This is a genomic window from Bacillus sp. A015, from assembly GCF_053851875.1.
In genome coordinates this window covers 115,344-230,686 of record NZ_JBSPZB010000003.1, presented here as the reverse complement: position 1 = coordinate 230,686, position 115,343 = coordinate 115,344, and the positions used below count along the sequence as shown (strand labels likewise).

At 40.7% G+C, this 115,343-nt stretch carries 101 protein-coding genes, 1 pseudogene and 1 other annotated feature (2 of these 103 cut by a window edge); of the genes and pseudogenes, 25 read left to right on the top strand and 77 right to left on the bottom strand.

Annotated features, from left to right (window positions below):
* Both nagB and ACSLGF_RS04365 read left to right on the top strand, forming a co-directional pair.
* Positions 1-320, top strand: partial view of a glucosamine-6-phosphate deaminase gene (gene nagB / locus ACSLGF_RS04370; RefSeq protein WP_456002888.1) — the final stretch only. Its footprint begins 406 nt before the window's first position; only the last 320 of its 726 coding nucleotides appear in the window; the start codon falls outside the window, past its left edge; its stop codon occupies positions 318-320.
* A gap of 18 nt (positions 321-338) precedes the next feature.
* Positions 339-1,064, top strand: a complete 726-nt coding sequence (locus ACSLGF_RS04365; RefSeq protein WP_456002886.1) for a GntR family transcriptional regulator — start codon at positions 339-341, stop codon at positions 1,062-1,064.
* A 29-nt stretch (positions 1,065-1,093) separates the two neighbouring features.
* Here ACSLGF_RS04365 and ACSLGF_RS04360 read toward each other — a convergent pair whose 3' ends face one another.
* The 5 genes from ACSLGF_RS04360 to ACSLGF_RS04340 all read right to left on the bottom strand — a co-directional run bounded on the left by ACSLGF_RS04360 (position 1,094) and on the right by ACSLGF_RS04340 (position 7,068).
* Positions 1,094-4,948, bottom strand: coding sequence for a metallophosphoesterase (locus ACSLGF_RS04360; protein WP_456002884.1), 3,855 nt, complete (start codon positions 4,946-4,948; stop codon positions 1,094-1,096).
* A 93-nt stretch (positions 4,949-5,041) separates the two neighbouring features.
* Entirely contained in the window at positions 5,042-5,428 is a 387-nt protein-coding gene (locus ACSLGF_RS04355) for a phage holin family protein (RefSeq protein ID WP_024423577.1), read from the bottom strand.
* Positions 5,429-5,623 (bottom strand): PspC domain-containing protein, encoded by a 195-nt coding sequence (locus tag ACSLGF_RS04350; protein ID WP_367307951.1) that lies wholly within the window; start codon positions 5,621-5,623, stop codon positions 5,429-5,431.
* Between the two features lie 6 nt (positions 5,624-5,629).
* On the bottom strand, positions 5,630-6,721 hold the full coding sequence (locus ACSLGF_RS04345; RefSeq protein ID WP_456002882.1) for a DUF4097 family beta strand repeat-containing protein: 1,092 nt from the start codon (positions 6,719-6,721) through the stop codon (positions 5,630-5,632).
* An 11-nt stretch (positions 6,722-6,732) separates the two neighbouring features.
* Complete coding sequence (locus tag ACSLGF_RS04340; RefSeq protein WP_456002880.1) at positions 6,733-7,068, bottom strand: hypothetical protein; 336 nt, start codon at positions 7,066-7,068, stop codon at positions 6,733-6,735.
* A 195-nt stretch (positions 7,069-7,263) separates the two neighbouring features.
* Here ACSLGF_RS04340 and ACSLGF_RS04335 point away from each other — a divergent pair, with 195 nt between their 5' ends.
* Positions 7,264-7,494 (top strand): hypothetical protein, encoded by a 231-nt coding sequence (locus ACSLGF_RS04335; protein ID WP_099726351.1) that lies wholly within the window; start codon positions 7,264-7,266, stop codon positions 7,492-7,494.
* A gap of 201 nt (positions 7,495-7,695) precedes the next feature.
* On the opposite strand, the gene uvrA is transcribed toward ACSLGF_RS04335, so the two are convergent.
* The 3 genes from uvrA to ACSLGF_RS04320 all read right to left on the bottom strand — a co-directional run bounded on the left by uvrA (position 7,696) and on the right by ACSLGF_RS04320 (position 13,103).
* Positions 7,696-10,572, bottom strand: a complete 2,877-nt coding sequence (gene uvrA, locus ACSLGF_RS04330; protein WP_456002878.1) for an excinuclease ABC subunit UvrA — start codon at positions 10,570-10,572, stop codon at positions 7,696-7,698.
* 7 nt (positions 10,573-10,579) lie between these two features.
* Positions 10,580-12,565, bottom strand: coding sequence for an excinuclease ABC subunit UvrB (gene uvrB / locus ACSLGF_RS04325; protein WP_456002876.1), 1,986 nt, complete (start codon positions 12,563-12,565; stop codon positions 10,580-10,582).
* 292 nt (positions 12,566-12,857) lie between these two features.
* On the bottom strand, positions 12,858-13,103 hold the full coding sequence (locus ACSLGF_RS04320; protein WP_034318699.1) for a CsbA family protein: 246 nt from the start codon (positions 13,101-13,103) through the stop codon (positions 12,858-12,860).
* 282 nt (positions 13,104-13,385) lie between these two features.
* Here ACSLGF_RS04320 and ACSLGF_RS04315 point away from each other — a divergent pair, with 282 nt between their 5' ends.
* The 8 genes from ACSLGF_RS04315 to ACSLGF_RS04280 all read left to right on the top strand — a co-directional run bounded on the left by ACSLGF_RS04315 (position 13,386) and on the right by ACSLGF_RS04280 (position 24,677).
* On the top strand, positions 13,386-15,917 hold the full coding sequence (locus ACSLGF_RS04315) for a PEP/pyruvate-binding domain-containing protein (RefSeq protein ID WP_456002874.1): 2,532 nt from the start codon (positions 13,386-13,388) through the stop codon (positions 15,915-15,917).
* Between the two features lie 90 nt (positions 15,918-16,007).
* Positions 16,008-16,580 carry a TetR/AcrR family transcriptional regulator gene (locus tag ACSLGF_RS04310; RefSeq protein WP_456002872.1) on the top strand — a complete coding sequence of 191 codons (573 nt, stop codon included), beginning with the start codon at positions 16,008-16,010 and terminating at the stop codon, positions 16,578-16,580.
* Between the two features lie 40 nt (positions 16,581-16,620).
* Positions 16,621-17,955, top strand: a complete 1,335-nt coding sequence (locus tag ACSLGF_RS04305) for an MFS transporter (RefSeq protein ID WP_456002870.1) — start codon at positions 16,621-16,623, stop codon at positions 17,953-17,955.
* Between the two features lie 275 nt (positions 17,956-18,230).
* Positions 18,231-19,214, top strand: a complete 984-nt coding sequence (locus tag ACSLGF_RS04300) for a YncE family protein (protein WP_456002868.1) — start codon at positions 18,231-18,233, stop codon at positions 19,212-19,214.
* Positions 19,211-19,897 carry a response regulator transcription factor gene (locus tag ACSLGF_RS04295; protein WP_456002866.1) on the top strand — a complete coding sequence of 229 codons (687 nt, stop codon included), beginning with the start codon at positions 19,211-19,213 and terminating at the stop codon, positions 19,895-19,897. Before ACSLGF_RS04300 ends, ACSLGF_RS04295 begins: the two co-directional genes overlap by 4 nt.
* Complete coding sequence (locus tag ACSLGF_RS04290) at positions 19,894-21,309, top strand: HAMP domain-containing sensor histidine kinase (protein ID WP_456002865.1); 1,416 nt, start codon at positions 19,894-19,896, stop codon at positions 21,307-21,309. Before ACSLGF_RS04295 ends, ACSLGF_RS04290 begins: the two co-directional genes overlap by 4 nt.
* A 213-nt stretch (positions 21,310-21,522) precedes the next feature.
* Entirely contained in the window at positions 21,523-23,685 is a 2,163-nt protein-coding gene (locus ACSLGF_RS04285) for an ArnT family glycosyltransferase (RefSeq protein WP_456002863.1), read from the top strand.
* Entirely contained in the window at positions 23,685-24,677 is a 993-nt protein-coding gene (locus ACSLGF_RS04280; protein WP_099726361.1) for a glycosyltransferase family 2 protein, read from the top strand. The genes ACSLGF_RS04285 and ACSLGF_RS04280 overlap by 1 nt, the downstream gene beginning before the upstream one ends.
* 49 nt (positions 24,678-24,726) lie before the next feature.
* On the opposite strand, the gene ACSLGF_RS04275 is transcribed toward ACSLGF_RS04280, so the two are convergent.
* Positions 24,727-26,076 (bottom strand): amino acid permease, encoded by a 1,350-nt coding sequence (locus ACSLGF_RS04275; protein ID WP_456002861.1) that lies wholly within the window; start codon positions 26,074-26,076, stop codon positions 24,727-24,729.
* A 75-nt stretch (positions 26,077-26,151) separates the two neighbouring features.
* Positions 26,152-26,376, bottom strand: a binding site (T-box leader).
* A gap of 89 nt (positions 26,377-26,465) precedes the next feature.
* A complete protein-coding gene (locus tag ACSLGF_RS04270) occupies positions 26,466-27,140 on the bottom strand; it encodes an NAD(P)H-dependent oxidoreductase (RefSeq protein ID WP_456002859.1) in 675 nt (224 codons plus the stop codon).
* Between the two features lie 226 nt (positions 27,141-27,366).
* Here ACSLGF_RS04270 and ACSLGF_RS04265 point away from each other — a divergent pair, with 226 nt between their 5' ends.
* Positions 27,367-27,732, top strand: a complete 366-nt coding sequence (locus ACSLGF_RS04265) for a winged helix-turn-helix transcriptional regulator (protein ID WP_456002857.1) — start codon at positions 27,367-27,369, stop codon at positions 27,730-27,732.
* 9 nt (positions 27,733-27,741) lie between these two features.
* Here the strand turns inward: ACSLGF_RS04265 and ACSLGF_RS04260 are convergent, their stop codons facing one another.
* The 3 genes from ACSLGF_RS04260 to ctpB form a co-directional block, all read right to left on the bottom strand.
* Positions 27,742-28,929: a PDZ domain-containing protein gene (locus ACSLGF_RS04260; RefSeq protein ID WP_456002855.1), complete on the bottom strand. Its 1,188-nt coding sequence runs from the start codon at positions 28,927-28,929 to the stop codon at positions 27,742-27,744.
* Between the two features lie 68 nt (positions 28,930-28,997).
* Positions 28,998-29,351, bottom strand: coding sequence for a swarming motility protein SwrAA (locus ACSLGF_RS04255; protein ID WP_003212923.1), 354 nt, complete (start codon positions 29,349-29,351; stop codon positions 28,998-29,000).
* Positions 29,352-29,694: 343 nt separating this feature from the next.
* Positions 29,695-31,143, bottom strand: a complete 1,449-nt coding sequence (ctpB, locus tag ACSLGF_RS04250; RefSeq protein ID WP_456002853.1) for a carboxy-terminal processing protease CtpB — start codon at positions 31,141-31,143, stop codon at positions 29,695-29,697.
* A 153-nt stretch (positions 31,144-31,296) separates the two neighbouring features.
* Between ctpB and ACSLGF_RS04245 the strand changes: the two genes are divergently transcribed.
* Entirely contained in the window at positions 31,297-32,037 is a 741-nt protein-coding gene (locus ACSLGF_RS04245; RefSeq protein ID WP_034318656.1) for a sulfite exporter TauE/SafE family protein, read from the top strand.
* A 48-nt stretch (positions 32,038-32,085) separates the two neighbouring features.
* Here ACSLGF_RS04245 and ACSLGF_RS04240 read toward each other — a convergent pair whose 3' ends face one another.
* From ACSLGF_RS04240 to ACSLGF_RS04220, 5 genes are all read right to left on the bottom strand, one after another.
* Positions 32,086-33,354 carry a murein hydrolase activator EnvC family protein gene (locus tag ACSLGF_RS04240; protein ID WP_456002851.1) on the bottom strand — a complete coding sequence of 423 codons (1,269 nt, stop codon included), beginning with the start codon at positions 33,352-33,354 and terminating at the stop codon, positions 32,086-32,088.
* Between the two features lie 114 nt (positions 33,355-33,468).
* Positions 33,469-34,359, bottom strand: a complete 891-nt coding sequence (gene ftsX / locus ACSLGF_RS04235) for a permease-like cell division protein FtsX (RefSeq protein ID WP_099726369.1) — start codon at positions 34,357-34,359, stop codon at positions 33,469-33,471.
* Positions 34,352-35,038 (bottom strand): cell division ATP-binding protein FtsE, encoded by a 687-nt coding sequence (ftsE, locus tag ACSLGF_RS04230; RefSeq protein ID WP_099726370.1) that lies wholly within the window; start codon positions 35,036-35,038, stop codon positions 34,352-34,354. The genes ftsX and ftsE overlap by 8 nt, the downstream gene beginning before the upstream one ends.
* 378 nt (positions 35,039-35,416) lie before the next feature.
* Entirely contained in the window at positions 35,417-35,746 is a 330-nt protein-coding gene (cccB, locus tag ACSLGF_RS04225; RefSeq protein WP_456002849.1) for a cytochrome c551, read from the bottom strand.
* A gap of 48 nt (positions 35,747-35,794) precedes the next feature.
* The gene (locus ACSLGF_RS04220) at positions 35,795-36,646 is read right to left on the bottom strand and encodes a YitT family protein (protein ID WP_456002847.1); all 852 of its coding nucleotides are present in this window, start codon (positions 36,644-36,646) and stop codon (positions 35,795-35,797) included.
* Positions 36,647-36,832: 186 nt separating this feature from the next.
* Here ACSLGF_RS04220 and ACSLGF_RS04215 point away from each other — a divergent pair, with 186 nt between their 5' ends.
* A complete protein-coding gene (locus tag ACSLGF_RS04215) occupies positions 36,833-37,261 on the top strand; it encodes an alpha/beta hydrolase (protein WP_456002845.1) in 429 nt (142 codons plus the stop codon).
* Positions 37,262-37,327: 66 nt separating this feature from the next.
* Here the strand turns inward: ACSLGF_RS04215 and ACSLGF_RS04210 are convergent, their stop codons facing one another.
* The 24 genes from ACSLGF_RS04210 to ACSLGF_RS04095 all read right to left on the bottom strand — a co-directional run bounded on the left by ACSLGF_RS04210 (position 37,328) and on the right by ACSLGF_RS04095 (position 59,405).
* A complete protein-coding gene (locus ACSLGF_RS04210) occupies positions 37,328-39,121 on the bottom strand; it encodes a M3 family oligoendopeptidase (RefSeq protein WP_456002843.1) in 1,794 nt (597 codons plus the stop codon).
* A 124-nt stretch (positions 39,122-39,245) separates the two neighbouring features.
* Positions 39,246-40,347, bottom strand: a protein-coding gene (prfB, locus tag ACSLGF_RS04205; protein WP_456002841.1) for a peptide chain release factor 2 whose coding sequence is annotated in 2 segments (ribosomal slippage) — positions 39,246-40,274 and positions 40,276-40,347 — 1,101 coding nt in all. Because the reading frame shifts where the segments join, the coding sequence is not laid out codon by codon here.
* Between the two features lie 67 nt (positions 40,348-40,414).
* On the bottom strand, positions 40,415-42,940 hold the full coding sequence (secA, locus tag ACSLGF_RS04200; protein WP_456002839.1) for a preprotein translocase subunit SecA: 2,526 nt from the start codon (positions 42,938-42,940) through the stop codon (positions 40,415-40,417).
* Between the two features lie 198 nt (positions 42,941-43,138).
* A complete protein-coding gene (hpf, locus tag ACSLGF_RS04195; RefSeq protein ID WP_099726378.1) occupies positions 43,139-43,702 on the bottom strand; it encodes a ribosome hibernation-promoting factor, HPF/YfiA family in 564 nt (187 codons plus the stop codon).
* 189 nt (positions 43,703-43,891) lie between these two features.
* Positions 43,892-45,577, bottom strand: a complete 1,686-nt coding sequence (locus tag ACSLGF_RS04190) for a methyl-accepting chemotaxis protein (protein WP_456002837.1) — start codon at positions 45,575-45,577, stop codon at positions 43,892-43,894.
* Positions 45,578-45,610: 33 nt separating this feature from the next.
* On the bottom strand, positions 45,611-45,991 hold the full coding sequence (locus ACSLGF_RS04185; RefSeq protein WP_456002835.1) for a hypothetical protein: 381 nt from the start codon (positions 45,989-45,991) through the stop codon (positions 45,611-45,613).
* Positions 45,992-46,004: 13 nt separating this feature from the next.
* The gene (gene fliT, locus ACSLGF_RS04180; RefSeq protein ID WP_456002833.1) at positions 46,005-46,346 is read right to left on the bottom strand and encodes a flagella biosynthesis regulatory protein FliT; all 342 of its coding nucleotides are present in this window, start codon (positions 46,344-46,346) and stop codon (positions 46,005-46,007) included.
* Positions 46,343-46,747 (bottom strand): flagellar export chaperone FliS, encoded by a 405-nt coding sequence (fliS, locus tag ACSLGF_RS04175; RefSeq protein WP_456002831.1) that lies wholly within the window; start codon positions 46,745-46,747, stop codon positions 46,343-46,345. The genes fliT and fliS overlap by 4 nt, the downstream gene beginning before the upstream one ends.
* 17 nt (positions 46,748-46,764) lie before the next feature.
* Positions 46,765-48,279, bottom strand: a complete 1,515-nt coding sequence (locus tag ACSLGF_RS04170; protein WP_456002829.1) for a flagellar hook-associated protein 2 — start codon at positions 48,277-48,279, stop codon at positions 46,765-46,767.
* Between the two features lie 20 nt (positions 48,280-48,299).
* Positions 48,300-48,641 (bottom strand): flagellar protein FlaG, encoded by a 342-nt coding sequence (flaG, locus tag ACSLGF_RS04165; protein ID WP_456002827.1) that lies wholly within the window; start codon positions 48,639-48,641, stop codon positions 48,300-48,302.
* Positions 48,642-48,800: 159 nt separating this feature from the next.
* Positions 48,801-49,025 carry a carbon storage regulator CsrA gene (gene csrA, locus ACSLGF_RS04160; protein WP_456002825.1) on the bottom strand — a complete coding sequence of 75 codons (225 nt, stop codon included), beginning with the start codon at positions 49,023-49,025 and terminating at the stop codon, positions 48,801-48,803.
* A complete protein-coding gene (gene fliW, locus ACSLGF_RS04155) occupies positions 49,019-49,453 on the bottom strand; it encodes a flagellar assembly protein FliW (protein ID WP_456002823.1) in 435 nt (144 codons plus the stop codon). Before fliW ends, csrA begins: the two co-directional genes overlap by 7 nt.
* A 28-nt stretch (positions 49,454-49,481) precedes the next feature.
* The gene (locus ACSLGF_RS04150; RefSeq protein WP_456002821.1) at positions 49,482-50,060 is read right to left on the bottom strand and encodes a DUF6470 family protein; all 579 of its coding nucleotides are present in this window, start codon (positions 50,058-50,060) and stop codon (positions 49,482-49,484) included.
* Between the two features lie 46 nt (positions 50,061-50,106).
* Entirely contained in the window at positions 50,107-51,018 is a 912-nt protein-coding gene (gene flgL, locus ACSLGF_RS04145; protein WP_456002819.1) for a flagellar hook-associated protein FlgL, read from the bottom strand.
* Between the two features lie 9 nt (positions 51,019-51,027).
* Positions 51,028-52,548: a flagellar hook-associated protein FlgK gene (gene flgK, locus ACSLGF_RS04140; RefSeq protein WP_456002817.1), complete on the bottom strand. Its 1,521-nt coding sequence runs from the start codon at positions 52,546-52,548 to the stop codon at positions 51,028-51,030.
* Between the two features lie 15 nt (positions 52,549-52,563).
* Entirely contained in the window at positions 52,564-53,046 is a 483-nt protein-coding gene (locus tag ACSLGF_RS04135; protein ID WP_456002815.1) for a flagellar protein FlgN, read from the bottom strand.
* Between the two features lie 17 nt (positions 53,047-53,063).
* A complete protein-coding gene (gene flgM / locus ACSLGF_RS04130; RefSeq protein ID WP_456002813.1) occupies positions 53,064-53,327 on the bottom strand; it encodes a flagellar biosynthesis anti-sigma factor FlgM in 264 nt (87 codons plus the stop codon).
* Between the two features lie 79 nt (positions 53,328-53,406).
* Entirely contained in the window at positions 53,407-53,826 is a 420-nt protein-coding gene (locus ACSLGF_RS04125; RefSeq protein ID WP_456002811.1) for a TIGR03826 family flagellar region protein, read from the bottom strand.
* A 56-nt stretch (positions 53,827-53,882) separates the two neighbouring features.
* On the bottom strand, positions 53,883-54,239 hold the full coding sequence (locus ACSLGF_RS04120) for a ComF family protein (RefSeq protein WP_456002809.1): 357 nt from the start codon (positions 54,237-54,239) through the stop codon (positions 53,883-53,885).
* Between the two features lie 326 nt (positions 54,240-54,565).
* Positions 54,566-54,859, bottom strand: a complete 294-nt coding sequence (locus tag ACSLGF_RS04115) for a late competence development ComFB family protein (RefSeq protein ID WP_456002807.1) — start codon at positions 54,857-54,859, stop codon at positions 54,566-54,568.
* 64 nt (positions 54,860-54,923) lie between these two features.
* Positions 54,924-56,297 carry a DEAD/DEAH box helicase gene (locus ACSLGF_RS04110; RefSeq protein ID WP_456002805.1) on the bottom strand — a complete coding sequence of 458 codons (1,374 nt, stop codon included), beginning with the start codon at positions 56,295-56,297 and terminating at the stop codon, positions 54,924-54,926.
* 121 nt (positions 56,298-56,418) lie between these two features.
* Positions 56,419-57,261, bottom strand: coding sequence for a DegV family protein (locus tag ACSLGF_RS04105; RefSeq protein ID WP_456002803.1), 843 nt, complete (start codon positions 57,259-57,261; stop codon positions 56,419-56,421).
* A gap of 214 nt (positions 57,262-57,475) precedes the next feature.
* Entirely contained in the window at positions 57,476-58,165 is a 690-nt protein-coding gene (gene degU / locus ACSLGF_RS04100) for a two-component system response regulator DegU (RefSeq protein ID WP_008348273.1), read from the bottom strand.
* A 64-nt stretch (positions 58,166-58,229) separates the two neighbouring features.
* On the bottom strand, positions 58,230-59,405 hold the full coding sequence (locus ACSLGF_RS04095; RefSeq protein WP_456002801.1) for a sensor histidine kinase: 1,176 nt from the start codon (positions 59,403-59,405) through the stop codon (positions 58,230-58,232).
* Between the two features lie 221 nt (positions 59,406-59,626).
* On the opposite strand from ACSLGF_RS04095, the gene ACSLGF_RS04090 reads away from it, so the two are divergent.
* Both ACSLGF_RS04090 and ACSLGF_RS04085 read left to right on the top strand, forming a co-directional pair.
* Positions 59,627-60,295 carry a YigZ family protein gene (locus tag ACSLGF_RS04090; protein ID WP_099726395.1) on the top strand — a complete coding sequence of 223 codons (669 nt, stop codon included), beginning with the start codon at positions 59,627-59,629 and terminating at the stop codon, positions 60,293-60,295.
* Complete coding sequence (locus tag ACSLGF_RS04085) at positions 60,280-61,377, top strand: LCP family protein (RefSeq protein ID WP_456002799.1); 1,098 nt, start codon at positions 60,280-60,282, stop codon at positions 61,375-61,377. The genes ACSLGF_RS04090 and ACSLGF_RS04085 overlap by 16 nt, the downstream gene beginning before the upstream one ends.
* Before the next feature lie 35 nt (positions 61,378-61,412).
* On the opposite strand, the gene ACSLGF_RS04080 is transcribed toward ACSLGF_RS04085, so the two are convergent.
* From ACSLGF_RS04080 to ACSLGF_RS04015, 14 genes are all read right to left on the bottom strand, one after another.
* Positions 61,413-62,480 (bottom strand): glycosyltransferase family 4 protein, encoded by a 1,068-nt coding sequence (locus tag ACSLGF_RS04080; RefSeq protein WP_456002797.1) that lies wholly within the window; start codon positions 62,478-62,480, stop codon positions 61,413-61,415.
* 132 nt (positions 62,481-62,612) lie between these two features.
* A complete protein-coding gene (gene tuaH / locus ACSLGF_RS04075) occupies positions 62,613-63,809 on the bottom strand; it encodes a teichuronic acid biosynthesis protein TuaH (RefSeq protein ID WP_456002910.1) in 1,197 nt (398 codons plus the stop codon).
* Between the two features lie 19 nt (positions 63,810-63,828).
* Positions 63,829-64,584 carry a teichuronic acid biosynthesis protein TuaG gene (gene tuaG / locus ACSLGF_RS04070; RefSeq protein ID WP_456002795.1) on the bottom strand — a complete coding sequence of 252 codons (756 nt, stop codon included), beginning with the start codon at positions 64,582-64,584 and terminating at the stop codon, positions 63,829-63,831.
* 24 nt (positions 64,585-64,608) lie between these two features.
* Positions 64,609-65,286, bottom strand: a complete 678-nt coding sequence (gene tuaF, locus ACSLGF_RS04065) for a teichuronic acid biosynthesis protein TuaF (protein WP_456002793.1) — start codon at positions 65,284-65,286, stop codon at positions 64,609-64,611.
* A gap of 72 nt (positions 65,287-65,358) precedes the next feature.
* On the bottom strand, positions 65,359-66,816 hold the full coding sequence (gene tuaE / locus ACSLGF_RS04060) for a teichuronic acid biosynthesis protein TuaE (protein ID WP_456002791.1): 1,458 nt from the start codon (positions 66,814-66,816) through the stop codon (positions 65,359-65,361).
* 39 nt (positions 66,817-66,855) lie between these two features.
* Complete coding sequence (locus tag ACSLGF_RS04055) at positions 66,856-67,785, bottom strand: NAD-dependent epimerase/dehydratase family protein (protein ID WP_456002789.1); 930 nt, start codon at positions 67,783-67,785, stop codon at positions 66,856-66,858.
* A 17-nt stretch (positions 67,786-67,802) separates the two neighbouring features.
* Positions 67,803-69,137, bottom strand: coding sequence for a UDP-glucose 6-dehydrogenase TuaD (gene tuaD, locus ACSLGF_RS04050; protein WP_456002787.1), 1,335 nt, complete (start codon positions 69,135-69,137; stop codon positions 67,803-67,805).
* A gap of 50 nt (positions 69,138-69,187) precedes the next feature.
* Entirely contained in the window at positions 69,188-70,393 is a 1,206-nt protein-coding gene (gene tuaC, locus ACSLGF_RS04045) for a teichuronic acid biosynthesis protein TuaC (RefSeq protein ID WP_456002785.1), read from the bottom strand.
* Complete coding sequence (tuaB, locus tag ACSLGF_RS04040; protein WP_456002782.1) at positions 70,390-71,841, bottom strand: teichuronic acid biosynthesis protein TuaB; 1,452 nt, start codon at positions 71,839-71,841, stop codon at positions 70,390-70,392. Before tuaB ends, tuaC begins: the two co-directional genes overlap by 4 nt.
* A gap of 18 nt (positions 71,842-71,859) precedes the next feature.
* On the bottom strand, positions 71,860-72,519 hold the full coding sequence (locus ACSLGF_RS04035; RefSeq protein ID WP_456002779.1) for a sugar transferase: 660 nt from the start codon (positions 72,517-72,519) through the stop codon (positions 71,860-71,862).
* A gap of 199 nt (positions 72,520-72,718) precedes the next feature.
* The gene (locus ACSLGF_RS04030) at positions 72,719-73,267 is read right to left on the bottom strand and encodes a hypothetical protein (protein ID WP_099726407.1); all 549 of its coding nucleotides are present in this window, start codon (positions 73,265-73,267) and stop codon (positions 72,719-72,721) included.
* Between the two features lie 418 nt (positions 73,268-73,685).
* Positions 73,686-75,176, bottom strand: a complete 1,491-nt coding sequence (locus ACSLGF_RS04025) for a cell wall-binding repeat-containing protein (protein ID WP_456002776.1) — start codon at positions 75,174-75,176, stop codon at positions 73,686-73,688.
* A 22-nt stretch (positions 75,177-75,198) separates the two neighbouring features.
* Positions 75,199-77,310: a SpoIID/LytB domain-containing protein gene (locus tag ACSLGF_RS04020; protein WP_456002773.1), complete on the bottom strand. Its 2,112-nt coding sequence runs from the start codon at positions 77,308-77,310 to the stop codon at positions 75,199-75,201.
* 21 nt (positions 77,311-77,331) lie between these two features.
* Positions 77,332-77,664, bottom strand: a complete 333-nt coding sequence (locus ACSLGF_RS04015) for a LytA (RefSeq protein WP_456002771.1) — start codon at positions 77,662-77,664, stop codon at positions 77,332-77,334.
* A 182-nt stretch (positions 77,665-77,846) separates the two neighbouring features.
* Between ACSLGF_RS04015 and tagU the strand changes: the two genes are divergently transcribed.
* Positions 77,847-78,767, top strand: coding sequence for a polyisoprenyl-teichoic acid--peptidoglycan teichoic acid transferase TagU (gene tagU / locus ACSLGF_RS04010; RefSeq protein ID WP_456002768.1), 921 nt, complete (start codon positions 77,847-77,849; stop codon positions 78,765-78,767).
* Positions 78,768-78,851: 84 nt separating this feature from the next.
* Here tagU and wecB read toward each other — a convergent pair whose 3' ends face one another.
* Complete coding sequence (gene wecB / locus ACSLGF_RS04005; protein ID WP_456002765.1) at positions 78,852-79,991, bottom strand: non-hydrolyzing UDP-N-acetylglucosamine 2-epimerase; 1,140 nt, start codon at positions 79,989-79,991, stop codon at positions 78,852-78,854.
* A gap of 269 nt (positions 79,992-80,260) precedes the next feature.
* On the opposite strand from wecB, the gene galU reads away from it, so the two are divergent.
* Positions 80,261-81,142, top strand: a complete 882-nt coding sequence (gene galU / locus ACSLGF_RS04000) for a UTP--glucose-1-phosphate uridylyltransferase GalU (protein ID WP_456002762.1) — start codon at positions 80,261-80,263, stop codon at positions 81,140-81,142.
* A gap of 25 nt (positions 81,143-81,167) precedes the next feature.
* Here galU and tagH read toward each other — a convergent pair whose 3' ends face one another.
* The 6 genes from tagH to tagD all read right to left on the bottom strand — a co-directional run bounded on the left by tagH (position 81,168) and on the right by tagD (position 91,210).
* Complete coding sequence (gene tagH / locus ACSLGF_RS03995; protein WP_456002760.1) at positions 81,168-82,769, bottom strand: teichoic acids export ABC transporter ATP-binding subunit TagH; 1,602 nt, start codon at positions 82,767-82,769, stop codon at positions 81,168-81,170.
* Between the two features lie 19 nt (positions 82,770-82,788).
* A complete protein-coding gene (locus ACSLGF_RS03990; protein ID WP_058336999.1) occupies positions 82,789-83,616 on the bottom strand; it encodes an ABC transporter permease in 828 nt (275 codons plus the stop codon).
* Positions 83,617-83,787: 171 nt separating this feature from the next.
* Positions 83,788-86,154: a CDP-glycerol glycerophosphotransferase family protein gene (locus ACSLGF_RS03985; protein ID WP_456002758.1), complete on the bottom strand. Its 2,367-nt coding sequence runs from the start codon at positions 86,152-86,154 to the stop codon at positions 83,788-83,790.
* A gap of 182 nt (positions 86,155-86,336) precedes the next feature.
* The gene (locus ACSLGF_RS03980; protein WP_456002756.1) at positions 86,337-88,607 is read right to left on the bottom strand and encodes a CDP-glycerol glycerophosphotransferase family protein; all 2,271 of its coding nucleotides are present in this window, start codon (positions 88,605-88,607) and stop codon (positions 86,337-86,339) included.
* A gap of 84 nt (positions 88,608-88,691) precedes the next feature.
* A complete protein-coding gene (locus ACSLGF_RS03975; RefSeq protein ID WP_456002754.1) occupies positions 88,692-90,725 on the bottom strand; it encodes a glycosyltransferase in 2,034 nt (677 codons plus the stop codon).
* 95 nt (positions 90,726-90,820) lie between these two features.
* The gene (gene tagD, locus ACSLGF_RS03970; RefSeq protein WP_008343212.1) at positions 90,821-91,210 is read right to left on the bottom strand and encodes a glycerol-3-phosphate cytidylyltransferase; all 390 of its coding nucleotides are present in this window, start codon (positions 91,208-91,210) and stop codon (positions 90,821-90,823) included.
* A 369-nt stretch (positions 91,211-91,579) separates the two neighbouring features.
* Here tagD and ACSLGF_RS03965 point away from each other — a divergent pair, with 369 nt between their 5' ends.
* Positions 91,580-92,350 (top strand): WecB/TagA/CpsF family glycosyltransferase, encoded by a 771-nt coding sequence (locus ACSLGF_RS03965; protein WP_456002752.1) that lies wholly within the window; start codon positions 91,580-91,582, stop codon positions 92,348-92,350.
* Between the two features lie 11 nt (positions 92,351-92,361).
* The gene (locus tag ACSLGF_RS03960) at positions 92,362-93,549 is read left to right on the top strand and encodes a CDP-glycerol glycerophosphotransferase family protein (protein ID WP_456002750.1); all 1,188 of its coding nucleotides are present in this window, start codon (positions 92,362-92,364) and stop codon (positions 93,547-93,549) included.
* Between the two features lie 17 nt (positions 93,550-93,566).
* Here ACSLGF_RS03960 and ACSLGF_RS03955 read toward each other — a convergent pair whose 3' ends face one another.
* The 12 genes from ACSLGF_RS03955 to ACSLGF_RS03900 form a co-directional block, all read right to left on the bottom strand.
* A complete protein-coding gene (locus ACSLGF_RS03955) occupies positions 93,567-96,197 on the bottom strand; it encodes an N-acetylglucosaminidase (RefSeq protein WP_456002748.1) in 2,631 nt (876 codons plus the stop codon).
* A gap of 124 nt (positions 96,198-96,321) precedes the next feature.
* Complete coding sequence (manA, locus tag ACSLGF_RS03950; protein WP_456002746.1) at positions 96,322-97,272, bottom strand: mannose-6-phosphate isomerase, class I; 951 nt, start codon at positions 97,270-97,272, stop codon at positions 96,322-96,324.
* A 147-nt stretch (positions 97,273-97,419) separates the two neighbouring features.
* On the bottom strand, positions 97,420-98,241 hold the full coding sequence (locus ACSLGF_RS03945) for a carbohydrate ABC transporter permease (protein ID WP_456002744.1): 822 nt from the start codon (positions 98,239-98,241) through the stop codon (positions 97,420-97,422).
* The gene (locus ACSLGF_RS03940) at positions 98,238-99,209 is read right to left on the bottom strand and encodes a carbohydrate ABC transporter permease (RefSeq protein WP_456002742.1); all 972 of its coding nucleotides are present in this window, start codon (positions 99,207-99,209) and stop codon (positions 98,238-98,240) included. The genes ACSLGF_RS03945 and ACSLGF_RS03940 overlap by 4 nt, the downstream gene beginning before the upstream one ends.
* Positions 99,210-99,264: 55 nt before the next feature.
* Entirely contained in the window at positions 99,265-100,530 is a 1,266-nt protein-coding gene (locus tag ACSLGF_RS03935; protein ID WP_456002740.1) for an ABC transporter substrate-binding protein, read from the bottom strand.
* A gap of 102 nt (positions 100,531-100,632) precedes the next feature.
* Positions 100,633-102,051, bottom strand: a complete 1,419-nt coding sequence (locus ACSLGF_RS03930) for a response regulator transcription factor (RefSeq protein WP_456002738.1) — start codon at positions 102,049-102,051, stop codon at positions 100,633-100,635.
* On the bottom strand, positions 102,045-103,487 hold the full coding sequence (locus ACSLGF_RS03925) for a sensor histidine kinase (RefSeq protein WP_456002736.1): 1,443 nt from the start codon (positions 103,485-103,487) through the stop codon (positions 102,045-102,047). The genes ACSLGF_RS03930 and ACSLGF_RS03925 overlap by 7 nt, the downstream gene beginning before the upstream one ends.
* Positions 103,484-104,485 carry a sugar-binding protein gene (locus tag ACSLGF_RS03920; RefSeq protein ID WP_456002734.1) on the bottom strand — a complete coding sequence of 334 codons (1,002 nt, stop codon included), beginning with the start codon at positions 104,483-104,485 and terminating at the stop codon, positions 103,484-103,486. The genes ACSLGF_RS03925 and ACSLGF_RS03920 overlap by 4 nt, the downstream gene beginning before the upstream one ends.
* Positions 104,486-104,553: 68 nt before the next feature.
* Entirely contained in the window at positions 104,554-105,009 is a 456-nt protein-coding gene (locus ACSLGF_RS03915; protein WP_456002732.1) for a GNAT family N-acetyltransferase, read from the bottom strand.
* A 118-nt stretch (positions 105,010-105,127) separates the two neighbouring features.
* On the bottom strand, positions 105,128-105,727 hold the full coding sequence (locus tag ACSLGF_RS03910; RefSeq protein ID WP_456002730.1) for a bifunctional 4-hydroxy-2-oxoglutarate aldolase/2-dehydro-3-deoxy-phosphogluconate aldolase: 600 nt from the start codon (positions 105,725-105,727) through the stop codon (positions 105,128-105,130).
* Positions 105,699-106,715, bottom strand: coding sequence for a sugar kinase (locus ACSLGF_RS03905; protein WP_456002728.1), 1,017 nt, complete (start codon positions 106,713-106,715; stop codon positions 105,699-105,701). Before ACSLGF_RS03905 ends, ACSLGF_RS03910 begins: the two co-directional genes overlap by 29 nt.
* 86 nt (positions 106,716-106,801) lie before the next feature.
* A complete protein-coding gene (locus ACSLGF_RS03900) occupies positions 106,802-107,812 on the bottom strand; it encodes a LacI family DNA-binding transcriptional regulator (protein ID WP_456002726.1) in 1,011 nt (336 codons plus the stop codon).
* Between the two features lie 261 nt (positions 107,813-108,073).
* On the opposite strand from ACSLGF_RS03900, the gene kduI reads away from it, so the two are divergent.
* From kduI to ACSLGF_RS03875, 5 genes are all read left to right on the top strand, one after another.
* Positions 108,074-108,901, top strand: a complete 828-nt coding sequence (gene kduI / locus ACSLGF_RS03895; protein ID WP_456002724.1) for a 5-dehydro-4-deoxy-D-glucuronate isomerase — start codon at positions 108,074-108,076, stop codon at positions 108,899-108,901.
* A 4-nt stretch (positions 108,902-108,905) separates the two neighbouring features.
* The gene (gene kduD / locus ACSLGF_RS03890; RefSeq protein WP_456002722.1) at positions 108,906-109,679 is read left to right on the top strand and encodes a 2-dehydro-3-deoxy-D-gluconate 5-dehydrogenase KduD; all 774 of its coding nucleotides are present in this window, start codon (positions 108,906-108,908) and stop codon (positions 109,677-109,679) included.
* A 106-nt stretch (positions 109,680-109,785) separates the two neighbouring features.
* Positions 109,786-111,252, top strand: a complete 1,467-nt coding sequence (locus tag ACSLGF_RS03885) for a spore germination protein (protein WP_456002720.1) — start codon at positions 109,786-109,788, stop codon at positions 111,250-111,252.
* Between the two features lie 3 nt (positions 111,253-111,255).
* Entirely contained in the window at positions 111,256-112,356 is a 1,101-nt protein-coding gene (locus ACSLGF_RS03880) for a GerAB/ArcD/ProY family transporter (protein ID WP_456002719.1), read from the top strand.
* A complete protein-coding gene (locus ACSLGF_RS03875; protein WP_456002718.1) occupies positions 112,353-113,498 on the top strand; it encodes a Ger(x)C family spore germination protein in 1,146 nt (381 codons plus the stop codon). The genes ACSLGF_RS03880 and ACSLGF_RS03875 overlap by 4 nt, the downstream gene beginning before the upstream one ends.
* Before the next feature lie 14 nt (positions 113,499-113,512).
* Here the strand turns inward: ACSLGF_RS03875 and ACSLGF_RS03870 are convergent, their stop codons facing one another.
* Both ACSLGF_RS03870 and ACSLGF_RS03865 read right to left on the bottom strand, forming a co-directional pair.
* The gene (locus tag ACSLGF_RS03870; protein ID WP_456002716.1) at positions 113,513-114,901 is read right to left on the bottom strand and encodes a glycosyltransferase; all 1,389 of its coding nucleotides are present in this window, start codon (positions 114,899-114,901) and stop codon (positions 113,513-113,515) included.
* Between the two features lie 366 nt (positions 114,902-115,267).
* A pseudogene (locus ACSLGF_RS03865) lies at positions 115,268-115,343 on the bottom strand (sugar porter family MFS transporter); its annotated part runs 843 nt beyond the window's last position; the annotation flags it as partial.

Here is a 115,343-nt window from a genome sequence, read left to right as displayed (position 1 = left end):
ATGGACATATTGGTTTTAACGAACCAGGTACCTCTTTCGACTCAAAGACTCATGTTGTTCAATTAGATGAAAACACCCGTCAAGCAAATGCAAGATACTTTTCTTCTATTGATGATGTACCTACACATGCCATCACAATGGGAATTGCGAGCATTCTTTCAAGCAAAAAAATTCTCCTTCTTGCATCAGGAAAATCAAAAGCGAAAGTGATACAATATTTAGAACAGACGGAGATTCACCCAGACTTCCCTGCATCTGCCCTTAAGCATCATCAAGATGTGACAATTTTCATTGATCGAGAAGCTGGTTCACTACGCTAAACACGAGAGGATTTTCACATGTTTATTGATAAGCAGTCACCTATTCCGATGTACCATCAGATTATGGAGAACTTGAAAAAGCAGATTGAGGATGGAACATTAGCACCTGATACACTCATTCCTTCTGAAAGAGAATATGCCGAACGCTTTGATATTAGTCGAATGACTGTCAGACAAGCCTTATCGAACCTTGTGAACGAAGGATATTTGTATCGCCAAAAAGGAAAAGGCACCTTTGTTAGCCGAAAAAAGTTTGAACAACCGCTTCAAGGCTTAACAAGCTTTACAGAAGATATGCGCCAACGAGGGCTCAAAGCCTCAAGCCAGCTGGTTGATTTCAAAAAAACCGCATGTCCAGAGCACTTGCTGCCAGTCTTACAGCTTTCAAATAGCGATGCTGTATATGAACTAAAACGAATACGTCTTGCAAATGATGAACCGATGGCGATTGAAACGAGCTATATCCCCGAAACATTCGCAGGAGATTTAACAAAGGAACATTTAACTGGCTCTTTATATGAATATATAGAAAATCACACTGGCCTTGCAATTGGCCTTGCAAAACAGGAGCTTGAAGCCAATGTTGCCTCAGAGCAAGAAGCACACGTGCTGTCTATTTCAACTGGCTCGCCTGTGCTATCAATTGCAAGAACAACATATTTTCAAAACGACCTTCCATTCGAGTATGTTCTTTCCGTTTATAGAGGGGATCGTTACAAGCTCATTCATACAATGGAAAGATAAACTGTGCTCCTACATCGAAGCACAGTTTTTTATTTCCGAAGAAATTTTGTTTCGCCATCATTTTTTGTATGGATTTTCCATATAGGTGAAACAGCTTTCCCTTGAAAACGATCTTTTGCAACAGTATACCAATAATAGTCTTGATTTGGCTTTAAGCCTTTCCACTCAAAGCTTGCTTTTTTGCCGCTTTTTACGCCTCGTGCTTCTCCTAGAAGGACGTTTGTATATACATTGAGTTCAAAATAATTGGTTTTGACGGATTTCATTTTCGGCGTCAAATCCACATCAATTGAAAACTCATCCTGATCTCCATACGTTTTAGGATCATAGAAATGCTCTTGATTCATGTAAGGTGAGTATGTTGTAAAATGAAGTTGATTTTTTTCTTGATCCGCTGTAATCAACCTCATAAATCCTTGACCGCCCTCAGGACCTGACTGATAATCAGCAAGGATTTGATATACTTTCCGGTCCACTTTGCCATCATGGTCATCATCAAGCTCATCTACTTTCCTGCTCGCTCCGTGGTAGTGCCCGCTAAATACTGCCACAATATTCGGGTGACGTTTTACCACTTGGTGGAAAATGAGGTCACCTATCGGACTTCGGTTGCCACTTACTAACAAATACTCGTGAAAGTTTAAAATGACGATACGATCTGGATGCTCAGAAATCACACGGTTTAACCAATCGATTTCATTTTGCTTAATCCCCCAGCCCATGTACACCATCATATAATCATTGCCACCGGCAGAGATGAGATCATAATGACCTCGATTGTTTTGATAGGATTCACCATAGTAAGGTTTTTCTGCAAAGCGTTTCGCTCCAAAGTATCTCCCATATTCCGCATAAAAACCGTCCTTGTGTCTGACATCATGATTTCCTGCTAAAACACCATAAGGAATATGATGATCATCTAACACACGCATAAATGTATCGGCACGATTCCATTGCTTATCCTTTGAATCATCCACAATATCGCCTGTATGGAACACATATTGAATGTTTAACTTATCTCTTTGATCTCTGATCCATTCGACCATTTTTTTAAAGATATGAGGATAGCTCTTTGCATAGTATTGTGTGTCAGACATCCATACCATCCTATATGGCTTTTGCGCTTTGCTGATTTCATCCTGTACAAGCAAATCAAACGTTTGATTCTTCATGTACTGTCTCACTGACAGCAGACCTTTAAGGTAAAATTCCTTTTGATCCTTTGCAAAGTGATGAGTGATTTTATCCCACTTTTCCTGCTGATGATTCCATGCGTACATTGTCACCTTTCTCCCTGACAATGAACCTCCTTTCCAAACAGCCTCGACGACATCCTTTTCACGTACATGATGATGCACCTTGATTTGAAAACGATGATAGGGAAAACGCTGTAAATCCTTCGTTTCGACTGCCTTACCATCAGCAAATGCAATGCGATTTCTTTCTTGATCAGAAAAGATCATTTCCCCTGTTTGGTTAAAACTCTTTGGCGGTTCAGTCTCAGCTGCATATTTAAAAATCTTCATTGATGGATGCAGCGATGTATATTGGTAGGCACGATAAAATGAATAATCTAACTTATCATTTGTTGGGTCCTTGGTTAACACAGTTTGCTTAGACGATTCCACTTTTGTCTTATCTGACACTCGTTCTGGTATCTCGGGGTGTTCATGTACCGTCTTGAATTCTTTTTTCAAAGTAGACATGTTCCCTGCGGCATCTTTTGCTTTGATCGTAAACGTGTGCTCTCCAGGGTCTAATTCGCTAGAAGATGTCTGATAAGGCAAAGAAACGGGTTTACCATCTAAAAATGCCTTCATGTCCTCTATGTCACTCCAACGATCAGTTACCTTTGCCTTTAACGTAAAGACTCCTTTATATTGTTCATTTGCTTGTATATTGGTCTTGATTTCCGGACCTGTGTTATCGACTTTCACACGTACAGCTGCGTGCTCGTCTGCGGTTTTGGCCTCGATAAGATGCGTTCCTTCTTTCAGCCTTCTAGTATCCCACTGAATATAGGTTGAAACATACGCCTCTTTTGGGATTTCAAATTGAAACGTTCTTACCTTTTTGGCGTTACCACCGTCTCCCATCTTCCATTCTTTTTGCGGCTCGGAATTCACTGGAGGAATTTGTGTTCCATTCGATAAAATCATCCTGACATTTTTCAATTCAAAATCATCGTGATTCTCCCCAGGCAACCGGTCAACCGGAGAAGACTTCGTTCCAGCATGAATAGAAATCGTTTGTGAACCTGACTGATTCATCTCTGCTTCTGGTATTGGCATTGTATAGGTACGATACACTTTTGTCGAATCATCAAAAATAGAAAGTAAGTGCTTACCTATGGACACTCCATTTCTAAAATACAAATTTGTCCCTTTGACATCAAATGCAATATATGGATCTGCTTCAAGGGCCGAAAATGCTTGTCGACTTCGCTTTCCATCTATCATCAATTGAATGTTTTTTTTCTGATCAGATGTTGCCTTTAATGAGAATATACCTGAAACTGTATCTCCCTCTTCTACATTGAATCGCAGACCGTGGGTTTTGCTGACCTGCTCCACATCAATCGTTTTCTTCATCGTCATTGCTTGATTTTCGCCGTCTGACGCTTCAAGCTGATATTCCAACTGTTCTTTACCAATCAGCTCAGGTGAATAAATAATATGATGAAATAGCCGGTCATTATGATCTTTTTGAAGCAGAATCTCTTTAAAATCATCTTTCCGATTCGTTCGATAACGCAGCTTGACGGTTTTGACGAACTGATCATCCTGTACATCTGCTTTAATCTCTATACTTTCAGTTGGTTTCACCGGTTTCTTGTCCGTCATATCTTCAATGACAGGTTTATGAATATCTTGAGAAATTTCTTTTTTTTCAGATGGAATTTGTGCTTTTAACACTTTTCCAGGTGTTGGCTCTTCCTCAATTTTCGAGATCAGCTTCATTTGCGGCGTACCATCCATCGGATACTTGAACAGCAAGGATTTATGCTCGCTAAACAATGATGGCTTTAAACGAAATGCTGCTGAAGAAATCTCCTCACCTATATTTGTTGTGATCGAGACAAGACGAGATTTGGAATTGGACAGCCCTTTGCTCTCGATCACTGATAGATGCTCTCCCTCTTTTAATTGGCTTTTGTACATACCATTAAAGTCCGCTACTGTTAAATGCTCCTGCCCTTTTTTTCTTAACCAGAAAACATAAGGCTTTCCAGGTGAAATGGTGACTGGATTTGTGTGAAATGAATAAACATCATCCATCTCGGTGCCTTGTGCAGGATTGCGGTAGCGCAGCTGATAATGCTGAAGAGAGATAGGAGCATGTGTCGTGTTATAAACTTCTATAAATTCAAATGCATCTTTGCCTTTTCGGTTTTTTGAATTAACGACAATCTCCGTGATGAGTAAGTCCGGAATATGTGAGAGATCCTCTTCAAATCCGTTTAAGTGAACAGATTGTTCCGCCGTTTTGATCACAGATTTCTGCGTAAGGAACTCTGTATAGTAATGAACCGTTGAATTCCATAATTGATCTGGCGGGATTTTCGCTGTAAATTCTGGCTTCATTCCAGGTAACCGTTCCATTGGAATCAATCGGTACCCCAGTTCATCACTTTGTTTATAGTACAAGTTTGCAGACAAAATTTGTTCTGACTGACTAATAGACGCCCGAAACTGAAGATCACGGCTTTTTCCTTGAACTGGACGAACGTCCACATGAAATTGGTCAAAAATAAAAGGTGAAAACGGCTTGTCCGGTATATTCACTTGTGTTTGGATAAAGGGCCCTGCTGAAGCAGGCTGACTAAAACAAAAAAGAATGATAAAAAAACATAAAAGCATGATTTGTCTGCTCACGTTCACCATCGTGCACCACCTTCCTTCGGATATTGTGTCTCCTGAAGGTGGTTTTTATGACAGATGGAACGGGAAAATGAGACAATTTTACACAAAAAACCGTTAGCTTTTTTTCGCTAACGGCTCCACGATTCCTTTTTGTATCAGCAGATGGAAAATGGATAAAATGACAGCCATCCAAATGGCCGTTCCAAACCCATCAATGTTAAAACTATCGCCCATAAAGCTCGATGTCATCATCAGTGTGATGGCATTAATGACAAATAAGAACAATCCTAGTGAGAGTACGGTCACTGGCAGCGTTAAAATGATCAAAAACGGCTTCACTAAAATATTGAGCAAGGACAAAATGATACTTGCCACAATGGCTGCACCAAATCCTTCAATATACACACTTCCGAGCCCCGGCAGAATGCCCGAATCAAAATATCCAGCAATGACAATTAAAAGTAATGCATTTACTAAAATACTGACGATCCATCTAAGCATTTAGTTAGTGCCTTCTTCCGGAACAACAAAATACCAGATGAAGTAAATCAGGAAGATCGGCATAAATACTGTCATAAATCCGATAATCACCGTTAAAATGCGAAGCAGGGATGCATCAACACTTAAGTATTCGGCAAGTCCACCAACAACACCCGCTATTTTTTTATCTGTTGCTGAACGATAAAGCTTCTTCATGTAGAATCACTCCTTGTCTGATTGGTGCTTTACTTGTATTGAACCTGTTTTTGTTTCTGCAAAAATGGATATACTGTGCACTGCCTGTTGATTGGCTTTGATCATTTTCTCTTTTTGCAACGTTTCATTTTTCTCTTTCACCATATCTGCATCAAGCAAATCGTGAGAGATAGACCCGAGATTGCTTTTCAGCTCAGCGGTCACTGCACATGCACGCGGGATCTGAACGTCCACACTGCCTGTTGTGGTTTTCGCATAGATTGAACGGCACTTCTCATCCGACAGCTGGACAGCAATGTTCCCGTTAAAGCTCTGGGCATCAATTGATTCACTTTTCCCACGCAGGTCAATGAGCCCATTGATGGTTTCTACTTCAATCATACCACACTCGTGATCAGCCAGTTTAATTTGTCCGTTTGCTGTTTCAATACCGACTTTTTCTGCCTGTAAAGAGGCAAAAGAGACAACGCCATTTGTGGTTTTCGCAGCAAGTTCTTTTGTCATTAGCTTTTCCCCGCGAATCGGTCCATTAAACAGCTTGACCTTAATCTTATCGTATTGGATACTCGGTACATATAAGGTGACATTGACTTTCATCGTCTTCTTTTCGGTCCGAATAAAAAATTTATCGCCTTCAAGCCCGCAATCCAATTGATTGAGAAATTGCTGTCTTGCCTGCTCTCCGTCCTCTGCCCGGTAGATTTTCGCATGACACTCTGCTCGAATATCCCCATCGTCCCAAGGCATCACATTGAGACTGCCGTTAGCCAATTGAATATCTAAATGAGACAGCGAGGCGTCTTTGAACTGAAAAATGTGCTCAACATCGACTGACTGTCCAAAGTTCAAATCAAGATCCACATCTTTTACCTTTTTCACCGCAGAATCTAACCAGCCAAACAGCTTTGCCCCAAGATTCTCGGTGGCGTTTCCGTTACTTTCTGCTCCAGCTTTTTCTTCATGAAAGGTATGATCGGCTGTAGACTTTTCTAATGAGACAGACTGACTTTCTTCTAGCTTTTCTAAAAGCGTAATCGCTTCTTTTGCTGATAATGTCCCGTCTTCTACTAATTTTAAAATTCGTTCTTTCTCATTCATACAAAGCCCTCCTACGATTTGATAGATTGAAGTACTTTAATGCCTTGAATGATATTCCAAATGACAGAGATCAAAAAGCTGATGGCTACTAAAAAGGACAAGATGAACACCGTCATGACTGGAATGACCGAGTCACTCGACTGCGTCGCGAGTAAAAATGGGATAGACCCAAAAACCAAAATAATGCCCGCTGCAACTGGCAGCAGGTGTGACCACAACGCCCGCATCGCATGCCGTTTTGTTTCCTTTTGGTCTACTACAAAATACGCCACAATCGGTAAGATAAACGGCATAAAAAATACACTGAAATAACAAATAGATGCAATGATCGACTGATCTCTATTCATATATTCGCTCCTTCATGACGAAAATTCCTTTCTAACTCATACGTTTATTGCGTATAAAAAGTTTCAAAATCATTCGATTTACATATGACCTTAGACACAAATTATTTCTTTTTCCCCCTAAGTGTAGATTCTTCACGGATTACCCTTTAAAATATGTTGAAAAGATGGTGATTATCATTATAGGGGGTAATTATTTTGACAGATCATCATAATTCTAACCACACAGTCCAAACGCTTTTAGACCTTATACAGAAACAGAAAAGCATGAACAGCGAAATGATCAAGGAGCTGGAGACGATTCATCCGTCTCATCCGAAATATGGTGATATCCGCTATTTAAAAGTACTGCTCGACAGTAGCAGCACCCATATCTTAAAGGATTTAACGCACCTCAGTAATTTAATGCCGAAGGAAGATGCACAATAAAAGGAAAACCCCTCGGATAAAGAGGGGTTTCAAACCGGAGAGAAAGGGCTAAAATGATCTTTATTTTAGCCCTTTTTCTTCTTTTCAACGTGATAGAAAACCTTTGAAGTCTAGGAAGGACGAGCACCGGAGCGCAGACCTGACAAAGAATGCGAGGGTTTGCCTACACGCTGAAACCCCTCGATAAAGAGGGGGGTTTTCTTATAATGATGTCACACTTTCCGTTTCTTTGACCAACTGTTTCATTCGTTCGCGGTCACGTTCTAAAATAGGCTTCAAGTATTGACCTGTGTAAGAAGCTTCTTCTTTTGCAATGTGCTCAGGTGTTCCAGTGGCAATGATCGTTCCGCCGCCTGCACCGCCTTCTGGCCCTAGATCAACGAGGTAATCAGCGGCCTTGATAATATCAAGGTTGTGCTCAATGACCAAAACCGTATCCCCGTTTTCGACCAAACGCTGAAGCACTTTTAATAAACGGGCAATATCATCCACATGAAGGCCAGTTGTAGGCTCGTCTAAAATATAAAGAGACCTTCCGTTTGAACGGCGGTGAAGCTCAGATGCCAATTTCACACGCTGCGCCTCTCCCCCAGACAATGTCGTCGCAGGCTGTCCAAGTGTAATATACCCTAACCCAACATCAAAAATCGTTTGAAGTTTACGCTTAATTTTCGGGATATTCTCGAAAAATTGAAGTGCGTCCTCCACAGTCATTTCAAGAACATCGGCAATGTTTTTCCCTTTGTACGTGACCTCTAGTGTCTCGCGGTTATAACGTTTCCCGTGACACACTTCACAAGGTACATACACATCAGGTAAAAAGTGCATTTCAATTTTAATGATTCCATCTCCACGACACGCCTCACAGCGGCCGCCTTTGACGTTAAAGCTGAATCTGCCTTTCTTATAGCCTCGTACCTTTGCTTCATTGGTTTGTGCAAAGACATCCCGCACGTCATCAAATACACCTGTATAAGTGGCAGGGTTGGATCTTGGTGTACGGCCAATTGGAGATTGATCAATATCAATGACCTTATCTAAATAATCCATTCCTTTGATTTCTTTGTGCTGTCCTGGCTTCGCCTTCGCTCTGTGCAGTTTTTGCGCAAGTGATTTCAATAAAATTTCATTCACAAGCGTACTTTTCCCTGAGCCAGACACACCCGTCACAGCTGTAAAGACGCCTAAAGGAAACTTCGCATTGACGTTTTTCAGGTTGTTTTCTTTTGCACCTTTTATTTCGATGTAGCGGCCGTCAGGCTTTCTTCTTTCAATTGGAAGCGGGATGAATTTCTCACCAGATAAATATTGGCCTGTCAAAGATTTCGGGTCCTTCATGACTTCTTCTGGCGTTCCAGCCGAAATCACTTCTCCTCCATGAACGCCTGCTCCCGGTCCAATATCAATCAAATAATCAGCCGCAAGCATTGTATCTTCATCATGCTCCACGACAATCAGCGTGTTCCCGATGTCACGCATGTTTTTCAAAGTTCCAATCAAACGGTCATTATCCCGTTGATGCAGACCAATAGATGGTTCATCTAATATATAAAGAACACCTGTCAATCTTGACCCGATTTGAGTCGCGAGACGAATCCGCTGCGCCTCACCGCCTGATAGTGTGCCAGCAGACCGGCTTAATGTCAGATAATCTAAACCTACATTATTTAAGAAGGACAAACGTTCTTTGATTTCACGTAAAATGAGCTGGGCAATCTGCAAATCTTTCTCAGATAACTCGATTTTTTCATAGAGATCAAGTGCATCAGAGACAGATAAATCGGTAATTTCTCCGATGTGCTGGCCATTGATGAGAACCGCAAGCGTTTCTTTTTTCAGACGATACCCTTTACATGTCGGACAAGGCTGATTGGCCATATATTTTTCCATTTGCTCACGGATATAATCAGAGCTTGTTTCCTTGTAACGCCGTTCAATGTTACGAAGGACACCTTCGAACTCAATTTCATTTTCACGAACCTGACCAAAATCATTTTCATATTTAAAATAAATCAGCTCAGAGCCGCTGCCATATAAAATTTTATCGAATAAATGCGGCGGTATATCTTTGACTGGAATGTCCATGTCGATTCCATAGTGTGTACATACAGCCTCAAGAAGCTGCGGATAGTATTGTGAGCTCTGCGGCTCCCATGGTGCAATGGCATGCTGACGTAAAGTCAAATCCTTATTAGGAATCACAAGCTCAGGGTCGACTTCTAGTTTAGAACCGAGTCCATCACAGCTCGGACAGGCACCGAAAGGACTGTTAAACGAGAACATTCTCGGCTCAAGTTCACCAATAGAGAACCCGCAGTGCGGACAGGCATGGTGTTCACTAAATAACAGCTCTTCTTGTCCAATCACATCAATCATGACCCGGCCTTCACCTAGACGAAGTGCCGTTTCAAGGGAATCAGACAGCCTAGCGGCAACGCCTTCCTTCACCACAATCCGGTCAATGACGACTTCAATGGAATGCTTTTTATTCTTTTCGAGCTCGATATCTTCTGAAAGGTCTTCCATTTCTCCATCGACCCTCACTCGAACATAGCCCTGCTTCCGAATTTGATCAAGTACTTTGACATGTGTTCCTTTGCGGCCAGATACGACCGGTGCAAGCACTTGCAATTTCGTTCTTTCTGGATATTCTAAAATGCGATCTGTCATTTGCTCAATCGTTTGTGACGTAATTTCAATCCCATGTATAGGACAAATAGGTTTTCCGACTCTAGCATATAATAGACGTAAGTAATCATAGATTTCAGTAACGGTTCCAACCGTTGATCTAGGGTTCCGGCTCGTCGTCTTCTGGTCAATACTAATCGCCGGAGAAAGACCTTCAATGGCATCTACATCCGGTTTATCCATTTGACCGAGAAATTGGCGCGCATACGCTGAAAGAGATTCAACGTATCGGCGCTGACCCTCTGCATAAATGGTATCAAAGGCAAGCGACGATTTTCCTGAACCAGATAAACCCGTAATGACCACTAGCTGGTCACGCGGGATATTCACATCAATATTTTTAAGGTTGTGGGCTCTAGCACCTTTCACCTCTATTCGTTCCATAGCCATCAGGCAATCATCCTTCCGCTTTTAGCTCTAGCAATAGATCTCTTAATTCTGCTGCTTTTTCAAAATCAAGCGCTTTTGCTGCTTCTTTCATTTCCATCTCGACTTTTTCGATCACTTTTTCTCGTTCTTTTTTGCTCATTTTTGACAGCTTTGGTGCTGCATTTGTTTCATATTCTTCCGATTCCTCATGTATCTTTGTTGCCTTAATGGTATCTCGGATTTTCTTATGAATCGTTTGCGGGGTAATCTCAAATTTCTCGTTATATGCTTCTTGCTGTTCTCGTCTTCGCTTCGTTTCTTGAATCGCAATGTCCATTGATTTCGTCATTTTGTCTGCATACATAATGACCCGGCCTTCTGAATTTCTCGCTGCACGGCCTATCGTCTGGATGAGGGATCTTTCAGAGCGTAAAAAGCCTTCTTTATCCGCATCTAAAATAGCCACGAGCGACACCTCTGGAATATCCAGCCCTTCACGAAGAAGGTTGATTCCAACGAGTACATCATATTTACCGAGGCGTAAATCACGAATAATCTCAATCCGCTCAAGGGTCTTAATTTCTGAATGCAGATAATTGACCTTGATCCCAATTTCTTTTAGATAATCTGTGAGATCCTCAGACATTTTTTTCGTCAACGTGGTCACAAGCACACGCTCATTTTTCTCCATTCTTGTATGAATTTCTCCGATTAAATCATCGATTTGTCCTTCAATCGGACGGACTTCAATGATCGGATCCAGTAAACCAGTTGGGCGGATAATTTGTTCCACGACCTCTGGCGTTTTCTCAAGCTCGTAAGGCCCTGGCGTTGCGGATACATGCACAATATGATTGATATGCTTTTCAAACTCATCAAAGGTGAGCGGTCTATTATCAAGTGCTGATGGCAGACGGAATCCGTGATCAACCAACACTTGTTTTCTTGCTTGGTCCCCGTTGTACATTGCTCGGATTTGTGGGATGGTCACGTGTGACTCATCAACAACAATCATAAAATCATCCGGGAAATAATCAAGCAGTGTGTAAGGTGTTGAACCAGGAGGACGCAAGGTCAGATGTCTTGAATAGTTCTCGATTCCTGAACAAAAGCCCATCTCTCTCATCATCTCAAGATCATATCTTGTCCGTTGCTCAAGACGCTGCGCTTCAAGCAATTTGCCGTTTTCCCGAAGCTTTTCCAGCTGTTCCTCAAGCTCTTGTTCAATATTGATAATTGCTTTCTCCATTTTTTCTTCTCTTGTGACGAAGTGAGATGCTGGGAAAATAGCGACATGCTCACGATCACCGAGTATTTCTCCAGTCAGTGCATCCACTTCACGAATACGTTCAATTTCATCACCGAAAAACTCCACTCTGATACAATGCTCATCTCGTGAAGCAGGAAAAATTTCAACGACGTCGCCCCGTACTCGGAAGGTTCCGCGCTGAAAATCTATATCATTACGAGAATACTGAATATCCACAAGCTTACGCAGAAGCTGATTGCGTTCAATTTCCATATCAGTGCGCAATGACAACACGAGCTCTCGGTATTCCTCTGGCGAACCCAAACCATAAATACAGGACACGCTGGCAATGATGATGACATCCCTCCGCTCAAATAACGAGGATGTGGCGGAGTGTCTCAACTTATCTATCTCATCATTGATGCTGGCGTCCTTTTCAATAAATGTATCGGTCTGAGGAACATATGCCTCAGGCTGGTAATAATCATAGTAACTCACAAAATATTCAACAGCATTATTCGGAAAGAATTCCTTAAACTCGCTGTATAATTGACCGGCAAGTGTCTTATTATGCGCAATGACAAGTGTCGGTTTGTTCACTTCTTTGATCAGGTTTGATACAGTAAAGGTCTTTCCCGTACCTGTAGCACCTAACAGCGTTTGATGCTGTTTCCCCTGATGGATCCCCTCCACGAGCTTTTCAATCGCCTTTGGCTGATCTCCTTGGGGCTGATAGTTAGAAACTAATTCAAAGCGGTCACTCACATCAAAGCCTCCGTTTCGTTACGAAATCTATCTAATGAATATATTATCATAAAAGAACACAAAAATACGAACTAAAGTTCGTGTCTCACTTGATTTTTATTTCCAATACAGTCATACCCTCTCTCCCATAGCAAATAACCCTCTAAAGAAACCGTCCTTTCAGTATGGAACATTTTGGAGCGGGATATTCGATGAGCAGAAAAACATCACAAAAAAGAAAGCTGCACTCACTAGAAATCGTAAGCACAGCTCATGTATAAAAAACGTCACCTTTCGGCCTATCACGATCACATCAATGATGTTTTTCAGCCTTCTCTCTTTTTTCAATTTCTTTCTTAGCCATAAACAATGCCCCAGCTACTAAAGAAATAATATCTAATCCTACGATAAAGTAGGTTTCTGTATAGCCTTTCATGTACGAGGCAAATAAAAGCGCTGCTGTTAATGCAATGCCCACATAATGATTATAAGTAACCTTTGAAAATAAAATAACGAGCAGGAAAGGAAAAACAAGTGCAAATATGGCTTTTGTAATCAAAAAAACCCTCCCTCTTCATGGTCTACTCCCTTGATTATAGTAAAGATTGGCATATTGAACAATTCACAGTTTTCGATTTCACCTTTTTTTCTTCACGTTTGGAGACTTTTGTTATAGATATAGAAGAAAATTAGTGAGAACGTCCCCTTTGTAAAGATAGGTCTTTACGTCTTTGACAGTAACATCCAATAAAACCTATGATTAAAATGATAGTGCGCACTATCATTTTGAAAAATAGAGAGACAAACAAACCATTGGCTATTTGGATAAGGGGGCATTCCCATGTATTCAGTGTTATTTCATGCGGCTGAAGAATCCGCATCACTCGCAGGGGCAAAAGGCGTGAATTTGATCAAATTAAACAATCACGGCCTGCCAGTCCCAGATGGATTTATTATTAAAACCAACAGCTTTGCAAGCTTTCTTTCATATCACAACCTGCATTCAACTGAGCAAAACCTTGCACAAAAAATCAAAAAAGCTTCGTTTCCTTCACAAATGGAAGCAGAGTTACTTTCGTCCTTTCAATCATTGCTGAAGGCATATCCCTCAGTTGCTGTTCGATCCTCTTCTGTTGCTGAAGATCTCGAAGGTGCCTCATTTGCAGGACAGTACGAGACCTATTTAAATATCAAGAGAAATGAAGAATTTTTGCAGGCTGTCAAAGAATGCTGGGCTTCTTATTTTGCAGCAAGAGTCACAGAATATAAGGAAGAGATGGATGAAAACGAGGAAGAGATGCCGCTCATGGCTGTCGTCGTTCAAGGATTGATCCATTCTGACGTTTCCGGTGTCATCTTTAGTGAGAATCCGGTATCGGGAAAAACAAATGAAATCATGATGACAGCAAGCTACGGACTAGGAGAAGCCATCGTGTCCGGTCTTGTGACACCAGATACGTTTATTGTAGACAAAGAGACGTTTTCTATTGAAAAATCACTAGGGACTAAAGAACTACTAATTGTTCCTTACCAAGAGGGCGTCATTGAACAGCCAGTATGTGAGGAAATGACTGGCCAGTTTTGCCTGCATGATGATCAATTGGAAGAAATCACGCAAATCACCAAACAAGTAGAAGCACTTTACGGACATGGAGTAGATATCGAATTCGGAATATCAAATGGTACTTTTTATTTGCTTCAAGCAAGACCGATTACCGCTTCTCTACCAAAAACAGCAAATGAAGCAGCAGGTGCTTCTTTTCAAATTCAGCCTGAAGAGCTGCAGGATTTCTGGATTTCAATGGACGATCATATGCCAGGCCCAACAAGTCCTCTTTTCTCAAGCTTGATCATACCTGCTTTAAAAAGCGGGATGAAGAAAAATGGAGAAAAGTATCAAGTACCTGACCTCAACATCAAAGATATCAAGCTCTATAGAGGTCACCTGTATTCTGCACCGTCTATGCCTGAAGCGGGAACAGAAACTGCACCAGTTTTTGATGAGAGCATATTTGAGGTATTTCCCCATTTAAGTGAACGTATGTATGAAATTCTAGAGCAAAACTTCTTTCCATTTTACGAAAAACTCGATCGTCAAATGAACGAGCCTATGACCATTGAAGAAGCAATCATTGGCTTCGAAGAATTAAAGGCATTTTATATACAAGCGTACGAGGATCATTTTGATATCGTCATACCACAAGTCATTCTATCTGCTATGATTGAAGACATGCTTGTAACGTATACCGGTGATCAAAAACAAGTCGTCTTGTTACATGAGATGATGATAGGCGTGATGAACAAATCTCTTGAAACAGACCAGAAGCTATCTGATCTAGCAAAGGATGTCCTTCAAGATAAAGAACTTCTTCAAGCATTTACAAATCATGAAGCGAATCCAGAACTATTATATGCACTTAATCACACGGATAAAGGAAAACACTTCATTTCGAAGATGGAGGAATTTCTCCAAATCTATGGCTGGCGATCTGTTAAAAGTCATGACCTTACGGAAGAGACATGGGTAGAGAACCCTGAATTTGTCTTAGACATCATCAGAAATAACATTCAGTACCAATGTGATTTTGATGAAGAATTTGCACAAGCAGTGATCAAAAGACGTGAGACTTATGAGCAATTTATGAGTGAAGTGAAGGATGAGTCTTTTAAGACTAAATTTGAAACACTTTATCACTTTGCCCTTCAGGCAGCCAATATTCGAGATGATCATCACTTCTACATTGATGCCATGTTAGATGCAAAAGCTAGACTATATCTATTAAAAATTGGTGAACTCCTTGCACAAAAAGGAGCCATTCCTCATCAAGAAGATCTATGGTATCTCTACGATGAAGAAGTATACAAAGCGCTCACAACTTCTATCACATACGATTCGGTCATACAGCAAAGAAAAATTCAAATGAAAGAAAATGAAGCCATTCAACCACCAGCTTATACAGGCACTCCATCTGAGGCTGAATTGGAGCAAGTGGAAAGAATGCTCGGTTCATTAAGAGAAAATGAAAACAACACAGACGATGTGATCCATGGAATTGGAGCGTCTAGCGGCATTGTTTCCGGAAGAGTAAGAATCATTACATGCGCTGATGAATTTTCACAATTTCAAAAGGATGACATTTTAGTTTGCAAAACAACCACACCTTTATGGACCAGCTTATTTAGAGACGCAAAAGCAGTGATCACCGATTCTGGAGGCATTTTGTCACATTCCGCTATTATCGCTAGAGAGTATATGATGCCTGCTGTTCTAGGTACAAGAATAGCCACTGAAAAACTCCAAACAGGTGACCTTGTGACAGTAGATGGTGCGAATGGACGTATTCAGTTATTAACGCAGCATTCACGGGCATAACCCTATCATTTCCGATCATATTGGCGGTCATGGATTTTATCGGTATACTTACTTTGTTGCAAACACATTCATAACCTGAGGTGAGTATGCTTGTTAAAATCAACAAATCAACGAATCATTCGCGCAACGATGGATTTATTGTCTGAAAAGGGCTATCAAAAAACAACTACAAAAGAAATTGCGACAAAAGCGAATGTGAGTGAAGCGACCATTTTTCGTAACTTTAAAAACAAACGCGGCGTCATTGCTGCCATTATGAAAATGAAATCAACACCAACTAAAACGCTAGAAGCAGAATTCAAAGGAGATCTATACACTGATTTAAAATTTCTAGGCAACTATTTCCTTGAAGATTTGACTTCAAAAAAAGAATTTATCTATATCAGCATGAGAGAACCCACAATGTTTAAGGATTTAACAGATCATGAAAAACTTTATCCTCAAGAACTGAGGGAAATGCTGACACAATATTTCAAAACGATGGGTGCTCAGCATCATGTATTAAAAGGAAATGAAGAAATCTATGCAGACATTTTCATTAGTACGTATTTCGGTTTTTTCATTCAACAGCTAGAACAAGACTTACAACTCGTTTTAACACAGAAAGAAGACTTTATTGAGACATGCACACACATTTTCATGAGAGGAATTTCTCCCGCTTAAAGGGTGAAATTCTTCTTTTTTACAAAAGGTGGTATACACATTGAAGTTAAAAAAAGAGAACTTGATCATCTATTCTTTGTTACTTGGTGCTATTTTAGTTCCGGTCAACTCAACCATGATCGCAGTCGCTCTATCATCCATATCAACTTATTATGAACAATCCATTTCAAACATTACTTGGGTTGTCACGATTTATCTTATTGTCATGGCGGTTACTCAACCTATCGCTGGTAAGCTAGGAGATATATACGGCCACCGCAACATGTATTTAGTCGGTGTGATGCTCTTTTTGATTGGCTCGATTGGATGTGCTTTCGCACCTAATCTTGCTTTTCTCATCACCTTTCGATCAATCCAAGCAGCAGGTGGAGCTATTTTAACACCGAACAGCATTGCGTTAATTCGTTCAACGGTATCACCTGAAAAACTGTCTAAAACAATGGGGTTCTTTGGTTTTGGAGCAGGAATTGGTGCCGCACTTGGGCCTTTTATTGGCTCGATTCTCATTCAGAGTTTTGATTGGCATTCTATATTCTTAGTAAATATCCCATTTTTGTTCCTTACACTTGTCACAGGCGTTTTACTCATTCCAAAAATGAAGCATACACGCTTACAAGCAAGTGTAGACATCATCGGTTCATTGTACTTAACCATCGGGATTACCACACTCATTCTGTGCACAAAAAGCCAAGCATTAAATGAATACTTGGTCTATGGGATTCTAGCATTGATCGTGATTCCTTTATTCTTTAAACATGTACGGAAAGTAAAGAATCCGATCATCGATTTGTCTCTATTTAAAAACAGTTCTTTTACAAATGCTAATCTTTCTATCATGCTAAGCAATTTTGTCATGTACGCCATTCTTCTCATTATGCCGCTGTTTATGGAACAACAACTTGCACTTTCACACACACATAGCGGTATTATTCTTTCTGTCTTTTCACTTTGTATGTCTATTAGTGGCTTGCTCGGAGCAAAGCTCCATCCGATAAAAGGCGCAAAAAAAATGATTCGATTTTCATTTCTCTGCCTTACTTTATCAGGCATCATGCTTATCACACTAAGCAGTTACCCAAGTTTACCACTTCTCATTATCACATTAGTCGCAGGTGGAATTTCATCAGGAATTGGTATGACCAGTATGCAGATGGCTTCTTTAACATCCGTTGATCAAAACTTATCTGGTTCGGCATCTGGTATATTCTCTACCTTTCGATATTTTGGAAGTATCATATCGTCTACATTGATTGGTATCATAAGTGGTTTTCAAGCTCTATTTATTGTATTAATGGGCGCGGGTATTCTTGGTTTCCTTTTATCTCAACGCATAAAAACAAAATCCACCTCTCCATCATCGGGACATTCTGCCTAATGACTCCCTTCGCTCTAAGTTCATTTAGGGCGGGGGAGTTTTGATATTTGGATCACTGTAAGCTATAAAGATCACGATAATCAAACCGTGAAAATCATCTTTTATAGATAGAAAAATGTCATATGATTAGACGAAAAAGGGATTTCAGCTGAAAATTGTCCCACTTCCCCATCTAAAAGCTTTTTTTCATATCTTCCAGCAATAATAACTTCGATTTTTTTTCACAATTTTTGTGGTATGCTTTTTGAAAATAGAGGACGCAAAGGAGCGGAAGGATGGAACGTGTGAAATATTATTTGATCTGTTTGTCAGCTCTACTGATTTCCCTGTCAGGCTGCGGAAAAGACCAGCAATTTACGCCACCTGGCAGCGCGCAATCGGTCGCTGTGATTTCTCAATTAAAAAAAGCCACCTTTTCAATTGTTGATTTACAAAAGAATAAAATTGTCTCTTCCGTTGATTTAAAACATCCACTCACTGATCTCATTCAAATCAACAAAAACGTCATCATTGCGACAAGTAAAGAAGGACAATCCCTGATAGAAATCAATTTAAAAAAAGGAACAGCAACAGATTATATGGACGTGAATAAAGGGCTGACTTCACTTACCTATGATGCAGCTTCTCACACTTTACTTGTAGCGGATTCAAAGAAGAATGTCGTTTATTTTATTGATACACAGAGCAAAAAAATAAAAGCAACTGTGAAGACCGGAAAATCACCCTCTTCTATGGCGCTTTCTTCTTCAGGAACTTTGTTTGTTTTAAATGCAGAAAGTTATACAGTTTCAGTCATAGATATTGAAAAAGAAAAAAATACACGTACGATTTCTGTACTAGAACGGCCTTCTGGCATTCATTTTGATGGACATTCCATTTGGATTGGCGGACACGGTAAACCTGGCACCCTAAATAAAAGCATTTTTGCTTACGACCCTAAAACAGGTAAAAAACAGCGCGAAATCAAACTAGGCGTCATGCCAGTTGCATTTTTCTCAGAGGAAGATTCCTCTACTTTATATGTACTATGTCATGGAGATCATACGCTATACAAAGTAGATACAGAGACGAATCAGCAGCTTGCTTCTATTGAAACCGGTCAAAATCCGAATTATATCACCGCAGATACCGCATCAATATATGTGAGTAACTTAGATGACAATTCAGTATCAGTCATTGATAAACATACATTCATGATGAAAAATCGACTGAATGTCCCATCAGGGCCTTATGCTATCGTGTTGGAGGAAAAGAAATGAAAGAACAGATGCATATTTTAATAGTAGATGATGAGTTAGATATGCTTGAGTTAATTGGCTCCTTTTTGCAAAAACAAGGCTTTCATATTATCACTGCAAACAGTGGAATGGACGCCTTACATCAGCTTGAAAGGGAATCCGTTGACCTTGTTGTATTGGATATCATGATGCCTGATATGGATGGATTCGAAGTCTGCCAGCGTATCAGGCAAACATCCCAAATCCCCATTTTATTTTTAACAGCTAGAAGTTATGAGGAGGATCGAATTAGAGGACTTGAAATTGGAGCGGATGACTACATCATGAAGCCTTTCAGTCTGCGTGAGCTTGCAGCAAGAATTGAAACGACCTTAAGACGAATTAGGGGTCTTTCGCTAAAGCGCAGCCGAATGCAGATCGGCGATCTGGAGATTGATCAAGATGGCAGACAAGTCTACCTCCATCAAAAGCCCATTAATTTAACAAGAAGAGAATTTGATTTACTCATGTTTCTTCTGCTTAATCAAAGCCAAGTGTTTTCCCGTGAACAACTCTATCAAAAATTGTGGGAATCACACTCGACCAGTGGTTCTTTAAGAACAGTCGATACACATATTAAAACGCTACGACTGAAATTAAAGGGAGCTGAACAGCATATTCAAACCGTTTGGGGTGTCGGCTATAAGTTTGAGGAGGAAGAATGAAGCCATTATCCATTAAAAAGAAAGTACTCTTCTTAATCCTTGCAGTTACCGGAATTGTTGCAGCCTCAGCTCTCGCACTTACCTATTACTTATACCAGCACTTATATATTGATAAACAAATTGACTCCTTAAGTTTACAAGGAAAGAAGCTGGCAGAAATCTATCACAAACACGGTAAAGACACGTATTTTACCGATAGAATCGAATGGGCAAATGACTCAAGTGAGGCGAACATTATTTTCACAGATGACCCAATGGAGCTTTCAAGTGGTATCCCTTTTGATACGAACACCAATGATAACCTCATCACGTTCAAGGAACGCCAAAAGCTTCTTCAAGGGGAAACCGTCGTGTTAATTAGAGAACATCCACAGTTTCATCAAGATATTCTCGGTATCGCCATCCCTGTTTTCTCAAACAAAGAGGACCTATCGGGGACAATTTTTCTCTCGATACCCTTATCCGATGTTTATGAACCATTTGTCCAAATCAGATTGACACTTGGTGTCTCCATTTTATTTATCCTTCTGCTGATTTTCTTTATCGGATATAAGAGTTCCAATAAAGTCGTGCGGACGATTAATAAAATGAAAGAAATTGCAATGGAAATGGAATCTGGTGATTTTTCAAAACGCATGGCTGTGACTAAAAAAGGGGATGAGTTAAATCAGCTTAGCCGTTCCTTTAATAAACTGTCTTCTACCCTCGAAAAGGTTGAACAGCACCGCAGAGAATTTCTTGCGAATGTGTCTCACGAACTTAGGACTCCTTTAAGTTATATGAAAGGATATGCAGAAGGAATTGAAGAGGGCGTCATTGATCAAAAAAAAGGAATGCAAATCATCCAAGATGAAGCCACACGTTTAAGCCGGCTTGTTCACGATCTTTTAGATCTTGCGCAGTTAGAGGGGGATTCTTATCCACTAACGACGGAGCCAATCGTCTTTGCACAGCTTATCCATGATGTTCTTGATCAAATGGCAATCATCGCTAATCAAAAAGGCATTTCTCTCAAACGGACACTTGAAGAGGATTGTATTGTTTATGGTGATAGCGATCGCCTACAACAAGTGGTCCGTAATTTACTGGACAATGCCATTCATTACACTCCATCTGGGAAGTCAATTTCGATTGAATTACATGTTCAGCAAAACACGGCTGAATTGAGAGTGACGGACGAAGGCAATGGCATTCCAAAAGAAGATCTACCGCATGTTTCCGAGCGATTTTATCGAGTAAATAAAGCACGTACGAGAAAGGATGGCGGCTCTGGGCTTGGACTAGCTATTGTCTATCAAATTATCAAAAAACATCATGGCATATTCATTATTCAATCTAAGCCCGGACTCGGAACAACAGCCATCATTCAGCTGCCTAATGCTTCATTCAATGAGAGCTTGCCTACTCAATAACAAATCACAGATCTTGTCATACTCTCATTTGGAACCTCTCCTTTCTCTTATAGATCAGTATCAATAGCATATGTATACAACTTGAACAGTTCTTTTCAACAAGAGCTGTTTTTATTCCACTAAAACATAAAGAATTGGTCTTTTTTTATTAACAATTTATTCATATTTGCTTGTTACACTTTTTTCAAGTTAAGAAAAAGGAGTGACATGCTTTTGATCAGACGTTTTCAGAAATTTGATATTTATTTATTTTTCATATTGATCTTATCTGCCATCTTAAACATTTATCACATTTGGAAAGATGATACGGTGAATGCGTATTATACTGCCGCTGTTACAAGTATGATGCAAAGTTGGCATAATTTCTTCTTTGCTTCATTTGATCCAGCAAGGTATGTCACGGTGGATAAACCACCGCTCGCCTTCTGGCTGCAAACGATCAGTGCCAAAATTTTTGGTTTACATGGATGGAGTGTGATTTTGCCTCAAGCTTTGGCTGGCATTGGATCTGTTTATTTCATCTACCGTCTTGTCAAACCTACATTTGGTCAGGCCGCTGCAAGACTGGCTGCACTCATTATGGCTTGTACACCAATCGCAGTCGCTGTATCTCGTACAAATAACATTGACAGCTTACTTGTTTTTATCCTTTTACTAGCAACAGGAATGATGTTCAAGGCTGTGAAACAGCAAAAGGTGCTTTGGGCGATCGCTTCATTTGCAATGATCGGCGTCGGATTTAATACAAAGATGCTGCAAGCCTATATGATCGTACCAGCACTCATCCTTTTTTACATCATAGCTTATCGCACGACATGGAAGAAAAAATTGCTTTCACTGATGATTTCAATGATTGTTCTTTTAGGTGTATCTGCTTCGTGGTCGATAGCCGTTGATCTCACCTCAAAAGACAATCGCCCTTATATGGGATCAAGTCAATCCAATTCTGCATTAGAACTAGCCTTTGGCTACAACGGTCTCCAGCGGCTGACTGGTCAACAGTCTGGCGGAATGGGCGGCGGCTCAAGTGAGAGTGGAGGTCAACCACCTTCACAGCAGGGTGATCAGCAAAACGATAATGATTCATCCACCATGCCTCAGCCGCCATCTAATGGAAATCAAAGCAGCTCAGACAGCTCAAATCAATCTTCCGGTCAGGGACAGCCGTCTATGCAAGGACCGCCAAGCAGTACAAATGGCACGACACCACCTGATATGCCTTCTGGAGATGGAGGAAATGGTGCCGGCCCGCCTAATGGTGGTGGCGGAAAAATGGGAAATAGTTCTGGCATGTTTGGTACAGGAACAAAAGGTCCATTACGTCTGTTCCAATCTGAACTGTCCGATCAAATCAGCTGGCTGCTCCCATTTGCACTCTTTGGCGCTATTGGTATCTTCCTCTCAACAGCATTTGAAAGAAGACGTCTCAATACAAAACAAAAAGAAACACTATTTTGGTTAGCTTGGCTTATACCCGTTGCTGGATTTTTCAGTGTAGCTGGATTTTTCCACCACTATTATTTAATCATGCTGGCACCGCCAATTGCCGTATTAGCTGGAGCAGGCTGGGCCTCTATGACTCAATTATTCCAAACAGGAACCGGCTTTAAAAAATGGCTGCTTCCGATTGCTATTTTGGTAACAACATCATTTGAAGTCTTTATCTTATCCACCTTTACAAGCACGATTGGTTTTGGATTAAGCATTGCGGTCGGTCTCATTGGCGTTGGATCCGTCCTTGCCCTGCTCTTTATAAAAGGAAAAGAAAAGCTAAAACAACTGGCGTCTCTCATCGCCATCCTTAGCATGCTGATCGCACCACTGTTCTGGGCAAGCACACCTCTTCTTTATGGAGGAAACAGCATGCTGCCAGAGGCTGGTCCTCAGCTTGCAACTTCAAGTGGCATTATGGGTTCCCAGGTGAATGAGAAGCTGATCAGCTACCTTGAGAAAAACAATACAGGGGAAGCCTTCCTGTTTGGTACAACAGATGCAACCACAGCTTCCCCTTACATTATTAAGACAGGGAAAGCGGTTATGGCATTAGGTGGATTTAGTGGCTCCGATAACATTTTAACGCTTAGCGAATTTAAACAGCTCGTCAAAGACGGAAAAATCAAATACTTCTATCTCTCTGGTATGAGAGGCGGAAGCTCAGACATTCTGAACTGGATTCAGAAAAACGGCAAAGAAGTGGCTGCTTCTAAATGGCAGAACACTTCTACATCCAAAACGAAACAACAAACAGGCAGCACTGACAGCAAGCAATCTGAACAACCTGATCAGTCAAATGGACGAATGGGCGGAATGGAGAGTGGCACCCTTTACGAACTATCCGTTGATTCATTCATCTATCAAAAGGAGGAAAATGGCTGATGGAAAAAAGCATACAATATTCGATTGTTGTCCCAGTTTATAATGAAGAACTTGTCATCCATGAATCGTATCAGCGGCTCAAAACCGTCATGGATTCGACGGGAGAAGCATATGAGCTTCTCTTCGTCAATGACGGCAGTATGGATCGAACAGCTGAGCTGATTAAAGGATATTGCCAAACAGATCCGAATGTGAGACTCATTGATTTTTCTCGTAATTTTGGACATCAAATTGCGATCACAGCTGGCATGGATTATGCAAAGGGTCAGTCCATCGTGGTGATCGATGCAGATTTACAAGATCCGCCTGAATTGATATTAGAAATGATCGCAAAATGGAAGGAAGGCTATGAAGTGGTCTACGCCGTCCGCACCAAACGAAAAGGCGAATCGGTTTTCAAAAAGTACACCGCCTCCCTTTTCTATCGGGTTCTACGTCAAATTACCGAAGTAGACATTCCCATCGACACAGGTGACTTCAGGTTGATGGATCGTAAGGTGTGTCATGAAATGAGAAAAATACGCGAGAAAAACCCATTTGTCCGCGGCTTAGTCAGCTGGGTCGGCTTCAAACAAATTGCGGTAGAATACGTTCGAGATGAGCGGCTAGCAGGAGAAACGAAGTATCCTCTCAAAAAGATGCTCAAGCTCTCGATGGACGGAATTACGTCTTTCTCCTATAAACCTTTAAAACTAGCCAGTGTGGCAGGCATTGCCCTTTCTGCTATTGGATTCATTTCTATGTTTCTTGTTTTGTACTTAAAGCTTTTTACCAATAGCACGATTACTGGCTGGAGTTCATTAATTGTCATTCAGCTGTTCTTTAGCGGCATCATCCTCTTCATGCTGGGAATGATCGGAGAGTATATTGGCCGAATTTACGATGAAGCGAAGGACCGGCCGCTTTATATCGTCAAGGAGAGCTACGGGCTTCAAGCAAAGCCGCACCCGGTTCAATCACCTGTTCATTTCAAGCACTACAAACAGCATTAAAAAAAGCGTGCAAGACCTTCTTGAAAAGGTCCAGCACGCTTTTTTTGTATTAAGCGGCTGTTTCAAACCGCTTTCTGTTGATGAAGAAAGAAAGTGTAATGATGAGATAAATGCCCATTGTGACCATCGTTTGTACAATTGGAGTTGTTGACACAACGCCGATAAAAATGGCCATGATCGCAATCACAGAAAACCATGTTGTGAAAGGATACAGCTTGACGCGATATCCCCCTGGTTCTGCTACGCTTCGAGATTTCAAATGACCGACAGCAATGATAAACCAGATGAATAAGACCGTATAACTTAAAGATCCCATCAAATAATTGAAGGTTTGACTTCCCACAAAAAGAGAAATCAATACAGCCGCATACAATGTGGATGTACACACAAGGATTGCTCTGACAGGCACCTGCTGTTTTGATAGCTTGGAGAAGCCTCTCCATATACGCCCATCCATCGCCTGCGTATAAAGGACTCTTGATGAAGCATACAGTCCAGAGTTCATAGAAGACAAGATCGCTAGTAAAATGATACCGTTCATGATGTCACTTGCATACGGCACACCAATTGTTGCAAACACTGTGACGAATGGACTCACTTGCTCATTGTTTACTTGATTCCAAGGGATTAAGCTGACAATGATAAAGAACGGCAGTACATAGAAACCGATGATTCGTACAAATGTACTTTGAATGGCCTTTGGGATGACTTTTTCAGGGTTTTTTGTTTCTGCTAATGTAACCCCTATCATCTCAGTTCCGCCATAGGAATACACTACAACCAGCATTGCCGCAATTAAGCCGCCAGTTCCATTAGGGAAAAATCCACCGTGGTCGGTTAAGTTGGATAATCCCGGTGCTGCATGCTGTCCGAATGAGACAAACAGCATCGTTAACCCAATGATAATAAATAAAATAATGACAGCAATTTTAATGGAAGCTAACCAGTACTCTGTCTCAGCAAACATTTTGACTGAACAAACATTGATCAATGTCACAACAAGTGAAATGATTAACACAAGCGTCCAAATCGGCACTTGCGGAAACCAGTACTGAATAAAGATCGCAGACACAATGGCTTCTGCTGCAATGTTCAGCACCCACATTTTCCAATAGATCCAGTCTAAGAAATAGGCCGGATATTTTCCTAACACAGGTTCAATTAAATCACGGAATGTTCTTGCGCCAGGTCGTGCAACGGTCATTTCGGCAAGTCCTTGCATAATAAATAATAAAATAAGACCACCAATCATATATGCCAAAATGACAGCAGGACCTGCAATATCAATGGCAGAACTGCTTCCTTTAAACAGACCGGCACCGATTGCACCGCCAAGCGCAAGCATCATAATATGCCTTGACGTCATTGTTCGTTTTAACTGCACATGTTCCTTTTCCATTTTCTATAGCTCCTTTAAATTTGAATCTTCAGATAAATATAGGATAAAAGCATATAAAAAGGCCAGCCATCTCCTTGAAGAGACGACTGACCCTGCAACCGCGTTACCACTCTTATTGATCCAGCTATAGCTGAATCCAACTTAAAACCCGATAACGGAGGTCACACGTAAAGACTTACAATTCATTCAGTCTTACCGCTCTTTGAGCGAGTTCAATGATTCGTTTTACTGCGTTGCACCGACCCGCAGTTCTCTTAAAAAACGGATGTTCATCTACTATTCTCAAGTCAAAGCGTTTATAGTCAATTTATATATTCATCAAAGATTTTATTTTTTAAATATACTGACTAACCACGCAATTGTCAACATCCTTTTTCAGACAGCCTCTATTAACGAATCCAAACAGCTACTTTATCCATCGGACGGCGTGTTTTGCCGCGCTTTGGCTCAGTGACACGATAACCAAAGGCTGCCATCACAGAAACGTCGTACTGACCATCCTCAAGTAATCCTTCTTCATCTAGAATACGATGAATCTCATCGTAGCTAAATCCTTCAACTGGGCATGAATCAATGCCGATTTGTGCAGCAGCTGTCATCATGTTTCCAAGGGCAATATACGTTTGTTTTGAAGCCCAATCAAAAAGCGTACGGTCATTTTCTAACAAATGGAGATCGTTCTCTTGGAATTCTTTGTAGCGTCCCTTTACCATATCAAACGTCTCGTCTGTCATTCCTTTGATTTGCTTGTTGATGTATTCTGCATATGCTGAATCATAGCGGGCATCGGTTCTTGCCAAGATGATCACAAAATGGCTGGCAGTTGGAAGCTGTTTTTGCGCCCCCCATGTATACTCTTTTAATTTTTCTCTAAAAGCTTCATTTTGAACGACGAGGAACTTCCAAGGCTCAAATCCTACAGAACTTGGGGAAAGTCTTCCTGCTTCTAAAATAAACGCAAAATCATCCTCTGAAATCTTTTTCGCTGGGTCAAACTCTTTTGTCGCATGCCGGAACTCATACGCGTCAATGATTTCTTTTTTTAATTGCTCTTTGTCTCGCATTTTATTCATCCTTTCTATTGACAAATAGGGTGTGTGTTTCATCAATCCAATTTCTTTCCATTCTCATATAGAATTGTTATGATAAGAAAACAAACAGCCCGAATGTGTGATGTGATATCTCTATGGTAAAAGAAAAGCTTCCATCGATTCAAGTACGCACATTTTTGTTCGTTAGGTACAATCATGTTCGTTTATCACCATTTTCGTCTTAGAAAGGAGTGTAAAGATGAGTGCACCATCCAATCCAGTCAGCATTGTGAATCATGGCTGTCCCGTTTCGGTTACAACGAGTGTCATTGGAGGGAAATGGAAGGGAGTCATCCTTTATCATTTGACTTGCGGTCCAAAACGATACAACGAATTACGCCGGCTTCTGCCAAGAATTTCGCAGCGTGTTCTCACGCTGCAATTACGTGAGCTTGAACAAGACGGTGTTGTTCACAGAGAAGTCTATGAGGAGATTCCCCCTCGTGTCGAATACTCACTGACTTCTCTTGGAGATACATTAAAGCCCATCATCTTCGCCATGCGTGAATGGGGTGAATCATATGGAAAAGAAACACGCCCAAAAGAAAAAAGCTGCCATCTCTAGCAGCTTTTTTTAAGATGAAATCGCTGTTGGTTCTTGCTGTGGATCATCCTTCACAAACAGGATGCCAAGCTGATGATGCTCTCCTTCGTAAGAAGCGCGTTTCTCAAACCTTGTCTGACCGTTTAAGCCAATGATCTCAAGCTTTGTCAGAGCACGGTTGGTTTGTAGAGCTTCATAAAATTCTGAAACCGTTTTGACTTCAATTCCATTTACCTTTGTAATGACTTCTCCGATCTCAAGCTTTAAATCAGCCGCGGGTGTATTCGGAATGATTCCAAGCACCATCAGCCCTTGATTCCGCTTAGAGAAGTAGAACGGCGCAGCATTGTCGTTGACCCTCTGCTTCCATGAAAGAAAGGCTCTTCCGACAATCGCTATCACAACAGCTCCCCAAGCTATAGGTTCAAACCAAATACTTGCAGCACCTAGTAAGGCAACAGCGAGTCCGAGCATGAGAATGCGACGAGCCGTAATTTGAATACTGACAATTGGCAGCGATCCTTGAATCCGCTGGCCGAAGCCGATGATATATGGAATCAAAATAAATGAAAAGCTTTGATCATGCACTTGAAGCACCGGCCACCATGGCAGGGAAGAAGTCAATTCACCTGCCGGCATCAGCAAAACAAGCGGTAAAAGCCACAGACGGTTTGCCCGCTGCTGACCAATCAAAAGTCCTCTCGCACTCATCACCATTGCAGGCGATGTACGTAAATGCGCCGTTCGGTATGCTAGAATCCCCTCGGCCATTAATAGGAGCCCTAGCAGAATGACAACGGCTGATGCATTCATCATTGAGAGCTGCGGAAGCCAAGAATGGCTCACTTGGAAATACATCAGTCCAAGTGCCGCAATAAAACTGAAACCGAGTGTGTATGCAGACGAAAGCGCACTCGCCTTAAAGAATAAAGAGAATACGATGGTCATTGCTGCAATCAGCACGATGAATCCAGGCGGGAGGGCAATCCCTAAGCCTACTGAAATGACGGATAGACAAACTCCTAGAATCCATCCCTTTGAATATGTAAATTTAAGCTCATCGTAAACATCTTCTATTCTTGTTTGAAACGCTTTTCTCTCCCGCTTTACGCGGATGTAGCCATACAATAGACTGATTAATATCATGAAATAAAAAAGAGGATGGATTAAAAACAGACCGACCGCTTTTAATCCGGCTCCCATCCACTCCGAGCTCATTATCGTTCACCGCCCAAGTCAAGCATTTTCTCTTATTCTATCAAATAAATCGATGCTTGACATCAGGTTTATTTCTCCTGATTCATCCAAAGTGTGACATTCGACAGTGAAAAATCTTTTAAATAGTGATTCACATCTACATCTAGTATGCCGCCGAGAAGCTGCATCGACCTCTTGATGTCGGTTAAGTTTATACCAAGTCTCTTATGATTATCCATTAAATAATTGAAGTATATCTCAGCACAGTCTTCATCGATTTCGTCGACTGATTCTACCGTTGTGTAATTGACCAAGTATCTGCTTAACAGCATGAGCAGACTTAATGCCTTTGTAGCGGAAAACGTCACATCTTTCGAACGACTCTTAAGTTCCTCTACCAACTCGTAATATTTTTTCTCTCTCACAATACTTGCCCTTTTCAATTGTGTACCCCCATTTACTAGTTCTTTTAAGAAAAGCGCAAACCTCGGTACAGCTTAAAGCTCAAGCTGAATATCCGCAAAAAATAAAATATTTAAAATGAGTGCTACTTTTTATTGTAAGAATTATTTATGTAACATACAACTTTCAAAAGTTTCATTTTCATGACATGTTTAAATCAACAGAAAGTCTCTTATATAAATATGTTATCGGGTAAAATCGAAGGAATGTTATGTTTTTTGTAAAATAAATGAATATATTTCTCGATATAATATATTTTTAAGAATAAATTATTACATGTTCGTGACACTTATGAACCAAAAAAAGAGGCATTTATTCGCCTCTTTATTTTTTAAGATATAGTGCTTTTAGTGCAGTCTGCAGCTGGAGATCATTTTTTTCGTAGGATTTTACTTCATCCACCATTTTGTTCATCATTTTCGCTGTCTTCAAATCAATAACACCTGACTTTTCCAGATTATATGTGCTTTGGAAGGCAAGTACGGCTTTTTTCGTTTCTTCATCAAAGTATCCATCTACTCTGCCAGGATCAAATGACAACCCTTTTAACAGCGTCTGTGCTTGTCTAACTTCTTCGTTGTTCATATCAAGCTGAAGCGGTTCTTTTAGCTGAAGCGGGCCGGCAGTAAAGTAATCTGGCTGATGAATCGCAATAGTGGGCACGACACCTTTTTTGTGAATCCAATTCCCTTTTGGTGTCAGCCATTTATACAGCGTTAATTTAATATTACTTCCATCTCCCATTGGAACCGCCTGCTGCACAGTTCCTTTCCCAAAGGAGACATCACCTACCACTTCATACTTTCCGGCTTCTTTCATTGCACCAGCAAGTATCTCAGAGGCAGATGCACTGCCTTTATCAATTAAGACGTTGACCGGGTAAGGTTTCTGTTCTTTCCGTTTTGAAAAATATCGTTTTCGGTCGCCGTTCCGTTCTGCGATTTGAATATATGGCTGATCCTTCGTAATAAAATGCTTCAAAATATCTTCTACACTTTGTAGATAGCCGCCAGGATTTCCTCTCACATCCAGTACAAGACCCTCTATGCCCTTTTTCTCGAGCTTATTCAGGCTTGACGTGAAATCCTTCGCAGTATCTTCAGAGAAGCTAGAGATCGCAATATAGCCTGTTTTATGACCATTTACCTCTTTCATAGAGGAAGTCACTGTTTCAAGCGGGATTTCTTCTCGTTTGATATGGAACGTTAAATCTTTTTCAATCCCGTTTCGTCTGATTTTCAAGACGACAGACGTTCCTTTTTTTCCTCGTATTTTCAGCACAGCATCGTTTAAGCTTTTTTCTTTCATCGGCTCACCATCAATACTGATGATTTCATCTTTCGGCTTAAGACCTGCTTTGGCTGCAGGGGATTTTTTAAAGGCAGAGACGATAATGATCTTTCCTTCATCTATCCCTACTTCTGCCCCAATTCCCTCAAAAGAGGAATCAAGCGAATCAGAAAATTGTTTTGCAGTTTGCTTGTCCATGTATACTGAATACGGATCATTTAAAGTTGAAAGCATCCCTTGAATGGCGCCTTCAAGCAGCTTTTGGCGATCCACTTCCTCTACATATTCATTTGAAATGAGGTCATAGGCTTTCTCGATTTTCTCCATTCCATTTTCTTTCGCCCGATCACTTGATTGAGCTTGTCCAGCCATTGCAGAAGCTGCGTTCGGTGACTCCGCATGAGTCCCCTCTTTATGCGTGATAACCCCTGCACTCATTAATAGAACGACACTCACCATAATAGATGCGATTTGTTTTTTCATATTTGGCCTCCTTCTTCAACTCTTCCTGATGACCTGAGTTATTATATGCCAGAAGAAGGGATTTCATGTAAGGACATTCTCCCGCGAAAGCTTGACTAATCATTTCATTAGGTGTAATTTTTATTTTGTTATGATCGAGAAGGAGTCTTTGCAATGTATATTATATTAACTATGCTTTTTTTAGGAATTTTATTAGGGTTTGTAGGAGCTGGCGGGGCTGGTTTTGTCATCGCATTGCTTACGTTAATATTTGATGTACCAATCCATACAGCACTAGGTACGTCTCTAGCCGCTATGGCATTTACGACATTATCAGGTGCTTACAGTCACTACCGGGAAGGAAATATTCAGCTCAAATCTGGTTTGATTGTCGGTGCTTTAGCTTGTATTGCCTCTTTTGCGGGAGCAAAGGTTGCTCCTTTTATTCCAGAGGAAAGCTTGCACTATTTAACAGCCGGTATGCTCTTTTTATCTGCTGTTTTTATGATGATCAAATTATTTGTCCTCAATGAAGAAGCAGAGCAGCAGCCGCTTTCTTCACGTCAGCTGCTGACAAGGGGCATTATTTTAGGACTTGTATCAGGTATGCTGTCAGGCATGTTTGGTATTGGGTCTGCACCATTTATTCAAGTAGGACTTTTGATTTTGCTGAAACTATCTATTAGACAGGCTGTTGGCACGACCATGCTTGTCATTATTCCGATCTCCATTGGCGGTGGAATTGGTTATATTTCAGAGGGCTATGTTGATTTTATTTTGCTGATTCAAATCTTAATTGGAACAGTATTAGGGGCATTTATTGGCGCGAAATTCACACGACTTGCACCGAAGCTCTTATTGAAATCCGCTGTGCTGTTAACACCTATTATTGCCGGGTTACTGCTGTTATTTTAATTTTATCTAGATTAAAAAAGCCGATAACATCACGTTATCGGCTTTTTGTTAGCGGATATATTGCGCTGGATTGACTGCATTTGATTTTGCGCCATTCCATAATCCTTTATGAATTTCAAAGTGAAGATGCTGACCATGCGATTGACCAGTGTTTCCCATATACCCAAGGAATTGTCCTTGCTCGACTCTCTGCCCTGTTGAAACACTTCTTGTTGACAGATGGGCGTATACCGTTTGATACGTCTGTCCATTGATGTTGTGTGTAATAAATACAACATTCCCGTAGCTTGACGAGTAGCTTGAGTTCGTGACTGTTCCAGATGCTGCTGCCACGACAGATACTGTGCCTTTTGCTGCAATATCTAATCCGTAGTGCTGTCCGCCAGAGCGTCCGCCAAAGCCTGATGAGAATCGGCCTGCAGCCGGCTTAATGAAGCCTGAGCTGCTTGCTGGTGTATCTGACACTTGATCAGAAGACCCGCCGCCATGAGATGCAGGTGCATTTTTTTCAGCAGCGGCTTGCTGTGCTTTTTTAGCTTCTTCCTTTTGACGGCGTGCTTCCTCAGACTTCACAGCCGCTTTTTGATTCGCTAGAATGTCTTTTTCATTTTCAAGCTTGCCCAGTTCAACATGTGCATGTTCTTTTTCTTCCGATACATGACCAAGGACTTTTCCTTTTTCTTTTTGCTGCTTGGATAGGTCCTTTTTCAGTGCTTCAAGCTCTTTCAGTGATGTTTCAAGTCCACTTAGCTGATTATTTAGCTCTGCTTCTTTTTGCTCCACCAGCTTTAAATCATTTTCATGTTCTGTAATCATGTCTTTATCTGCTTCGACAATCGTTGTGACAGCTCCAACACGACTGACAAAATCACTAAAGCTGCGAGCACCTAGCAGCACATCTAAATAGTTGATCGTACCGCCGCTTTTTTGCATAGAACGAATTCGGTCTTTGAAAATCGCTTTTCTTTTTTCAATTCGCTCGTTGATGACTTGAATGTCTTTTTTCAGTTTATTGATCTCTTGTTTCGTTTGTTTGACTTCTTTTTCTTTTTCAGCGACCTTTTCAGTTGCAGCACTTACCTTTTGGTCAATCTTTTCAATCTCTTGTTTCAGCTTTGTTTCTTTCTTTTCAAGCTTTGCCAGCTCTGATTTCTTTTTCTTCAAAGTTGATTCAGTCTTTGATGTTTTCTCTTCGATTTGTTGACGTTTTTGATCTAGGTCTTCGTATGCGAATGCACGATTTTCGTTTCCTGGAATGTATAGCCACGTTGTTCCAATAAACGCTGCCATTCCAGCCATCATCAGCTTTCTTTTCAAAACGATATTCCCCTCCCATGACAACTGTCGACATGAAGAGTCGACCGGATGAATCGGATCAACCGGTCACACCTTCTATAGAATCCTCGAGTGCTGCCATCAAATAAGATATATTTATACTTTTAAGAATTTACGGATGGACGTTAAGCTTCCCCACACACCAATGAATGCACCGATCAATAGAAGAATCAGTGATACTTGAAAGACAAACGGGTTATATGGAAGCATTGAAATAAATGAGCCTTGTACTCTCGGCGCCACCCAGCCCACAACATATTGATACGTGCTAAGCAATAGAGCGATTGGTATAATGGAACCAAATACACCAAGCAGTAATCCTTCAATGAAGAATGGCCAGCGGATAAACCAGTTCGTTGCACCTACTAGCTTCATAATCTCAATTTCTTTCCGTCTAGCAAAAATCGTAATTTTGATCGTATTGGAGATCAAGAACATCGCTGTAAATAAGAGCCCAATAATGAGCGCAATGCCGACATTACGAGCCACTCCGACCACATTAAAGAGTCGGCTGACCTCTTCTTTTCCATAGGTTACTTTATACGTACCCTTTAGATTTTCTAATTTTTTCGCTACTTTTGGTGTATCGTGAGGATCGGTTGTTTTCACAATAAATGCATCGTTTAATGGGTTTTCTTGATCAACAAGCCCCATAGATTGTCCATTTTCACCAAAGCTTTTAATCAGTGCTTTTAGCTCGTCATCCTTAGATGAGTATTTCACATCACTGATTTCAGGAATCTTTTCAATTTCTGCTTTTAATTCATCCTGCTGCTTTTGATTTGCCGTTAAATCGATTAATACTTTTACTTCTACTTCCTTTTCAGCGTTCGATGCCATGTTATTCAAGTTGAGCATAATGACAAGAAAAACCCCAACTAAAATCAGTGTGACAGTGACCGCACTAATTGATGCAAATGTCATCCACGTGTTTCTTCCAAGTGAACGGAAGCTCTCACGTAAATGCCGCGAGAGAGTTTTAATCATAAATTCCGTACTCCCCTCTTGCTTCGTCACGCACAATCATACCATCTTCGATTGCGATGACGCGTTTCTTGATGCTGTTTACAATCTCTTTGTTGTGTGTCGCCATGACGACTGTTGTACCGCGGTTATTAATCTCTTCCAGTGTCTTCATGATTTCCAATGATGTATCTGGATCAAGGTTTCCTGTAGGCTCGTCTGCAATGACAACCTCAGGACTATTGACGATCGATCTAGCAATAGATACACGCTGCTGTTCACCGCCAGAAAGCTGGTCAGGAAATTGGCGCGCTTTGTGCTTTAGCTGCACCAAATCGAGTACATCAAGCACTTTTTTCTTAATGATACTTGGCTGTTCACCAATAACTTCAAGAGCAAATGCCACGTTCTCAAACACTGTGAGGGACGGCAGCAGTTTGAAATCTTGGAATACCACGCCGATTTCTCTTCTCACATAAGGAATTTCTTTTTCCTTAATTGAGCCTAAATCTTTGTTATTAATTAAGATTTTCCCTTTGGTTGGCTTCTCTTCACGATACATCATTTTGATGAAAGTGGATTTACCAGCACCACTGGGACCAACAACATACACAAATTCTCCTGGATGGATAGAGACATTGATTCCATTGATCGCCTTTACGCCATTAGGATAGATCTTGTAGACTTCCTTCATTTCAATCATGTAATCACCTAATCTTTTCTTATTCGCTGACTAACAGCTTATCATGATTTTTGACACTTATCGTCAAAAAATGTTATGTATGGTCACGCACATACCCTTCGATACGTACAAGCAATTTATGTCCTTCTCATCCAAAAAGATGAAAAAATTGATCATTTAAATTTCAACAACTCCAATTATACGTCATGAATCGACGCAATGGTATTACATTTATATTTCAAAACTTATAAATAAAAGGTAAATAAAACAACCAAAACCGAAAAACATGCCTTTTTACCCTTATTTTTTAAATGAATTTAATATAATACGCTTTCATACTATTCAAAAGTCTTTTTCTACATATAGAAAATAAAAAAACCTTGTCGATTAGACAAAGTTTTATTTTTTCTCTGCAAGCCATTTTGCGACTTCTTTCGCTTGCTTCTCATCTACCATCCCGCTTGGCATAGACCCTTTACCGTTCTGTGCAATGTCTGCGATTTGGCTTTCGTTATATTTCTTCCCTACTTCTTTCAGGCTTGGTCCGCCGCCGCCAGATAAATCTTTCCCATGACAGCCAATACAGTTTTGCTGATAAATTTCCTCACCACTGCTCACAGTAGAAGCACTCTTACTGCCTTCCTTGTCACTGCTGCTTGAATTTCCTCCACAAGCCGCAAGTACAAAAAACATGGCCATAAATAGAAGTGTTAATCCGCTCTTTTTCATCTATTTCCCTCCCTTACAATCATTTGTTCAACGCTATTATATCCTTGTTTACGCCCTTTTAAAACCCTCACCAAGCACCTCTTTTGCGTCCATCACGATGACAAATGCTGATGCATCGATTGCTTTCACGACTTGTTTCAACTTTGTGAATTGTGTTTGCCCAACCACACACATGAGAATCGGACGGTCATGATCGGTATATCCTCCGACTGCCGAGATCTTCGTCACACCACGGTCAATTTGATCAAAAACCGCCTGTCTGACCTCATCCTCATGCCCTGTAATGATCATCGCCATTTTCGAATGACTGAAGCCGGCCTGTACTATATCAATTGTTTTACTCGAAATAAATACACCAATGACAGCGTACAGTCCTTCTTCGATTCCAAAAACAGTCATGGCAGCGAGGACAATCAGGCCATCCATCATTGCTAAACATGTGCCAAGCGTCAGTCCTGTGTATTTATTAATGATTTTGGCAGCGAGTGCCGTTCCACCCGTTGATCCATTCCCAAGGAACACGAGCCCTATCCCGATTCCAATCACCACTCCACCAAAAATGGCTGCTAACAGTGCTTCATGTGTTACAGGAGCAATTTGTCTTGTTAAGAACACCATCAAAGGTAAAAAAATAGAGCCAACGAGTGTTTTCACACCAAATGTACCGCCTAATAAATAAAAACCAGCGATAAACAGCGGAATATTAAGTCCCCACTGCACATATGCCGCTTCAAAACCGAATGACTGCATAATGGTACTAATTCCGCTCACACCCCCAGCGGCAATCTGATTCGGTAATAATAACGTATTAAATCCAATCGCCACGATGGCTGATCCTATTAAAATGAACAGATAATTTTTCACTTCGATCAAAAATTGAGAATGATGTCCCTGCTTCATGTCTTTCTTCCTCCGTTACTTCTGAATGCACACCTATTTTAAGCCCTCCTATACAGAATGTAAATAACAGCCAAATGCAGTGCTAATGGATTAATACTTTATCACACAGCCGGATCAGCGTATTCGGCGGTTGGCATGAGAGAAAGTGATGGTATATTTAATATGTACATGTGAAAGGGACATGCGATGAAGAAAATACTGAAGATTACTGGCATTACATTACTTGTACTGATGATCTTAGCTTTTGGTGTCTTCTATACATGGAGCCGCTTTACGTATGGACCATCCGAAGCATTAAAAAAGCAGGTGAACATCGAGCAAGTGGAACATAAAAACGGGGTTTATGCATTTGAAGCTTCAAAAAGCGATACTGGCATCATTCTCTATCCCGGGGCAAAGGTGGAACCACTTGCTTACGCCTATATAGGGGATGCGCTAATGAAAAAAGGCTATTCTGTCTTTATCCCCAAGATGCCATTTTCCTTTGCGATCTTCAATACAAAGAAAGCACAGGACATCATCAAGGATCATCAAGCCATCAAACACTGGTATATTGGCGGTCATTCACTTGGCGGGACAGCTGCCGCTCACGTTGAAAAGAAGACAAAGGGCTAAAAATAAAGTTCATTTTAGCCCTTTGTCAACAATCTGAAGCTCCCGTAATGGAGAGCTTTTCATTTATTATTTTTTCGTCGCTTCTAAAAACTCTTCGGCATCTGCTACTGCCAGAGAAATGGCTTCTTCCCAAAATGCTTTTTGGGTGAGATCGACGCCTAAATGCTTATATGCTAAATCTTCTACTGTCATTGAAGCTGTATCCTTTAATAAGGCGATGTATTTCTCTTCAAACGATGTACCAGCCTGCAATGCTTTTGCGTAAATACCTAGCGAGAACATATAACCAAATGTATAAGGGAAATTATAAAACGGTACACCTGTAATATGGAAATGCAGTTTAGATGCCCAGAAATGCGGATGGTATTCATCTAAAGAGTCCCCGAAAGCTTCCTTCTGCGCTTCTACCATCAGCTCATTCAGCCGGTCAGCCGGCACTTCTCCATGTTTACGCTCTTCATAAAAGCGCTGTTCAAATAAGAAACGAGATTGAATGTTCATGAAGAACGCCACACTCCGCTGCAGCTTATCCTCTAACAAACTGAGACGCTCCTCTTCATTTGCCGCCTCTTTTAATGAAGCATCAGCCACAATCATTTCTGCGAATGTCGACGCCGTTTCAGCTACATTCATCGCATATTTACGATTGAGAATGCGAACATCCTGCATCACTTCCTGATGGAACGAATGACCAAGCTCATGCGCTAGTGTCGCAACATTGGATGGACTTCCTGAGAAGGTCATAAAAATGCGCGATTCTCCGCTGTCGGGGAAATTTGTACAAAAGCCGCCTACACGTTTGTTTGGACGATCCTCAGCTTCTATCCAGCGTTCATTAAAGGCTTTTTCCGTAAAGGCAGCAAGCTCTTCTCCAAATCCAGCGAAATGTTTCACAATAAAAGCAGCTGCTTCTTGATAAGGATAAATTTTGGTCTCACTGCCAATAGGAGCCCCAACATCGAACCAGCTCAGCTTATCAACCCCAAGCATGTCAGCTTTACGTTGTAGGTAATCAATGAATGGCTGCTTATGTTCATCAATCACAGACCACATCGCATCAAGGGTTTCTTGTTTCATCCGGCAAATATCAAGCGGCTCTTTTAAAATATGATCCCAGCCTCTTGCTTCATACACTTGCAAACGAAAGCCAGCGAGATGATTGAGCGTGCTTGCAAATAAATGTTCATCCTGCGTCCATGCATGCTCTAGGTTATGATAAACGGCCTTTCTGACTTCACGATCTGAATCATCCATCGCATTTTCCGCTTGGCCGACAGAAATCATCTGCGTTTCACCATTTTGCTCAAATGGAATGGTAATCTTATTCACTAAGCTAGAATAAAGCTCATCCCATGCGTGATATCCATCTACGGCTAATTTTTGAATCAACGTTTCTTGTTCAACAGGAAGTTGATCCTTCACACGCTCTCTGCGTTCATTTAATATGTAGCGAACATCTGAGAAGGCTTCTGCATTCATCAGTTCTTCCCACTTGTTCGAAGGAATTGCAGCAAGCGCTTGATCAAACAGCGCAAGAATGGTTCCTAGTTCGGCTTCCAGCTTGGCAATCTTCCCTCGAAGACTGCCTGCCTTCATATCCTTTGTATTTTGAGATTGTAGACAAGATACAAATGAACCTGCTTGAGACAGTTTTTTATATGTGGTTTCATACGTGTCAAGAACAGACGTTAACCTGCTTTCAATGTGTGTATCTTCTTTTGAAAAGGCATCCACCTTTTGGCGTAATTCATCTAGCAGCTGCTGAATGTGCTGCAAGTATGTCATAAATTCTGGGGAAGAACTGCCTCCTTTAAAAAAGGCATCTAAATCCCACGTCTCTTGTAATGGTTTTAATCCCAAAGTATTTCCCCCTTTATTTGCTAATTTCATCATACAAAGGATATAGAGTCAGTATGGCGTATGTATTCCTTTATATTCATTATATTTTCTCACAATTAAAAAAACCCAGCAAGAAGCCGAGTTTTTATGATAATTTCGAACGTAAATAAGCATCGATAAATGAATCTAAATCTCCATCCATGACCGCTTGAACATTTCCCATCTCCGTATTGGTTCGATGGTCTTTCACAAGAGAATATGGGTGGAATACATAAGAGCGAATTTGGCTGCCCCAGCCAATTTCTTTCTGTTCTCCTCTGATTTCATCCAATTCTGCCTGCTGTTCTTCGATTCGCTTTTGATAGAGTTTTGATTTCAGCATTTTCATTGCACGTTCTCTGTTTTTGATTTGTGATCTTTCTGTTTGGCATGTCACCACGACATTTGTTGGAATGTGTGTGATACGAACCGCAGAGTCCGTCGTATTGACGTGCTGACCACCTGCGCCGCTTGCACGATACGTATCAACCTTAATGTCCTCTGTACGAATATCAATATCTATTTCTTCATTGAATTCTGGCATGACATCACAGGAAACGAAGGATGTATGTCTACGGCCAGATGAATCAAAAGGAGAAATACGCACCAAACGATGGACACCTTTTTCTGCTTTTAAGTAACCGTAGGCGTTATGCCCTTTGATCAGCAATGTCACAGACTTAATTCCAGCTTCATCGCCAGGAAGATAATCAAGTGTTTCAACCTTAAAGCCTCTGCGCTCCGCCCAGCGAGTGTACATTCTCAGGAGCATAGAACCCCAATCCTGTGATTCAGTACCGCCTGCACCAGGGTGAAGCTCAAGAATGGCATTGTTTTTGTCGTATGGTTCACTTAAGAGAAGCTGCAGCTCAAACTCGTTAAACTGTTTTGTTAAGTTCTTCAGCTCTTTTTCAAGCTCTGCATGAAGCTCTCCATCATAATCTTCCTTTAATAAGTCATGCGTCATTTGCAGCTCTTCATGTGACTCACTGAGCTCATGATATGTATTGACATAATCCTTCAGTGCATTGGCTTCATTGATGACACCTTGTGCCTTTTGCTGATCATTCCAAAAATCAGCCTCTGACATCGTCGCTTCAAGTTCTGCGATTTTGGCTTCCTTTGTTTCTAGGTCAAAGAGACCCCCTAAAATCAGCTAGCCTGCTAGCCATATTTTCAAGCTCTTGTCTAATTTCTACTAATTCCATATCCTTCACCTCATAGATGTATGGGGGCTGACATGAATAGAAAGAGGTTTTCACCTCTTCCCATTACTTATTCTGTCTTCCCATGACAATTTTTATATTTCTTGCCGCTTCCGCAGTGACATGGTGAGTTTCGCCCAATATCCACAACTTTACGTACCGGCTTTTTCTTCACTGTTTTCTCCTCATCACCCTCTTGAGGCTGATGAGCAGTTGTTTGACCTTGAACAACTTCTTCACGTTCTAGGTTGTTTTGGATTTCTGATTTTAGGACATATTTGGCCACATCATCTTCAATTGAAGCCACCATATGCTCAAACATCGCAAATCCTTCCATTTGGTACTCACGAAGCGGATTTGTTTGTGCATACGCACGTAAATGAATGCCTTGACGCAGCTGATCCATTGCATCAATGTGATCCATCCACTTCGAATCTACCGCACGAAGGACGATGACTTTTTCAAATTCACGCATTTGTTCATCGCCAAATGTTTCTTCTTTTGCATCGTATTTCTCTTTAATACGATCCATGATGAAGGACGTGATTTCATCTGCTTCTTTACCGAAGATATCTTTGACCGTAATGGCCCCTTCATCTAAATAGTTCGTGTTGATTAATTCAACAAGACCATCTAGTTTCCACTCTTCTGGAAGCTCTTCTTTCGGTGTATAAGATCCAACAGCCCGCTCAATAGAGGATTGAATCATATTGATGACAATCGATTTCAAGTTATCAGAATCGATCACTTCAAAGCGCTGTTTGTAGATCACTTCACGCTGTTGACGCAGCACATCATCATATTGTAGAAGCTGCTTACGGGAATCAAAGTTGTTCCCCTCAACACGTTTTTGAGAAGATTCAACGGCTTTAGAAACCATTTTACTTTGTATTGGTGTCGAGTCATCCATGCCAAAGCGATCAAGCATCGCCATCGTCCGCTCTGCACCGAATCGGCGCATCAATTCATCTTCCATGGATAAATAAAATTGTGTAATCCCTGGGTCTCCTTGACGACCAGAACGTCCACGAAGCTGGTTATCAATACGGCGTGATTCATGACGCTCTGTCCCAATAACAGCCAGACCGCCCAGTTCTTTCACACCTTCGCCAAGCTTGATGTCTGTACCACGTCCCGCCATGTTTGTCGCAATCGTGACGGCACCTTTTTGACCTGCTTCCTCAATAATTTGCGCTTCACGTTCATGATTTTTCGCGTTTAACACTTGATGAGGAATGCCCTTATTTTTGAGCAGCTTAGAAATGAGCTCAGATGTCTCAACAGCAACCGTTCCGACAAGAACTGGCTGCCCTGTCATATAACGCTGGGCAACATCCTCAGCCACTGCTTTAAATTTACCCTCCATTGTGCGGTAAATTAAATCAGGTCTGTCATCACGAACCACTGGTTTATTGGTCGGGATTGTCACAACCTGCATGTTGTAAATGTTACGGAATTCCTCTTCTTCCGTTTTCGCTGTACCTGTCATACCAGATAACTTTTCATACATACGGAAGTAGTTCTGGAACGTAATCGTTGCAAGTGTCATGCTTTCATTCTGCACTTCAAGACCTTCTTTTGCCTCGATGGCTTGATGCAGACCTTCACTATAGCGGCGTCCTTTCATTAAACGTCCTGTGAAGGAGTCAACTATGACGACTTGGCCATCTTCCACGACATAATCAACGTCTTTTTGCATCGCAACATGTGCCTTCAGGCCCTGAGCGATGTGATGGTTAAGCGCGACATGTTTGACATCAAACAGGTTCTCGATGCCGAATGCTTTTTCCGCCTTCGTCATTCCGCTTTCTGTCAGCTGTACACTTTTTGTCTTAATATCATACGTGAAATCGTCTTCTATTTTTAATGTACGTACAAAAGCATTTGCTTGTACGTAAAGTTTCGTCGATTTCGCTGCTTGTCCCGAAATAATAAGAGGTGTTCTCGCTTCATCAATTAAGATGGAGTCAACCTCATCGATGACGGCATAATGAAGTGGTCTTTGAACCATTTGCTCTTTGTAAAGCACCATGTTATCTCGTAAATAGTCAAAGCCAAGTTCATTGTTTGTTGAATAGGTGATGTCAGCGGCATACGCTTCTCTTTTTTCATCTTTGTCTAAACTGTTTAAGTTTAAGCCAACCGTTAATCCAAGAAATTCAAAAATCTTGCCCATTTCCTCCGCATCACGGCTTGCCAAATATTCGTTGACTGTCACAATGTGGACGCCTTTACCAGAAAGAGCATTTAAATAAACAGGCATCGTTGATGTCAACGTTTTACCTTCACCTGTTTTCATCTCAGAGATGTTGCCTTCATGGAGCGCGATCCCCCCCATGAGCTGCACCTTAAATGGGAACATTCCTGTCACGCGGCGTGATGCCTCGCGAACCGTTGCAAATGCTTCAACCAACAGGTCATCCACTGATTGTCCTTTTTCCAGTTTTTCTTTAAATTCGATCGTTTTATTTCGTAAAGCCTCGTCAGATAATTTCTCAAAATCTTGAGCGAGAGCTTCAATTTCATTTGCCTTTTTTTCATATCGGCTGATCGTACGTTTCGTAGGATCAAACACTTTGTTTAAGATTCCAAGCATATAATAACGCTCCTCTATTTCATGCAATTTTTCGGCATGTCCAAAAGTTTGACAGGTCCATATTTACCTGCATTCATCATACCATACCTTCCTTCATTTCCAAAGAATTTGCAATGATTTCGCACAAAAAACCCGCCCCTGATCAAGGGAACGGGTTTACTTTTTTTAGGTTGTTTTTAGATCAGCAGAAGCCGGTGGTTAAGCGTTTGGCTCAATGAGTCCATATTTACCGTCATTTCGGCGATAGACCACATTGGTCAAATTTGTCTCAGCATTTGTGAAGACGAAGAAACTATGACCTAACATGTTCATTTGGAGAATGGCCTCTTCACTATCCATCGGTTTTAAGTTGAAGCGTTTTTGTCTGACGATTTCTGTTTCATCAACTTCCTCGTCATCTTGAACCGCTACATCGGCAGTGCCGTTTCCTCCAGCAAATAAGTGCTTTTTCGCACCTTGCTCGCGGAATTTACGGTTTACTTTTGTTTTGTGTTTTCGAATTTGACGTTCTAATTTACTGGCTGCTAGGTCTACTGCATTGTACATATCCTCATTATGCACCTCAGCTCGAAGTGCTAGATCAGTCATTGGAATGGTAACCTCAACTTTAGATTCTTGATCGTTGTAAAACTTCAAGTTCACGTTGACTGAAGCATCTACATCTGACTCAAAATAACGCTCCAGTTTTCCAATTTTTTTCTCGACATGATCTCTTAGTGCAGGTGTTACTTCGATGTTTTCTCCTCTGACATTGTAATTCATGTAAAGAACGCCTCCTTTAAAATTAAGGATATGTAAACCTATTTCTACTTTTCCCTCCTTTTCTCCTGCTCAAACGTAAAAAAAATGTGAATATTTATTGAAATTTGTCGAATTTTGCGGTGCTTCAACTATTGCTTGATAGGTGATGAATATATATTCGGTTGATTCTTGAAAAAGACCAGCGCGCTTTTAAATGTTGAAAGATGAAATAGATGTTTTCAGCGATTGAGACAAGGACTTCAAATCCTCCGCAGATGCTTTCATTTCTTCGTTCGCCGCTAGTGATTCTTCAACAGCTGCCGACATATATTCCGTCTCTTCGGAGTTCCGTTTGGCTCCTTCTTCAATGACACCAACCGTTTGAGAAATTTCCTCTGTACTAGCTGAAATTTGCTCTGCAGTGGCTGACAGCTCCTCTGCTTTCATCGAGATATCACGAATGGATGCCAGTATTTCATGAAAGCTCTGTTCAGACAATTGCGATACTTTCACACCTTCTGCTACATCTCGTTCAACCTTCGTCATCGATTGTGATGACTTTTCAGTATCTTTGTTCACGTTCGTGAGTAATTGACTAATTTGATCTGTCAGCTGACTAGATTCTTCTGCCAGCTTCCTCACTTCATCTGCTACAACCGCAAAGCCTCTTCCATGTTCTCCTGCTCTTGCCGCTTCAATTGCTGCGTTTAAAGCAAGCAAATTTGTCTGGTCGGCAATGGCGTGGATATGCCCTAACAGATCTTGAATGCCCGTAAACTGCGCTTGTACATTGGCCATTGTGGAATGGTGGTCATTCACAGACTCCTTAATAGAGCTCATTTGTTTCACAAACTGTTGAATGAGGGCTGCTCCCTCTTCAGCCTTTTCAGTCACTGAAATTGAGTGACCCGAAACATCGGATGTGTGTTCAGCCGCATTTTGCATGCCAGTCGAGACCTCTTGAATGGCGGAAGCGACTTTTCCGACCGCATCTGATTGTTCACTTGAAGCTTTACTGACCTGTTCAATCGAGCTAGACGTCTGCTCACTAGCCGATATTGTTTGGCTGATGGTTTCTTCAAATTGAGCAGCAGAATCAGCTAATTGCTTTGATCCGTTTTGCACCTGTAAAATGAGCTGACGCAAATGAGTCGTCATTTGGTTAAAGGCTGTACCGAGCTGGCCAATCTCATTTTTAGAGGTTACTTCAATCTCTTCAATTGTGAGATCACCATCGGCCATTCTTTTTGCGGCATTTGTCACAGAGACAATCGGTTTTGTCATTCGCTGAACGAATCTGATCCCAATCACCAAAAAGGCGAGCACAATCGCTGCACTGACAAGAATGAGTGTGAGCAATAATTGGTTACTGTCTTGATTGAGCTGATTGATTTTTTGATCTCGTTGTTTCAATTGTGTTTGTGCGAATTCTTTTGTAAAGGTATGTATTTCTTGTTCGATAGGCTGTAATTCTTGATTGAGGCGGGTGTTGAATTCCTTTTGATTTTGCATATTCAGTGAATTAAATAATCGATTGGTTGAGGTGTAGTAAAGGTAATTTTGTTCAGAAATTTGCTCTAACAGATTTTTTGCTTGTTTAACAGCACTAAGTTTTGAAGCTTCATTTGTTTTCTTATTAATATCTTCATATGTTTGCTCAATCTTCTGTAAATTCTCAGCGTCTTGCACAACCACATATGTCTTGATCTGTGCTTCCTGCTTTTGCAGAAGTGCTTCTAATTCCAGTGAGGTCTGATAAAGCTTCACTTCTTTGTTAAGAAGCGCCTTATAGGATTGATCTGTTTTGTAATAGATAAAGCTTGAGAACCCTAAAATACTGACAAACAATACACATATGACAATAAGCCCAAATGAAAATTGATTTTTTAGTCTCATAATTTCCTCCGAATGGTCTGAATTGAACAAAAATTAATGAATGACATACGGCCTCATACAGGCATGTATTTCATCCATCCACTTTCTATATTCAGGTATAAAATATGATGTCAGGAATGATTGGAAGTGATTTGAAGGGAATGTATAGAAAGCTAGTATATCGAAACTTATAAAAATTTGGTCAAACGAACGAATCGTCTTGGCAAAGTGCTCATTTTCAATAATTGAAAGGAGAAGGGGGTGTGTTGTCTCTAAGTGAAAGAAGGCATGGATCAGATCATTAAAGATCCGATCCCCTTCTGTTTTAGCGAAATCCTTCTCAATTTCATCTAAATATTTTAGACTCTCTTCTATCGTATATAGAAGTTCATAATATGTGGTTAATAAAATATAGTCATTTGAACGATACGCCACAGGTCTCACCTATTTATTTCCGTTTATCGTAGTATACGCCGTCACTCGTCATGGGCTGGTATGGATTTTGATAATTCAACTGTTTCGTTTTCTTTCTTTGAATGGCTTGAATATCTGCTCTTATCCCTTTTTGGATCACCGTTAATTGCTTCGCCATCTGCTGATCCGTTTGAATGATTTCTTTGATCTTCTCTTTTTCTTGATCGGACAGCTCATGCTGTATATCTCTCATTAATTCGTCTCTCTCAATTAAAAAGGCGTCAAAGTCTTCAACCAACGTTTCACTTTGCGGATTTGCCGATATTTCGGCTGCCATTTTTAATGTTTGGTCATGGAGCTGGTCAACAATACTCATAAAGATCCCCCAATAGAATGGTGGCGCCCTTTTCGATCCGTTTGAATGACTTCCTTCCACGCATCACGAAAATCAGTTACGTATTGCTCCACTTCATTCAATATCTCTTCGTCATTTTGAAGGTTGGCTTCTATGAGTCTGCGATAGATGTAATCATACATACTTGCCATACTCTTTGATACATCATAGGAACGATTTAAGGTGACATTTAATTCTTGGATGATGTTTTGAGCCTTTTTCAGGTTCACGTTTCTCGTTTCAGCATCTTCTTTTTGAATGGCATACTTCGCTAGTCTAATAAACTTTAAACATCCTTCATAAAGCATAAGCGTCAACTCGGCAGATGTTGCGGTCTCAATAGAATTTTTCTGATAGGCGGCATAAGGGTTCTGTATTGCCATATATTACAAACCTCCAATTATTGTCCAAGCAGTTGAGAAAGATAGCCAGATTGGTTGTTTAGCTTTTGAATCGCACTATCCATGGCGTTAAACTTTTTGTAGTAACGGGCTTCCACCATTTTTAAACGATCTTGGAATGTACTCATTCGTTTTGTCAAAGAATCCAGATCCTTACCAAGTCCGTATTCCTTTAATTCCATCGTTGTGCTTCCAGCCTTTGTTTGAATGCTTTTTGTATAGGCTGTTAAGGAATTTTTGACACGATAAATGATTCCTTGTTCTTTATATTGCTGCTGCGCTTTGTCTTGATCTTTTGAATCCACATTTAAACTACCTGAGATGAACATTTGACTGACCTTTTGTGGATCTTCTTCAAGGGCTTTTCTTAGTTTTTTTTCATCAATTTCAAGCTTTCCGCCATCTTTATACTTTGATGAAGTGGTAATGCCAATTTGTGTGATGTGAATTTTATTCGCATCACTTGTCGTAATTTCGGCATAAAAGTCTCCTCTTAATTTGGCAGTACCTGATCGTAAAATGGAATCACTTCTCAGCAAGCCAGACTTAGCCGTTGTTTCCCATAGCTCAACTTCTTTGTCAGACATGGCTTTTTTCTCTTCAGCCGTTAATGGGTGATAATCTCTATTTCTTTTTTCGTTGACTTTGCCATTGACCTGCTCAACCAGTTCGTTGTATTTATCCACAAATTGTTTAATTTTGTCATAGATCGTATCGACATCTGTTGAAACGTTTAAACTGACAGGCTTATCGGTTGTACCTTTTAGCTCGTAAGTGATACCGGCTTGTGTGAACGTATTATTGTTATTTTCCATCTTAAGGCCGTTAATTTCGTATTGTGCCTTCTGCCCTTGCGTGGTCGCAACTAATTTGTTATCTCCATCTACTTGGAATCCTAATTGCGTTAAAAATGAAGCAGAATTGCCATCCGCTGCTTTAATACTGACACCTTCACCGGTCGTACGAGAAGTGAGAGCAATCGTATCCACATAGTTTGTCCCATCAAAGATTTGACCTTTATAAGCCGTGACACCTAGTTGAGAGTTGTTCAATTTTGTCACGATTGAATCAAGGGTATCTGTATCAGTGGTATTAATGGTCACTGTTTTGGGTTTTGTAGAATCTGGTGTCGTCACCTCAAACGTAAACGTACCGTTTGCCGGTGTAAATCCAGATGTACCAGAAGATTTGAAGACGGAAGCTGTCGCTAGTTGGGTCACATTAATCGAGCCAGAGGTAGCATTTGTTGATCCAGTTGCTGTGACAGCAGATTCATTTGAGCTTGTCACCTTTTTTGCGCCATATGTACTTGGACGCGTTAAGTTTAAACTGTTAATCAAATCATCTAATTCTTTGACTTTCGAGTTCACCTCGCGATAGCTGTCTCTTTGCCATTCAAGTGTTTGTTTCTGGCGTGTCATTTTATCAAGTGGTGCTTGCTCAGTTTTCATTAGCTTTGAGACGATTTCATCAATATCAAACACATTTGAAAATCCAGTAATTCGATTAACCATTGTTCTTGTTCTCCCCTCAATTACATTCTTTTATCTACAAATAAACCAACAATCTCAGTCATCGCCACATAGAAATCAAGCCATTCCTTGGAAGGAATTTCTCTAATGACTTCTTCTGTTTGGTTATCTACTACTTTGACATAATATTCATTGAGTTTTTCATGTAATTCAAATTGTAGATGAAATTGCGTAGGCTCAATCAGCTTGTTTGCTCCTTGAAGCGTTTTTTCAATTTCCTCTTTTGAAACGACATTGCCATTTTCTTGTGATTCAGTGTTTACATTGTCATTCTGATGATTCGTAACACGGGTTTGAAATGCATCAATCAGTGGTTCTAGCGAAGTCAACTTACCAACAGACATAGTTATTCAGCTCCTGTGCTTTAATCTATCTTTTATATCGGCTTTGAATTTTCAAATTAAATATAGATGGACCGATTTGTTAAAGTTTCATATAGATGGTGAACATCCACACTGAAGCACTTTCACACGGAGAAGGATAGCTGAATCAGAAAAAAAACCTCACTTTTTTTGTGAGGATAATTGAGAAAGAAGATCTAAGGACAAGCTTGCAGCACGATTGTTCTCTTCTTGAATAGACAGGTAAATTTCCTTCCTGTGAATATCGATGTGCTTAGGAGCCTCAATCCCAACTTTCACTTGATCGCCTTCGATTGAAATAATCTTGACTTCAATATCATCGCCTATTTGAATCGACTGATTTAATTTCCGAGACAGAACTAACATGAGGAGGCCACCTCTAACAAATGTTTTGTATGATAGGCTGAATCATGCAAAATCACTTGCTTGGCTTTCATGTTTTTCCGGTTCACAATGATAGGCGCTCTTAAATTGGCTGTCGTTTTTTCAATAGAGGATTCCATGGTTAAAATAACCATTACTTCCACATCATTCGCATCTTCCACACCAAGAATGTCTACAACCGTCTCTTCTAAGTCAAATTCGTATTGATTGAAAAATAAAAACGGACTGCTGACAATAAAGCCTAATTCTGCGTTTTTCAATGATTGAAGAACTAAAAATGGAGACTCTTCTGATAAAGGTAAAATGACAAACTGTTTTTGATCCAGAAATCCTGGTATCCCATTAGAGAAGTTGATGATTTGCTCCTCTTTAATTGTCACTTCACCATGGTATTTTGTTTGAATGATCATAATTCACGACCTTTTTCGTTTTTCTTACCTATACCTTATCACCATTTTGACCCGTTTCGTCAACTTCTATTTTTAAATCTGGGTATTGTAACATATCAATATTTACTTTACCTTGCTGGTAGTTAACGATCGGTTTATGCGGTGTTGCCTCAATGATCGCTTTTTGAGGCTCAACATCAATTTGAAGCTCGGATGGCTGATAGTGAATTTTGACACTGAAGAATGAAGGAATTACACCGATGGTGAATTGCTTCGCGGGAGGACTACCATTGATTTTGGCAAACTCAGCAATGGCATTACCTCCATCCTCAATCTTAATCAGTTCGCTTCCTTCTTCCGCTCTTCGGCCCATTCCTTCACCAACAGCACGTTTCCCCTCAGCTGCCCATTCCTCAGAACGCCTAAAAATCGACTTGATATCCATATCAGCAAAGGCCTCAGTTTGATCAATGGTTAATTTCGACGGTGTCCTTGTGATGTTCATGACAGCTCTTGGCTGCTGAATCTCAAGATCAGCTCTTGGCTGCTCTACTTCTTGTCTAGATGGAGTCGTCGACATTTGCAGCTTTGCATAGGTTTGTTGCATTAACAATCTAGGGATTTGCATAAGTTCACCTCCATGATGCAAAAAAGCACCCAACGGATGCTTTTTATTATCTTAAGAAATCGACAAGGGATGGTTGAATCACTTTTGCTGTCGTCGCTAAAGCAGCTCTATTCACAGTTTCTTGTTGAAGAAGATCAAGAATCGCTTTTTCACTTTCAACATCTTCATTATCTGATTTAGCATTTTTCAGCACTTCGAATTGTGAAGTCAAGCGGCTACTTACTAAGTCAATCCGATTCGATCGGGCTCCAAGATCTGAGCGCTCGGCACTCATCACTTCTTTAAACTGATCAATGTTTCCTAATGCATCATCAGAATTCGCAAACGTCCCATTTTTTAATGAATTTTCTAAATCCGTCAGCATTTCAATCACATTTTGACCGCTGGCAGATTGTCCACCAAACGCTGAAATTGGATTTGAGTTCACATTTAATGTGATACCGTCAGAAATGTTCGATTGAACTGAGTTTGCATCAGTATAGTTTTCAAAGTTAAATGTATACGTACCATCTGCATTCTCGACGACTGGTTTTACATTTGTATTCGTCCCATTAAATACGAACTTACCTAACATCTGAGTGTTCATCGCATCAATGATTTGTTTCTTCATTTGACCAATTTCCACTCCGATAGCTTCTAAATCTTCTGGCTGCTTTGTTCCATTAGCCGCATCAAGCACTTTGTCTCGTACATTTGACATAATATCGATGATTTCAGTGACACTCGTTTCAGATGTATCAATCCAGTTTCGTGCCTCATTTAAATTATTTTGATATTGCTCATTTCGAAATAGGGCTGTACTATACTGAAGACTTTTTACTGCTGCAACAGGATCATCAGATGTTTTCGTGAAACGTTTTCCTGTTTGGGCCTGCTCATTAATTTTAGAAAGTTTTTCATAACTTTTACTAATATTGCGAAGTGAGTTTTGAGAAATCATACCTTGCGTGACTCGCATCAGTTATCCCTACCTTCCTACGACACCCATGCCGTTGATTACTTTATCCAATACTTCATCTTGTAATGTCACAATTCTTGCCGCTGCATTATACGCATGCTGAAATTGGATCATATTCGTCATTTCTTCATCGATGGAGACAGCGCTAGTCGACATTCTACGTTCATTAGCTGAGTTGACAAGAGCCGCTGAACTGCTTTCCAGCGTCATGTTCTTTTTCCCTTGTATCCCCATTTCAGCAATGACATTTTGGTAGTAATCCTGAATTGTCGTTGTATTTCCGCCAATTGCTAGCTTTAAGTTTTGAATATTGGCTAATTGCGTAGCATTCGAACCATCACCCTGCGTTTGATTGACAGATGCGGCAATATTATCTGTTGATGCTAAAATCACATCACTCACTTTGATACGAGCTGCCAAGCCTTTATTCAGATCATTGTTATTTTCGATATCAAAAAAGTCTTGTCCGCTTGCCCCATTTAACGTGTACCCTTGCTTATGCACGTCGTTAAATGTATCCATGAATACTTGTGCTACTTCATCTAGCTCTGCAAGCATGTCTGGGTACATTCCTTTTTCAGCACCATTTGACATGTAGCCATACGCCTCAACAAGTGCTTTTACTTTACCATTCACCTGTAATTGATCTGCTGCAATGGTTGTTGTTCCGAATTGAAGTGAACTGACAAGTCCCGTCGTATTATCGTAGGAGATTTGCAGTTCAGACTTTTCATTGGTAATGCCATTCAAAATCGTTCCAGCAGATTGTCCATTTGCACCGATAATGTCGATGTTGACGGTTCCTTCAGCAATTTTGAGTGCATTTCCGCCAGATGGATTGTAGCTCACCTTAATATCAACAAGTGAGGATAACTGATCGACCAGCGCATCACGCGTATCATAAAGATCATTTGGAAGATATCCATTTGGCTCAACTGCTGCAATCTGTTTGTTTACTTCATCTATTTGAGATAAAAGATTGTTCACATTTTTTGCTGTTGAATCGAGTTCTGTTTTCAAATTCTTTTGTATCGTTGTTAAAGAAGAATTGAGCAGACGGAATTGGTCTACTAAAGCCTGGGCACTTGTTTTAACAACGGTACGTGCAGATGCAGTATCAGCATTTTTCGATTCTGATAGGACCTGTAATGATTTCCAAAGATTATCAAAGGCTCTGTTTAAGCCTTCATCTGTCAAATCATTCATAACCCCCTCCATTTGTGAAAGGGCATCAGACTTCGCTGCATAGTAAGACAAGTTATTGTTATGATCTCTGTATTGTAGATCTAAAAAGCTGTCTCGAATTCTTTCAACGGTTCCAACTTGAACTCCTGTCCCCATTTGGCCGTACGTCTTGCCATCATAAACAGAAATCACTGGGTAAGGATTATCTGCTTTAAAGGTAACTCTCTGTCTTGAGTAGCCTTCTGTATTTGCATTGGACACGTTGTTTGATGTGACATAAAGCCCTGCACGCTGGGCTGTGATTCCTCTTTTTGCCGTTTCTAGTCCCATGAATGTAGAACCCATTGGTATCCTCCTTGTTTACGCCTTTGAATCAAACAAAGCCCTATGCTGTTTAGGCTTTGAACTCTCAAGACCATTTTGTCCGTAATTCATATGCTCTTTATTAGGGTTAACGAGATCGAATGTCAGTGAAATAAATTGAAGTGACTGCTGAATGAGCTGTTTGTTTAATTCATTTACATCTTTCAATTCCACCATGATGTCATTTAGTTTCTCATATAACGAAATGAGCTCTTCTTGTTCCGTACCTTCAGCCTTTTCGATACATGCTGTGATTGTCGGCGGTTGATCACTTTGTAAAAATTGAACTGTAGCTTCAATACGCTTTTCTTCTAATTGAGAAATGGCCTGAATATATTTCTGCTCTAAATTCAGAACCTCTGAAAGAGCATCAATCTCATTGCTTTTCAGCATTTCTGTTTTATCCTTAGACAGCTTTAGAAGCTGTTCATGTAATCCATAGAGACGATGCAGCTCTTCAATAATTATTTTAACTGACATTCACGCTACTCCTTTTGTTATTGTTGTTTATAAAAATTCAGCATTTTATCTGCAATACCTTTTGTATCTACCTGATATGTTCCGGCTTCAATGCTTTTTTTAAGTTGGTCTATTTTATCTTGACGTTCTTTCATTAAATTCGGCACCTTTTGCATTTCGATTGCCTGTTTAGAAATTTCGACTTTATCAGTTGATTTTGCTTGATTCGATTGCAACGTTTGTTTCTCATATGTTTTCTTGTAAGGATTTACTGGTTGTGTTCCATATCGATTAATTTTCACGGGATTCCTCTCGCTTTCCGTTACAGTCTGTCTTGATTCTATCCATTTTATCGACCAAACTGCAACTTAGTTTAGGGAATCAGTCGTTTTTAGGATTAATGGCATAATAAGTGTCTTTTTCCCTAGATTCAATCTCCTTTTTACGCTCTTCTTCTTGGTTCATTTGGCTGATTTGCGAATGAATATCCTGTTCACATTGGCTGCACAGCTTGTTTTTCCTGATCGGTTGGCCGCATCTTTCACAAGGATAGTTGATATTCGGAAATTGACTAATTTGAAGCCTGTTCAAGCGGATAAATTTCAGGATTAATTCTTCATCAACATCTGTTGCATCTACTATTTCAGCAATAGTTGATTGTCTATTACTTTGCTTCCGCAAAAATTTATAAACGATATCAAAAGAACGTTCTTCTTCTTCAAAGCATTTGTTACAAACCGTTTGGATGGTGGTTTTTAAAAATAACTGATTACATTGTGGACAGTTTGCCAATTGATTCATAACCAAAACCCCTTACGTTATTTTCTTTTCTTATTATCGGTTGATTATCATGATTTTTAACTACGTATCAACGTAAAAGAGGAAACACTTTTGGCACCTGCGTCTTTTAAAATTTTTGCCGCATCATAGATGGTCGCCCCAGTTGTATAGATATCATCAATTAATACAATATCCTTTTGAAGGATCGCATCTGACTGCTTTAATTGGAACAGTCCTTTTTGATCTAGACGTTCATTTTTACTTTTCTTGGACTGCTTACTTTGATGAATTTTAACGAGTGGTTGCAATATAGGCATACCAATCAAGGAAGCTAGTACGACGGACTGATTAAATCCTCTTTCCTTTAACCTTTCTTTACTTAAAGGGATTGGAATCAGCACAGGTTCTTTAATTGAAAAGGAACGCTTAAACACTGCTCGTACATCTCTTTTAAACAACTCAGCTAAAGCTGTATCACCTCGAAATTTAAATCGAGCAAGGACGCCTTTCATAAAATCGTTGTAAGTATAAACACACCTATTTTTCACAAGAACTTCAGAAAAATCGAGCCGTTCATTCCATCGGGAACAGTCCTGACACAATTCGTTATTTGACTGTCCTCTTCCACATTTTGGACAAATAGTGCTATGAATCTTCACTAGGTGATCCTTACATGCTATACATAAGCTATCATCATTTGATAGAAGTAATGATTTCCATGTAAAAGCAGCCACAAAATGCCCCTCACAAATTGGGCAAATCAACTGTTTTCCTTATTAAGCGGCTGACGATTTTCGCATCTCGGAAATGTCGTGACCTTTGAAGCCGCTTCTGTAAGAGTGACCAGCATGGCAGTATTCTTCTGTTTATCCACCATCTCGGATTTACTGTAAGATATTTTATCGATATCTGTTATATATTGTGGCTTCACTTGATTTAGTGAAATCGCTAATACATCTTCTATACACTTTTCACAATGACAAATCATGTTTAATTGATTGAGATATTGATAGAGGATTTCCTTGAGTAGTATTTCTTTTGCATTGAGTAACATATTTTGTCTCTCCTGCCATTTGTGTATTGTGAATATAATGTACCATGATTTAGTTAAACCCACACTATTTTTCAGAAAACTCCTGTGCAGCTGTATCATTCATTTTTACAATATGCTTCTTCGCTTGTTTCATCCTTCTCGTTAAACCAAAATGAAAAAAGAAAACATCTCCTGTAGAATATTCAGGATGCCTCCCCGCCCTTCCAGAAATTTGAACAAGTGCACTTTCTGTAAAAATAGTAGATTCCGCACCTAGTACACCCACCTGAACATCTTGAATGGTTACGCCTCTTTCGAGAATAGTTGTAGTAACCAGTACATCGTATGCGTAATTTCTGAAGTGTTGGACCTTTTGTTTCCTATCTTGATCATCAGCAGATACACCCTCTACATTTACATGATGCTCTCGAAGAATCTTCGTTACCTTCTTCATCGTGGAAATAGAAGGAACAAAAAGTAAAACCCTTCTCTTTCTTTTAATATGTTTCTCAAGCCATTTCATTACAGTAGATGGCAGCTGATTCTTGTTTAATTTCTTTTTCCACTGTCCAATCCATTGAAATGACGGGACGGGTAAAGGTTGCCCGTGGAAACGCAGAGGAATTTTTATCGCTTCTAATTGTCCATGAACAACATCCTTTTTCATTTTTTTAGATGGTGTGGCACTTAAGTAAATCCTAACCCCTGTTTTTCTCATAGCCTTTAAAACAGCAAATTGAAGACGTTCATCGATTGAAAAAGGAAAGGCATCGACCTCATCTACAATGAGAACATCAAAAGCATTTTTGTATCTCATGAGCTGATGGGTTGTGGCGATCATAAGCGGTGCTATTTGGAACCTTTGAGGGCTCCCGCCATAAAGCACAGCTATATTCAGCCCTTGAAATGCCTTTCTAATTCGCGGCTCGAGTTCAAGCACTACATCTGTTCTAGGCGTCGCGATACAGACACTCATTCCTTTATTTAACGCAAATTCAATTCCGTGAAAAAGCACCTCCGTTTTCCCTGCCCCGCAAACAGCCCAAACTAGTAGATCAGATTTGTTTTTTATCGCTTCTATCATTTTTTCTGACGCTCTCTTTTGCCCTTTAGACAGCTCTCCCTGCCATGTTAATTCAGATTGAAACGTTTCTTTCATTTGCGGACCCGTCCATTCGTACAGAGAGCCACATTCGGTTACTTTTCCCATCATGATGCATGATCTACAGTACACACATTCTTTTTGGCATATTTCACAAGGTGAAAGAGCAAAGTACCGCTTGTTTGATACACCACATCGGCAGCATGTAAAACCGCTCGCTTTCCTCTCAATGGCAGGAGTTCTATTTACTAACCTTTTCTCCTCCAGCCAATCCAAATGAGGCTTTATGCATCGAGTTTCAATGGTAAGTAGGTGGCGTGATTGCAGTTGTTGCCTTAGTTCCATCGCTTTGTCCATGTTTCTCCTAACACCTTTCAACTGATGTTTGCCTATTATGTACAAAGACAAGACCTTTCGTCCAACTGTCATAATTGAAAAACAAACCCCCTTTTCCATGAGAAAAGGGGGTTTTTGAGATCTATCTAATCATCCAGCCAAGACCTAATGACCCTTCGCCTAGATGAGTACCAATCACGGCACCAAAGTAGCTTTTATAAAATTCGACATGAGGGTACTTTTCTGATAAATGTGCAATCAATTCTTCTGCTTCTTCTTCTCTATTTCCATGAATGATTGCAGCTCTCATCGGTACACCACGTGATGCATCTTCATCGAATAATTCAAAAATGCGTGAAATGGCTTTTTTACGTGTACGAATCTTTTCAAAAGGGACAATTATCTTGTTGTCAAAATGAAGGATAGGCTTTACCTTTAAGAGGCTTCCAATAAAAGCCTGAGCACCGTTTAATCTTCCGCCTCTTTGCAAATGAGTTAAGTCGTCCACCATAAAATAGGCTCGTTCGCTTTCTTTCAGATAATTTAGATGTGTTAAAATCTCTTCTGGAGAAGCACCTTCTTGGATTTTTTCAGCAGCTTCTAATGCATAAAACCCCTGCACCATACAGCTAGTTTCTGAATCAAACGGGTAAATGTCAATTCCGTCAACTAGATCGTTCGCTGAGGCTGCACTATTATATGTTCCACTAATTCCGCTTGAAAGGTGAATACTAATCACAGCGTCGTATGTTTCACTTAGCTTTTCATATAATTCTACTAGTTCACCAAAAGCAGGCTGAGAGGTTGTTGGAAGATCTTTATGTTTTTTGACTTCTTCATAATACGTCATCCAATCCATCTCTATTTCTTCCCGGTACGATTCGCTGCCAAAGATGACGTTAAGGGGGATCATATGAATTTGATGTTTATCACGTAGCTCTTGTGGTATATAAGCAGTACTGTCTGTTACAACGGCTATTTTCATTCTTAAATACCTTCCTTATTCGTTACTCTTTTTTATTCTAAAAGAATGATCATTGTTTTTCATTAGATTTATAATAGTAATCAAAAAAGCCTGCCTAATCAATAGGCAAGCCTGCAATATCCGAAAAAGACTCTTTATCCTGCCTATCATTTCTCTCAAACTTAAAATGTGAGAGAACCAAAAACAGGTGAAAAAGGAGTACTTGTCCGGAACATTATCTCATTTCTACCCAGCCGTTTTTAATTGCTACAACAACAGCTTGTGTACGGTCGTTTACATTCATTTTTTGCAAAATGTTACTTACATGGTTTTTGACTGTTTTCTCACTAATAAAGAGCGATTCACCAATTCCTCTGTTGCTCTTTCCGTCAGCTAACATTTGAAGCACTTCACATTCACGTCTTGTTAAGATATGAAGTGGTCTGCGAATTTCAGGATATACTTCATGCTGTGGATGTGCTGAAACGCCGCTAGTTGCTAGGCGTCGGAATTCATTTACTAAGTTATGAGTGACTTTCGGATGTAAATAAGATCCTCCGTCAGCTACTACTTTCACTGCTTCAATGAGAGTGTCTGCATCCATTTCTTTTAACAGGTAACCTCTCGCCCCTGTTTTCAATGCATGTGTCACATAGTTTTCATCGTCATGAATAGATAGAATAATGACTTTTGATTCGGGATAAAGCTCTACTAGCTGCTTTGTAGCCTCTACACCATTTACATTCGGCATATTAATGTCCATAATGACAACATCCGGATGATAGTGCTCTACGATACGTGCAGCTTCGTCACCGTCGTCTCCTTCTGCAACTACTTCAAAAGTAGGTTCAAAATCTAAAATCCGTTTGACACCTTCACGGAATAATTGGTGGTCATCAATAATTACAATATTTACTTTAGTCACAAGCTACGCCTCCCCATGTTTATTGTTCTACACCTGAACTTTATGGTCAATATGTCTTTTGACTCTATTTTACAATTTTATTTTGCAATGTTAACGGCACTCGAATCATGATGAATGTCCCTAGACCTATTTTTGAGTCTATGGTCATTTTACCTTCTAGTAAGTCTACGCGTTCTTTCATACCAAGTAAACCGAAGGATTTGTTTTTGTTTGTTTTAACATCTTTCATATCAAAGCCTTTTCCATCGTCTTTAATAATTAATGTCACAGAGTCTTTCGTTACTTCTACCTTTACAGAGATTTCTTCAGCTTCAGAATGTTTTAAGGAATTTGTGACAGCTTCTTGGGCTAGTCTAAATAGTGCCACTTCAAATTGAGAAGCAATTCTTTCGCTTTCTGTATCGCCTAGGCATTGGAACGTAATCTTGGTTTTCCCATCATACTCTTCAATTGTGTTTAAGTATTTTCTTAGCGTCGGAATGAGACCCAAATCATCTAAAGCCATCGGTCTTAAATCATAAATGATTCTTCTCACTTCGTACAGAGCATTTCGCACATTCTGTCTGAGACTTCTAATTTCTTTAAAGCCTTCTTCTGTACCACGGTCTCTAAAAATCCGTTCAATTAATTCAGAACGCATCATCACGTTTGCCAGCATCTGAGCCGGACCATCATGAATTTCCCGAGATACCCTTTTGCGTTCTTCTTCTTGAGCTTCAATAATTCTTAGTCCAAAATCTTGTTTTGCCTGAGCATCTTCAAGTAAAACGCCTACCTGGCGTAAATCCTGGTTGAGATAGTTCAGAACAACCGTGATTTGACTCACAAGCGTTTCAGAGCGTTCAATGACGTCTTGTAAGCTTAATAATCGTCTCTCCAGGTCGTCTCTTCTCTCTCTCAACTGCTTTTCACGCTGCTGGATCATGGTGAGTTCTACTTGCAGATTATGTGCTTTTTCGTAGGCCTCTCGTATTTCTTCTTCGCTGAATTTGTTAAAGTTTCTGCTGACTTCAGATAAGCGGTTTCTAGCATGTCTCGTATGTACTTCTAGTTTATCACCAAAATCAATTACCTCGTTTACTTGCTGCTTGATTTGCTTAAGCTCTTCAACTAGGGTCTCATATTGTTGACGGGACTGTTCGCCTATCCTAAATACTTCGTCCTTGCTGCCATCAACTGTACTTAGCATTTTCATGATGATTGAATCCAATAATTTCGGATCCATTTTGGGTGTTGTCATGGCTTTTCCCTCCCGTAACAGTGATGTCATCTTTTTTTATTATAAATGTCATTGATCTGCATTTTATGTCGAATTATAATGAAAGAATGCGTATAAATCATGAAGTTTTTATGACGACCCTTTTTCCGCTCCTATCATCATAACAAAATACGCTGTAAAATTCTAAAACCAATGCAAATTTTCTCTAGTCTTACAATTTGCTTGTCAGGAGGGTATGTCTTTTGCTGAATCGCTATCTTACAGTAAAAAGTCGTGGCGAGCATGAGATCGTCATTGAAAAATCACGTTTTATTTGTCATATACAGCGTGCTGTCTCAGAAGAAGAAGCACAAGCATTTATACAATCCATTAAAAAACAACATTGGAATGCCACACATAATTGTTCAGCATATCTCATTGGTGAACATGACATGATTCAAAAAGCAAATGATGATGGTGAACCAAGCGGTACGGCAGGAGTGCCAATGCTTGAAGTGCTAAAAAAACGGAAGCTTAAAGATACAGTCGTTGTGGTCACTCGTTATTTCGGCGGTATCAAATTAGGTGCCGGTGGATTAATTCGTGCCTACGGAAAATCTGTATCAGAAGCAATCAACCATGTTGGTATAGTAGAGCGCTGTTTAATGCGTACGATGCACACAACAATAGATTATACATGGCTTGGAAAGGTAGAGAATGAGCTTAGAGCCTCATCTTTTCAGCTAAAAGAAATCCATTATGCCGAAGATGTTATTTTTGAGACGTATGTAGAAGAAACACAAACAGAGCAGTTCATTGAATGGATGACAGAGCTGACAAATGGAAAAAGCGTGACAAAAGAAGGCGAACTGATTTATTTAGAAAAGGACATTGGTCCGATAAAGGAGACAGATGAATGGCACAACGAGTAAAAGTGCGTGTACGAAAGAAAAAGAGTAAGAAGAAAAAGATTATCAAACGTATTCTGGTCTTGTTTTTGCTTCTCTTCATCTGCATGGGCGGATTTGCAGTGTATAAAATTGTGAATACACTTCAGGCAGCTGACAAAACATATGATGAACTAGACCGCGGAGAGAAATCTAAGCTCCGTGATGCTGTCATTGATATTAAGAAGAAACCTTTCTCTGTTCTATTTGTCGGAATTGAGGATTATGCCACGGATGGTGATCATGGCCGTTCAGATTCACTCATTGTTGCAACCATTAATCCTCAAGATAAAACGATGAAAATGGTCAGTATTCCTCGTGATACACGGGTACATCTTGCAAGTGACACGACCGAAAGTAAAGATAAGATTAATGCGGCATTTGCTAAAGGCGGAAAAGACGAAACGATTGAAACTGTCGAACAATTCTTGCATATTCCGATTGATAAATATGCAACCGTTGATTTTGACGGCTTCAAGGATGTTATTGATGAAGTCGGCGGAATTGATATCGAGGTTCCATTTGACTTTAACGAAAAAAGTGATGTGAAAAAAAAGAAAAAGATTTACTTCAAAAAAGGCAATATGCATTTAAACGGGGAAGAAGCACTTGCTTACGCGCGGATGAGAAAACAAGATCCACGAGGTGATTTCGGGCGTAACGATCGTCAGAAACAGATTTTACGAGCCATGATTGATCAAATGGCGAAGCCAAGTAATATTGCAAACGTGGATAACATCGCGAAGGAAGTAAGTGATCACATTACGACCAATTTCCGTATCACGGAAGGACTTGCTCTTCAGCAAATCTACAGTGGATTTAAAGGAGACGACACAGAAACGCTTTCTATAAAAGGAACAGACAGTTATTTAGGACCAAATCGAACGTATTACTTTGAGCCAGATCCAACCAATCTAGCTAACGTACAAAATGAATTACGGACGCATTTAAAGCTTCCTTCTGAGCCTTCGACTGGAACAGATTCACAGACCAATCCATCATCTGGTGAAACAGGAACAGGAACGACAGATACTGCGCCCACTGCGCCAAATTCATCCGGACAATAAAGAAACAGCCCGATTCCTAGGAACGGGCTGTTTCTTTAATTTCTTTTGACCATGCGTTTATAGAATTTCGTAAATGGTTTGAACTCTTCGTTCACTAAACCAGTGACTTCCGCAATGACTTGCATAAACATGACCAATAAAAAAATAATGATCAGTGATAACCAAATGGTTGCACTTGTCAGCAATATTGCACTTAAGCTAAACACTAAACCAATCATGTAAATGACGATGACGGCCATTCGATGGGATAAACCATAGGCCATCAGTCTATGATGAATATGCGATTTGTCAGGCGCTGAAATTGGCTGTTTATTTAATATTCGTCTAATGATCGCAAAGGTCGTATCAAAAATAGGGACACCTAAGATGATCACCGGGACAACGACACTAAACAAAGTGACACTTTTGTATAACCCTAAAAGTGACAGCACCGAAATCATATAGCCTAAAAACAACGAGCCTGTATCACCCATAAAAATCTTTGCCGGATGGAAGTTGTAAAATAGAAAGCCGATTGTACTGCCAATGACGACAAGAGATAAAGAAAGAATGAGAATCTTATCAGCAGAAAATGCCATCACTGCAATCGTGGATAAACCGATGACCGAAATACCAGCAGCGAGTCCATCAAGGCCGTCAATTAAATTGATGGCATTTGTGATTCCGACAATCCATAACACGGTTAGGGGATATGCCATCCAGCCTAACTCAATACGATCTGTTAAGAAAGGAACAGAGAAAAAGTCCATTTTAAGGCCCGTGCTCACGATCAAACAAGCAACGAGAACTTGCACGAGAAATTTAAATTTTGCACTTAAATTATATTTATCATCAAATATACCTAAAATGACGATGAGTACGGCACCAACTGAAATCGCTGTAATTTTATTATGTAGAAATAGCCCGCCTGCTAATGATCCAGCCGCTACCCCAATAAAAATCGCCAAACCGCCCATTCGAGGCATTACTTTATCATGAACTTTTCGTTTATTCGGCTGGTCCACTGCACCAATCTTAATTGCAAGCTTTTTGACGATTGGTGTCACAATTAAAACTGTAGCCAGAGAGACAAAAAACGCTAATAAGGCGCGTTCGTAATCCATAGGTCAGTCTCCTTCTAAATTGAAATCTGTATTTTGTATATTGGCCGCTCTTTCCATTATACAATTGAATATAGGATGATCACAAGCTCCCTCTGTGAAGAAGAAAAATAAAAACGCACAATCCTGAATGAATTATGCGTTTTCTTTAATATTCGTTAATTCCACCATGTTTGTGAACAGCGCGTGCCAATCTTTTTTCTTCGCCCGGCTTTGTCTTAGATGTCTATAGGTCATGTCATCTTTTTTGCTGATCACTTTCAGGCAGGCTTCTACGAAGAGCGCAGGATCTTCGCCCTCTAAATATTCATACACATCATTCTCTTTTAGCCTTTCCGTTGATGGAAGATTTAAACCGACAACCGGTATTCCTGCAGCTAGAAATTCATATAGCTTGAGCGGGAAAACGGCTTGATTATAAGGAGACTGTTTGTATGGCATCATCCCTACATCAATCAGTTTCATATAAGCAGGCACTTCTTCTGGTGCAACAGCCCCTGTCCAAATGACATTTGGCAGTTTGAGTGCATGCTGAAAAGATGGATCTCCATTTGTTCCATCAGGACCGACAAATAAAAATGTCCAATCTGGCTGCATGTGAGCAGCTTGCGCAATCATGTCAAAATCGAGCTTCGGCTTGATTCCTCCAATAAAGCCAAGAACGGTTCCTTCTCTTCCTTCCAGCACATCCTCCTTACAGGAAAGATTGCTTTTTGCAAACACATCGTACTCAACACCATTTTCTACTGTGAACACATCTTTCGGTTCACCCATGAGACGTTTTTTGATTTGATCATGTAAGTATTGAGAAGAGCATGTAATGCTGTGTGCGTATTTAATGATTCGGTTTTCTGCTTTTACAATGACACGCTGCCTCATATAAGAGAGTATGTTGTTTTTCCCGCTTATCGGCTCTCCCCACAGATCACTGCAATCATACACAATATGTTTCCATTCAAATAAAGAAGATAAGAGCGGAAATCCAGGAAACGTATACCATAGGCAAACGGCTATCCCCTTCTTTTCCTCCTGCCGCAAATGCTCAAGAAGAGGGGATAATTTATGAATATAGAACATATCTTGATATCGACCAAAGCGAAAAAATTTGCTCTTGAGCACATCAGGAATGGTCAATTGCTTCATTCGATCCGTTATGGGCTGAAAGGGAGCTGTATGACGGGCTGCAGACGGGCATACCCAGATGACTTCTTTCGTTTCTGGATCAGAAGCTAGAAATTCCGCCAAACGATGCCGTCTGTACCTCAGGCCATCCTGTCCCCATTCTCCCGTCGCTACGATAACATGTATGATCGAGTCTGCTTTCACCTTTATCACCTTTTTTCCCTTCTGTTTATAAGCGCTTCTTCACAGCATTTGTCGCATAATGCATAAAACACCATGACGCTTTGACAAAATGAAGCTGCTCAATTTCTCTGTAGACAAACCACGTTTTTTTCGCCGCTTTCCATTTGTTACTCGAGATAGAGTTTCCAACGATGCGATATTCACTGAGCGGCTCACTCATGCCATAGGCTGTAAATCCTCTTTTTAAAATAGACAGCCACGTGGCTAAATCCTGTCTTGTACGGATGTTCGGCATTTCCACATGCCCCACCTGCTGAAGATCGATCATGACCGTCAAACAGCCGATAATGGTATTTTTCAAGGCTTCATTGTAGTTCAACCTAGCTGGTGCAGTGACTGTTTTTTGTAACGGCTCTCCATTTTCTGCAATGATGTCATACGCCGTGAATGTAAAAGCATAATCATTCGCCAGCATAAAGTCTACCTGCTTTTCGAGCTTTGTCTCTTTCCACTTATCATCGCTGTCTAAAAAAGCGATAAAACGCCCCTTTGCCTGTTTGATGGCCGTGTTTCTCGCAATGGCGGCTCCCCCGTTTTCCTCTAAATAAATGACGTTGATTCTGTCGTCCGCCTGACTTAATTCCCCTAATAGCTTCCTTGTTCCATCTGTTGAACAATCGTCTGCAATGATCAGCTCCCAATTGGAATAGGTTTGGGCAAGAACGGAATGAACTGTATCCGTTAAATAACGTTCCGCATTATACGCCGGTGTAATAATAGATACTAACGGTTGATTGTTCACCTAAGACTCATCTCCAGTTCATCATTAAGATTCTTTGAACACTTCAGGTAACACCACAAACATGAGCGAGATGCTAAAGCCAATGATCAGTCCGAGCAGTGCCCGTTTTTTCGCTGATATGCCTTTATTGCCTTCATCAAGCACTTGAGCCGGGTCCACAATCTTTGCCTGCTTCATTCCGAGCTTTGTAGACTCCAATTCATATAAGAATCGTTCTTTATCCACTTTGGAATCATTGCTGACAGATTCGTCTTCAAGGGCGGATAACCTATTTTCAATGACCTGCTGCCTTTTTGTAAATAATGCTTTGTCTTGCTTGAGAAATGTATCTGACACCTGCTTCACTACAGCCAAGGCTCGATCCTTATCGGCATCTGTGAATGACAGCTGTAATTGTGTATCTGATTGATTGGTCAGGATCAGGCGTTTTTTCACATCCTGCCTTTCTTCTTCCTTTACATCACTGAGTGCTTGATTCAGAAATGCATCGCTTTTTAATAGAGATGTCACTTCTGCCATATTGTTATACACCCCGTCATCATATTTACCAAGCGTGAGGGTAACAGCGGCTGTATAACTGGACTGTTCTACTGATCCTTTGGCAAAAAAGAAACCAAAAGCGCCTAATACGACAGGCAGCAGCACGAGCCATACGATATACTTTTTGATTCGCTTCCCTATTCTTAACATGAAACCAGACATGTTCATTCTCCCAACATTGACGTATTTGCTTTTTTACTAGTGTAGCCATACAAGCTCAGCACCACACACGATTTACCAAGGCTTGAAACGTTGTTTGTTTTTCAAGATATTAACCGCTGCGATCACCAGTCCTAAAAATACCCAGTGGAAATATAAATTCGAGACGGAACTAGGACTGATACTTGAGACGAGAAAGCTCAGCATTGCAGCAAACAGACCTTCAATGATCATTTTTGCTGATCTTGTGTCAGCCCATTGGTATTGTTTGTACAGTGTGAACATGAGATAGGCGTACACTGAGATATAGCCTAGCATGACCGCAAAGCCAAAATTCGTCATCACCTCTAGCAGCCAATTGTGCACTTCAACGACTTGATCTGTATCAAAGATTGAAAAGTGGGCTAAGTAATAAGATACATTACCTGCTCCGACCCCGAAGCCGTATGAATTCGTAAAGAAATGCCATGCGTTTTTGATCAAATTGGCCCTAGCGATGTTGGACGGGAGTGGTTCACTAAAAGAATGCGCGACCTGAGAAGCGAGAAACAAGTCATAAAAGACCGAATAGATCTTGGCCGAAAAGATGGCGATACAGATAACACCAAGTCCGCCTGCTGCGATGAGTGACCACTTTTTTAGAAAGCGCGGCATAAGCAGCCACACATAAATAGCCACTCCCGCAAATATGCCAAGCAAGCTGGCGCGGGATTCTGTTAACAAAATGAGATACAGAGCTGAGATTGCGCCTAATAATCCAAACGCTTTGATATAACCATTTTTCATTTGACGCATGCACGCCACATATAAGAAAAAGCTAATAGATAAAAACGTCGCAAAGTCATTTTGATTAAAGAATACAGATGTAGGATAGTGCTGTTTATACGCTGGCCCAAGATACAATGATGTGTTAGGTAAATGGTTCAAAGTAAAGTGATTATAGAACCCGATCCCCATCACAAATACGGTCATGACCAGCCAAATACTATAAAAGGTCACCATCTGATCCATTCGCTGAATGTACATGACCACAAGAAAGACAAACCCCATTCCCATCGCAAGCAGGGACATATATTTCAGACCGTCTGTAACCGAATGAGCCCAAAGCAGTGAGATGAGCCCGTAAAGAAACCATGCAGCAAAAAAACCGAGAATGCCTTTTACACGAATCTGCTGCCACTGTAATATGTACGTCCCCTTATCTCTCATCCGCCATATCAATAAAGCAAAGACGGCAATGAGCATGATACGGTAGAGGAAAAGACTAAAGAACCCGACACTAATAGAAAAGAAAGCGTTATTGAGAAAGGTCAATGCAATTAAAAGGTAGATGGCTGACATGAATACTTGCTCACCATTCATGTATTGCTTCATCAACACGAGAACTGCCGTGAGGACCACAAGCAGAACCGGGATTGCCACCATCTTCTTTAACCCAACGGGCTGCGCGGATGCAATTTGTACAATCCCTATCCCTGCTGCAAACAAAATACATCCGATCATGATTTGCCATGCTGTTTGTTTCACACTCATACCCATTTCCCTCCTAAGCCATCCATCCGATTTGAGGGATTAAGCCTTTACTTCCTGTTGATAGTAGGAAATGGTACGAGCCAAACCTTCCTGTAAAGTCACGACAGGCTCCCATGCTAAGACTTGTTTCGTTTCCTCATTCGCCAATGTACTATGCACAATATCTCCTGCACGCTGCGGCTTATAAATCGGTTCAAGATGTGATCTCGTCACTTGCTTCATCGTTTGAAACAGCTCATTCACAGTGATGGAATCACCACACGAGACATTTAAACAAACGTTTGATTGGGCTGTTAAAGCCGCGACATTCGCTGCTGCTAGATCCCCTACATAGATGAAATCTCTTGTTTGTTCCCCGTCTCCGAAGATGAAAGGTGCTTCATGCTTTGCAAACTTATCAGAGAAAATAGAGACAACCCCGCCTTCGCCAAGTGCATCTTGGCGCGGACCATATACATTGCTGTATCGCAGAATACAATAGTCCACATCATAGAGTGATTTTGACATTTCTAAGTATCGCTCTACTGTGAGCTTTGCTAAGCCATATGGTGAACCAGGCTGCAGCCGGTGAGCGGTGTCCACTGGCAGATAAATTGGGTCTCCATAGACAGCAGCCGATGAAGCAAATATCACCTTCTTGACACCAATCTCTGAAGCAGCTTTGATCACATGCAGAGATCCTCTAATATTCACTTCCTGATCATATATATAATCTTTGACCGATACTGCGACACTTACCTGTGCAGCAAGATGAATGATGTAGTCTGGTGCGATTTGTTTGATGATTTCAACCACTTCTGGTTTTGTTATATCCTCTTCAATACATTGAACAGATAAATGGGCAATATTTTCCTTACTACCTGTCGAAAAATTATCAAGCACGATGACCTCATATCCTTTTTCTATTAATTTTTCAACAGTATGTGAACCTATAAATCCACTACCTCCAGTAACCAATACTTTCTTCATCCAAGTTTCCTCCTAAATCAAGCTTCTAATAACATCTTAACATCCTGTACATGCGGACGACCGATTGAATGATAAATAAAGCCGTTTTTTCTCATTTGATCTGGTTCAAATACATTGCGTCCATCGATGATGACTGGACGTTGAAGAAGACTTCTGACTTTCTCCATATCCATTTTTAATACTTCTTCCCATTCAGTCAAGATTAAACAGGCATCTGAATTCTCTATTGTTTGATATAGATTGTTGCTAAATATCGCCTGGTTTCCAAGGATCTCCTTCGCTTCTAAGTGAGCAATGGGATCGTACGCTTTTACGTAAGCCCCCAGATCTTGTAGCATAGGAATAATATCAAGGGCTGGAGAGGATCTCAAATCATTTGTATTAGGTTTAAATGCCAATCCTAATACCGAAATGGTTTTTCCCTTTATTTCACCATAGACATCCATCAATTTTTTTACAAGGTACGCTCGTTGATGTGTATTTGTTTCGACAACTGATTCAATTAGTTTAAAACGATAGCCTACTGTTTCAGCTATTTTTAATAGTGCCTTGGTATCTTTCGGGAAACAGGAACCTCCAAATCCCACTCCAGCTTTTAAAAATTTCTGCCCAATCCGGCTATCTAGGCCAACACCTTCTGATACTTTCTCAACATCCGCACCCACTCGATCACAAATGTTGGCAATATCATTGATAAAGGAAATTTTGGTTGCAAGCATCGCATTTGCAGCGTATTTAATCATCTCTGCACTTTCTAAATTGGTTTCGACCACTGCTGTTTGAAATGGTTCATGTAACTCCTTAATGATCTCCAATGCATGAGAACTTGTAGACCCTATGACCACTCGCTCCATACGCATCGTATCTTTAATAGCAGAGCCTTCTCGAAGGAATTCTGGATTTGACACAACGTCAAAGGGGTATTTGCTTCGTGAAGCTTTCTCCACTATGGCTTTAACAAGGCGACCCGTGCCCACTGGCACCGTACTTTTATTCACAATGACTTTGTATCCATTCAAGGATTCCCCAATCGTTTGAGCGACGGCTTTCACGAACGTTAAATCCGCTTCTCCCTGCGATGTCATCGGTGTCCCCACAGCAATATAAATAATCTCTGACTCCCGGATCGCGGCAGGAATATTGGTTGTAAAACACAATCTTCCTTCTTCTGTATTCTTTTCAATCAATTCCTTTAAGCCCGGTTCATAAATGGGAACGACACCACTTTTTAAGCTGTTGATTTTTGATTCATCGATGTCACAGCAGATGACGCGATTTCCGATATCAGCAAAACAAGTACCCGATACTAACCCGACATATCCTGTTCCAATCACAGCAATTTTCTTCAACATGTTTCATCCTCTCAGTAAAAGCATATTGTTCGTTCCAAACTGTTTATCTATCAGTCTTTGCACATTTCATCCTGTTTAAACGATGGATATTGATTGAACACCTTTTCATATTGCTGAATGAGATACTTCGCATTATTTGTTGATGAATATTCTGTATGAACAATTTCATGAAGATCGTTCTTCACTTGCTCATTCCATTTGTTTTCATACAGGTAGGCGTGAATGGCCTCTTTTAGCTGACTCGTTGAACGTGGTTCAATGAGCAGGTGTTGATAGGTAGAAAATAATGATGGGAGCCCACCAACTCGTGTCGCAATGACAGGTACGTTTAAAGCGAGCGCCTCAAGGACGACGGTCGGCATTCCTTCACTATAGGAAGGAAGTGCAAACAGATCCGCTGCCATCAAGTAGTCTTTCACCTGATCGTTTGGCACCTGCCCTGGGAGTAAAATCGATTCCCCAGCCCGTTCAGTCAGCTCCTTTGCAAGGGGGCCCTTTCCGACAAAGACCGCTTTCACACCATCCATCCCACTGACAGCATCAGCTAATTCAAGTAAGCCTTTCTCTTTCACTAAGCGACCTACGAAGACAACGAGCTTTTCGTGAAGCGGTAAACCTAACTGCTTTCTGATGTCTTCTTGATCTCCATCCGTTTTAGAAAATGCCTTGAGCGGAATACCGAGCGGGAGAAATTGCGCTTCCACCTTTGTCATGTCATGTGTCTTTTTTGCCAGCTCCTCACTCACTGTCAGCACAGCAGATGCCTGTTTCACCGCTGTTTCAAAGGCTGTGAAAGCTCCTTTGCTATAGCTCGGATACACGTTCACATCACTGCCGTGTAAGGTTAGAAGATAAGGGATATGCGCTTCTTTTTGGATCACAGCCGCCGCTCCGCCAGACGGCATGGCAAAGTGTGCATGGATAAAATCTGGTGACAGCTGATGACGCTGCATTGCACGCAGAACAGAATCCGCTATTCGTTTACTCGGCTGTGCCCATTTCAGCTGTCCAGGTAACGCTGTATAGGGCGGCCTGTAAACCGTCACTCCGCACCGCACTTCCTGTTCGGGAATATCTTTTTTCTGCCGATAGGATGCCTTGAGCATCCGCAAGACGGGCGGATTCACTGGATTGGGACAAAGGACGGTCACTTCAATTCCTTGTTTGATCAGCTCCTGCACTTGTGTTTCATGAAAGACGCCCTCACTCGGATGTTTTTCACTAGGATATACACTTGTCAGCCATAGCACCTTCATGACGAACGACCTCTTCTCAATAATTTGCCTGCAATCTGTGGATACATTTTGACGAGCAGCAGGCCATACAAAGCAGCACTTAAACAAACAGTCAGTAGTAATTGAAGCGAAATATCAGCTGACGTCAGCTTCATCCCTTGATGTAAAGCTACCGCACAGGCGGCCATCAATAGCGTCATGACAGCAGGCTTTCCGAGTGATTTCAAATACACCTTCATATCAAGCTGAATGACATAGGCCATGAGCCATCTGCCAACAATGAAATTCAGCAGGCTGACACCTGAGTAAATCCAAGCCACCGTCAACAGACTGCCTGTGCTGACTCCTGCATATAACGCACATCCATATACGATGAGCATCCCCATATCCCAATAAAAGGCTAAGTCCGCTCTCCCTTTTGCAAGGAGTATTGAACCGTTTGGATTCATGAGCACACGCAGTAGTCCGACTATGCACAAAATATTGAGAACCGGAACTGCCACTAGCCATTTCTCTCCAAACACAACTTCTATAAAGCTATCTGATACGGCAGCAAGGCCGATTAATAACGGAAAACTAATCAAGGCGAGCATATTCGTCATACTTAGAAAGCCCTCGCGCAGCATGGAGTGATCACGCTGACTTTTTGCAAAAACAGGGAAAGCCACCCTCGTCACAATCGGATTAATTTTCAGCACGGGGATCGTCACGATTTGATAAGCCAAGCTGTAAATACCTAACGCCTCCGCTCCAAGAAACCGGCCGATTAAAATCATGTCAATGTTCGATCCTGCTCGATTGACCAGCCTGGATGCCAGCTGGAAAGCACCGAATGAAAAAAATTCTTTCACTTCCCCTAATGCAAAGACTGGTGCTGGACGCCACTTCTTCCAATAAGCCGCTGCATACAATAGACCTTTTCCTGACTGAAGCAGCACTTGAGAGACGACATAGGCAACAATCGGATTGATGAAAAAAGCGAAAGCGAGTAAAACGAGCAGCGATATGATAGCCGCAATGGCTTCAATGGTACTTAATGTTTTAAAAGCTAAATCTTTTTGCATCATATATTGGTATTGCTGGCCAATTGGTGCAATGAGAAACATCATCGATAATAGCTTGAGCAGTCCTTCTAGCTCAGGACGGGCATAAAAGGCGGCAATCATTGGGCTTGCAAGGATAAGTAAACAAAACAAGACAAGACCTGTGAGCAAGTTGATCCAATATAATGTTGATAATTGACGTTCCGTTGTTTGTTCCTTTTGAATGATCGCTGCACCGATGCCTAGATCAAGTAAAATTTGCGTAAATATTGTGACAGTTGTGATCATGCCAACGAGTCCAAACTCTTTAAGTGACATCACGTTCCCTAAAAAGGCGAACTGTGCAATTTGGATAATGGTAATGATCAATGCGGACAAGCTTGTCCATTTTGCCCCGCCCAGCATGCGATTTTTCATACTTGCCATTTCTCTTCCCTACTTTACTTATCTGGCTCCGTCACCAGTCATGATGACTTTTAACGTTTTTACCATAATCTTCGTGTCGAGAGAAAATGTCAAGTTTTGAATATACTGTAAGTCGTGTGATAATTTTTCACTTGGACTCATTTCATATCCTCCATTCACCTGAGCAAGGCCTGTCAGCCCCGGCTTTACCGCCAGCCTTTTTGTAAAGCCTGGAATTGTGCGGTTAAATTCTGCGGTAAAGATTGGTCTTTCCGGCCGCGGACCTACGATACTCATTTCTCCTTTTAACACGTTGATAAATTGTGGCAGTTCATCAATTCTTGTTTTTCGGATGAATGCCCCCACTTTGGTGATACGCGGGTCATTTTTTTGGGCCCATTTCGCTCCTCCGCTTTCAGCGTCGGTTCTCATCGATCTGAGCTTCCATAATTGAAAGTAAACACCGTCTTTCCCGACCCTTTTCTGCATATAAAAGGCTGGCCCTGGTGTTTCTAGCTTAATCAAAAGGGCGAACAGCAAAATGATTGGCGTACTCAACATCAATCCGATGAACGAGAACACTACATCTATGAAACGTTTTGCAAATAAATAACGAACCATATGTTCTGTTAAAGCAAAAGAGTGGTTTCGTCTCACTTCATATTCTCTGTAAAGGTTCATCGCTTTCTCTGCGCTCACTGACCTGCACCTCACCATTCAAAGTAGTTGTTGTGTAAAGAGATGTTCTATGAAAGTCAGTTTAGCAGAGCAACATTAAGCAAATGTAAATGGGCTGTTAAGTCTTGTAAAATTGTGTTAAGAATGTGTACTTATATCAAGTTATGCCCTTTTAAACGTAAAAAAGACCCGCAATTCTGCGGGTCTACGGGTCTTCTTTTTATTTTGCCTTTACGGATTCGATTGTTTTAAGTCTGAGTGTTCCGTTTGCATCTTTTGTATAGGTTACTTTCACTTTTGATTCTTCTTTCAAGCTGTTTACTTGTTTAGAAAATGTATTTCCAAATTGAATGGCTACTTCTTTTCCATCAATGTTGACAGCAATTGTATGTCCATCAGCCAAACCGACATATGTGCCTTCTTTGGTGACTTCTTTTTTTGTTGTGGACTCAGCTTTTGATTGATCCTTCGCAGGTTCTTCTTTTGTGATTTCTTTACTTGAGCTTTCTTTTGCATCTTCATTGGATTGACCTGCTTGGTCTTCTGTTTTAGCAGCCGTTTCTTTGCTTTGATCGTCTGTTTTTTCACTTGCAGACTTATCTTCCGTTTTTTCGTCTGATGCATTTTCTTTGTTTTGATCAGCCGCTTCAGTTGTTTCTTTTTTGCTGTTATCCGTATTGTTGTCGTTTGATTGATTTGTTGTGCCGCATGCTGTGAGCACTACACCTAGAAGCAATACTAAAAACGGCATTGTGATTAATTTTTTCAATATTGTCACCTCTTCATGATTTGTCGATTTGCTGTTATCAGAAGGTAAACACGTAAAAAAGCTACCCTCTATATTTCGATTATAACAAAAATAGCCTAAATTGAAATGTATTTTTAACTTGACATACAAATGGTCGTTTTCATTTTAATCAAAGTAAGTGGAAACACTCCTGTTTGACCACTGACCCTCCACGGATCAATCTAGGCAGGTTATCCTCGTCACTGTCTGTTGCGCTCATACAGAGGTGTGTGCACGCTTAGCGAGAGCACGATTAGTAAAGACATTTGATAGCCTATGAAGACCGCATCCTTAGAGTGAATCCTTCATCCTAGAACCACTTCATATACCATAAAAGGCTGCCGAGAGACGTTCTCGAGCAGCCTAAGAGGAGTATCTTAGCCACCCCTCATGTTTTTTCTTATCTAAAATAACCTGAAACGCCGCTTGAAATACCAGCTGCTAATCTATCTTTATAAGTAGCAGATTTCAAAATATTTGAATCGACTGGACTGGAAACAAAGCCAGTTTCAAGCAAGACACTCGGCATCTTTGAATACTTAATGACATAGAAGCCAGCTGTTTTGACACCGCGGTCTCTTGTGCCTAATGCACTAACCATTTTAGGCTGGATGTTTTGCGCAAGCTTCAGGCTGTTCGTTGCCGCATATGTTTTGTCATAATACGTTTCTGTTCCATTTGCGCTGCTGTTGTCATTTGCATTCGCATGGACACTAATAAAGATATCTGCTTTCGCAGAAGCACCTTTGCTTACTCGTGTTTGAAGACTGTCAAATGTATCAGATGTACGTGACATGACTGGTAGTGCCCCAGCACTAGTCAATTTTGTATTTAGACGCTTAGCGACATCAAGGTTCACGTTCTTCTCAAGAAGACCATATCCAGCAGCACCAGAATCTTGATCTCCATGACCAGGATCAATAAAAACTTTTTTTCCAACGACTGGATTTTTTAATTGGGAAGTCACAGTATTCGTCACAGTAGATGTACCACCTAGAATACTAAATGAAGTGATCTTCTTTGAACCAATGATTTTTCTTGTTGCTTTCGGTAATGTTTTTTCATTTGTGAAAATAAAGGCTTTACCCTGCTTGGCAGCAATACTAGCTCCTGAAGCGGCATCAGCATATGCAAAACCATTACTAATATACGTATTACTTGTACTCATATTGTATTTCGCCACAATATTTGCAGCGACTTCATAACGATTTGCCCCGCCAATTCTTCCAGGTGAAGGTAGTTTAGCATAAGTTGATTTATTTACACTAGACTCTCCACCAATGACAATGGTCTTTTTAACTCCTCGGCTTTTAATCACCGCTGAAGTTTCGGAGCGTAAACCTTTATCATTTGTTAATAAGATTGGATAGCCTTGTTTTGCAGCATAAGGTGCAATGGCAACTGCATCTGCATAAGCAAAGCCATTTGCTACAACAGCCGTACTAGAGCTTTTCATTTGCTTTGCAATATTTGCTGCTAAATCATATCGATTCTTACCACTAATACGTTTTACTGAAATACCCATCGCCTTTAGCTGACTTGTCACTTTGCTAGAGACACTCTTTGTTCCACCGAGAATGACCACATTCTTTGTTTTTAGATCTTGAAGACCTTTTTTTGTATCTGTAGATAAACTGCTACTGTTTGTAAAAAGAACAGGTGCATTTTTTTGATACGCATAAGGAACCGCACTTAAAGCGTCCGCATATGCTTCTTTACCTACAAGAACAACTGTGCTTGATGTTGTCCAGCTTTTTTTCGCCGCATTCACCGCAACAACATAACGGTTTTTTCCATCGATTCTGGTGACTGAATTGTCAGCAAGTGCAGATGGAAGAAACAAACACATTGTTACTACACTCAAAAATACAACTTTTATAATAGAGCGCACGTTTATAACCTCCTTTGATGTTTTAATTCGTAGTTAACTTTGCACCCGGATAATAGAATGACAAAATACTTGAATATGAGCTTCCTGATTCAGCTCTCTTTTTCGCTCCATATTGACTCATTCCAACTCCATGACCATACCCTTTTCCTGAGATGGTAAAATCATTGGTGTTATTCTTCACTGATGCATACGTGCTTTTTAAATTAGTCGCTCCAAGTATTGATCTAAATTCAGTCATTTTAAAACTAAGTGTCGCTGATTGATTCATACTATAAGAACCCGTTTTATTTTTTAAGTGATAGCTGATTTTCATAGAGGCTGTTTTTGCTCTCTGTCCTTTTGTCTTACCTGAAAAGGATAGGCTTGAAATTGTCGCTATCTTGATGTCTGAAGCTGAAGTTTCTTTATTTTTTAGAATCCAGTTCTTCAAGCCTTTCAACTGACTCACATTTGATTCTGTTGTCTTACTCCACCAAGATGCAGGTTCTGCTGTGCTAAGCGATTTACTCAATTGTGTTTTTGATAGTTTAAGTGTCCATGCATTCACTGGATCTTTTGTATCTTTTTTTGCTACTAAATAAGGAAATGCACTTGACCACACTTCTTCACTCGCCTCAGTGTAGCCTCCATTACTAGAATAGTAGGTAGCAGAAATCAGTTTATTATTATATTTTAGTACCTTACCTTTTGTAGCATCTACAGCTTTTGTAGAATTTGTATACCAGCTGTATCCACCGTACACTTGGAATGCTGTTGTATCTGGCACAACCTTCCCAATACTGTTCACAGAATATGTACGTGCTGCAACAGCCTGTGCTTTTAATGCCTCAACATGCCATCTTGCTGGCATTTCATTCGGTACAACCCCTTTAAGATAATCTTCAAAAGGGATATTTTCATTTGTTGGACGAATATAGCCTGATTCTACAGCAAAGTTCATTTTCCCCAAGTATGCTTTCCCAGCAACTCGAATGACATTTTTAGTTGAATATTTCTCTGGAACAACTCTTACTGAAGATCCAAACGTCTTGATGCCCTTGATAGAAATTTTCCCGTTAGAAACATTCAATTGATAATCCTTATTATTCTTCAAATAAAATTCATTTGATAATTTTGTTTGTAAACTTGCTGAAATGGATTTTGTTCCGCCAGACAATTGAAACGAGTACGTCCCCTGTTTTTTCACAACTGATGTCACAGGTGATGTTAGACTATTGTCTTTTACAAGTACCATAGGACTGTTATTTTTGGCTGCTAAAAGCGAAAATGTAATAGCATCTGTAAAGATAGAACCATTTGCTAAGTATAGCTTATTAGCATTCATGTTTAATTCAGTTACAATATTTGCTGATACCTCATATCTATTAGCTCCACCGATTCTTTTCACTGTGGACGTTTTTTTGATTTGAGATTCAACTTTTTTGCTAACACTCTTTTCTCCACCAACAATGATGACTTTACTTGGAAGCTTGTAAGTTGGTAAGCTATCTTTCTTCGTTAACAGAATAGGATAGCCGTTTCTTGCAGCGTATGGTGTTACTGAAGCACTGTCAGTAAAAATGCTTCCTGTTGCCACTATAGCTTGACTATAGTTCCCCATCTCTTTTGCGATATTTTGTGAAACAGCATAACGTGATTTACCACTGATCCTTTTGATCTTCCCGTATTTCTTCAATGTTTTCTCTGTTGCTGAAGAAACACTTGTTGTTCCACCGATAATCAGAATATTGTCAGGATTCATCTTTTTAATTTGCTTTTCAGTGGTTTTTGTTAATTTTTCAGCATTCGTATATAAAATAGGTGCATTCAATTTATAAGCTAAAGGTGTAGCGGAAATTGCATCTGCAAACGCATCACGATTTACAATGACAATTGTAGATGGATTTTTCCAGCCTGTTGAAGCAATATTATTGGCTACCTCATAACGGTTCTTACCATCATATCGAGCGATTGAAGATACATTTGTACCAGTCACTTTGTATAAGCCGGATGATGATATGTTAAAGTTCGTTTTGTTTCCAACATAGTTTGATAATTTCACAGAAATTGTTGAGCTTGCCGCTGAAGCATCTTTTGGGATGAATACAAGCAAAAGTAAGATGAACATTGTGAAAGTTAGACTGATTTTTTTCAATTTAATGATCCCACCATCTCTCTATTGAACTTTTTGAACTTTTTTAATTTCTTGAATTTCCTTTTGGCCACTGTCATTTAGAATGTAAAAAATGTCTACGTGATCTCCTGGTTGAAATTCATTCAATACTTCATTGAAGTTTTCAGTAAATTCAAAATTCAAAGTAACATTTGACTTTTTCACTTCAATTGTATGGGAGTCTGCCATTCCTACATAATTGGCTGTCTCCTTTAACGTTTGAGAAGCTGAACTGCTTGTCTTCTTTTCTTCTAAGGACTGCTCAGCCGTTCCACATGCTGTGAGCACGATACCTAGCAGTAGTATTAAGAACGGTAAAACGACGATTTTCTTCATTTTTTTCACCTCATGTCTTTGTATCGTCTTATAACTTAATATTTTAAGGTAAATTTAAGGTTTTTTGAAACCTTTTTTTTGTTACAACGTCTATATCTAGGTTCAGAGTAAAAAAATAACTTGTTTATCAAGATTCGTAAACCTATAATCATGGAAGAATTATAGAAAAGGTGAGGGACATTATGAGAGCTGAGAGAAAAAGAAAGAAGAAAAAGGTTCTTTGGATTATTTTATCGATTATTGGCTTATTCGTATTAGCAACTGGCGGATACGCATATCATCTTTGGAACACAGCAGCATCAACCGTCGCAGGCATTCAGGAGAACTTAAAGAAGTCCGATAAGCGTGACAAAGATGTCGATTTAAATAAAAAGGACCCGATCTCCATTTTAGTCATGGGTGTCGATGAACGAAAGAATGACCGAGGCCGTGCAGATACATTAATATACATGACAGTGAATCCGAAAACCAAAACAACCGAGATGGTGAGTATCCCGCGTGATACGTATACGAAGATTGTCGGGAAAGGCACCATGGATAAAATCAACCACTCCTACGCATTCGGCGGCACACAAATGGCAGCTGATACAGTAGAGGAGCTGCTTGATGTACCTGTTGATTACTTTGTGAAAGTCAATATGGAAAGCTTTAAAGATATTGTCGATACACTTGGAGGCATTACCGTGAATAGCACGTTTGCTTTCAGCTATGACGGCCATTCATTTGGTACAGGAGAAATTAACCTGAATGGCGATCAAGCACTTGCCTATACAAGAATGAGAAAACAAGACCCAAAAGGGGATTTTGGCCGCCAGCAAAGACAGCGCCAAGTCATTGAAGGCATCATTGCGAAGGGTGCCAACATTTCGTCTATTACAAAATTCGGCGATATGTTCAAAGTCGTTGAAAACAACATGAAAACCAACATGTCCTTTGACGATATGTGGACGATGATGAATGATTATCGCGATGCAAGAAAGCGTGTCAAACAGCACGAGCTAAAAGGAACAGGCACACGAATCAATAACATTTATTACTATCAGCTTGATGATAGCAGTTTAGCGAAAGTGAAGAAGGAATTGAAGGAAAGTTTGGAGCAGTAAAAAAGAAGACAAAGGGCTAAAATAAAGATCATTTTAGCCCTTTGTCAACAATCTGAGAAGACTCCAATGACGTAGTCTTCTTTTTTATGATTTAAACGGTACTGGCTTTTCCTCACTGAATCCAAAACGATGAAGGAGCTCTTGGACAATTCGTTTCGACGCTTGTCCATCACCATAAGGATTAGAAGCCTTCGACATTTTGTCGTACTCTTGCTGGTCTTCTAGCAGCTCTTTTGCCATCTGGTAAATGGTATCCTCATTTGTCCCTGCAAGCTTGAGCGTGCCAGCTTTAACGCCTTCTGGACGTTCTGTTGTATCACGCAGCACCAATACTGGCTTCCCTAAAGAAGGAGCCTCCTCTTGAATACCGCCGGAATCCGTTAAAATAAAGTGTGAAGCTGCCGCAAAGTTATGGAAGTCAACCACTTCAAGCGGTTCAATTAAGTGCACACGGTCGAGATCACTGAATTCCGTCTGAGCCGCATCACGAACGGCAGGATTTAAATGAACAGGGTATACGACCTGTACATCTTCGAACTCTTCTACAACACGTCTAATCGCTCTAAACATGTTTTTCATTGGCTGGCCAAGATTCTCTCTGCGATGAGCCGTTAACAAAATCATTTTATCTGTGCCTATTTTCTCTAAAATAGGATGTTGATATTGTTCTGTGACCGTTGTTTGCAGGGCGTCAATGGCAGTATTCCCTGTCACACAAATGGTCGCTTCTTTTTTATTTTCTATCAAAAGATTCTGCTTCGCCTCATCTGTAGGTGCAAAATGAATATCGGCAATAGTGCCTGTCATTTGACGGTTCAATTCCTCTGGGAATGGTGAATACTTATTGTGTGTTCTTAAGCCTGCCTCCACATGACCAACTGAAATTTGGTGATAAAAAGCGGCCAGACTTCCCGCAAATGTTGTCGTTGTGTCTCCATGAACCAGCACAATATCAGGCTTTTCCTCTTGGAATAACTGATCTAGCTTCAACAGTGCATTTGATGTAATTTCTGATAATGTTTGGCGCTGTTTCATGATGTTTAGATCATGATCTGGCGTAATAGAAAATGCATCAAGTACTTGATCAAGCATTTCTCTATGCTGAGCTGTTACAGTGACAATTGAATTTATTTGTGGATGTTTATTAAGTTCAAGGACAAGTGGAGCCATTTTGATTGCTTCAGGTCTAGTACCGAAAATAGTCATTACATTTAGTTTTTTCACTTGTTTATGCCTCTTTCCTAGTATAGTACTTTCAATTATACACAATTTGGAGGATAAATTTAATGATGTAAAAAAAGAAATTTACATTGAATTAACGTTATATTTCTCTTTCCTTTACATTTAACATATAAAATATGAATTATCTAAAGTTCATTTTAGTGAAATCATTTGTCTTTCCTATGATTTGTAAGTTACACTTTAATAAGACGACCAAGAACACACATTGAATGATTAAATCGGTTATCTATGTAAGGAAGGTGCAAAGTTTATTGAAAAAAGTACGTAAAGCCATTATACCAGCTGCAGGTCTCGGGACACGTTTCCTCCCTGCAACAAAGGCCATGCCTAAAGAAATGCTGCCAATCGTTGATAAACCAACTATTCAATATATTATTGAAGAAGCTGTTGAATCAGGAATCGAAGACATTATTATCGTGACTGGAAAAGGAAAAAGAGCCATTGAGGACCATTTTGATTTTGCACCAGAACTAGAACGTAACCTTGAAGAAAAAGGAAAAAAAGAACTATTAGAAAAGGTAAGGAAGTCATCTAACATCGCTGATATTCATTACATACGCCAAAAGGAACCTAAAGGACTTGGACACGCCGTTTGGTGCGCACGTAACTTTATCGGTGATGAACCTTTTGCTGTTTTACTAGGTGATGACATTGTTCAAGCCGAAACACCTGGGCTTCGCCAGCTGATGGATGAATATGAAAAAACCCTTTCCTCTGTGATCGGCGTTCAGCAGGTAGCAGACAGCGATACGCATCGCTACGGGATCATTGATCCTCTTACACAAGAAGGACGCCGCTATCAGGTGAAGAACTTTGTTGAAAAGCCGCCAAAAGGAACAGCTCCATCGAATTTAGCCATCTTAGGCCGCTACATTTTCACACCAGAGATCTTTATGTACCTCGATCAACAAGAAATTGGTGCAGGCGGAGAAATTCAGCTGACAGATGCCATTCAAAAGCTCAATGACATCCAGCGCGTATTTGCCTATGACTTTGAAGGAAAACGATACGATGTCGGTGAGAAGCAAGGCTTCATCGAAACGACTCTCGAGTTTGCCCTTCAGGATGAAGAGTTGAAAAAGAAACTCATTCCATTTATGAAACAGCTTCTTGAAAAAGAAGAAGTCAATTAAAAAAGCTGCCGGCATCGGCAGCTTTTTATTTAATCACTGAAATCGTCAGTGTATGCTGTTCATTATCAATGACAAAAAGGTTGTTTTCGCCCTTCACTGCGAATTTCGTTTGTTTCTCATTCATCCAGACATTTTGTTCTGTCAGGCCAAGTGTTGAAGGAGAAATTGGCATAATCTCGCGGAACACAATCGCGTGTGCTTGACCATTTTGAATCACATAATCGGTTTTCTCTGTGGTCAATCGCTCAATGGTGTCGCCTTGATCACTTTTGATCGAGCTCAGCGTTTGCATTCTTTGCTGAAGCACAGATTCTTCTTTTCCAAGGAAAGATAGTAAATACTCATACGAACCTGCTGATGCAGGTGATACATAGGAATTGAACTGTCCTGGTCCAATGGATAATGGCTTCAATTCATCTGCAGCTTGCAGTGTATCAGGTTTCACAAAATACGTCTCTGACGCTGTTTTGATTTGAACAGTTTGTTTATTTTCAGCCACAGCCTGTACTTCTTGTCCAAATGGTAAAGTGACATCCGCCTTTTTTTTCATGGCTTGATCTTTGTAAACCGTCATTGAATCTGCCGTGACAACGGCCTGTTGATCCACCTTTTTCATATCAGGCGCAACCTTCGTCTTAGGATTCTTTGACTGAGGCACCTCTGTCTTATCTGATGGTATTGCACCAAATGTTGCCAGCGTACGAAGCGGTCGATCCGAAAACATAGAAAGGGCAAGCAAGATGGTTAAGAGCGCTATAATGGTTACTTGAAACGCTGGTCCAAAAAATGAACGACGTTTCCCGTTTTCAATATAACGAGACACCTTTGCTGTCTTTTGTACGCCTTTTCGACCTTCCTTGTGTTTCAATTGGTATTCTTTTTTCTCTTTCTTAGAAAGCTTGTTAAACCAATCAACAAACTCCTTATATTCTTTCACAACCTTTTTCGTATCATCAAACATACGAAGCTCACCATAATGCATCCAAGCCACCCGGTCACAGATTTTTTGGATTTGGCTAATGGAGTGACTGACAAAAAAGATCGTCTTGCCTTGTTCTTTGAATTCTGTGATTCGATCCACACATTTTTGATAGAAGGTTTGGTCTCCGACAGATAACGCTTCATCAATAATCAGGATATCTGGATCGATATGTGCTGAAATGGCAAAGCCTAGACGGGATTTCATTCCGCTTGAATAGCTTTTTACAGGCTGATCGATAAAGTCGCCAATATCCGCAAACTCTACGATTTTTTCATAAAGCTCATCTATCTCTTTATTCGTCAGCCCCATCATTAAGCACTTTAATCGAATGTTGTCTTTACCGCTTAACTGGTTGTTCAGCCCTGCCGCAATGGCAATTAACGAAGGCTGGCCGTCCATCTCAATTTCACCGCTTGTCGGTGGAATGATTTTCGCTAGAAGGTTCGACATCGTTGATTTTCCAGATCCGTTGATTCCTACAAAACCAATCGTCTCGCCTTCATATACATCAAAGGACACATCACGAACAGCAAAGAAACCTTTTTCATTTTTATTAGGAAAAAACAGCCCTTTGATCTTATCCGACTGTTTTTTATATAGGACGTATTGCTTGGATACGTTTCGAAACGAAACCTTTAGTTTCATCGTATAATCTCCTTACTTTTTAAAGAAAATCGACAAATTTATCCCTAAATTTCATATGAAGCAATGAACCGACTGTTAAAAGAAGAAGGGTAATCAGCCAAAAATAAAGCGTATATTTCACATCATGGAAGAACCATTCTCCCTTTAACAAGCTATTTCTGAACCCATCAATAATGTAGAAAAGAGGATTCAGTCTTAATATATCTCCAATCCACGCTTTGTCTCCAGTCAGCTTCTCTGAGATATTCCAAAAAATCGGCAGCAAAAAGAAAAGTAAGCGTGTCACTGATTGTAAAAGAAATTGATAGTCTCTCACGAGTACGCTAATCGTTGAATTAAACAAACTAAACGAAAACATAAACGCGATCATACAAATAAGATAGTATATATATTGAAGCCAATGCGCGTCGGGATATATGCCATAGGAAATCAGCACAATCAGATAGACACCCATCATGACAAAGTAGCTGAACAAGTTGGACATAATCACCACAGACGGCAGCGCACTAATCGGAAAATTCATTTTCGATACCATATTAATGCGTTTAAACACACTGTTTGATCCATCAAGAATCGTCGGACTAATGAAGAACCACGGTATTAATCCGGCAAGCATCCAGATGATAAATGGAATCTCCATGCCTCCAATGACAATTGGCTGTCCTCCGCGAATGCCCAAACCAAAAACAAACCAGTAAGCCAGCATTTGAATCAATGGATTTAAAAACTGCCATAAAACACCTAAATAATTCATCTGATATTTTGATTTTGTTTCATAAACAGCAAGTCGCATAATCAGCGGAAATGAACTGATTTGCTCCTTTAGTATCGTCAACATTGCGTTCATTGTTATCTTCCTTAACAAAAGTTTTGAGTACCATTAAAATTAAAAGCACCGCTCATAATTGTAACAGATAACGATTAACATTTCATCTTATAACAAAAGTCGTTCACTTCAATCTAGTAGACAAAAAAAAACCTGAATCCTTTCGTTCGTAGATTCAGGGGTTCTCAGACGTTAGATAATTTGATGCTCTTTTAAGAAATCCGTAATTCTTTTCGTGTTTTGATTATCATTAAAGCTATTGATCTTCAAATATTTTTCTTTATACTCATCTTCCACCACATATTGATGATCAATCGCATGTTTGACAATACGAATCAGGTCTTGTGTGTTATATGCAATCGGTCCTGGTGCATTTTCTTCGTTCACAGGAGGAATAGCCTTATACTGTCTAATTAAGTAATCTTTCTCTTCCCAATAAAAAATAGGGTAGGCTCCTCTATATTGCGCATCATAAATAGCAGAAGAATAATCAGTGATAAACACTTTTGATACCTTTAGCGCTTCTGATGGGTTATCAGAAATAATATGTTTATACTGAGGTAAGTTCTGATAAACGTATTGTGAAAATTTGTTATGCGGTACAATTAAAAGACGATCAAGAAGACCTGCTTCTTCAAAGCTTTTAATGATTTTTATCAGAACTCTATAGTAAGATGTTTCTTCAATTCTATTCGTATAAATAAGCCCCTCTTCCCAATATCGGTAAGTTGGCATAAAGGCTATTTTATCTGCACCTTCTACTAATTTAGCATGGTCAAAGGTTGCGAGTCCTGTCAAAATCAAGTCATCGCGGTCATAATTCATCTTATAAAATTCACCGGCTTCTAATTCAGAACTAATGACTGACTTATAGATATTGTATTGGTTCTTGTCTTTATGGAATCCAAATGCCATTGGGTTATCAACAGGCTTAGCAAACATGATTCCATGTTGTAAAAATACGAGTGGGACACTCATGATTCTCTCTCTGAGATGGTCAATGTATAATCTATCATTCAGAACATGGTTAGATAGCTCACTTGAAATAAAATAGCTGGCGTTAAAGATACTTAAATAGTGTCTTAAACTATATTTCGGAATGATTACCTTTCCATATTTATCCTTCAATGCTGGATATGCGCTTGATTTCTTATTAAGAATAAAGTAGTTTTTTGAGTTCGTTTGACAATTCTCTTGAATGTAATCAAAAACCCTAATAGCTGATTCATCTGCTTTATCGCTCTTTTTCTCAAAAAACAAATTCACACCATATTTTTTGTCTTTATAGAATGATGATAAGATACTCGCTGCTTTTATTTTCACTTTACTAAATAAAGAATATTCATCAGAATAAGGAATGATGGTTGATGTCACATTCCCAAACAAATTTGTTCTTAGTACTTGAAGCTTGTCCCCATTCTTTTTCGTGATATATGTTTTAACTTTTTTATCTCTTTTTTTCAATCTTAAACTATGGATAATTCGGTTATCATTTCCTACGAATAAGTTATTGTGGATTCTGCTATCTAAATCAAGATCATTTAACGAGATTTTAAAGAAACCATACCTTTTTAGAAATTTGACCTTTCTAAATGGTCTCATAAATCTCGCTAGCTGATGGTCAGAGTTTCTAATATAAAGATATTCATATTTTTGATCTGAATTATATGCGTAATGAGTCAGCCTTCCATAAATATAAAAACTATTAAATAAACTAAATATACGTAATCTCGATGTATGTTTTGTGACGAGATATGGATTTCCTCTCACTAAATAAACACCATTTGTTCTTACATATATGTAATATCTTTGTTTATTAATCACCAAAATATTAAGAATGTTGTCTTCTTTAAATTGCTTTAATGTATCTTTACCAAAAATTTTGAGCGGCTGATATCTAGGAACCAATCTAAAGTTGACGATTTTCTTTTGCTGAGTCACCTTATTTAAAATTTTGATTTGATTACGGTTATTCACAGTCACTTCAATATCATTATGTTCCTGCATCACATTAAACAAAATTTTCCTTACATTCAATTCTTTATTCTGACAATCATACGTAATCACAAAGTGGAAAGGACTGTATATGATAAAGGAGATATCAACAAATCTTCTTTTTGCCCCATCAATGATCAAATTCATTTTAAAGTTCCGGTTAATTTCATCTACATTCAGCAGACCAGAGAATAAAAGCAGTTCCTCTTCGCCTTTATATAAACCATAACGGTCTATCCCTATTTGTTTGACATAAATATCTTCAAATTGATTTCTAATTTCAATAGGATGTATGTGATTTGGTTGAATAATGTCTGAGCTTTCTTTAACAATATACAAATTCTGATCCTTAGAATAGAGATAGATCATTTCATTAGTATTGTCTATTGTGGATTCAAAAATCATTTGATCCTTTACATTAATTTCACAAATCCACTTTGAATCGTTTACATTTAACTCTTCAAACTCAAAAGTACACAACTTCTCTATTTCGTCAATATATAACACTAACCTATGTTCATCTAAATTTAGAATTTCTATAAAATTATGATAAAGTTTGTACATTGAAGCACCTCTGTATTATTTTCAGCATATTTACAGTACCGGATAATCTTATCTAAATTTAGCATGTTTACTGTTAAATTTCTATGTTTTTTTATTTTTACCATTACTTTTAAATATGTGTACAATGGAATGGAAAACAAAAAAAAGTACCATTCAAAAGGCGAGGAACGGTACTTTTTTCACTATTTTTCAGAAAAAACAACTTCCACAACCCGCTTCGACGACTCACCATTCTCCAAGTAACAGAACTTTTCATAAAACGGTGCAAATGACGCTGGTAATGTAAAGGCTGGCTGTTCTGTTTCTCTTACCCAGTCAATGACACTTGCTGTCTCTTTCACAAGCGGTCCAGGTGCTTCTTGTTCAAAGTCGAAGTAGAAGCCTCTGAGCTTGTCACGATATGTTTCGATGTCTGGCACATAGAACAGCATCGGACGTTTGAGGTTTGCATAATCAAAGAACACGGATGAGTAATCTGTGATGAGCAGATCAGAAATCATATAAAGGTCTCTGATGTCTTCGTAATGAGAGAAGTCATAGGCAAAGCCTTCATATGGTCCTAAATCAAAGTTTTCAGCTACTAGATAGTGCATACGAAGAATGATGATATATTCGTCTCCGATAGATGCTCTTAGCTCATGCAGGTCAAGGTCTAAATCAAATTTGTACTGCCCTTTTTTATAAAATTGATCGTCTCTCCATGTCGGTGCATATAAGATCAATTTTTTATCAAGCGGCAAATTCATTTTTTGCTTGAGTGCCCGCATCGTTTCTTCATTGTTTTGATTGTGAAGGAAGTCGTTTCTCGGATATCCTGACTCAATCATGGTTTTTTGAAATTGGAACGCACGTGTAAAGATTTCAGTCGAGTATGCATTAGGAGAAATGAGGTAATCCCAATTCGATGCTTCTTTCGTGAAATTCTTTTTGTATTTCTTCGTGTTCGTTCCAGGCATATGCACCTCGTCCATGTCCATCGCCAGTCGTTTTAACGGCGTACCGTGCCATGTTTGCAGGTATGTTGTATGGTCTGGTTTTGGGACCCAAAGCGGCAATCGACTGTTGACGACCCAATACTCAGCTCTTGCCATCGCAAAAATCCATTTGAATGACAGACGATTGATATAGTAGATGTCCTTTTCCTTAAACGGTGCTTCATGCCCTTTTTTGACGCTCCAGATCAACGTATATTCAGGGTGATTTTCTTTCATATACTCATAAATAGCACGCGGGTTACAACTGAATTGTTTTCCATTAAAGCTTTCAAAAACAACGGTTTTCTTTTTCACGGACAGCTTACTCGCCAGCCTAAAGGTCGTTTGGAAGGTCCTTGTCACAAGACGATTGCGGACTTTTTTGATTTTGCCAATTTGCTTTTTGAATTTCTTCCACTTGCTTGTGACATAGTACTTCGCACGGGTTTTGATTGTGTAATCATTAATTCGGATGCCAAGCGTTTGTCTCTTTTTCTTTCGATACACTTCATATCGAACCGGGATATCGTTCTTTTTTTGTATTTGGACAAGCCCTTTTAATTGATTAGATCGATCTCCAAGAACAAGTGACGGTGTTGTTAAAGTCTCTTCTACTCCGTTAACTTCACATATAAATTCAAAGTACATTCTATAGATATATCGCTTATCTGTAGAATAGGTTAATGCCCCTAAAGGAACTTCAACTTTGAAAGGATATATCTCTGGCATCTCCCCGTCTGTTCTATAATAATCAATTTCACTTTCACTTTTTTGCTGGAAATTTACGGGGAAGCGGTGCTCCATTTCGGGGGCACTGTTCCTTTTGACCAGGATTTGTATTCTTTTGATTCGATAAGAGTGCTCAGCACTTATCACACCACAATATCCATTTAGAGTAAGGATATTGGTCTCATCGAGTGATATCTGCTTCATTTTCGTGATCTTCATTTCTCGCTTGACCTTAATAGATGCATTCCCTTTGTCCGTACGATATGGTACGGCAAGGAGCAGAGCGTTTTTATTTTCTATGAAACAGAGTTCAGGCGTTTCAACATCCAGCTTTAGACGACGCTTATAATAAGGATTGTCGTCTTCATCTATGAATTGGCCTTCTTCCTCTTCCAATTCAGCCTCTTCGTCCTCTCCATCAGAATCATACGAGGAGTCTTCGGTTTCATCTTCGCTCTCACTACTATCAATCATTTGAGAAAAATCCGTCACATATAAATTATACGTTTGTCCTTGTTCCATTTTATTCGAGAAAGAATCTTCATGAAGCACTATTTTAAACCGATTTTCTGCTAGATGTTCAAGAGGAAGGTAAACTTCCTGCTTTGAGACCCTTTCTCTCATGAGCAAGTAAAATATTCGACCTTCTAATGGCCTATCATCATCTATTTTCAACACAATTTCCAGTTGTTGGTGATGATTCTTTAAACTTTCAACAACACTTTTCTTCTGAACGGTCTCTTCAATCATTAATCATTTATCTCCTCTGTTCATCGAAATCTTATGCTTCTCATACTCATAACACGATGTATTATAAATAAAAGTTTCTATTATTTATTTATTCACCTTCCAAGAATAATTCCCTTTAATTGTCTTGTAAGAAACACCGTCAACCTTTGACACATCTTTTTCATTGAGCAAATGCTCGGCGATTGGTAACCGCTGAGTGATTTCATTGAATTCTTCATCTCTCATTCTCATATAGAAATCAACGTATTTTGTTTTGTTTCGCTTCAATGCCGCCTTTATGAATGCATGTCCAATTGGGAAGGATACCTTTAAATTTTTGACTTGTTTAGAGAATAACTCAGCATGGTTATCCCGATCGTATCCGACAAGTTCTAATATAACCTTTTTCCGTTTTTCAATCACACCTTCCATTTGCAAGTCTAATGAAAGAACATGATGTTTACTACTAATGTCTACCAATTTGAAATGAATAGGCTTCATCATGCGTTGAATTTGGTCTCTTTTTTCTCGAACTTCTATCATTTTGTGGAGTGCCGTTATCCAGTTTTCATAATAGTTCGGGATTGAATATATCTCTGCAATCTCCTGACAATTTTCTGAAAAAATTTGATACTGTTCATCGTTTTTTAACAATTCAATGATTTTGTTAGCTAGCTGTTTCACTTCATATTGCTCTACAACAAAGCCATTAAACTCATTTTTCACAAGCGTGCTAGCACCATAATCGTAATTATAAGTAATCACAGGGCAATTGTTAACAATTGATTCCATAATAGATAATGGACAGCCTTCAAAGACAGAGGTAGAAATAGACATTCTAGCTGTTCTAAATTCATCATCGGGATTTTGAGTGAACCCTTTCAAAAAGACATTCTTTTCTAAATTTAATTTTTTAATTTCCTGTTTTAGCTGCTTTTCTTGAGGACCAGAACCAAAGATTTCAAGCCTCGCACTTGGTACTTCTTTTATAACAAATTGAAACGAACGGATGGCATCTATGACATTCTTGATTTTAGTTAATCTCGCCATCATCAGCACCTTATGTGGATCAGCCATATAATGATCTTGTACTTGATGTGACGAACGGTCTAGTGTATGTGGCGTTAAAAAGAATATATTTTGATGACCGAATTGTTTCACTACATCTGTTTTTTGCTCTTCAGTGATAAAGAAGACGGCATCTACTTTTTGTTTTCTTATCTGGGTAAATAACTCATTGTAATCAGAACGTAATGCTGTCTTTTCTGTTTCGTAGTGTTTACTGTGAATAATTGCTGAGTAGTAAGAAGAGCTTCTTTTTTTTAATTGAAAAACATACTTATCCTGCTTCCGACTATCAACTAAAAAGAGCTTTTTCCGATCATTTTTATACTGAATAGTCATGAGCCACTCTTGTCTTAATGCCTTTTCATTTTTAAAGGTTTTTATCCCTTCCTGAGCATACCATATCATTTCTTTTAATTTATTTTTAGACTCTTCTTCAAGATCAGCATACTCTTTTTTCATATAAATATGGGTGTGCTCATAAATGAATAGTTCTTGATAGACTTTGCCCGTTTCCTGAGAGAAATAAGAAACTTTATGCAACTGCCCTTGTGTATTGTATTCCTCACGCTTTTCCATTTGCTGATTTTGATGAAAGAACTCAATCATCTCAATTTGATTTGTTTGTTCATTCCTAATGAATCGAACAGATGGATCTTCATGATCAATTACCACTTCATTGATGTTGTCAGGGTGATAAGATGGGTGATACTGTTCCTCTGGTTTACTATTTGGAATAAGGAAGTCTACATACATATTTTGAATTTTTGTCATTTTAGGATTCACTATTTGTTTGTCCATGATCCCTTTCACTTTCCGAGAAAATTCAGGGTCATATGAAAAGGTTAAAAAATGAGATGAAATATTCTTCAACCCAAATAGTTTCGCACGTAGCAATAACGACTTCGTCATACCACCATATTTTTCTTTAATTCTTCCAGTAATAAAGTAATACTCCATATCAGGAATTTGCAATTGTTGTTGCGGTTGACTTTGATTATTTTTATGTGTCTTTTTTCTAAGCTTGTTAAACCATTTTCGGATCAAAACACTCAACCTTTCATTGTTGTCCATTTATTCCGTCGATATTTAAATAAATTTTAAAAGAATATGTTAACATGAAAAAGTACTTCTCACCAAATGATAAGAAGTACTCTTATTTCAATCTATTAAAGTCCTGCAATTTCTTCCTTAATTTGTGTTGTAGAGATGCCTTCTGTTCTCTTCAAGTATACGACTTCGCAATGCTCTTTCAAGAAATCGAATTTACCTTCCCAGTCATCTCCCATGACAAACACATCGATGTCGTGCTCTTGCACGTCACGGACTTTTTGATCCCAGCTGTTTTCTGGAATGACTTCGTCTACATAACGAATGGTCTCTAAAATCAGCTTTCGATGCTCGTAGCTATGATAAGCCTTTTTTGATTTTTGTAAATTAAACTCATCTGTAGAGATGGCCACCACTAAGTAATCTCCAAGCTGCTTTGCACGCTCCAGCAGCTTAATGTGCCCCCAGTGTAATAAATCAAATGTACCGTAAGTAATAACTTTCTTCATTGCAAACATAAACTCCTTTCTTTCATCCTTATTCGTCTGCTTCAAGCAGTAATGTTTATCCGTAATCCTATTATCTTCGGTCAGTTTTTTCGCTCTTCGGAATCTCATTATATCACAGTGCCCATCAAACGTTAAGCAGATGTAAAGACAAACTATTTCCATTTTAATGGATAGGATAGTAAAAGTCCGAAAAATCAATGTTTCACGTTTTTTTCACCATATGAATTGACGAAAATGTCATGAAATTTAAAGGATTGTAAAGTTATTGTTAATATTTCATGGAGCAACTGTGATAAAATGATGAGTAGGCGAAGAATGAATTTACAATGAACGTTCATAGATAACAAGAGGAAAAAGGAGGTCTAAACAATGCAAACAGAAGTGGTCTCTAACCTTTCTTATGTAAACGGCGACTTAGATGAATTTATCAGCTATATCAACCATCATCATATTTCTCAGAAAAGAGGCGCCATGATTGCGACGGTGAATCCAGAGATTGGCTATGCCGTCATGAAGGATGATGCGTACCATCAAGTAGTCTCTTCTGCGGATTATGTATTGCCGGATGGTGTGGGCGTCGTGTTGATGTCACGCATGACACAGAGTCCGCTTAAATCAAGAATTGCAGGCTTTGATGTCTTCATGTCTATGCTTAACCTTGCAAACAAGCAGTCTAAAAGAATCTTTTTATATGGTGCGAAAAAAGAAGTGCTTGAGGCTGTCAAACAGCGAATTGATACGGAATATCCAAATGTGGTCATTGCAGGCAGCTGTGACGGCTATCATGCCGATAAACGTTTCGTGGCGAAACAAATCGCTCGCTCGAAAGCAGATATGGTGTTCGTTGCTTTAGGTTATCCAAACCAGGAGAACTTTATTTATGAATACCGCCATTTATTCCCGCAGGCTGTTTGCATCGGTTTAGGCGGAAGCTTCGATGTATTTAGCGGCACAGTGAAGCGTGCACCACGCTGGATGATTAAGACAAATACGGAATGGCTGTACAGACTGATTGTCAATCCGTGGAGATGGAAAAGAATGCTGAATATTCCAAAGTACGCCTTTGCCGTATTGAAGGAAAACAAAGGGAAGAAACGTTACTATCCTGAGCAAATAAAGGATCAGACGAAGCAGCTGTGAGAGACTGATCAATGATGAATATACGTTCAATAATCATTTCATGTTATGCAGCTTTCGTTTCTTTTATTGGATGGCTGATGAGCGGCGTGAAACCGCGTGAAAATCAGGTGACGCTGCTTGTTTCATTCCAGGAGAATGCGGCTGCTCTCATTGATACTTATCAACAACAAGCGAATATGACGATGAAGCTGACAGTCCTCTATACGAAGCATGCTTTCAATATAGAAAAGGACGGGTCTCATCTGTCATTTCGCTATTTTCATGAAAAAAATCCCTTCCATCTCATTCAATGTATGTATACGATGCTGAAAAGCAAGGTCGTTGTGACGGATAATTACTTTCTCATGACAAGTGTGCTAAGAAACAGACCTTCTACAACCTGTATTCAAGTATGGCATGCCAATGGCGCTTTGAAAAAATTTGGTCTTGAAGACGCTTCAAATTCATACCGGAGTCCACGTGATATCGAACGCTTCAAGCGGGTCTATGCGTCTTTCGATTATATCGTTACGGGTTCAGATCACATGCGTGAGATTTTCAAGTCATCGTTTGGGGTAAATGACGAACGTTTTTTACAAACAGGTGTGCCGCTGACGGATGTGTACTATAATCAGCGCCCGCCTTCCTTAAAGCCGGATGATTTTCCAAAAGGGAAAAACATTCTGCTTTATGCACCGACCTATCGAGATTTTGCCATGGACGGTCTTGTCCTGCCCTTTTCAAAGGAGCAATTGCAGACAGAGCTGAATGGCGACTACATCCTGCTCGTCAAGCTTCATCCTGCAGTCAAACATTTAGCGAAGACAGAAACAGATAGTGAATGGATATTTGATGTGTCCGATCAGCCGCTCTATCCCTTACTCTGTGCTTGCGATGTCCTGATTACGGATTATTCGTCGATTGTGTTTGAATATGCGCTGCTCGAAAAACCTGTTTTGTTCTTCACTTATGATCTAGAGACTTATCGAAATAAACGGGGCTTAGTCGACCGTTATGAAGACATCATTCCCGGAAAGGCTTGCGTCACTCAAGACATGCTCTTGAAGGAGCTTTTACATCTAAACGAATCAGCCAATCGAGACCTATTAAAAACCTTCGCTGAGGAATGGAACCAATATTCAAAGGGGCAATCAAGTGAGCAGCTCTTAACATTTATTGAACAGCAGCTCTTACACAAAAAACGTCCGGCTTCTCATTAGGAAGCACGGACGTTTTTTTATTTGTTATAAACCGGGATATCATAATACAGCGTATAGTTATCAAGTAAGTTATACAAACTATACATACGAGTGACTTGCTTATATGCCCATCCAATATCCGTAGCATATTGATGAGTAGCTGCACTAGACCAGCGCATTTTATAAATGGTATCTTGTTTGTATGTGGCGTTATTGATATAGCTGTTGCCAATGAATTTGGCCCCGCCAATAATGGCTGCCTCTGGCGTGAACCATTGCTGTTCATACGCATACTTTGCACCGAGATAATTCGGATTGCTGTCGTATGCGCCAATGCCATACATGTTATACACTTTCTTTCCATTAAACATTGTACCATTCGCTAAAATTGAACTTCCGTTACCTGTTTCAAGCAGCGCATGAGAAATCAAATAGATTTCGTTAATATGATACGTTTTCGCTGCTGTAATAAAGGCTTGTCCTTTTCCAGCAAGAATCCCTTTCCCTGCTAAAATCTTCGAATTGACTTCTGCCGGATTGAGGTTCGCAGCTTCAGAGAGTTTGAGAAATTGAAAATACGATTGAGTGCCCTCAGCGATATTAGCTGGGTCTACATATTTTAATACTTCTGCTGAACTCGCATTTCTCCAGCCAAGGCTGATCTTTATCCAGTTTCCTTCTTTCCCGAGCTGTTTCACTTTTGTGCCTTTGTTCAGCTGTGCCACGATGTTGCTTGCAGAGCTTGAATCAGGTGTAGAGCGTACATTTAACCCATCCGTATTCACTGTTGACGTCGCTGGATCTACATATGTCGCATAAACATAAGCCGCACCATCTGTCTGTGGTGACACCTTCATTTGTTTGTTCACCATCTCATTGACAGTGAGGTTATAATTCGTTTGCATGACCATCGGGCCATTTTTGATTTTTGTTGCGGTGGCTGTCCAGCCATATTGGCTTTTCACAAAAGCAATGGCCGCATTTGCATTTGCTAACCCTGTGAATTGCTGCGTTATGTTGATTTTATATGCCGGTTTTGTTGTCGTTGTATAAGCAGCTGTTTCATTCCGTTTTTTGAAAAATGCCATGCCTTGATCACGCAATGCAGCAGTCGCAATGATCCCTGTTTTCATTTGATATTGCCCATAATCAGTTGTACCCGTTTTTTGGGCAGCTGCCTTCATTTTTTGTTTCGTCAAATAGCTAAGTGCTTGATTGAGTTTTGTCTGATTCACAGTCGCCTCTGTCGTAATACGGTATTGCTTGACAGCTTCTGTTAAAGTTTTTGTACTGCTGGCAACCCCATTTTTCTTGATGATCTCTTGCGCCTGCTTCACTTTGCTTTGATCATATACAGGTGTTGTCATCAGGCTATACGCTTTGGTGACGGCTTGTCCCTTACCTGTTGTGATGTTACTTGTCACCTTTTGTGCCTTTAAGTATGCGGCACCTTTTTTCACTTTTGCTTGGTCCGTTGCTTGATTGACAACGAGTCGATACGTGCTATCAGATACCTTGCCCGTTTTTTTCGTTGTCGCAGATACCTTTTTCTTTTGGAAGAAGGCCGCCGCTTTTTTCGCTTGATCATCTCCTAAAAGGTTCCCAGTCACTACTTGATATGGCTGTGTAGAAGAGATTTTTTTGGATGTATAGCGCCATTTCTTTTTCTTGAAAAAGGCAACTGTTTTTGCATAAGCTGTATCGTTTAATTGATTGAGCTTCACGATATAATTTTTTGTTTTCCCTACTCGCTGCACAGTACCTGCAGCACCGGTTTGTTTCTTAATCTGAGCCGCAGCTGAGGCAGCTTGTTTGCTGTCTTTGAAATAGCCTGATTCCATGCGATAGACATTCTTAACGGCTCCTGCCTTCTGAATCTTCCCGCTGATTTTTGCTTCTTTTTGCAGCTGGCTCAGAAGTGTCTTGGCTTTAGACTGGTTAGCTTGTGCAGCTGATGTGACGATGTAATACGGCTTGCCTGCTGTCACCGTTTGACGCACTGCTTTTAAACCAGACTCCTTTTGAAAGCCTTGCAGGATGGTATTCGCCTTACTTTGTCCAACAATACCGCCTGAGATCAGCTGATACACGGTGCCAGCTTTGTTTTCGGTTTGGTATGTACTGGTAACTCCGGCCTGCTTTTGTAATTCCGTTTGAATATTTTTGACTTTCGTTTCAGAATCAATGGTTCCTGATATGACCTGATAAGAAGGCCTGCTTTGATTGATGACTTCATAGGAGCTATTGAGCCCTGATGTTTTCGTCAGCTCGAGCGAGAGCTTTTTCGCCTGACTTTCAGTGTTGATTGGGTCAGATACGATCTTTTGTAAAGGAAGGCGGTCACCTACTGGAGACACAGTACCGCTCATACCCACCTCTTTTCTTAATGCCGCAGCACTTGCATTGGCTGCAGCTTGTGAGTCATATCCTGACGCAGTGAGCTGATAGGTCGACGTATTCCCTGAGGTTTGATAACTTGCTGTCCACTTTTTGTCTTTTTTCAGTGTTTCTACTGCTTTTTTCACTTCTGTTTCTGTTGTAAATACTTTTGAGGTGCTAATCGTATAAATGGATTGATCGACATAGGAGGCTGCCTGCGCTTCTTTGCCTGTGTGTAATGTCATACCAAAGGCAGCTGCGAGTAACATTATTTTGATGGTTTTTTTCACGTTCCCTGTCCCTCTCTTAACTTTGCATAATCGTCTACTAATCTCTTTATCGGCAAAAACAAGTCTTCTTTCAAGTCATTTATGCAATAGAAAATAGAGGACCCCATTGAAGTCCTCTTTTCCTTTATATATGTGACACAATCAGTTCACAAGATCCTTCAATTGAGAAGCTCCCTGTTTCAGCTGGCAGGATAAAATGAGCCCCTTTTGGCAGTGGATATATGTTCCCATCATGCTCTATAGACCCTTCTCCCTTAATGACACTGCACAGCAAAAATGGATCATCTTGCGAAAGCTCTACTTTTTGATCAATTTCCCATTTATACACAGAGAAATATTCTGCTTCTACAAATGTTCTAATGGTCACTCCTTGACGTGTTTCGACTGATTCATCTGCATAACCGTCTACATGAGGAACCGTTGTGACATCAATGGCTTGCGCAAAATGAAGTTCACGTTCATTGCCATCTTGGTCTTTTCGTTCATAATCATATACCCGATAGGTTGTATCTGAGCTTTGCTGCGTTTCGAGGACAAGTGTTCCTTCGCATAGCGCATGAATGGTACCGCTTGGCACATAATAAAAATCACCAGGCTTAATCTTCACTCGCCGCAAAAGACCTTCCCAATCTCCGCTGTTCATCATGGTCACTAGCTCAGTTCTTGTTCTTGCATTGTGCCCATAGATCATTTCTGCTCCTTCTTTGCAGTCAATGATATACCAGCACTCTGTTTTCCCAAGCTCTCCATTTTCATGTCTTTCAGCATAATCATCATCTGGATGAACTTGAACGGACAAGTCTTGGTTTGCATCTAAAATTTTTGTTAACAGCGGGAAGCGATCGCCTTCTATTCCCCCGAACAATTCTCTGTGATTGTCCCATAGTTCGATCAACGTTTTCCCTTTATATGGACCGTCTTGCACGACACTTGGTCCGTTTGGATGAGCAGAAATTGCCCAGCATTCTCCCGTTTGATCAGAAGGAATATCATAGCCAAACTGATCCCTTAAGGCTGTACCTCCCCATATTCTCTCCTTCAATTCAGGCAGTAAAAAAATTGGTGACTGCTTCATTCAGGATGACTCCTCCCTTTGCTACCCTTTGATAATCCTTGCCTAGCATGATGAAAACTAGTAAGTCTCAACTTTTATTATGACGCTATCTAAAGAGAAGTCAATCCTTTCAGTACACCAAATGAAAACGATAACATGAAAATTTCTTTATCCTTTGACAGAGCCTGCGAGAAGCCCCTTTACAAAGTATTTTCCGAGCAGAATATACACCAAAAGTGTCGGCAGTGCGGCCAAAATGGCTCCTGCCATTTGGACGTTCCATTGCACAATTTGGCTGCCTGATAGATTTTGCAAAGCGACCATGACTGGCTGATGCTCCGCAGTGGTCATCGTGACCGCAAATAAAAACTCATTCCACACATTGGTAAACTGCCAAATGGCGACCACGACAAATCCTGTGATGGAAAGCGGAAGAATCATATGTCTGAAAATCCCGATAAACCCTGCGCCATCCATTTTGGCCGATTCAATCATTTCATCAGGGATGCTCACATAGAAATTGCGAAACATGAGTGTTGTGATCGGAAGACCATATACGACATGGACAAGCACTAGACCTGGAATCGAATTATACAATCCGACTTCACGTAAAAATTGAATGAGTGGAATGAGGATGCTTTGATACGGAATAAACATACCAAACAGCATCAACGTAAAAACCACTTCTGACCCTTTAAAACGCCATTTTGATAGGACATAGCCATTCATTGCACCTAATACGGCTGACAATAAGGTAGCAGGAATGACAAGATAAAGTGAATTCATCAAATTAGGCGATAGCTTTTCAAAAGCGATTTGATAGCTTGAAAAATCAAGAGCTGATGGAAGCGACCACATTTGCTCAAGGGTGACTTCACCTAATGGCTTTAAGCTTGTGACGAGCATGACATAGACAGGCATTAGAAAAAAGAGGCTGCATAGAATCAATAAAGCATAGAGAACTGGACGGACAAACCATCTGGCTGTCATGATGAAGCCCCCTTCCGGCTCGACAGGAGATATGGCACGATAAAGACCGCAACAGAGATCAGCATGACGATCGCAATGGCAGCACCGCCTGCATAATGGTTTCCTCTAAAGGTCATTTCAAACATATAAACGCCCGGTACATCCGTCACAAAGTTTGCACCCGGTCCTGTCATCGAGTAAATCAAATCGAAAATCTTTAAAGAAATATGAGCCATGATAATAATGACACTTGCAGTAATCGGTTTTAAAAGCGGAAAAATAATTTTTCGGTAGATTTGCCACTCAGTTGCTCCATCTATTCTAGCAGCCTCTCTCACTTCCTCTGGAATTCCTCTAAGACCTGCCAAATACATCGCAAGCGAGAACCCAGTCATTTGCCACACAGCTGCAATGACGACTGCAATCATCGCCGCTGGTACACCAAATTCAATTTTCCCCCAGACAAATCCAGCTAAAATATTCGTATCCGTGTACCACTTAGGCTGGATGCCTAGCGTTTTCAAAAATAAATTCACTCCAGTTGACGGATTTAAAATCCATTGCCACACGACACCTGTCACAACGAAGGAAAGGGCCATCGGAAAGAAGAATAAATTCCGGAAAAGAGATTCACCCTTGATCTTCTGGTCTAGTAAAATCGCAAGTGCGAGCCCAGAGGCTATGACGGCTCCAATAAAGAATAGAGTAAAAAAGACCGTGTTTCGTAGATCTGACTGAAAGCGGAAATCTTGAAACAGCATGACATAATTGCGAAGTCCTGCGAAAGAGAAATCTGGTACAAGCGAGGTCCAGTTTGATAATGAAACATACCCTGTCCAGCCAATAAAGCCGTAAACAAAGATGAATAATAAAACAGCTGACGGGGCTAAAAATAGCAGGGCAAGCAGCTGGTCTCCATTCCATTTTTTCCGAACACGTTTCACTTTCGGCGCTGATGTTTTTGTGATCGGCGATGTGTCCATGCGCATGAGATACACTCCTTTTTAAAAAAGAGGCGGTGCCTGGTCGCCGCCTCCTTCGTCTTTATTTCATTGAATCTTTTAAAGATGAAACAAACTGGCTGCTGTCTTTTTGTGTCACGAAAATATTGACGGCTTGGTTTGCTTTCGTCACAAAGCCTTCTTCAGCAGCTGAGCCATGGGCGAGAGACGGCGCTAGTTTTGACTCTTTAAATGCCTTCATCGCCGATTTTCCGTATTCATCATATTTTGATACATCCGCATCCACACGTGCCGGAATCGATCCCTTCAGCGGATTAAACGCATCCTGTCCTTCCACAGATCCTAAGACAGATAAGAATTTTTTCACGTTTTCCGGCTGTTTGACACCCTTCGGCAGGCCGAACGTATCGGTGATCACCATAAAGCTTCCCTCCGTTCCAGGGGTCGCCACGTAACCAAAATCTTTGTTCACCTTCAAGTCCAGATCGTTGACAAAGTATCCCTTCGCCCAGTCGCCCATGACATTCATCGCCGCTTCCCCTTTTGCCACGAGCTGTGAGGCATCCTGCCAGTTACGAGAGCTATGATCGTCGTTTACATACTCGAGCATACGTCCAAAGATGTCTGCCGCTTCCTTCACTTTTGTGTCATCCATGTTCAAGTTGCCCGCCCAAAGTTTTTGATAATCATCTGCGCCTAATACACCAAGCAGAACACTCTCAAACAAGTGAGTCGCTGCCCAAGGCTCTTTATCCCCAAGCGCAAGTGGAGTAATCCCTTTTTTCTTTAATGCATCTGCTGTTTTGAAAAATTCATCAAATGTCGTTGGCGGCTCTAAACCTTGGTCTTCAAATACCTTTTTGTTATACCAAAGCACATTGCCTCGGTGAATATTCACTGGAACTGAATAGATCTTCCCATCTTTGCTCACAAGGTGAATCAGTGATTCTGGGAATTTGTCCTTCCAGCCTTCTTTTTCATAAAGATCATCCAGCGGCTCCATTTTGCCTGCCGCGACCCAGCTCTCGTTCAGCTCTGCCCCGCCATGTACTTGGAAGGTAGCTGGCGGATCATTTCCTTGCATCCGGCTCGTCAAAACAGCCTTTGCATTCGTACCAGCACCACCTGCGACGGCTGCATTTTCAATTGGAATCTCTTTATTTTTCTCTTCAAACAATTGAATGAGTGCTTTCAGTCCGTCTTCCTCACCTGCTCCTGTCCACCAAGAGAAAATTTCAAGCTTCTCCGCTCCGCCCTCTTTTTTTGCATCTGAGTTCGTCGATGTACTGCAAGCCGTGACGAGAAGCATGCAGAGTGCCAACAAAGTAAAGCCTAATTTGAACTTCATGATTGATCCCCCATCCCTATTTTGTAAGCGTTATCAAAATAAGTATAATGGTAGATCATTGCTTTTTTTCAGGCAAACTTCTTCACTTTTTTATGAAATTCTTCATTTTTTTACGGCCGGTTTTCGATATTCCTTCGGTGAACAACCGACCATTTTCTTAAAGACACGGCTGACGTAATTGGGGTCGGTATATCCTGCCTGATAAGTGATTTCTTTTAAACTAAGCGAGCTGTTTTTGAGAAGCTTCTTGATTTTATCCAGCCGGCAGGTCGTCACATATTCTTTAAACGTCAGACCCGTCTCATCTTTAAAGCGCTTTGTGAAATAGGTTGGGCTTAAGTCAACATAGGCGGCAGTTTGCTCGAGCGTGATATGTTCGCAGAAATGCGTTTTGATGTAACGTTTTGCCCGCTCGATGTCATTCACGGTCTGGGTTCTCGCTTCATACACGTCAAATAGATGCTCACAGCACTGGCGGCATTCTGCTGCTGTGCTGATGGCCAAAATGGAGAGGTCTGCACGGAGTCGTGATTTTAATAGAATCAGCAGCTCTTTTACATGTGTAAGTGCCGCCCCCTCTAATTGGAAGGCATCAAATAAGGCAAGCGCATCCTCTCTTCTTCCTTCTTCCATTGCCAGCATTATGTCGTCAGCAAGCTCGGGAAGATTGATCAACAGATTGGACTGCACTTCTGTATTGTAAAAACCATAACGAACAACGCTGCCATTCTTTTTCCGCTGATAATAGGAAAGCTTCGCTTCTGCTGCACTTTTCTGAAGATGAAGTGGGTTTGAGACTGGGTGCCCCATGCCAACGACAGGTGAAGGATGTCCGCTTGTCATGGCAGCTCGAATGGCTTGCAGTACATCTGCCTTTAGCTGACCTGGTCCTTGGTGACTATAAATGAAGCATGTAAACAGCTCACCGCCCATCTGAATAGGCACCGCTTGAAAAAGAGCGGACTGCTGTAAATCATTCAACAGCTGATCCCCGCCTGCCCGCTGAACAGCGATGACGAGACCTGCTTCACATTCTTGGAACAATTGTTGAAACTCAGTGAAGGTATAAGATTGACCGTTGATCACATGGGCTTCCAGCCACTTTGACTGCTGATTGACCGTCGCTGCCTGCCGCTGAGACGCCTCCTGCTCAATTTCTGCCGCAACAGATCGAATGGCTGCAATGGTTTCGTCTTTATCAGCTGGTTTGACGAGGTATTGTTTAACCCCTTCCTGCATCGCTTGCTTGGCATAATTAAACGTATCGTAGGCTGTCAGCATAATAAATTTTGTATGCGGGCTGCTTGCTTTGATCTGTTTGATGGCTGTCAATCCATCCATGCCAGGCATCTGAATATCCATGAGCACAAGATCAATCGGCTTCGACCGCGCAAATTCAACCGCCTTCTTTCCATTTTCAGCTTCCCCTGCAATATGACACTCCGGGAGCCATTCGGTCATGAACTTCCGCATCGCCATTCGTTCTATTTTTTCATCATCCACAATCAGCACGTTCAGCATACAGGTCCCTCCTTTATCGGAATCGCCAATTGAATGGTGGTGCCTTCGTTTGGCTTTGAATCAATTTGAAGGGCATCTTGCACTCCGTAAAACAAACGCAGTCTTGACACCACATTTCGAAGACCAATTCCTGTAGAATGGCCTTTATTCAGTGTGTTCGGATCATCCTCTTCTTTTTCCGATAGCAATCTTTTTTTCTCTCTTTCATTGATTCCTGTCCCATTGTCCCGAATCCGAATCATCACAAAGCCATTGTCTTGATAGATGGAAAGCTCAACAAGCCCGCCTTCCTCCTTTGGTTCTACTCCATGAATAAAGGCATTTTCGACAAGCGGCTGTAATGTGAGACTTGGAATGTGAACAGATAGACACGACTCATCTATGGTCGTTTTGCATGTAATACGATCGGCAAATCTCGTTTCTTGGATATGAAAATATTCTTTGACCACTTTCACTTCTTGTTCCAATGTAACGGACGTACTGAGAGTAGACAGTGAATACCGCATCAGCGTGGAAACCGATTGAATCAATCTCGATGTGGCATCTGCTGATTCTAAGTAAGCCATGCGTGATACGATGTTTAATGTGTTAAATAAAAAGTGTGGATTCATTTGGTTTTGCAGCGTTTTCAACTTCATGTCTTTGATTTTTTGATCTAAGGCAGCCTTTTGTTTCATCTCTTCAATCATCATTTTCATCTCTTGCCGCATTCGTTGAAAGGCCTCATTTAACACGGATATTTCGTCCTTTGATGTGACATGCAAATTCGCTCCATCAAAATTTCCTTCTGATACTTCTTTGGCACTTCGAGACAGGTGGACGATTGGCCTTGATATCCCGCCAGCAATGATATATGCCATCCATAATGCGACCCCAATCGATAACGTAAACAGACACAGGGTAAAGAGCGCATAAGTTTGATGTCTTTTTTGAAGTGATTGATAGAGTACCTGATACTCAGATAATTCATCATCTAGCAGGGTCATCGTCTGCTCTTGTATATAGGAGGAGACTGTTCTCACCTCCTTCACACTTGCAGCATATTCTTTGATTTCCCCTTCTTTTACATGTGTCATGGTCGCATCACTTTCATTCATGAGCGTCCGCATCATATATTGATATTTTTCAATAGAGGGTATCGCCGCATGAAGCCCGGCATCTTTTAGCAGCGCCTGATCATAGGATTTCATTTTCTGTTTTGATTCAAGATATTCTCTGGCAAACTGCCGATCCTTTTCAATGGCATAGGCATTGACCTTTTCATACATCGTTTTTGCCTCTGTGGATATATCATTAAGCAGGAGAAAAGAACGAAAGCTCCTGCTATATTCTGAGGTTAATTTAGAGCTGCTCCAATAGACAAAAAAAGCAGCCACGTTACCAAGGAGCACAAGGATTAAAAATGCCAATAACAATTTACTTCGAATCCTTCTCATGGCTGAACCCCCTGTGGTCTTTCTGTTTGATGAAGAGGCAAATCCCCGCGCCGAATCACACTCGTTCCCGTGTACTGCAGCGCTTCTTCCTTTTCGCCTTTCTGCAAACGAACAAGTGATTCAACCGCTTGGTAGCCCATTTCATAAGGGTGCTGCACGACCACCGCATCGATTTTTTCATCATCAAGCGCCTGAATCGTATCAGGCAATGTATCAAATGCGAGCACATAAAAATCAGTGGATGATCGATATTGCTCTGTTGTTTGAATGATGCCGACACCATCTAATGCGCTTGTTCCATAAAATGCGGTCAGCTCTGCATGATTGTTTAATAGTTTATACGCTGCACCGGAAGCCCCTGACTTCGTAATGGCTGATTCTTCTATTCCAGCAATATGAATGCGTTTTTCAGCAGAAACGGCATCTCGAAATCCCTTGACACGCAGCTTCTGATGGATGGCATCAAGCCGGCCCGTGACAATTCCTACATACTGTTCGCCTTTTGTATCTGCGATGAGCGCCTGCCCTGCGATAAAGCCTGAATAATAATTATCCGTTCCAACATACACTTGACGCTTGCTCCCCTCTGCATCCGTATCGACTGTGACGACATCAATGCCTTTTTCCCTTGCTTTTTGAAAGAGCGGTTTGTATTTCTTCGCGTCAAGTCCCTGCGTCATAATACCATCTACATGCCCAGCGATCGCCATATCAATGGTTTTAAGATGATCATCCAAATCAGCCTGCTTTGGGCCCAGGTATTCGAGATACACACGATGAACGGCCGCCGCATCAGCAGCTCCCTTTTGCACCAGTTGCCAATATTCGTTATCAAGTTCCTCCGGTACAAGGACAAAGTGATATTGATATGTTGATACCGCTTTATCGGAAGCGTTTTCAATTTTAAATAAATCTTGACCTAATACACATAAAAAAATGACGGATAGCACACAAAATGTGAGAAGTGCGCCTATTCCTATCAACTTAGACAGCTTCACTCACATCACCCTCCTTTCATTGTTGCCGCATAAAAAAAGAGCTGCTTATAAGCATACTCTCTCGACCTCTATAATTCCTTTGTCATAAATAAACTGTTTGGATCTTCTTGATATGAACCAAAAGACGGACAATATTGAAACCCAAAGCTTTCATATAGTCTTCTTGCTGGTTCAAAGAAAGCCATCGCACCTGTTTCGAGGCTGACACGTGTATAGCCTCGCTGTTTGGCTTCTTGGAGAAGGTAGGTCAGCATTTGCCTTGCTACCCCTTTTCGCATATGGAGAGCTGCCGTCCTCATCGATTTGATTTCACCATGTTCATTTGATAGCTCCTTTATCGCTCCGCAGCCAAGAAGCTCCTCTCCATCCCATACACTCCACACTGTGACATCTTGTTTTTTCAAATCGTCTAATGGAAGGGCATGAATGCTTTCTGGCGGAGAATGCTCCTTCATCTCTTCTACATGACCGGTGATCAGCTGCTCTATCCGTCCATCCGTGAGTTCATCTTGTTGAATGTACATTCCAATCCCTCCTTCACGACCATTGTACGTGAAGAGTCGAATCTTACCCGCTGTTATGTCAGATAAACGAACAAACAACCGGCATCCATGAGCCAGTTGTTTGTGTCATATCAAGTATTTATGAAGAAAGAACCGCTTGTAATTCTTCTGCTGTACTGCTTCCAAGCTGACTGCCGACACCTACTGCCACAGCACCTGCTGCGAGCCATTTTGGGACATCGACTGGATGAATGCCGCCTGTTGGAATAAATTCAACCTCTGGAAACGGGCCTTGTAAGTTTTTCATATAGGACAAACCGAAGGAGCCGCTTGGAAAAAGCTTGAGCAAGCGGTATCCATTTGCTTTTGCCTGCATGATTTCACTCGGGGTCAGGACACCTGGCACATAGAGTGTATCGTGAAATGATAGATGCTCTCCAATCACAGGGAGATATCCTGGACTGACAATAAATTGTGAGCCTGCCTCAATGGCTGATTGAGCCTGTTCAAGCGTCGTGATCGTTCCCGCTCCTACAATCAGGTCTTGCTCATGCCGAAAGGATGCGATGATGCGTTCAGCATTTGGGGTGGTATACGTGACTTCAATGGCACGCACCCCTTTTTTCTTTAAACGCTGAAGCATCTCAATGCCTTCTCCTTCACTATCCGCTCTAACCACTGCGATCAATTTACAGGCTGCGAGCTTCTCTTTAACGCTCAAACTTGCTGACTTTCCCATCTCTCTCATCCCCCTTCATATACTCCCGCCTGTGATACCGTTTGGCTTCTTTTATAAATGCCTGAAGCTCCTCCCGAGTGGGCAGTCCGTCCTTATCGCCTGGAGACATCACCGCAAGCGCCCCTATGGCATTGCCTCTTGTCACCGATTTTTCATAGGATAAGCCGTCAAGTAAGCCACTAATGACCCCCACTGCAAATCCATCACCAGCGCCGACCGTATCAACGACATCATGAACATGAAATCCGCTCACAACCCCCTGACCGGCTGTACTCTTATAAAAGGCACCTTCTGCTCCGAGCTTAATCACCACTAGCTTGACGCCTTTTTGTACATAAACATCTGCAATCTCTTCCGGCTCGTGGCACCCCGTGAGCCTTTGGCCTTCTGCAAGTCCCGGGAAAAACCAATCGACTTGAAAGGCCATCTGGTTTACCGTATGAATCATATCTTCTTCCTCTTCCCATAGCTGAAGCCTAAGGTTCGGATCAAATGAAATGGTTTTGCCTGCTTCCTTCATTGCTTGAAGGACACGAAAAGAAAACGCTCTCATTTCACTAGACAGTGCAGGTGGAATACCTGTCATATGAAGGTGTCCAGCCTGCCGGAAATAGTTGGAGGGAAAGTCACTTGGACTCATTGTGCTCGCAGCAGAGCCTTTCCGGTAATACGTCACGTCGGGGTCTCCATCAATGACTTTTGATTTAAGTAATATCCCCGTTTTGGACCCATCATTTGAACGGAGCACTGCACTTGTATCGACCCCTTCTTTTTGAAGCTCTTCTAAAATAAATGTGCCAAGTGAGTCTGCCCCGACTTTGCTCATCCAGCCAACCTCAAAACCCAGCCTTGAAAGGCCGACAGCGACGTTACTCTCTGCACCAGCAAGCGCCTTTTGGAACGTATGCACTTGATGAAGTTCTCCGACTTCTTTTGCGTAAAACATCGCCATTGATTCGCCAAATGTGACCGCATCCAATGCTTTCACTCATTTCTCCCCTCTCTTGGTACCGGTTTCAAATTAGTTGAAAAAGAGAGAGCATGCACGTATGTATACTCTTCTCTGCCTTTCGCTTATAAAGATTTCCTGACAATGATTTCTCCATCGAGTTGAATGGTTTGGGGCGCACTCTCATCGCCTTCAAGCCGTGTCTTGATTTTTTGCATGGCCGCTTTCCCCATTTCATGAGATGGCTGCGCAACCGTTGTGATCCCTGGCCCAATCAGCTTATACCATTCTGTATCATCAAACCCGGCAATGCCTATCTCCTCAGGAATCTTGATCCCAAGCTCCACGAGTTCACTAATGAGCTTCAGCATGAGTAAACCATTGCCTGCTAAAATCGCCTTTTTCTGATGGTTTGATTGTAAAAAACGGACAATCTCTTCTCGCATTTGTTCCTTTTTCTTCAAATCGATTTCTGCAATGATGGGCTTCTGATGTTTACTCATTGCTGTCTGCTCATATGCTTCTTTTCGTTCTTCACGAGGACTAATCCCATCGACCGGCTCAGTAAAGAAAGCGATATGGTCGTAGCCCTTCTCATACATTTGATGAAGCAGCCGGATCGTGATGTCACGGTTATTCGTTGTCACTGTGTCGACCTTAAGTTCAGGTAATTTGCGGTCAACAAGAACAATCGGTACACCGTTTTTCTTAAAATCCTGCAGAATGTCATTGTTTTGGCCTGTTGTATTGATGATGAGCCCTTCAATATAATGCGCATTCAGCTTCAGGAGCATTTCTCGTTCTTTTTCTGGACGATTATCTGTGTTACAGACCATGATGCTGTATCCATATTCATCACAAATCTCTTCGACACACCGAAGCGTCGCCACAGAGAATGGGTTCGTAATGTCGGCTACAATAAAACCAATGACCTTGCTTTTTCTTACTTTTAGTCCTTGAGCGAGCTGACTCGGTCGATAATGAAGCTCCTCAATGGCTTTCTTAATTTTTTTGACCTTTTCAGAAGAAATTTCATTTGTTCTGCCATTGATATATCTGGAGACAGTTGATTTTGAAACACCTGCATAAGCTGCAACTTCGTTAATGGTGACTTTCGTTTGCTTCTTCTCTTTCATTCAAAAAACTCCCACGATTAATCTTCTGATTTGTTTCGAAACCGATTTCAAATAAACTTAAAAAGAGCATACCATAATTTGATGAATACCAGAAGATTTTTTTGAATGATGTGGGAAAAAATCGTATTAATAGATAATAAAGAAAGCGATTTCAAATTAACGGTTGACGCCGCTCTCTTTTTCCTCTAGAATTTTCCTTGAAACCGATACCAAATAAAAAACCAATATTTTGTTTCAGATGGAAAGGGAGGCTTATCTCAAATGGAAAATCGTTATGCTGTACATCCTGAGCAGGTCAAACGTTTTACAACAGAGGAACTTCGTCGTCATTTTCATATTCCTACGCTATTCGTCAGCGGTGAATTAAAGCTATATTATTCGCATGAGGATCGTGTGGTCATTGGCGGGGCAATGCCGAAAGCAGAACCGATCAAGCTGGATGCTGGCAACTTTTTACGTACGGATTATTTCCTTGAAAGACGAGAAATTGGCATCGTGAATGTCGGCGGGCAAGGAACGGTTACAGTCGATGGTGAGTCTTTTGTGCTGAAGCATAAAGATTTCTTATATATTGGTCTTGGACACGAAGATGTACAGTTTACTAGTTCATCAGGCGAGCAGGCCAAGTTCTATCTTGTATCAGCAACGGCTCACAGAGCGTATCCTACGCAAAAGGCAGCCATCGCTGAATTAACACCGAATCACTTAGGGGAAGCGTCATCCTCAAACGTGCGGAACCTGTATCAGGTCATCCATGCAGACGGCATCCAAAGCTGTCAGCTCATGATGGGAATAACTCAGCTTGAAACCAATAACACATGGAACACGATGCCTGCTCATATTCATGACCGGCGGATGGAAGTGTACTTATATCTTGATATAGAAGAAGATGCACGTGTCTTTCATTTTATGGGGGAGCCATCTGAAACGAGACATCTCGTTGTCGCAAATGAGGAAGCGGTTATTTCTCCTGCCTGGTCCATTCATTCAGGCTCAGGTACAGCGAATTATTCATTTATTTGGGCAATGGCGGGAGAAAACTATACGTTCAAAGATATGGACTTTGTCCCAATGGACCAGCTGAGGTAACGAGGTGACGACGACATCATATGTTGCGTCCCTCTTTTCCCTCGAAGGCAAAACAGCCCTTGTGACAGGTTCTGGAACTGGCATTGGTCAAGGTATTGCCGTGGCGCTTGCCCGTTCAGGTGCAGATATCATCGGCACATACCACCACACACCACTTGATGAAACAAAAGCGCTTGTCGAACAGACTGGCAGATCATTTCATGCATATCAGGTCGACTTTGCCGATCCTCAGTCTGCACAGCGGGATGTCGATACCATTTTAAAGCAGCATACAATTGATATTTTAATCAATAATGCTGGCACCATTAAAAGAGAAGAAGCCGCTCACTATTCTGAGGAAAATTGGCATACTGTCATGGATGTGAATATCAACAGTCTCTTTTTCCTCACGCAAAAGGTTGGACAGCAAATGCTGAAAAGCGGGAAAGGGAAAATCGTCAACATCGCCTCCCTTCTATCGTTTCAAGGCGGCGTCTTTGTTCCCGCTTATACAGCGAGTAAGCATGCTGTCGCTGGTCTGACCAAAGCTTTTGCGAACGAATGGGCGAGCCATCATATTCAGGTGAATGCGATCGCGCCTGGTTATATTGCAACCAATAACACGCAAGCCATTCGTGACGATGCGAATCGGAATGAAGAGATTCTCAAGCGAATCCCTGCTGGGCGCTGGGGACGGCCTGAGGATTTAGCCGGTGCCGCCATATTTCTCAGCTCACCTGCCTCCGATTATATGAACGGCCACATTTTAGCCGTAGATGGCGGCTGGCTTGCGAGATAAACATATCGAGAGAATTCCTATTTTGAGGGATTCTCTTTTTTCTATTTGCATAATTATCCTCCTTCCGAGTCACTCTATAAAAAACATGACATGAGGGTGAGGTATTATGAAAAGTCGTATTGAACAAGATATACAGTCCGTCATCAAACGCGTCAAAAGCTTTGCCGGGAAAAGTGATGATATCGTGTTCCACTCTTTTTCATTTGGTCCTTCCGCTGTCTCTGCATGTCTCGTGTACGTTGAGGGACTCACAGAATTCGAGATGCTTTCCAAACAAATCATTTCACCTATGCAAAAGGAACTGGACATCACCGAAGTCGATCACACCACACTCCCTTCCCTGTCTAAGAAGTTCTTTGGCATTCAAAATGATGTGCTGGAAGATATGAACCTTGCCATCGAACAGTTATACAGCGGCAGGGCTATTTTATTTGTGGATGGAGCGACTCAAGCACTTGCGCTCCAAACAAATCTTTTTCAATTTAGAGAAGTAGAGGAGCCGCAATCTGAAGTACTTGTCAGAGGACCACGGATTGGATTTATTGAGAATCTTGAAAAAAATACGGCTTTACTTCGTGAACGTGCAAACGATCCTAATCTTGTCATTCAAAAGGTGAATGTAGGCACTCGTAATAAGAAAACTGCCGCTCTCGTGTACGTTCGTGATATTGCTGATCCAAAACTAGTAGAAGATGTTCTATCACGCATAAAGCAAATCAAAATGGATGATATCCCTGAAACCGGCTATATTGAACAGCTGATTGAGGACAGTCACATTTCCATTTTTCCACAGATTCAAAACACGGAACGCCCTGATCGGGTGATCGCATCTGTGCTTGAAGGCAAGATTTCCATTTTGCTTGACGGCACACCTTTTGCTCTTATTCTGCCTATGACACTTACAGCCTTAATGCAATCACCAGAGGATTATTATCAACGATGGACAAGCGCGACTCTTTTACGCCTACTCCGTTATTTCTCCGTACTGTTAACGATTTTTTTACCCGGGCTCTACATCGCCCTTGTCTCTTATCACCCCGGTTTATTACCGACACAGATGGCACTCACCATCGCAGGTAGTAGGCAAAATGTCCCGTTTCCTCCTGTGGTTGAAGCCATTCTCATGTCTTTTACGATTGAACTGCTGCGAGAAGCTGGACTTCGTCTTCCTCGAGCAATTGGGCAAACAATTGGATTGATTGGCGGCGTGATTATTGGTCAGGCGGCTGTACAAGCAAATATCGTCAGTGCCTTAATGGTCATTATTGTTTCACTAACCGCATTGGCTGATTTCACAGCGCCATCATATGACTTTAGCTTCCCGTTACGAATCCTTCGGTTTATGGCGATTTTCAGCTCAGCTATTTTTGGTTTGTACGGCTTAATCATGTGTTATTTATTTGTACTTTGTCATCTCATGCAATTGAAGACCTTTGGTTTTGATTATTTTACACCTGTTTTGTCTTCACCATATTCAGATTTAAAGGATACGTACGTTCGTTTGCCTGTAGGACTATTTAAATCAAGACCGAAAACCGCCAAGACAAAAAATATCAAAAGACAAGGAGAGTAAGCAATGTACAGAGCTGATAAGCTATCATTGTTACAAGTCACCATTCTGTGCAGTTCTACAATGATAGGCGCTGGAATTTTAACCATTCCTCGCAGTTCTGCCAATTCAGGATTCCCTGATGGCTGGATCATTGTATTAATACAGGGAGTCATCTTTGCTTTCATTGCTTTTTTATTAGGCTGGATTGCCGAAAAGAATGCACCGGATACGATCTTTGATTCTAATACAAAAGGCGCCGGTGCCTTCTTCGGCACGTTCTTTAATTTAATCATGATTGCTTATTTACTAGCCATTGTTGGTTTTGAGGCGCGTGTACTCGGCGAAGTGGTTCAGTTTTTCCTTCTTCAATCGACCCCTATGGCCGTGATTGTGATGATTTTTCTACTTGTAGCGATCTATCATTTAAAAAGCGGTATCTTTCCATTGGTGAAGATAGTGACGTATGTTTACCCTATTACGATGGTTATTTATATTGGGCTGATGCTGTTTAGCCTGAAAATATTTAATTTTGATTATTTGCGGCCCGTCATGGCGCACGGATTTAAAGATTTTGGTAAAATTTTCTCTCAAACCTTCATTCAATTTACAGGCTTTGAAGTGATTTTGTTTGTCGTACCGCTCATTTATAAAGACAAATGGTCGAAAGCAAAATGGGCCGCAGCCATCGGGGTCGGAATTACATCACTTGTGTATTCTCTCACACTCTTTGTTGTGATTGGTTCCATGACCGTTGGAGAAACAATGTCACTCACATGGCCAACCGTCTCACTCATTCAAGCGCTAGAACTTGAAGGGGTGTTCATTGAACGCTTTGATATTTTTTTACTGACGATCTGGACATGCCAGCAGTTTATTTGCATGCTGGGCTTTTTCCAATTTGCCATTAAAGGGTGTCACACAGTCTTTAAGAGGACCAATGTAACGAGGTTGCTATGGCTGTTGTTTTTCTTAACCTCTGCCCTATCTCTTTTTCCAAAAAATATTAATGAAGTCTTTTATTTTTCCACTTTACTCGGCTACGCTCTGTTCATCATTTTAGCCATTCCTTTTATCACATTTATGCTGCTGGCGATACGTAAAAAATGGGGAGGTCGTTCTGCATGAGACGAAGGCGTTTACTTTTATCCTGCTTGTCCTGTCTTCTTTTTCTTCTAACTGCAGGGTGCTGGGACATAAAGGACATTGAGACATTAACGTTTGTGCGCGGCGTTGGTATCGATGAAACAGATGATCAAGGCGTGAAGCTCACCTACCAAAACCTTATACCAAATATGGGCGGGACAAAAGAAGCCACTTCAACCGGCTATGTCAATGTCGCATCGAAGGGAAAAAATGTGCTAGAGGCTGTCAGTCATGTCGCCTTGAAGGACCAGCCGATCTACAGTGATCATCTCAAAATCTTTTTGTTCGGCAAAAATCAGGCAGAGCATCACGATATTCAAGGGACACTCAATCACTTTATACGAGATGATGAGGTCCGAAGAAGCAGCTATCTCTTAGTGACTCGGGATAATGCGTCAAAAGTAATCAATCAAAAATTAAATTCGCAGCAAAAGGTACCAGTTGAGCACATCTTTGAAACATCAAAAAACCGGGACTATAATGGAAAAATTTTACTCCCAACACGTATTGGGAGAGCGTCCGATTACTTTCAGATGGGTGTAAGCTTTCTTGTTCAAAGTGTGGATGCCATTAACGACGAGCTCATCTATAATGGAGCAGGTATCATTCATGGAAAAACACGAAAACTCATAGGGTTTATTCCAGCAAATGATGTTCAAGCTTTAAATTGGATGATGAATCGTATCTCAGGCGGAGTTGTTCCTGCAACCTACAAAGGCTATCCCATTACATATGAAATCAAGAAAGCCGCTTCCAAGGTCGAACCTTATTTAAAAGATGGAAAGATTTCCTTTAAAGTCAGTGTAAAAACAAATGGTAAACTATCTGAAGATCAATACCCCTCTGAAAACTCATTCGATGAACAGTACATCAAGCGTTATGAGCGCATTTTTTCCCAAAAAATCAAGGGGCGGATTCATAAAGCCGTCCGCCACATGCAGACCGAAGTGGGTGTTGATCCGATCTTTTTAAGTCGTCAGGTGCGCATCAAGTATCCTGACTTTTGGGAGAAGCATCGTGACGAATGGGACACGCTATTCCAAGAAGCTGATATCCAATATGATGTAAATGTCAGCATTTTGAACTTCGGTGCAGAAGGCGGAACGAAAATCTTTAAATGGTAACAGCAAAAAGGCGGTTATGCACCGCCTTTTGTACGTGCCACAATCAGAAGCTGATATAGTGTCACTTGATCAGATAAAGCTTTTGTTTGAAATCCAAGTGACTCTCCTACTCTCGCCACTTCGTCAAAAAACAATTGGACGTTTTGATCAATCTGTACATTGATTTGTTGTTCTATCACAGGGTCAAACAAATGGTCTGGAAATAGTGCACGCATCGTTTTTGGTGTGAAAAATCTCATATGCGTTCGATCTAGAATCCCCACATCTTGATACGTAAAATCACCTGTCATTAATGGCAGGAGCACCTCCGCATGCATCATGTTAGGCAAGCAGCAAATGATGACGCCGCCTGGCTTTAAAGACTTGTGCGCTTGTGTAATGATTTGCCATGGATCTGACACATGCTCTAATATATTAGAAAAGATGACCGCATCAAAAAAGGCTTCCTTCTCTGACCATGGGTACTCATCCGCTTTGGCCTCGATGACTTCTTGGTAATACGCCTTGGCAATCTCTGCTTTTAAGGCATCGGCCTCTACCCCGTACATGTCAACAGACTGACTATTGATGAGCTCAAGACCCGTTGCCCCTGTGCCGCACCCAACATCCAGCACATATTTAGCCTCTTGAGGCAGCAGTGCCGTAAAATATGGATGAGGGGTGATCAGGTTTAAATCAATGCCCCATTTATCTAAAAACCGAAGCCTGTTCTCTGCAAACAGTTTAGAGATGTTCGTTTCTTGATTCGCACGGAAGGTTGCATGACCGTGATGATGCACAAATGAATCATGGACAATTTGCAGCTGATATCCCTTCAGCAATGAACGCAAACAAAGGTCGTCATCCTCAAATGATCCGTATACAAACCGTTCATCAAATAATCCCACATCCCCGATCAGCTCTTGTTTCACCAGCAGACAAAAACCCACAAGTCTATGCACGTACGTTCTCTGACCTTTTCTCGCAGCTGTATATTCCTTAGCGAAGGCTGGGAGCTCCTTCACATCTGTATACGACGGCTGGACCATCTGAGGACCACTCACATAATTGGAGACAGGTCCCACCATTCCAATACGATCTGATGCAAATAGCGCCTCTTTTAATGGAGAAAGCCAGTTTTCAGTCACCATCGTGTCATTATTTAAAAAGAGAATGTTATCTCCTGTCGCTTTTTTCGCTCCTTGATTACACCCCTTTGCAAAACCTTGATTCTTCTCGTTTTCAATGAAAATAACATCTTCCAGCTCTCTCACATATTCCTTCGTGCCGTCTGTTGATGCATTATCGACGATGATGAGTTCATATTGGCCACTTCGGGTATGCTGCTTGATACTGTCGATACATTTTTTGGTTAAATGCAGTTCGTTGTACGTCAGCATGACAATGCTCGTTTTTCCTTTCATCTTATTTCCACCTTTCGCCCGCCTGTTCCATATGTATGTCATATGCAGCACGTTCAGAAGATGAGCGTTTGTCCTTTCTTGATTAAACGTTTGTTTAACAAAGGGCTAAAATGATCTTTATTTTAGCCCTTTGTCTTCTTTTCAGCGTGATAGAAAACCTTTGCAGTCTAGGAAGGACGAGTACTAGAGCGGAGCGAATTTGACATTCGTGAGCACCGGAACGCAGGCTGACACCGAATGCGAGGGTTTGTCTACACGCTGAACCAGCTGCATGCGGCATCTGGTTTTTTTCACACCGTTTCCCCTTCGTCACTTACGACGGCACGGTTTCCCTTTTTTAAAACCTCTTCAATTTCTTCAAGACTTTTCCCTTTCGTTTCTGTCACTAAGTATTTCACAAATAAGAAGGCACATCACATTCACTGCGCCAATTCCTACGGTT

Coding starts and splice junctions, on each gene's coding strand:
- tuaE (WP_456002791.1), bottom strand. CDS start 66,816: ATGAGTGTGAAACAAACAGCATGGCAAATCATGATCGGATGTATTTTG.
- ACSLGF_RS04280 (WP_099726361.1), top strand. CDS start 23,685: ATGGAAAAAAGCATACAATATTCGATTGTTGTCCCAGTTTATAATGAA.
- ACSLGF_RS04105 (WP_456002803.1), bottom strand. CDS start 57,261: ATGAAAATAGCCGTTGTAACAGACAGTACTGCTTATATACCACAAGAG.
- fliW (WP_456002823.1), bottom strand. CDS start 49,453: ATGATCATTCAAACAAAATACCATGGTGAAGTGACAATTAAAGAGGAG.
- ACSLGF_RS04080 (WP_456002797.1), bottom strand. CDS start 62,480: ATGGATTACGAACGCGCCTTATTAGCGTTTTTTGTCTCTCTGGCTACA.
- ACSLGF_RS04360 (WP_456002884.1), bottom strand. CDS start 4,948: ATGGTGAACGTGAGCAGACAAATCATGCTTTTATGTTTTTTTATCATT.
- kduI (WP_456002724.1), top strand. CDS start 108,074: ATGGAAAATCGTTATGCTGTACATCCTGAGCAGGTCAAACGTTTTACA.
- ACSLGF_RS04290 (WP_456002865.1), top strand. CDS start 19,894: ATGAAGCCATTATCCATTAAAAAGAAAGTACTCTTCTTAATCCTTGCA.
- ACSLGF_RS04085 (WP_456002799.1), top strand. CDS start 60,280: ATGGCACAACGAGTAAAAGTGCGTGTACGAAAGAAAAAGAGTAAGAAG.
- ACSLGF_RS04115 (WP_456002807.1), bottom strand. CDS start 54,859: ATGTTACTCAATGCAAAAGAAATACTACTCAAGGAAATCCTCTATCAA.
- ACSLGF_RS04355 (WP_024423577.1), bottom strand. CDS start 5,428: ATGCTTAGATGGATCGTCAGTATTTTAGTAAATGCATTACTTTTAATT.
- flgK (WP_456002817.1), bottom strand. CDS start 52,548: ATGGGTTCTACATTCATGGGACTAGAAACGGCAAAAAGAGGAATCACA.
- ACSLGF_RS03975 (WP_456002754.1), bottom strand. CDS start 90,725: ATGGACAACAATGAAAGGTTGAGTGTTTTGATCCGAAAATGGTTTAAC.
- ACSLGF_RS03870 (WP_456002716.1), bottom strand. CDS start 114,901: ATGAAAGGAAAAACGAGCATTGTCATGCTGACGTACAACGAACTGCAT.
- ACSLGF_RS04260 (WP_456002855.1), bottom strand. CDS start 28,929: ATGAGCTCGGAGTGGATGGGAGCCGGATTAAAAGCGGTCGGTCTGTTT.
- uvrA (WP_456002878.1), bottom strand. CDS start 10,572: ATGGCTATGGAACGAATAGAGGTGAAAGGTGCTAGAGCCCACAACCTT.
- ACSLGF_RS04365 (WP_456002886.1), top strand. CDS start 339: ATGTTTATTGATAAGCAGTCACCTATTCCGATGTACCATCAGATTATG.
- ACSLGF_RS04190 (WP_456002837.1), bottom strand. CDS start 45,577: ATGAGACTAAAAAATCAATTTTCATTTGGGCTTATTGTCATATGTGTA.
- ACSLGF_RS04340 (WP_456002880.1), bottom strand. CDS start 7,068: ATGAATAGAGATCAGTCGATCATTGCATCTATTTGTTATTTCAGTGTA.
- ACSLGF_RS04150 (WP_456002821.1), bottom strand. CDS start 50,060: ATGCAAATCCCTAGATTGTTAATGCAACAAACCTATGCAAAGCTGCAA.
- ACSLGF_RS04135 (WP_456002815.1), bottom strand. CDS start 53,046: ATGTCAGTTAAAATAATTATTGAAGAGCTGCATCGTCTCTATGGATTA.
- fliS (WP_456002831.1), bottom strand. CDS start 46,747: ATGGCAATACAGAACCCTTATGCCGCCTATCAGAAAAATTCTATTGAG.
- ACSLGF_RS04350 (WP_367307951.1), bottom strand. CDS start 5,623: ATGAAGAAGCTTTATCGTTCAGCAACAGATAAAAAAATAGCGGGTGTT.
- ACSLGF_RS04315 (WP_456002874.1), top strand. CDS start 13,386: ATGTATTCAGTGTTATTTCATGCGGCTGAAGAATCCGCATCACTCGCA.
- ACSLGF_RS03885 (WP_456002720.1), top strand. CDS start 109,786: ATGAAAAGTCGTATTGAACAAGATATACAGTCCGTCATCAAACGCGTC.
- manA (WP_456002746.1), bottom strand. CDS start 97,272: ATGAAGCAGTCACCAATTTTTTTACTGCCTGAATTGAAGGAGAGAATA.
- ACSLGF_RS04270 (WP_456002859.1), bottom strand. CDS start 27,140: ATGCGAGACAAAGAGCAATTAAAAAAAGAAATCATTGACGCGTATGAG.
- tagH (WP_456002760.1), bottom strand. CDS start 82,769: ATGAAACTAAAGGTTTCGTTTCGAAACGTATCCAAGCAATACGTCCTA.
- ACSLGF_RS04295 (WP_456002866.1), top strand. CDS start 19,211: ATGAAAGAACAGATGCATATTTTAATAGTAGATGATGAGTTAGATATG.
- ACSLGF_RS04300 (WP_456002868.1), top strand. CDS start 18,231: ATGGAACGTGTGAAATATTATTTGATCTGTTTGTCAGCTCTACTGATT.
- ftsE (WP_099726370.1), bottom strand. CDS start 35,038: ATGATTGAAATGAAGGAAGTCTACAAGATCTATCCTAATGGCGTAAAG.
- ctpB (WP_456002853.1), bottom strand. CDS start 31,143: ATGAAAAAACAAATCGCATCTATTATGGTGAGTGTCGTTCTATTAATG.
- ACSLGF_RS04055 (WP_456002789.1), bottom strand. CDS start 67,785: ATGAAGAAAGTATTGGTTACTGGAGGTAGTGGATTTATAGGTTCACAT.
- hpf (WP_099726378.1), bottom strand. CDS start 43,702: ATGAATTACAATGTCAGAGGAGAAAACATCGAAGTAACACCTGCACTA.
- csrA (WP_456002825.1), bottom strand. CDS start 49,025: ATGTTAGTTCTGTCTCGGAAATTAAATCAGTCGATTCAAATAGGCGAT.
- ACSLGF_RS03875 (WP_456002718.1), top strand. CDS start 112,353: ATGAGACGAAGGCGTTTACTTTTATCCTGCTTGTCCTGTCTTCTTTTT.
- ACSLGF_RS03940 (WP_456002742.1), bottom strand. CDS start 99,209: ATGCGCATGGACACATCGCCGATCACAAAAACATCAGCGCCGAAAGTG.
- ACSLGF_RS03915 (WP_456002732.1), bottom strand. CDS start 105,009: ATGTACATTCAACAAGATGAACTCACGGATGGACGGATAGAGCAGCTG.
- tuaC (WP_456002785.1), bottom strand. CDS start 70,393: ATGAAGGTGCTATGGCTGACAAGTGTATATCCTAGTGAAAAACATCCG.
- ACSLGF_RS04170 (WP_456002829.1), bottom strand. CDS start 48,279: ATGGTTAATCGAATTACTGGATTTTCAAATGTGTTTGATATTGATGAA.
- ACSLGF_RS04110 (WP_456002805.1), bottom strand. CDS start 56,297: ATGGACAAAGCGATGGAACTAAGGCAACAACTGCAATCACGCCACCTA.
- ACSLGF_RS04265 (WP_456002857.1), top strand. CDS start 27,367: ATGAGTGCACCATCCAATCCAGTCAGCATTGTGAATCATGGCTGTCCC.
- ACSLGF_RS03945 (WP_456002744.1), bottom strand. CDS start 98,241: ATGACAGCCAGATGGTTTGTCCGTCCAGTTCTCTATGCTTTATTGATT.
- cccB (WP_456002849.1), bottom strand. CDS start 35,746: ATGAAAAAGAGCGGATTAACACTTCTATTTATGGCCATGTTTTTTGTA.
- ACSLGF_RS03980 (WP_456002756.1), bottom strand. CDS start 88,607: ATGATTGAAGAGACCGTTCAGAAGAAAAGTGTTGTTGAAAGTTTAAAG.
- flaG (WP_456002827.1), bottom strand. CDS start 48,641: ATGTCTGTTGGTAAGTTGACTTCGCTAGAACCACTGATTGATGCATTT.
- ACSLGF_RS03930 (WP_456002738.1), bottom strand. CDS start 102,051: ATGCTGAACGTGCTGATTGTGGATGATGAAAAAATAGAACGAATGGCG.
- tagU (WP_456002768.1), top strand. CDS start 77,847: ATGAGAGCTGAGAGAAAAAGAAAGAAGAAAAAGGTTCTTTGGATTATT.
- tagD (WP_008343212.1), bottom strand. CDS start 91,210: ATGAAGAAAGTTATTACTTACGGTACATTTGATTTATTACACTGGGGG.
- ACSLGF_RS03935 (WP_456002740.1), bottom strand. CDS start 100,530: ATGAAGTTCAAATTAGGCTTTACTTTGTTGGCACTCTGCATGCTTCTC.
- fliT (WP_456002833.1), bottom strand. CDS start 46,346: ATGAGTATTGTTGACCAGCTCCATGACCAAACATTAAAAATGGCAGCC.
- ACSLGF_RS03910 (WP_456002730.1), bottom strand. CDS start 105,727: ATGGGAAAGTCAGCAAGTTTGAGCGTTAAAGAGAAGCTCGCAGCCTGT.
- tuaF (WP_456002793.1), bottom strand. CDS start 65,286: ATGTCTGGTTTCATGTTAAGAATAGGGAAGCGAATCAAAAAGTATATC.
- tuaB (WP_456002782.1), bottom strand. CDS start 71,841: ATGGCAAGTATGAAAAATCGCATGCTGGGCGGGGCAAAATGGACAAGC.
- ACSLGF_RS04245 (WP_034318656.1), top strand. CDS start 31,297: ATGTATATTATATTAACTATGCTTTTTTTAGGAATTTTATTAGGGTTT.
- secA (WP_456002839.1), bottom strand. CDS start 42,940: ATGCTTGGAATCTTAAACAAAGTGTTTGATCCTACGAAACGTACGATC.
- tuaD (WP_456002787.1), bottom strand. CDS start 69,137: ATGTTGAAGAAAATTGCTGTGATTGGAACAGGATATGTCGGGTTAGTA.
- ACSLGF_RS04125 (WP_456002811.1), bottom strand. CDS start 53,826: ATGAATCAATTGGCAAACTGTCCACAATGTAATCAGTTATTTTTAAAA.
- ACSLGF_RS03900 (WP_456002726.1), bottom strand. CDS start 107,812: ATGAAAGAGAAGAAGCAAACGAAAGTCACCATTAACGAAGTTGCAGCT.
- ACSLGF_RS03965 (WP_456002752.1), top strand. CDS start 91,580: ATGCAAACAGAAGTGGTCTCTAACCTTTCTTATGTAAACGGCGACTTA.
- ftsX (WP_099726369.1), bottom strand. CDS start 34,359: ATGATTAAAACTCTCTCGCGGCATTTACGTGAGAGCTTCCGTTCACTT.
- ACSLGF_RS04215 (WP_456002845.1), top strand. CDS start 36,833: ATGAAGAAAATACTGAAGATTACTGGCATTACATTACTTGTACTGATG.
- ACSLGF_RS04095 (WP_456002801.1), bottom strand. CDS start 59,405: ATGACAACACCCAAAATGGATCCGAAATTATTGGATTCAATCATCATG.
- ACSLGF_RS03990 (WP_058336999.1), bottom strand. CDS start 83,616: ATGAACGCAATGTTGACGATACTAAAGGAGCAAATCAGTTCATTTCCG.
- ACSLGF_RS03985 (WP_456002758.1), bottom strand. CDS start 86,154: ATGTACAAACTTTATCATAATTTTATAGAAATTCTAAATTTAGATGAA.
- ACSLGF_RS04275 (WP_456002861.1), bottom strand. CDS start 26,076: ATGGAAAAGGAACATGTGCAGTTAAAACGAACAATGACGTCAAGGCAT.
- ACSLGF_RS04345 (WP_456002882.1), bottom strand. CDS start 6,721: ATGAATGAGAAAGAACGAATTTTAAAATTAGTAGAAGACGGGACATTA.
- ACSLGF_RS03880 (WP_456002719.1), top strand. CDS start 111,256: ATGTACAGAGCTGATAAGCTATCATTGTTACAAGTCACCATTCTGTGC.
- ACSLGF_RS03960 (WP_456002750.1), top strand. CDS start 92,362: ATGATGAATATACGTTCAATAATCATTTCATGTTATGCAGCTTTCGTT.
- ACSLGF_RS03925 (WP_456002736.1), bottom strand. CDS start 103,487: ATGAGAAGGATTCGAAGTAAATTGTTATTGGCATTTTTAATCCTTGTG.
- ACSLGF_RS04220 (WP_456002847.1), bottom strand. CDS start 36,646: ATGAAGCAGGGACATCATTCTCAATTTTTGATCGAAGTGAAAAATTAT.
- ACSLGF_RS04015 (WP_456002771.1), bottom strand. CDS start 77,664: ATGAAGAAAATCGTCGTTTTACCGTTCTTAATACTACTGCTAGGTATC.
- flgL (WP_456002819.1), bottom strand. CDS start 51,018: ATGCGAGTCACGCAAGGTATGATTTCTCAAAACTCACTTCGCAATATT.